Below are 114,234 nucleotides of genomic sequence, written 5' to 3' on the forward strand. Positions count from 1 at the left end.
CAGGCGCATGCGAACGCCGTCTATCGACAGTGGCGTGCGGTCATTGCCGATTTCGTCGCGCGCCGCACCGGAGATCACCCCGACGGGCAGTATCCACTGGCCGTCGCGTTTGCCGTGCTCGCGGCGTCGTCGGCCGGTCACGAGCGTTGGCTCGCCCATCCGGACGCCGATCTGGCCGACTGTCTGCGCCCGATGTTCGCGATGATGATGCCGCGACGACCGCACGTCACAAACACCTAACAAGGTGTTCCTCGGCTTGGGCTTGGGTGGTGGCCACAGCTAGCATTTGTGACAGATGTGACAAATGTGACTGAAGGGGACTTGATGGTGGGCGCACGTTCGGGTCGGCGGTGGCGTGCGTGGGTCGGTGCCGTGACGGCTACCGCGGTCGCGCTGACACTCGGCGCGGCGGCCGCGTCGGCGGCCCCGACACCCGACCCGGCGGTGTCCCGGATCGACACGATCATCCATGACAACAAACAGCAGGTCACCGCGATCGTCTATTCGGCGGCGATGCGAAAGATGATCCCGATCACCGTGCTCCTGCCCCGTGACAACAGCAAGCCGCGGCCTACGTTCTACCTGCTCAACGGCGCCGGTGGCGGTGAGGACTCCGCGACGTGGGCGGCCAAGACCGACTACGTCAAGTTCTTCGCGGACAAGAATGTCAACGTGGTGACGCCGATCGGGGGTGCGTTCTCGTACTACACGGATTGGCGCCGCGACGACCCCGTCCTCGGCCGCAACAAATGGCAGACCTTCCTCACCAAGGAATTGCCCCCACTGATCGACAAGGAGTTCAACACAACGAAGGTCAACGCGATTGCGGGGATCTCGATGGCCGGGACGTCGGTGCTCAATCTCGCGATCGCCGCACCGCATCTGTATCGCTCCGTCGCCGCCTACAGCGGGTGTGCACGGACCAGTGATCAGTTGGGCCAAGCCTACATTCGGATGGTCGTCGCCGATCGCGGACAGGGCAACCTCGACAATATGTGGGGCCCGGTCGGCGGGCCGGGCTGGCATGAGAACGATCCGTTCATCAACGCCGCCAAGCTACGCAGCACCAAGGTGTACATGACCAGCGGAACGGGATTGCCGGGACCGTACGACCAGATGAATGCGCGGTTGGTGCAGGGCAATCCGTTGACGCTCGCGAATCAGGTGGTGCTCGGCGGCATCATCGAAGCCGCGGTCAATCAGTGCACGCAGGACATGGCCGGCCGCCTGCGTGGCCTGCGCGTCCCGATGAAGTTGATTGCGCGCCCGACCGGTACGCATTCCTGGGAGTACTGGGAGTCCGACCTGCGTCGCACCTGGCCGATGATCTCCGCCGACCTCAACCCGAAGCCGGCGAAGGCGGCGAAGGCCAAGAGCCCGGCGCCGGTTGGGCATTGATGTAGCGGGATCTCGATACGTCCTCGCCTGGCGGCTCGGACTACTCGATCAGCGGGGCCGTAGGTGATGAGCGGCAGCGAAGATCCGTATCGAGACGTCGTACCTGTCCGCTGGTCGAGTGGGTGATGAGCGGCAGCGAAGATCCGTATCGAGACCTCGTACCTGTCCGCTGGTCGAGTGGGTGATGAGCGGCAGCGAAGATCCGTATCGAGACCCCGCACGCCAGGAGACCTAGCTGATCCGGTCCTTGAGCAGCAGTCGGACGGTCAGCTCGAGACGGTTGGTCACGTCGGTCGCCGAGGCGCGGCGGGTCAGCCACTGCACCAGATTCGACATCCACACATCGGAGATGACACGCGCGATCGCGAGGTCCTCTTCGCCGGGCTCGCCTTCGTCGACCATCGCTCCGGCCAGCAGTCGGTCGATGATGCCGGCCACCTGATCGACCTCGGCGGTCGCCGAGGCGTCGGCGAACATGAACGCCCGCGTCATGGCCTCGGTGAGCAGCGGGTCACGTTGCATGGCGTAGGTGATCATGTCGAGCACGTGGCGCAGCCGTTCGATGGCGTTGTCGCCGCGCAGCTGAGAGCGGTCGACGCGCGATTCGACGCGCTCGAATTCGCGCGCCAGTGCGGTCACGAGCAGGTGCACCTTCGACGGGAAATAGCGGTAGAGCGTGCCGACGGCCACATCGGCCTTGTCGGCCACGGTCCGCATCTGGACGGCGTCGTAACCGCCCTTGGAGGCCAGGGCAAGCGTGGCGTCGAGAATGCGGCGACGGCGCTCGCGCTGAGCGGCCGAGCCGGTCTCGGTTCCTCCCGACGACGCGCCGGTCGTCGGGGCGGACGGCGCCGCCGATTCGACAGACGCGTTGGCCGGTGCAGATCGTGCCATGGGCTCGCAGACATCCTCACGTGATTCGGGACCCTGATGGGACCTGGTGCCGGGTGCCTACCGGTCGGCAACCACCCATGGCATATTAGAACAGGTTCTAATTGCCCGTCACAACCTGATAGACAGAGGATTCACGTGACAATCGCCACGTCAACCGAACAGATCGCAGTCCGTGACGCGATCGCAACCTGGGCGCGCGGCGTCCACACCACTGAACTCGTTCGTCAGGATATCGACAAACCGGCGGATCAGTGGGTCGGACTGCTCGGCCAACTGGCCGAGTTCGGTCTTTTCGCGGGTGCGCTCGCCGAGGAGCGCGGAGGATTCGGCGCCACGTTCACCGACGTCGCGGTGATGGTCGAACAATGCGGCGTCAGCCTCGTTCCGGGGCCGATCGGTCCGATGATCGCGGCTGCTCTCGGGCTCTCGCGGTGCACCGACGACCGTGCCGCTGACCTGCTCGCGCGCGTGGTGGCGGGTGAGCTGTCGGTCACCACGCCGGCGCGCGCGTATTCCGGTGACGAGTCGATGGCCTTACGTGATGGTGAGGTCGATCTGGGAACGGTGTCCGGCATCGTCGATGGCGACGCGCTGCTGGTGCCGATGAGTGTCGGCGGGCCCGACGTGGCCTGGTGGATCATCCCGCCCGGCGTGGGGACTCGCGACGTGGTGCCGCAGGGCGCGATCAGCGGCACCGAATCGGTCTCGCGGGTTCGCCTGAGGGGCGTCGATCCCGCCGAGATCATCGAGATCGCGGATGCGGATCTGGTCGCCGGCGTGCTGACGGCGACGCTCGCGGCCTACCAGAGTGGGGTGGCCCGCTGGTGTCTGGACACCGCGGTGGACTACGCCAAGGTGCGCACCCAGTTCGGTTCGCCGATCGGATCGTTCCAGGCCATCAAACACATCTGCGCCGATATGCTCTGCCGCAGTGAGGAGATCACCGCGGTGGCATGGGACGTCGCGCGGGCCGTGGATGCGGTGCTCGGCGATGACGGTGACGGGCGTGCCCGCGATCAGCTGCGCCTGAGTCGCCTCGCCGCCGATGCGGTGGTCGCCGAGGATGCCGTGGCCAATGCCAAGGACTGCGTGCAGGTACTCGGCGGCATCGGCTTCACCTTCGAGCACGACGCGCACCTCTACCTGCGTGCCGCGGCGACTGCCCGCGCCGCGCTGGGGCAGGGTGTCCGCCCTCGACGTGAGCTGGCGCGCCTCGGGCTCGACGGTGCCCGGCGCGAGTTCGAGATCGATCTGTCCGCGGTCGAGGATCGCCGCGAGGAGGTGCGCGACGCCGTCGCAGCGTTCGCGGCGACGGACCCGGACGAGCGGCGTGCGGTGATGGCCGAGACCGGTTACCTGATGCCGCACTGGCCGCGGCCCTACGGCCTCGATGCCGAACCGGCGTTGCAGCTGCTCATCGACACCGAGTTCGATCGCGCCGACATCGTGCGGCCCGACCTGGTGATCGGCGCGTGGGCGATCCCGACCATTCTGGAGCACGGAACCGACTCTCAACGGCAGCGATTCGTCGGTCCGACGTTGACCGGCGACATCGTCTGGTGCCAGCTGTTCAGCGAACCCGAAGCCGGCTCCGACCTCGCCGCGCTGCGGACAAAAGCCACCCGCGCCGACGGCGGCTGGCGCCTGCAAGGACAGAAGATCTGGACGTCGCAGGCGCACAACGCCGGCTGGGGGGTCTGCCTGGCCCGCACCGACCCCGAGGCGCCCAAACACAAGGGCATCACCTACTTCATCGTCGACATGAGTGCACCGGGCATCGACATCCGCCCGCTGCGGGAACTCACCGGCCGCGCGAACTTCAACGAGGTGTTCCTCGACGACGTCTTCGTCCCCGACGACTGCGTGGTCGGCGAGGTCAACGCGGGATGGCGGCTGGCGCGCACCACACTGGCCAACGAACGCGTCGCCATGGGTGGCTCGGGGCTGGGCAAGGAGATGGAGGCGCTGCTGCGTCAGATCGGTGGCATGGACCGTTCGCTGGAACCCGGTGAACTCGCCGACCTCGGAGCGCTCTTCGCACAGGCGCATGTCGGGCGGGTCGTCGATGCCCGGATGGTGACCCAACGGCTGGCGGGCCACGACCCGGGCGCGCTGTCGAGTGTGCGAAAGCTGATCGGCGTCCAGCATCGGCAGGCGGTGCCGGAATTCGCCCTGGATCTCCTCGGTGTCGACGGTGTCGCCGCGAGCGACGCGTCGGATGGCTTCCTGCAGAATCGCTGCCTCTCCATTGCCGGTGGAACCACCCAGATCCTGCGTACCGCCGCGGCGGAACGGATTCTCGGATTGCCCCGGGGATGAGCGGCCCGTTGGGGCCGCGAACGGTGTGAACGGGCAGTTGAGAGCCCATAGCGCCCACGTGGGCCACCCCATCTGATACAACTAGAACAGGTTCTAATTGTGGCAAGGAGGCAGTGGGGTGGACTTTGCCCTCGATGACACGGCGCTGGCGGTTCGGGACGCCGCTGCGGAGGTTTTCGCCCGGCATCAACCGGACTGGGAATCCAAGTTCGGTCAACGCGGTTTCGGGACCGCCGGTCCGGGTGCTTTCGATGAGATTCTCTGGCGGTCGATCAACGACGCGGGTCTGATGTCGCTGCCCCTGCCTGCCGATCTCGGTGGGGACGACGTGACAGTGGTCGACCTGCTGCCGCTGCTGCGGCGGATGGGTGAGTCAGCGGCGGTCACACCGGCGCTCGGGACTCTGGCGTCGGCGGTGCTCCTCCACGGAGCAGATGAGCACGCCCGCGCGAAGTGGGCCGGCACTCTCACCGGCGGCGCGTGGCATGCGGTCGCCGTCGGCGAACAGGGTGACGCCCTGACCGGCACACCCCGTACGACGATCCGAGACGGCCGACTCACCGGCACCAAGACCGGAGTCCTGCACGCCGAGGGGGCCGCCGCCCTGCTGGTGACCACCGACAGCGGCGTCGCGATCCTGGCGCCCGGTGCCGATGGCGTCTCCCTCACGCGGACCCCGTCGTCGAGCGGCTGGGGTGAATACACGGTGCGCTTCGACGGCGTCGCGGTCGAGGACGACGACGTCCTCACCGGGGATGGAGCTGCGCTGCGGGACCTCTACCGGCTCGCGATGTCGGCCTATGCCGACGGGCTGGTCGCCGGTGCCACCCGACTGACCGCCGACCACGTCACCCAGCGTGAGCAGTTCGGCAAACCGATCGCACTGTTCCAGGCGGTCGGGCAGCAACTCGCCGACATCTATGTCATTGCGCGATCGATGAATCTGGTGACCACCGCAGCGGCCTGGCGGATGACCGAAGGACTTGACGCCACACAGGATCTCGGTATCGCGAGCTACTGGCTGGCGGCGGAGGTCCCGGCGACCCTGCGGACGATGACCCACCTGCACGGCGGCATCGGCGTCGATGTCACCTACCCCCTCCACCGGTACTTCTCCATCGCCAAGGATCTGGCGCGGCTGATCGGCGGCTCTGACGCCAGGCTCGACGAGGTCGCCGACGACTCGGACGCGCGGCTCGACCCGAAAGTGCAGGCAGCAGATGTTCATTGATCTCACCGACGAACAACGTGCGTTGCGTGCTGAGCTACGAGACTATTTCGCCAACCTCGTCACCGCCGACGACGCCGAGGTGATGCTCACCGAACGACACGGTGACACCTATCGCAAGGTGATCCGGCAGATGGGCAAGGATGGCTGGCTCGGGGTGGGCTGGCCGAAAGAGTATGGCGGCAAGGGTTTCGGTGAGATCGAACAGCAGATCTTCACCAACGAGGCGGTCCGGGCCGACGTGCCGCTGCCGGCCGTCACCCTGCAGACCGTCGGGCCGACCCTGCAGGAACACGGGACCGAGGAACTCAAACGGAAGTTCCTCCCCGACATCCTCGCCGGTGAGGTGCACTTCGCGATCGGCTACACCGAGCCGGGCGCCGGCACCGACCTCGCGTCGTTGACGACCACCGCGGTGCGCGACGGTGACCACTACGTCGTCAACGGGCAGAAGATCTTCACCACCGGCGCCCACGACGCCGACTACATCTGGCTCGCGGTGCGCACCGACAAGGATGCGCCCAAACACAAGGGCATCTCGATCCTCATCGTCGACACGAAGGATCCGGGATTCAGCTGGACCCCGATCATCACCGCCGACGGCGCGCATCACGTGAATGCGACGTACTACAACGACGTTCGTGTCCCGGTGTCGATGCGTGTCGGGGACGAGGGTGGTGGTTGGCGGCTGATCACCACACAGCTCAATCACGAGCGCGTCATGCTCGGTCCGGCGGGGCGAATCGACGGACTCGCCGCGCGCATCCGTGCCTGGGCGCAGCAACCCGGCGCCGACGGGACGGTGATCGCCAAGCATCCCGACGTGCGGCGCGCACTGGCCGAGATCGAGGCGTACGCCCGTATCAACGAACTACTCAACTGGCAGGTCGCATCGACCGGTGAGGCCATCTCGATGGCCGATGCAGCTGCCACCAAGGTGTTCGCCACCGAGCGGCTGCAGCGCATCTGCCGACTGATCAACGAGATCGTCGGTCGTTACGGCGATTTCACCGAACCCGAGACGGCCGCATTGGTGGAATGGCTTGATGTTCAACAGAAGCGCCACGTGGTGATCACGTTCGGCGGAGGGGTGAACGAAGTGATGCGCGACATGATCGCCACGGCCGGACTCGGATTGCCGAGGGCCAAGCGATGATGCCCGGGGCGTGGGGTCTCGATACGCCTCCTCGCTGTCGCGAGCGCTCCCTCCGCTGGTCGACTAGTGGCGAGCGCTCCCTCCGCTGGTCGAGTAGCCCCGAGCACTCCCTCCGCTGGTCGAGTAGCCCCGAGCCGCTAGGCGAGGGGTGTATCGAGACCTCGCGTGCCGCCGGGTCTCGATACGCTTCCTCGCTGTCGCTCGTCAGCTACTCGACCAGCGGTGGGATTGCGTTTCGCGTGCCGGCCGAGGGGCGTATCGAGACCTCGCGAGCCGGCGGGTCTCGATACGCTTCCTCGCTGTCGCTCGTCAGCTACTCGACCAACGGTGGGGTTGCGTTTCGCGCGCCGGCCGAGCGACCTATCGAGACCACCAGGGAGATCGCATGAGCACCCCCACCGACATCCGTGCCGCCGCCGACGCGATCAAGGCCGACGGCCCGAGCGCACCGAGGCAGGGTCGCGATCCGATCAACCAACCAATGATCCACAACTGGGTCGAAGCGATGGGCGACGAGAACCCCATCTACACAGACGAATCCGCCGCCCGTGCGGCGGGCCATCCCGGAATCGTCGCGCCCCCGGCCATGGCGCAGGTGTGGACGATGCGCGGCCTGAACCGACCACGCACGGACGATGATCCGCTCGGCCGCGCCACCGAACTGTTCGACGACGCCGGCTACACCTCGGTTGTCGCGACCAACTGCGACACCGTGTATCACCGCTATACCCGGCCAGGCGAACAGGTCTGTATCTCTTCGGAACTCGTCGATGTAGTCGGCCCCAAGAACACCGCACTGGGCGAGGGCTGGTTCTTCACCACCCGCAACACGTGGACGGTCGACGAGGAAGTCGTCGCCGAGATGGACTTCCGCATCCTGAAGTTCCGTCCACCGACAAAAGGGCCGGAGCAGCAGGCGGATACGTCGGCCGTGCCCGACGACCTCGACCCGACGCGAATGCTCAAACCGAGCGCTTCGCGAGATACCGCGTTCTTCTGGGACGGAATCGCCGCCCACGAACTGCGAATCCAGCAGGTCGAGGACGGGACACTTCGACATCCGCCGATCCCGGCGACCTGGAAACTCAGGCAGGCCGACGGGAGCGTGCCCGAGACCGACTACGTCGTGTCGACGGGGCGGGGGACGGTGTACAGCCACGTCGTCCACCACGCACCCAAGGTGCCCGGGCGGCAATTGCCGTTCGTCGTCGCTCTCGTCGAACTCGACGAAGGGGTCCGAATGCTAGGCGAACTCCGCGGTATCGATCCCGCCGACGTCCGCATCGGACTCCCGGTCGAGGTGACCTTCCTCGACTTCCCGGCCGACTCGGGCTCGGACGCCTGGACTCTGTACGCTTTCACGGCTGTCGACTCATCGGGGGAGAAGTGACCAGTCTTGCACCGCAACCGGTTCGGGTTGCCGACACCCTGCCGCCGCTGACCATCGACGCCGGCCCCACCTTCGTGGTGGCGACCGCGCTGGCCACCCGCGACTTCCAGGATGTGCATCACGACCGGGACCTGGCCCAGGCGAAGGGTTCCAAGGACATCTTCGTCAACATCCTCACCGACACCGGGCTGGTGGAGCGGTTCGTCACCGACTGGGCGGGGCCGTCCGCGCGTATCCGCTCGATCAACCTGAAGCTCGGTGTGCCGTGGTATGCCTACGACTCGGTCACGTTCACCGGTCAGGTCACCGACATCACCGACGGGGTGGTCACCGTCTCGGTGACCGGCACCAACTCATTGGGCAAACATGTGATCTCCACGGTCACCCTGACCATCGGCGGAGGTGAATGATGGCGACTCTGTCCGGGAAGGCCGCGATCGCCGGCATCGGCGCCACCGAGTTCTCCAAGGACTCCGGCCGCAGCGAGCTTCGGCTGGCCGCCGAGGCCGTATCCGCGGCCGTTGCCGACGCCGGCCTGACACCGGCCGACGTCGACGGCCTGGTCACCTTCACGATGGACACGAATGCGGAGATCGCGGTCGCCCGTGCCGTGGGCATCAAGGAGATGACGTATTTCTCCCGCATCCACTATGGCGGCGGCGCCGCGTGCGCGACCGTGCAGCAGGCGGCGATGGCCGTGGCGACCGGCGTCGCCGACGTCGTCGTCGCGTATCGGGCGTTCAACGAGAGGTCCGGGCTGCGCTTCGGGCAGGTCAACAGCGCCGTCGCGAACCAGGAGAACTCCTCGGGCACCGACAACGCCTTCTCCTACCCCCATGGCCTGTCCACCCCGGCTGCGTTCGTCGCGATGGTCGCGCAACGCTACATGCACGAATACGGTGCAACCAGTGAGGATTTCGGCCGGGTCGCGGTGGTCGATCGCAAACACGCGGCGGTGAACCCGAACGCGTTCTTCCATGGCAAGCCGATCACCCTGGACGATCACCAGTCCTCGCGCTACATCGCGGAGCCGTTGCACCTGCTCGACTGCTGTCAGGAATCCGATGGTGGTGTGGCCATCGTCGTGGTGTCCGCCGAACGTGCCCGCGACCTCGTCCATCGACCCGCGGTCATCTCGGCGGCGGCTGCCGGCAGCGCCGACGACCAGTTCATCATGTCCAGCTATTACCGTGACGACCTGGCCGGACTGCCCGAGATGGGCCTCGTCGGGCGACAGTTGTGGCAGCAGTCTGGCCTCGGACCCTCCGACATGGACCTGGCGATCCTGTATGACCACTTCACGCCGTACACGCTGATGCAGCTCGAGGAACTCGGGTTCTGCGGTCGCGGGGAGGCCAAGGATTTCGTTCGTCGCCCAGGCGCATTGGAGGTCGGTGGTGAATTGCCGCTCAACACCCATGGGGGACAGCTCGGCGAGGCATACATCCACGGGATGAACGGTATCGCCGAGGCGGTTCGGCAGTTGCGTGGCGACTCGGTCAACCAGGTCGAGGGCGCCGAGAAAGTTGTGGTGACCGCGGGTACGGGGGTTCCGACCAGCGGCCTGGTTCTCACACATTCCAGCTAACTAGGTGCGCTCACAAGGAGAAGAGATGAAGTTCAATCTGGCCGACGTGTTCGAGACGGTCGCCGACTCGGTGCCCGAGCGCATCGCATTGAGCTACGAGGGCAGGCAGATCAGCTACGCCGAGCTCGACGGACTCGCCAACCAGGTCGCACACATGCTGTCCGAAAACGGGATCGGCGCGTTCGACAACGTCTCGCTGTTCTTGAAGAACAGTGTCGAACACGTCACGAGCCTGCTGGGACTGTTGAAAGTGCGTGCGGTACCGGTCAACATCAACTACCGCTACACCAATCCCGAGCTGCACTACATCTTCGACAATTCGGATTCGCGGGCGATCATCGTCGAACTGCCGGACCATCAACGCAGCGTCGCCACGCTCCTGCCCGAGTTGCACACCGTACGTGCGGTGTTCGTGATCGGTGAGGTCGTCGACGAATTGGCCGTCGCGGCCGCGAACCTCTCGGACGGACGCGCGGTCGAGATCGTGTCGTTCGCCGACGCCTACGCCAAGCCCACCGAGCGGGATTTCGAGCCACGCACCGGCGAAGAACTGTATCTGCTGTATACCGGAGGCACCACCGGATACCCGAAGGGGGTCATGTGGCAGCACGACGACTTCTTCCGCAAACCGCTCTCGGGTGGCAACCCGTACGGCGAGGCGCGCAAGGATCTCGGTGAGATCGCAACCGCGGTCAAGGATTTCCCGTCCATCGCCTTCCTCCTCGCCGCGCCGCTGATGCATGGGGCGGCGTCGTATTCGCTGTTCACGTTCTTCACGCTCGGCGGACGGCTGGTGATCCAGCGGGACTTCAAGCCGGCTGCGATCGTGTCCGAGGTCGAGAAAGAACAGGTGCAGATCATCCTGATCGTCGGCGACGCCATGGGCATGCCGTTGGTCGAGGAGTTCGAACGTCGCGCAGGCGAGGTCGACCTGTCGTCGTTGTTCTCGGTCACCTCGGGCGGGGCGATCTGGTCGCAGCACGTCCGCGACCGATTCCTCGGCGTCAAACCCGATCTGGTGCTGCGTGACAACTTCGGGGCTTCGGAGTCGGGCAACGACGGCGAGATCATGATGGATGAGAACGGCAACCTCCGGGTGCCGCCCACGGACAAGATGATGGTCGTCGACGAGCGGCTCAACAAGATCGAGCCGGGCTCCGGCGACGTCGGCTACATCGCGCGGATCGGCAATGTGCCGCTGGGCTATTACAAGGATGAGGCGAAGACCGCCAAGACCTTCCCGACCCTGCCGGACGGTACCCGCATCTCGATCCTCGGTGATATGGGCACGGTGGAGGCCGATGGCACCATCGTGTTCCTCGGGCGGGGGTCGCAGTGCATCAACACCGGCGGTGAGAAGGTCTACGCCGAAGAGGTCGAGGCTGTCCTGCACGCGCACCCGGCCATCGCCGACGCGCTCGTCGTGCCGGTCCCGGACCCGAAGTACGGTCAGCGGGTGGGCGCGGTCGTCGCCGTCGCCGAGAACGCGATCGAACCGAGCATCGACGAGATCCAGGCTCACTGTCGAGAGTCGTTGGCCGGGTACAAGGTGCCGCGCACCGTGGTGTTCGTCGACGAGGTGAAGCGCACACCCGCGGGCAAGGCCGACTACAAGTGGGCCAAGAGCGCGGCCGCCGAGGCGGGCGAAACGGCGGGTGCCACTTCCTGAAGAGGATTCGAGCCTGCCGGTCTTACCACCTGCTCTGTGAAGAGGATTCGAGCCTGTCGGTCTTACCACCCGCTCCCTGAGGAGCCCCGGAGCGCTAGCGGAGGGGCGTCACGAAGGGGCGCCCTTCGTGACGCATCGCTCGTTCCTCGCGAGGCTCCTCAGGGATCGGGTGGTGGCGGAGCGTGTGACGGGTTCAGCTCGCTCGACCAGGGATCGGGTGGTGGCGGAGCGTGTGACGGGTTCAGCTCGCTCCGCAGGGATCGGGTGGTGAGACAAGCTCTTCGGGCCTCACACCGACCGCACAAGCCACAACGAAACCACCGCAGCGATCAACGTCGGCGGCACCGACAGTGCGCCGAGGGTCAGGAACCGCCTCGACGGTGGTGGGGCGGTGGCATGGCGCCGCATCACATCGCGCCACAACAGCGTCGCCAACGACCCGAAGTATGCGAGGTTCGGACCGATGTTGACGCCGAGCAGCATTGCGAGCACGAGGCCCGGCTGATGTGCGACCAGGGGTAGCAGCAGGAGTGTGGCCGGCAGGTTGTTCAGCACGTTGGCGAGCGCCGCGGCGAGTGCGGCAACCGCCAGCAGGGCGAGCAGGCCTGTGCTGGACGGGATCAGGTGGGCAACGGCGTCACCGAGGGGGCCTTCGCGAACTGGCAGGATCACCACGCCGAGGGCGGCGACGAACGCGAGAAACGGAATATTCGCGGCACGGACGGCGCGGACGGTCCCCGCGACCGGGTCGGTGGCGAGCAGCGGAAGGGTCATCGCCACCGCCCCGACGGCGGCGATTACGACGAGGGGCACACCCAGGGGTTCGGCGACAAGGAATCCGATCAGCAGCAGCCCCAGGCACGTCAGCGTCCAGCGCGGAGGCGAGGGGTCCGCGGCATGATCGTCGGTGCTGTGCTGTTTCGCCGGTTCGGCCAACTCTGTCGCGAAGAACAGACGGAACACCATGTACTCCACCATGATCGCCACGATCCACGGCAAGGCCATCGTCCCGGTGAACCCGAGGAACGTGAGGCCGGTGGCGGAGAATGCGATCAGATTGGTCAGATTCGACACTGGCATGAGGGTCGACGCGCTGTTGGCCATGTGGGCGCACGCGTAACCGATCGGCGCGACGCGGGCCCCGATCCGTCGGGCGGTGTCGACCGCCAGTGGAGTCAGCAGCACGATGGTGGCATCGAGGCTGAGGATCGCGGTCACCACCGCGGCGACGGTGAAGACGATGCGCAGCAAGCGGGTCGGCGATTCGCGACTCCACCGTGACACCAGCGCACCGACCCAGGCGAACACCCCGGTCCGCCCGCACACATCCGCCACTACGAGCATGGCCGCAAGAAACCCGATCGTCGGCGCCATGAAGTCGAGTTCGTCTCGGGCACTGGACCATTGGGTCAGTCCGAGAGCGAGCACCAAGGCCGCGGCGGGCACCGCGACCAGCGCGGGCGAGCGGCCTCGGGCCACCATGGTGAACACCACGACAGCCGCCAGCAGCAGGATCGACACCACCGCGCCCACCACGCTGTCGGAGGAGATCACCGCCGAACCAGCAGTGTTCAACCGCCCGACCGGCTGTCGACGACGTCATCGGGTGTCTCATCGAGTCCGTCGCCGTCCTCGCCGTCCTCGGCGGTGTCCGCGGGCTCCTCGACCATCCGCAACGGTGCCAACCAGAACAGCAATACCGAACCCGCGATGACGACGCTGCCGAGCACGATATACGCCTGGCTCAAGGGCCCCATGAAGGCTTCGCGTGCACCGTCGAGGATGCGGTCGGCCAGCGGGCCGGCCTGGCCGGCGAGACGATCGGCCACGGCGCTCGCCTCCGCAAGGGACCGGCGCACGGTCTCCGACGCGATGTCGGCCTGAGCGATCAGCGCCTGCCCGCCGGCGGCATCGCCCGCGGCTATGCGCTGCTGACCCGCCTCGACCATCTGCTCGCGGGTCGAGTCGGCCACCGGGCCGATCCGCGACGACCAGCCGGCGGCGACGATACTGCCGGCCAGCGCGATGCCGATGGCGGCGCCGACCTCGCGTGCGGTGTCGTTGATCGCCGACCCGATGCCCTGGTTGTCCAGCGGGGTGTTGGTCATTATGGCCGTCGTCGACGGCGCATTGGACAGCCCGATGCCCGTCGCGAAGACGCCGAGTATCCACGCGAGCGACCAATAGCTGTCGTAGTCGAGGGCGCCCATGAGCAGGATGCCGACACCGGCGAGCAGCACGCCGCCACCGATGAAGTACTTCACCGCGTGGAATCGGACGGCCAGCCAGTTACCGACGAGCGAGAAGACGCCGACTCCCACCACGAACGGCAGGAGCGCGAGAGCCGATTCCAGCGGCGAGTATCCGAACACCAACTGGAGCTGCTGCAACAGCAGATAGAACAACCCGAACGACCCCAGGAACTGCATCGCCACCGACAGCGAACCGGATCCGAAGGCGCGGTTGCGGAACAGACGGATGTCGAGCAGCGGCGAGGCGCGGCGGAGCTCGATGACGCAGAACGCCCCGACCAGCACGACACCGCCGATCAGGCACGACAGGACGAGGGCGTCATCCCATCCGCGATGGGGCGCCTCGAGAAGGCCGAAGACGATGCCGGTGACCGCGACGATCGACGACATGGTGCCCAGAAAGTCGAAGGGGCCGGGGTTGCGGTCCCGAGAGGTGCCGATGGTGAAGCAGAAAGCGATCGAGACGACCGATGATGCGGCGAAGGTGATGAAGATCGAATGCCACGAGAAGAACTCGAGGAGGACGCCGGTCACCAGAAAGCCGGCGATGGCGCCGCCGCCGGCGACGGCCGCCCAGATGCTGACGGCCATCGCCCGCCGGGCCTCCGGCACGCCCGAGGTGATCAACGACAGGGTCGTGGGCATGATCAGCGCGGCCCCGGCGCCCGCGAGCGCACGCGTCGCGATCAGTTCGGTGGGATTGGTGACCCAGATCGCGAGCAGCGACGCGATGCCGAAAACGATCAGCCCGACGATCAGCACACCACGACGACCGAATCGATCCCCGATCGCGCCGGCCGGGAGCAGGAGCGCAGCCAGGGCAAGGGTGTAGCCGTCGACGATCCAGGTCATCTGCCCGGCGTCGGCGCCGATGTCGATCGCGATGTCCGGCAGCGCGGTGTTCAGCGCGGCCATCGCGGCGACCACCATGCTCACGGCCGCGCAGGCGATGGTGATCAGCCACGCCGACCGGAGAGCCTCTCGCGAAAGCGTCACGTTCCTTGCCACCCCTCACCAGATCCCCACCACAGGTGTTGCCTTTTCGTAATCGAGACACGCGGTGTCGGTGCCTTCAACCTGAGAGCAACATGTGACACATTTATCACTGCAGTAACAAGGGGAATCGCTATCCACCCGGATCAATGTCGATCCGGACAACCGAAAGCGGGAGATCATGGCCTCACCCCAGGTCGCCTCTTCACAAGGTACCGACATCTCACCGGCGCGCGTGCACGTATGGCGTGTGCTGTCGATGCTGGCCGCGCTGGTCGCGGTCGTCGTCGGCTTGCTCCTCATCGTGACATCCGCAGCCTGACCACAGCATCCGCCCCCTCAGACGCGGACGCGCCCATCGCTCGGCCCCAACGGGCCGATCGATGAGCGCATCGCACGATCTCGGAAGTGACTAGGCGGCGTGCTTCTCGATCGCGGCTCCCACTCGGGGCAGCGCCGCGATCACATAGCTCTTGGCCTTGCCGCGCAGGGAGTTGTAGGCCTTGGCCAGGGCCGGCTTCGCGGTCGCCGCGTGATCGTCAGTCACCGTCAGCAGGGCTTCGGCCGCGGAGTCGCCGTTGGCCACCAGGTGATCGGCAAAGGAGACGCCGGCCGGCTTGGAATCCCACAGCGGCTGCAGCGCGGTCAGGAATTCCGGCAGCATCAGGTTCGTCGCCGACGACACCACGCCGGGCTTCACCTTCTGGGCCGCCGCATACGCCGCCTTCACCGCGGCGCCACCCAGTCCCTTCTGATCCGACACCTCGGCGTCGATCACGGTGACCAGATCAGCGACGACGGCGTCGCGGTCGGTGCCGAGCAGGGACTGCAGCGAATCACTCATAGACGTCTCCTCATGTGAAGCCGGGGCGGGGCCGCCCGGGTACGGGCGGCCCCAATTGTCCGGGTCGAGATTACTGCCCTGCCCCGGCCTGCGGGGGACGCTCACCGGGCTGTGGTGCACGCCACGTCGGGGTGGAGACGTCAGTACTTCTCCGACTGTCCGCCGTCGATCGGGATGACGGTCGCGTTGATGAACGACGCGTCGTCGGACAGGAGGAATGCGACCAGGTTGCCGACCTCGTCGGGCCGCCCGAAGCGCTTCATCGGGTTGACGCTCACGAACTCGCGTCCCACCTCTTCCCAGTTGCCCGGATCGATCTGCTTGAGTGAGCCTTCGACCATCGGCGTCATGATGGCGCCGGGGGCGATCGCCTTCACCGAGACGCCGTACTGGCCGTACTCGATGCCCGAGTTGCGGGTCAGACCCACCACACCGTGCTTGGCGGCGGCATAGCCGGACTGGTTGCCGACCCCGCGGATGCCGCCCACCGAGGCGGTGTTGACGACGCTGCCCGAGCCCTGCTTCTTCATCACCGCGAGCACATGCTTGAGGCCGAGGAACACACCCCGCAGGTTGATCGAGACGACCTTGTCGAACTCGGCAGTTCCGAAATCCTCGGTCAGGTCCTGCTTGCCCTCGATGCCGGCATTGTTGAAGAACCCATCGATCCGGCCGAAGGTCTCGACGGTCTGGGCGACGTAGCCTGCAACGGCGTCCTCGTCGGATACATCGGCCACGATCTGGATCACTTTCGCGTCCGACGACACGTCGGCGACCTTCGCCGCGGTGTCGGCGAGACCTCCGCTGCTCACATCGACCAGCGCGAGGGACGCGCCCTCGGCGGCGACCTGCACGGCGGCGGCGCGGCCGAGTCCGGATCCGGCGCCGGTGATCAATACAACCTTGTCGGCGAACCGAGCTGTCATCTGAACCAACCTTCTTTCCTGTGAGTCGGCCCGTCTCGGCGGCGGGTCGAGATACGCTCACAATAACGAGACGCAACGTTCCGTTATTCCACATGTCTGGGGGCACGACACAGATGAGCGACGATGAGGCTCGCGGACGCGGACGACCCCGTGATCCCGATCTCGACGACAGGATTCTGGCGGCCACCCGCGCGTTGGTCGGCGAGGCCGGGTATCACCAGGTGACCATGGAGGCCATCGCCTCCCGCGCGGGCGTGGGCAAGGCGACGCTCTATCGGCGCTGGCAGACCAAGGCCGCGGTGGTGACCGATGCGTTCACCGCCGAACTCGTGGTGCCCCCGGTCCCCGACACCGGCTCGGTCCGTGGGGACGCGCTCACGCACCTACGCGAGCTGGTGCACACCTTGACGCTGCTGGGTGGACCGTCGGTGGTCGCCGGAGCGTTGGCCGAGCGAGGCGAGGCCGGCCAGGTCGAATTGCGCGACGTCGTCGGTGCGCGTACGGCGAACGCCGTAGCGTTGTTGCGCCGAGGGATCACGCGAGGCGAGTTACCGGCATCGCTTCCGGTCGACACCGTCGCCGACAGCTGGGCCGGCTACCTGTTGTATCGCGTGGTCTTCGTCAGGACTGTGCCCGGCGATGACGATCTGCGGGAATTGGTGGAGCTGTTGCCGGTGCGGTGATCTCGATACCCGCCGCGCTGCCGCTCGTCGGCGGCTCGATCAGCAGCCGGCTGTTCAGCGAATGACCTCCAGCACAACATTCCCGAGTGCCGGTGCGCCGTCGCGGTCGGCCACGGCCGCGGTGATGAGCAGCTCGTCGCCCTCATCCCAGACACTCACATCGAGTGTCTCGCCGGGGAAGACCACGCCGGCGAAGGATGCCGAGTAGCTGCGAACGGTAGTGACGTCGCCGTCGAGTACGTTGTCGACGACGGCGCGGCAGACCGCACCGTAGGTGCACCGCCCGTGCAGGATCGGTCGGGGGAAGCCCGCATCGGCGGCGAACGTCGGATCGGAGTGCAGCGGATTGCGGTCGCCGCACAGGCGATAGAGCAACGCCTGCTGCGGCAGGGTCGGGATCGAGAGGCGGTGATCGGGTTCCCGCTCGGGATAGCTGACCTTGGCCGAGGCCCCGCGCTCGCCGCCGAAACCGCCCTCGCCCTTGGCAAAGATCGACCATCGTGTGGTCCACAGGTCGTCGCCCTGGTCGTCGGTGGTGACGGATTCGAGGAGGACCACGGCGGCCGCACCCTTGTCCTGCACCTCGACGATCCGGGTGCGGCTGGTGGCCTTGCCGGCCGGCGGCAGCGGACGGTGCGGCGTCACCTTTTCACTGCCGTGCACGACTTTCGCCAGATCGATGTCCACGCCGGGGTAGGAGACCGTCGGTGCCTCGGTCATGTGAAAGGTGGCTGCGACAGCCGCAAACGTAGGCAGGACTTTGGGATTCACGTCGTCGATGTAGGCGAGGGCGGCAGTGTCCATCGGGTCGGCCGCGGCGCCGACGGCGAGGTGATAGAGCGCGACGTCGGATGCGGACCATTCGAAGGTGGTCTCGCCGAGGTCGGCGCCGACGGCGATGGCGGGGTCGATGGGCACGGTGATCAGGCTCCTGTGCTGGTGGACGGGGTTGTGCTGGTGGCCTTCTGCGCAGCGGCGTCGAGCGCGGCGAGATAGCCGAAGACGAGAGCGGGTCCGATGGTGGCACCCGGCCCGGCATAGGTGTGGCCCATCACCGGTGCGCTGGTGTTGCCGGCGGCATACAGTCCGTCGATGATCGATCCGTCGGCCCGCAGCGCGCGGCCCGACGCGTCGGTCTCGATGCCGCCCTTGGTGCCGAGGTCGCCGGGCACCATCTTGACCGCATAGAACGGGGCCTTGGTCAGAGCGCCGAGGCTCGGGTTCGGCTTGTTGGTGATGTCGCCGTAGTAGTGGTCGTAGCCGCTCGTACCGCGGCCGAAGTCGGCGTCGACACCGGAGCGGGCGAAGCCGTTGAAGCGTTCGGTGGTGTTCGCGAGCCCGTCGGCGGGCACACCGATCTTGTCGGCGAGTTCGCGGATCGATCCGGCCTTGACGACCACCCCGGCCTCGAACCACTTCTTCGGAAGTGGCTGACGCGCATTGATACCGGCGAAGAGATAGCGGTTGCGGCACGTCTGGTCCATGATCAGCCACGACGGCACGTTCTCGCCGGGACCGTCGCCCTGCCCGTAGTCGCCGCCGTACATCTGATGCACGGCCTCCACATAGGGCAGCGATTCGTTCATGAACCGCTCACCGCGCTCGTTGACGATGAAGGTGCCCGGCACGGATCGCTCCGACAGCGCAAACCACGGTCCACGCGGAAGCGGGATGGTCGGGCCCCACCACGCGTCGTCCATCAAGGCCACCGAGGCGCCGATCTTGAGGCCGGCGTTGATGCCGTCCCCGGTGTTCGACGGTGCGCCGGTCGTCCAGTCGGAACCGATCGGCTCACGCTGGTACTTGCGCCGCATCTCCGGATTGTTCTCGAAACCGCCGCACGCCAGGATCACCCCGTGCCGCGCGTGGATCTCGAAGGTCTGCCCCTGCGATTCGGCGACCACACCGACCACCCGGCCATCCTCGGTGAGCAGATCGGTGAGACCGGTGTTGAGCCGGAGCGGCACGCCGAGTTGACGCACGCCAAGCAGCAGCTCCGCTGCCAGCGCGGCGCCCATCGCGATGAGCTTCTTGCCCCGGGAACGGGCCCAGAAGAAACGGGTGCCCACCTTCGCCATCCGCACCGGACCGCGCCAGTGCCGGATGCCGGTGTTGAGCCAGCGATAGTCCGACTGCAGCACCACCATGTTCAGCGGGGCCTTGGTGTACTGCGGGTGCAGGGTCTTGAGGTCGTCGCCGAGCTTGCGGGCGTCGAAGGGACGCGGTTCCACCGACCGTCCGCCCAGCCGGCCACCGGGGGCTTCGGGGTAGTAGTCGGAGTAGTTCTTCACCCACTCGAGGTCGAGCGGGGCGTTCTTCATGAGGAAGTCCAGCGCTTCGGGACCGCGGTCGATATAGGCGTCGACCTTGTCCGCCGGCGCGTGCTCACCGATGATCGCGTGCACGTACTCGCGGGCCTTGGCCACCGTGTCGTCGACGCCGTCGCGTTTGAGCACCGAGTTGTTGGGGATCCAGACCCCACCACCGGAGCGTGATGTCGAGCCGCCCCAGTACGGGGACTTCTCGATGATCACCGTCTTCAGACCGCTGGCGGCCGCGGTGATGGCTGCACTCAGTCCGGCCGCGCCTGCGCCGACGACGATCACGTCGTAGGTCTCCGGGGAGGTGGTGGTCTGGTCTGCTGGTTCGGTCGCGCCGGCCATGGAAGTCCCTTCGTGCGCCGCGGGTGCAACGTGTTCTACCTGAATTAGAACACGTTACAGAAATGGAGCGCCAGAGGAGTGTCAGTTGACGCTGCCCGCACCCAGCGGACCCGGCAGTGTCGGCGACACTCCGCGCCGCAGCATCTTGGCTGACAGTGCCCTCACGCTGGGCATATCGAGGCCGAGACCGTGGGTCAGATAGCGCTGGAACGAGCCGTAGGACCGTCGGATCTGGTCGAACGATGCCGCGAGGAAGTCGCGCTGCACGCCGAGGATCGGCGCGAACAACGAGGGGTCGGTGACAAGGCCGTGATCGACCAGCGCTGTCATCTGGGCCGCGTTGCCGGCGGCCAGGCGATCGTTGGATGCGAGGTAGTCCTGGTATACGGCCCGTTCAGGCACGCCGAGCGCTGTGAGCAGCACGGCCGAGATGAGGCCGGTCCGGTCCTTGCCCGAGGTGCAGTGGAAGAGCAGTGGCGTCGCCGACGTTGCGATGTCACGCAGTGTCGCGCCGATCTGATGCCGGGCGCTCGGGTCGGTCACCATCCAGCGGTAGTAGTCACGCATCATCTGCGCCGCCTTGCCGGACCCGAGCGCCTCCTGCTGGGCGGCCGGCCCTGCGCCGATGATGCGGTTCACCCTGACGTAGAAATCGTCGGAGGGGTTCCAGATCGGCCGCTTGGTGTAACGGACGGGCGGCAGGTTGTCGGGATTCGCCGCCACCTCGTTGGGTGAGCGCACGTCGATGATGTCGGTGACGCCGAGCATGGTGAGCTTCTGCTTGTCGACGTCGGTCAGGGTGTTCAGCGCGTTGCTGCGGTAGACGACACCGGTCCGGACGACGGCCCCGGTGCGGGTCGGGTATCCGCCGACATCGCGGGCGTTAGCCGCCGTGATCCCGATGCTCGTACCGCCGGCGGGTGCCGCGGACGCGACCGGCGCCACCTCGGGGATGGTGCCGATGCCGATGGAGGTCAGACCTATGGCCAGTGTTGCGGCGGCCACTCGGAGGACGGTGCGACGACGGAAGCTTCTCAGCACAGATGTTCCTTTCACAGACGGATATCGGATTGTCAGAACCGGATTCGGGCAAAGTCGCCGGTCGGCCGCGACTGGCAGGCGAGGACATAACCGTCGGCCAGGTCGTCCTCGTCGAGGACGCCGGTGTCGGCCATGGTCACCTCGCCCTCGACGACGACGGCCGCGCAGGTTCCGCACTGTCCCTCGCGGCAGGAGTACGGAACGTCGAGACCACGCGTGAGCATCGCCTCCAGCAGGCTCTGCGAGCGTGGCCAGCGGATGGTGTGGGTTGCGCCGTCGGTGTCGATCTCGACCGTCGCCGCATCCGCGTCGGCAGCCACATCCGCATCCGAGTCGGCAGCCGGGGCCGGTGCGGGTGCCGCGAACGGATCGCCAGTCAGCGACCTGAAGACCTCGACGTGGACGTGTGATCGCGGAACGTCGAGTCGACTCAACGCTTCTCGGACAGTTGTCATGAAGCCGGTCGGACCGCAGATGAAGGAGTGACGGTCGGAGAATGTTCGGGCGAACTCGGCGAGCCGTTCAGGAGTCGGCTGCTGCCGGGCCACCTCCAGCCAGTGGATGACCGTCAGCCGGTCGGGATGACGCGACGCGAGATCGCGCAGTTCGTCGGCGAAGATGACGGAGTCGGCGTCGCGGTTCGCATAGACCAATGCCACGTGGCCGGTTCCAGACGCCAACGTCGCCTTCAGGATCGACAGCAGCGGGGTGATCCCGCTGCCCGCACCCCACAGCAGGAGATCGTCATCGAGAGACTCTGGTGTGAAGATCCCGGCCGGGGGCAGGATCTCGATGATGTCTCCTTCGGAGATGTTGTCGCACAACCAGTTGGAGCCGTAGCCGCCGACGGTGCGCTTGACGGTCACCGTCAGACCGGCGTCGGTGACCGGGCAACTCGACAGTGAATAGCATCGCGCGACCGAGCCGCCCCGATCGCTGGGGATGCGCAGGGTCAGGAACTGACCGGGGCGATAGACAAAATCGTGCCTGCGGTTGTCGGGCACCGTGAACACGAGCGACGTGGCGTCACGGGTTTCCTCGATGACCCGGGCGACCCGGGCCGATGCGGAGCGCGGCGGGGCCACGTCGGCGGCAACCGTCGTCATAGGAACCTCCTGGAGTTGCGTTGTCGCCATCGTGGGCGGGGCTGAGTTCGGATGGGCGCACGCATTCTGCTGTCCGGGAGAGATTCGTGCGGACGTCCGCTGAGCGGGAGGACGCAGAGCCCGGGCCGCAGGGCCGCACCTAGGGTCGCCGCCATGGACATCTGCAGTGGGAGTACACGGTGAATCGTCTCTGTGATCAGGTTGTCCTGGTCACCGGGGCCGCCAACGGGATGGGGAGAAGTCATTGCGTGCGGCTTGCCGAGGAGGGGGCACGGATCATCGCGATCGATCTGGAGTCGGCTGCCGACGATCTTGCCGTGACGGCGAAGGAGGTCGACTGGGTCGGTGGCCAATGTGTCTCCGGATTCGCCGACATCCGCGACGTCGATCAGCTCGCGTCGGCGGTGCGTCAGGGCGTCGACCACTTCGGGCGGCTCGATGCGGTGGTCGCCAACGCCGGCATCTATCCGGACGCAGCACCGTCCTGGGAGATCTCCGACGACGACTGGCGGCGCGTGCTGGACATCAACCTGACCGGTGCCTGGCATACCGTGAAAGCAACCGTGCCGCATCTTGTTTCGGGAGGCGCGGTGGTGCTGATCGGGTCCACCAACGCGATCAAGGGATCGGCCGGGACGTCGCACTACTGCGCGAGCAAGCACGGGCTGGTCGGTCTGGCGCAGACCTTGGCGAATGAGCTGGGCCCGAGTGGTATTCGCGTCAACGCCGTGCACCCGGGTTCGGTGGGGACCTCGATGATCCTCAACGACCGCGTGTTCGCCAAGCTCCGACCCGACCTCACGGCGCCGGGAGAACAGGATGCGGAGACCGCTCTTGCGTCGCGTAACCTGCTCGGTGTCGGGTGGGTGAGCCCGGTCGACGTGAGCAACGCGGTGTTGTTCCTGCTCTCGGATGAGGCCCGTTTCGTCACCGGCACAAACGTCGTCGTGGATGCCGGCCTCGTGGCAAAGACGTCGTGATGGGGCGCGTCGAGGGAAAGGTCGCGCTCGTCACCGGGGCCGCACGGGGGATCGGACGGGCGCAGGTGTTGCGGTTTGCCGAAGAGGGAGCGAATGTCATCGCGCTCGACATCTGTCGGCAGGTGGAGACGACTGTCACGCCACCATCGTCTCCCGACGATCTGGCCGAGGTGATCCGACTGGCCCGGGAGCGGGGTGCTCGCGTCGTGCCCGGTATCGTCGATGTGCGCCAGGGGGATCGGCTTCGCGATGCTGTCGATGCCGGGGTGGCAGAACTCGGCAGACTCGACATCGTCTGTGCGACTGCCGGTATCACTTCGAAGGGGCCGGCGGTCGAACTCGACGAGCAGGCGTGGAACACCATGCTCGACGTCAACCTCACCGGCGTGTGGCAGACCTGTAAGGCAGCGGCTCCGCATCTGATCGAACGGCGAAGTGGCGCCATGATCCTGACCAGCTCGATCGCGGGTCTGCGTGGGCTGATGGGTGTCGCCCACTACACCGCGGCCAAACACGGCGTGGTCGGTTTGATGAGGTCGTTGGCGAATGAATTGGCGCCGTACGGCATCCGGGTGAACTCGATACACCCGACCAATGTCGACACGCCGATGATCCAGAACGCGGCGGTGCGCAGTGCGTTCCGTCCCGACCTGGAGAACCCGACGCGCGCCGAGTTCGCCGAGGCGGCCACGACGATGAACATGCTGCCGATTCCGTGGGTCGAGCCCGAGGACATCGCGAACGCCGCGTTGTTCCTCGGCTCCGATGAGGCGCGCTACATCACCGCGGTGACCCTGCCGGTGGATGCGGGGTCGACCCAGCGCTGACCCAGTCCCGAGATCATACGACGATGTGGCCCGGTGCGACCGGGCCACATCGTCGTTGTGCGTCGGAACGGGTTTGGCAGCGTGAATCACGTTGTCACCGCGCGCTATTGCCGATTGACCGTTCGGCGCTGGATCTCCCGGACAGTGGGATGCCCGGCTGGTGTGGGCGATGCGGCGCCGGTGTGATGTGACTGGCACCACATTCCGTCGGTGTCGATCACTCCGTCCCGGCCCGACGTCTACGGGTCTTTGTCCCTGGAAGGTATGCGATGCCTGTACAACCCACTCCGAACGAGGACTCGCTCGCTGATCCCAGATCGGTGACATCTGATGACACCCGAGTCTGGACGCCGCGGCTCGTCTTGGGTCTCGCGTCGATCGTGTTGTTGCTGGAGGTCCTGGCGATCAGCTATCTGATGATCTCCACAGCACTGCCGTTCATCGTCACCCACTATCAGACCACGCAGGGGGCCTGGCTCCTGACGGCGTTCCTCCTGACCGGCGCTGTCACCGCCCCCGTCATCGGTCGCCTCTCGGACATGTTCGGCAAGCGCCGGCTCCTGCTCGGCTGTGTCGCACTCGCCGCCGCCGGATGTCTGTTGTCGGCGATCGCGCCGTCCTATGGCGTGATGATCGCCGGTCGTGCACTGGCCGGATTCCTGGTGCCGTGCCTGTTCCTCGGGTACTCGCTCATCCGAGACGTGTTCCCGCCGAGAGCCGTCGCGTTGGCGGTCAGCATCGCCACGACCGGTATGGGCCTGGTGGCGGTACCCGCGCCGTTCCTCACCGGCTGGCTGATCGACGATTTCGGATTCCGCAGCATCTTTTGGTTTCTGTTCGCCGTCGTGGTGGCGATCGGCTTCGCCATTCTGGTCACGGTCGACGAGTCGCCGCTGCGCGTCCGGACGACCGTTGATCTGGTGGGGGCGGTACTGCTCGGTGCCGGGCTGGCTGGAGTGCTCATCGGCGTCAGTTTCGGTCCGTCCTGGGGGTGGACCGCATCGTCGACGCTGACCTATCTGCTAGGCGGCGCCGCATTGCTGGTGGCGTGGCTGGTGTCGGCCCGGCTCGTGAACGATCCGCTGGTGGATCTCGACGTGCTGCGGCGCCGACCCGTGTATCTCACCACTGTGAGTGCGGGTGTTGCTTATGGGATTTCCGGACTGTTCGCGGTTCTGCTGCCGATGATGGTGATGGTGCCGGGCATGATCGGGCTCGGATATGGCTGGGGCTTGTCGGCCGAGGACTTCGCGCTGTTCCAGCTGCCGATGGTGATCGCCATCGTGGCCGGCGGACTGCTTGTCGGTGTTTTGGTGAGTCGTGGCTTCCCACCGCGACTGTTGATGCTGGCGGGCCTCTCGCTGATGGCGGTCGGCATGCTGGTCGTGGCGTTCAACCACTCGGAGAAGTCGACGATCATCCTGGGAGCGGTGATCCTCGGTCTCGGCCAGGGTATGTCGTACGCGGCTGTGCCGAACCTGGTGATCGAGGCGGTGTCGCCGAAGCTGCAGGCGTGCACGGCCAGCATCGTCGCGGTGAGTCAGAGCATCTTCCCGGCGGTGCTGTCGGTGGTCGCGTTCACCGTACTCAACAACTCGCACGTCGCGATGGTCGCCGAAGGCGCCACGTTCTACGACTCGGACGGGTTCAAGGTGGCCTTCGTCATCGGCGCCATCGTCTCGGTGGTGGGCGCGCTCACGGCGCTGGCCATGCCGCGCCGCGCGGTCGATGAGATCACCGAGACCCCAGGGGTGTTGGGAGCTGCCTGACGGTTGTCACCGGTCCCTGGGGACCTCACCACTCGGTCCCTGAGGACCTCACCATTCGGTCCCTGAGGAGCCTCGCGAGGTACGACTTGCAAGCGTCACCACCTGCTCTCTGAGGAGCCTCGCGAGGTACGAGCGATGTGGCGCCACCCGCTCCCTGAGGAGCCTCGCGAGGAACGAGCGATGCGTCACCACCCGCTCCCTGAGGAGCCTCGCGAGGAACGAGCGATGCGTCACGAAGGGCGGCCCTTCGTGACGCACGCTCACTTCGTTCGCGGGCTCCTCAGGGACCGGGGGGGGGTGAGACTTCGCTCGCGAGCTCGCTTCTCAGAGACTGGGGGCTCACTTCGTGACGCTCGCAGCGTTACCACCTGCTCCTTGAGGAGCCTCGCGAGGTACGAGTGGTGTGGCGCCACCCGCTCCCTGAGGAGCCTCGCGAGGAACGAGCGATGCGTCACGAAGGGCGGCCCTTCGTGACGCACGATCACTTCGTTCGCGGGCTCCTCAGGGACCGGGCCGGGAGTCACTTCGTTCGCGGGCTCCTCAGGGACCGGGCCGGGAGTCACTTCGTTCGCGGGCTCCTCAGGGACCGGGGGTGAGACTTCGCTCGCGAGCTCGCTTCTCAGGGAGCGGGGAAGTTACAGTCGGCGGCCGCCGCGCCCGCTCGACGACCGAAGAATGTGCCGTCGCCCAATGAGGTGCCACTGATGTAGCCCCACGAGTGCAGGCCCGACGTGGCGCGCCCGGCCGCGAAGAGCCCTGGGATGGCCTCCCCGTCGAGATCCAGAACCGCACCGTCGACAGTGGTGCACACGCCGCCGAGTGTGAAGACCTCCGCTCCGCCACCACCGGCGGCACCGTATTCCGGTGGGGCGATGCCCTTACGGACGTCGATGGCGGCGAACGGTGCCTGGAGCGGCCGCAGCCACCGGGTGGACTTGTGGAAGTAGGGATCGATGCCGGCGGCGGCATGGCGGTTGTACTCGGCCACGGTGTTCTGCAGGGCACCGTGTGGCATGCCGATCTCACGTTCGAGTTCGGCGACCGTCTCGGCCACGAAGTGCGGTACCACACCCCACCTCTCGATTTCCGGGACCTCTTCGTATGCCTGTTCGTCGAGGATCACCCATACCCGCAGGCCGTGTTTGAACAGCGCGGCCTGGCCCACCAGCCCGGGGTAGACGTCTTCGTTGATGAACCGCTGGCCGAGGTCGTTGACGATCATCCCGCGCACCATCATCCCCGGGATCAGGGAGATGCCGACCTGACCGGCCGACATGTGCTTGACCGCGGCACCGGCCGCCTGTGCCATCCGGATGCCACGTCCGTCGTCGCCGCCGTCGCTGTTGACCCCCAGCCCGACCAGCTGTGGGGCATGCTGGGAGACCATGTCCGCGTTGTCGGCGAATCCGCCGGTGGTGATGATGACACCGGACCGCGCCCGATAAGTGACCACCTCGCCGAAGTGACGGGCGAGCACCCCGACGATCCGCCCGTCTTCGACGATGAGTCGTGCGGCACCGGTATCGGTGTGCACGGTGACACCCGATGTGGCGATCGCGTCGGCGAGGACACTCATCAACACCTTGCCGCCGAAGCCGTCCGAGGTCACCCGATGCCCTCGGGGTGCGGGTGTGGCGATGTCGCGAAACGGAAAAGCGTTCTCACCCATCCACATCAGACCGTCGTCGGTTGGTGGTACCCACGTCGGCGATTCCCACAGTGACGGCTTGAACGGCACCCCCTGACCGACGAGCCACCGATTGTGGGCGACACTGTCTCGGCAGTAGAGCGAGATCTTCTCGGCGTCGGCATCCGGCCCGAGCGCCGCCAGCAGGAAGCTCTCCATCGCCTCGGGGGTGTCGGAGATTCCGCAGGCCTGTTGGGTGTCGGTGCCGCCCCCGAGGTAGATCTCCCCGCCGGACAGGGCGGCCGAACCGCCGCCGCCGCTCTGGCGCTCCAGCAGTATCGTGTCCGCGCCGGCGGCATCGGCCTCCAATGCGGCCGCCGCACCGGCACAGCCGAATCCGATGACCACGACATCGGTCTCGTGTGTGTACCCGTCGATGGTGGCCGCGTCGACGGGCCGGACGGACGTGGTTGCGTTCATATGATCTCCTCTGGTCGGTGATGAGGTGTTGCGGTTCAATGCGCTTGTGGACAGACGCGAACGCCACCTCATCGGTCCGATGAGGTGGCGTATGCGGCGGGGGAAGCTCCGCTCAATGAGCGGAGCGGTGCAGGAATGCGGAGACGACATTCTCGAAGGCGGTCTTCTGTTCGATCATGGCCCAGTGGCCGCACCGCGGAAAGACATGCAGTTCGGCGTTGGGGATGGTCCGCATCGGGATCAACGCCATGTCGAGGGGACTCACGCGGTCGTCGCGGCCCCATGTGACCAACGTCGGCGCGGTGACCTTGTGCAGCATCGACCACGGTGGTGGCGAATCGGAGTTCTCCATCGCCGCGATCATCGCGGCGAACGCGTCGGAACCGTACATGCGGCGTGCGCTGTCCAGCGTGGCGGGATCGGTGGCTTGTTCCCATCGCTCGTCGATGAGGTCGTCGGTGATCAGCGCCGGGTCATAGACCATGGAGTGCAGCCAGCGCACCAGCCGTTCGCGACTGGGATCATCGGTGAACTCCTGCAGCAGGCGGATTCCTTCCGAGGGACCCGAGCTGAAGATGTTCTTGCCGATTCCGCCGATGGTGACCAAGCGTCCGACGTTCTCCGGGTGGGCGGCGGCGTAGCTCAACGCGACGCCACCGCCCATCGAGTTACCGATGATCGACAGATCGGTGAGAGACAACCCGTCGACCAGCTCGCCGACCGCGTCCAGCGCGGTGACCATCGGATGCGCACCGAAGTCGTCACTGACCCCGAAACCGGGGAACTCCAGCACCAGGCACCGAAAGTGCTGCGCGAAGAACGTGAGGTTGCCGCTGAAGTTGCGCAGGCCGGTGACGCCCGGCCCGGAACCGTGCAACAGCAACAGGTCTGGTCCCGCCCCGATCTCGTGGTAACGCAACGTACCTCGGGACGTGGACATCTCGCGTGTGGTGAGTGCCGGAAGCGTGCTGGTCACCGACGTCACCGGCCCATCGCATAGTCGACGGTCGGGCCTGCGGTCCACCCGCCATCCACCGCCAGCTCGGCGCCGGTCATGTACCCCGCGTCATCGGACAGGAGAAATGCGACGGCACCGGCGATCTCGTCGGGGACCCCGACACGCCCCATCGGTGTGTTGGGATACTTGCCGTCGCCGGTTTCGATGCCGATCGACGACGTCATCGGCGTGTACGTCATGCCGGGATGCACGGAGTTGACGCGGATGTGGTCGGCGGCGAGTTCCACCGCGGTGATCTTGGTGAGTCCCCGGACGCCCCACTTCGAGGCGCCGTACCCACTCGTCAGTGGCAGCCCGGTGAGTCCGGCCGCCGAGGAGATGTTGACGATCGATCCGCCGCCCGCAGCTCGCATCGGGCTGATCGCGGCGCGGATGCCGTTGAACACGCCGAGCAGGTTGATCTCCAGCACTTGCCGGAAGTTCTCGACGGTGTCGTTCTCGATGAACGAGCCGGTCGAGATGCCGGCGTTGTTGACGACGCCGGTGACGGTGCCGAATTCACGCTCGGCGTGGTCGACCGCGGCGGCCCACTGCTCCGGATCGGTGACGTCGAGCCGAACGTAGCGGGCGGAGTCGCCCAGGTCTTCGGCCGTCTGCTTGCCGACATCATCGAGGATGTCGCCGATCACAACTCGGCCCCCGCGGGCGATGATGCGTCGGGCGAAGGCGGCGCCGAGACCGCGGGCGCCGCCGCTGATGACGGCGACCTTTCCGGCCAGTTGTGGTGTGGTCGTGTCGTTCATGAGGTCACTTCCTGAGATGGTGGCCGGCGCGTCGGTTCGACGCGCCGGCTGTCGGTGGCGAGGATGCCCCTGCGTGCGGCCTCCTCGATCGTGTCGCGCAGCGCTGGGCAGGTCGGGATGGCGCTCGTGTGGCCGTCCGCCGCGGTGAGGCGGGCGAACTCGGGGCAGGCACGCTGGGCGTCCCCGAGCCATTGGACGCTCGTGTGGCTGGGGCTGTACTTCTCCACGAGGACCGTGGTTGCGCATGTCCCACAGATCAATTCCTGCATGGCACGCCTCAGTGTCCGGCGGCGGCGCGACGTGCCGCGACGTAGCCGAACACCATCGCGGGTCCGATGGTGGCACCTGCCCCCGCGTAATCGTTGCCCATCACCGCCGCCGAGGTGTTGCCGGTGGCGAACAGTCCGTCGATCGCCGAACCGTCTTCCCGCAACACCCGGGCTTCGGCGTCGTACACGAGGCCACCCTTGGTGCCCAGGTCGCCCGCCCGAATCCGCAGCGCGTAGAAGGGTGCGCGATCGAGCACGTCGAGAGTGGGGTGGGGGAGGCTGGGGTCGCCGTAATAGTTGTCGTAGGCACTGTTCCCGCGACCGTGATCGAGATCCTTTCCGGTACGGGCGAAACCGTTGTACCGCTGCACCGTTTCGATGAGCGCGGCGGCGTCCACCCCGATCTGATCGGCCAATTCGGTCATCGAGTCTGCGGTGTGCAGCAGGCCGCTCTGCATCCACTCATCCGGGAAGGCCTGGCCGGGCATGATCCCGCCGATCGGATACCGGTTCTTGGCGGTGCGATCGAAGATGAACCAGGCCGGTTCGTGGCCGCCGGCCAGTTGGGCATGCACGAACGTCACATAGGGTGCCGCCTCGTTGGTGAACCGTCGGCCGTGCTGGTCGACGATGATGGATCGGGGAATGGACCTCTCGGAGACCAGGACCTGATTGATGCCGTCGGGCCGCTGGAACGACGGCATCCACCAGGCGTCGTCCATCAGGTCGACGGCCGCGCCGATGTCGACTCCGGCGGTGATGCCGTCGCCGGTGTTGTCGACCGAGGCCGCACTGTAGTCGTCCTGCCCGCCCCGGGGCAGGTGGCGTTTGCGCATCTCGTGGTTGTGCTCGAAACCCCCGGTCGCGAGCAACACCCCGGCCCGTGCCCGAATGCGCAGCTGCTCGCCGCGCTGTTCGGCGACGACCCCGAGCACCGCACCGGATTCGTCGGTGATGAGCGACTGCATGGGGGTCTCCAGCAGCAGCGGCACACTGGCGTCGTTCAGCGCCAACCGAAGCCGGGCGATCAACGCACGACCCAACGTGTCCATGTGCCGTCGCAGCACCAGCGCCTTGATGGCTCGCAGCCCGGTCATCAGCGCGGTACGTCGGCCCTTCCAGGTGCGCATCACCATGTTGAGGGCGACGAAGTCCTTGGACGTGATGAACAGGCCGGGCGGTGTGGCCAAAGCGGCAGGCCGCAAACGGTTCTCGTCGTCGCCCAGCGTGCGCAGATCCACCGGCAGCGGTTCGATCGACCGGCCTTCCGGACGTCCTCCGGGACGCTCGGGATGGTAGTCCGAATATCCCGGGCACCACTGGAATCGCAAGTGAGGGCTGATGGTCTCGAGGAACTCGACCATCCGGGGCCCCTCGTCGATGAAGGTGTCGATGTTGGCCGTCGGCACTCGGTCGCCGACCACCGCGTCGAGGTAGGCGCGGACACCTTCACGCGTGTCGACGATCCCGGCACGCTGCAGTGTCGGGTTGTTCGGTATCCAGATCCCGCCGCCGGACAGGGCGGTGCTCCCACCGAATACCGCGGCCTTCTCGATGACCAGGGTGTCCAGTCCTTCGGCGGCGGCGGCCAGCGCGCCGGTGAGGCCGCCCGCTCCGCTGCCCACGACGAGGAAGTCGACCTCGCGGTCCCACGTCGAATCTGTTGCAGCCATGTCGTTCTCCCTGCTCATCGTGCGCGGATGCTGAGGTCGTCGGGCGACCAGATGGCGCGCATGCTGGTGATCTTCGCGTCGTCGTCGAAGGTCATGACGTCGATCGGTTCGACCACGATGGTCTGATCGGCGGTACGAGTGGTGACCCGGAATCCGAAGGCCGCGGTGTCGCCGGCGACACGCAGGTTCAGCAACTCGGCGTCGCAGTCTGCGCCGTCGAGTGCGCCGTAGAACTTCTCGATCGCCGCACGACCCGTATGGACCTCGGAGCCCACCGGGTCCTCGACGGTCGCATCGTCGGCGTAGAGCGCCGCGATGTCCGCGGATGTCCCGCTGCCGATGGTTCTCAGATACTGGGTGACCCGTGAACGGATCAGGTCATTCGGATTCATCGGGACTCCTTGCCAGATGCGGGTACGGGTTCGGTGCTGCAGCTAGGTGACAGCATGTCCAGCACGGCGAGATGGCTGAACAGGACCGAGGCGCCGATCGGGTTGCCGCCGCCCGGATAGACGGTGCCGCTGACCGCGGCCATCGTGTTGCCGGCCGCGTAGAGCCCGGAGATGCGCACGCCGTCCGCATCGAGCACCGCGGCCGCGGTGTCGGTGCGTAGTCCACCTTTGGTGCCGAGGTCGGAGATCCCGAATGCTGCAGCATGGTAGGGCGGTTGGTCGATGGCGACCATCGGCGACTCTCCGCCGGAGAAGGCGCGGTCGTAGGCCTCGTCGCCGCGGCCGAAATCGGGATCGACCCCATCGGCGACGAACTTGTTGAACTTCTCGATGGTGGCGGTGAGCCCGTCGGGGTCCACACCGATCTTCGTCGCCAGGTCCTCGAGGGTGTCTGCGGTGTGCCACAAACCGGCGGCGACGTAGTCGGCAGTGTCCACCATGGAGACGTTCGACGCCTTGACGGGCGGCACGGTGCCCTCGGTGTCGTCGTAGATCATCCAGAACGGGAGGGTCGCCGCACCGTCATCGACGGTGCGGATGATCTCCCGACCGAGACGATCGTAGGGCGCGGATTCGTTGACGAATCGTTGTCCGTCCTGGTTCACGAAGATGCCGCCGGTGAACCACAGCGCAAATGCGGATCGCCCGTCCGGGTGGGTCAGGCCGGGCGACCACCACGCCTGGTCCATCAGGTCCAGATCGGCGCCCGCTGCGATGGCCGCCCGATGTGCCCGGCCGAGGTTTCCCGACGGCCCCATGGTGTCCCGCGCGTGGCCGGGCACGCCGTACTCCGCACGCATCTCGTCGTTCTGTTCGAAGCCGCCGGACGCCAACAGCACCCCGCGCAGTGCTCGGATTGCGTGCCGGCCGCCGTCGCGCTCCACGACCGCGCCGACCACTCGTCGGTCCTCCACGACGAGCTCGACCAGCGGTGAGTTCAGGTGAAGCGTGGCGTTCGGGAAGTCGTTGATGGCCTTGAGGAACCGTCCGATCAAGGCCTGACCGCCGATGAGCACATCCGGCAGCGGGGCGCCGAGCCGGTCCGTGTCCAGCGGGCCACGCAGCGACTCCCGGAGCTCGCCGAGCTCGGCGGCCGGTAGCGGCACCGGGGTGATGTGGCGCTGCCCGTCGAGTCGGGCGCCGGGCGCCGTGCCGAAATAGTCCGGCCACGGGAACATCTCGAACGCGAAATGCGGATCGGTCTCGAGGTACTCGATCACGTCCGAACCTCGGCGCACATAGGTTTCCTGCAGCTCTGTCGGCGTGCGGTCACCCACGACCGCTCGGAAGTACTGCAGCGCCGCCTCGACGGTGTCGTCGGTGCCGGCGCGGCGCAACACCGGGTTGCACGGGAACCACATCCCGCCACCACCGGAGTAGGCGGTGGTGCCGCCGAATTTGTCGGTGGCCTCGACGACAGCCACCCGCTGGCCTTCCCGCGCGGCGGTGTAAGCGCCGGCGAGCCCGCCGCCCGACCCTGCCACGAGGACATCTACTTCCTCATCCCACTGCATCTGTTCCCCTTTCGTGAACTCCCCGCCGACGCTAGGTCAGATCCGGCGGCCGAGCGGTGTGCTCTCCCGATGATCGGGAAGGTCGTCGTGGCGGGCCGCCAATGGGCCGATCAGCGGGAGACATGCTGGTCGCCGACCGCCCGGGGATCTAGCGTCGGCGGTCGACGAGCAGACCGATCGGAAGGCGAAGTCCTGTGAACAGTCCGAACCCATCCTCCACCCCCATGCGTACCGTCGACGTCGTCGTCGTCGGGGCGGGAATTGCGGGACTCTATGCGTTACAAAGGTTTCGACGAGATGGTCACGACGTCCAGGTCTATGAGGCCGGTGGCGGAGTCGGCGGCGTCTGGTATTGGAACCGCTATCCCGGAGCGCGCTGCGACGTCGAGAGTGTCGACTACTCGTACTCCTTCGACGAAGCGCTGCAGCAGGAGTGGGACTGGAGTGAGAAGTACGCGACCCAGCCGGAGATCCTCGCCTACCTCGAACATGTGGCGGACCGCTTCGACCTCATGCGGGACATCGCGCTCAACACCCGGGTCATCGATGTGGCCCTGGACGAGGAGTCGTTGCGCTGGCACATCCGAACCGACACCGGCGACGAGGTGTCGGCCAGATTCTGCGTGCTCGCGCTCGGGCCGCTGTCGAGCGCCAACATCCCGCAGATCCCGGGGCTGGCATCGTTTGTCGGGGACGTGCATCACACATCGTCCTGGCCCCACGAGGGTGTCGATTTCACTGGCAAGCGGGTGGGCGTCATCGGCACGGGATCGTCGGGGATACAGGCTATTCCGCGGATCGCGGCGCAGGCGGACGAGCTGACCGTCTTCCAGCGGACCGCCAACTACAGCATCCCGGCCGGCAATGTCGCGCTCGACGACGCCGACCGCGCGCGGTACAAGGCCGGCTACGCCGAACGGCGGCGCCTCTCCATGGACAGCGGTGGGGGTTCCCCGCATCAACCGCACCCGTCGTCGGCTTTGGCGGTCTCCGATGATGAACGTCGGGACGCATACGAGAAACGTTGGCTCCTCGGCGGTGTGCTGTTCAGCAAGACCTTCCCCGATCAGCTGACCGACCCGGAAGCCAACCACACCGCCCAACAGTTCTGGGAGTCGAAGATCCGTGCCGTCGTCGACGATCCGGCGGTCGCCGACATCCTGATCCCGCACGATCATCCCATCGGTGCGAAGCGAATCTGCACCGATGACAGCTACTTTCAGACGTTCAATCGGCCGAACGTGCAGATCGTCGATGTGCGGTCGACCCCGATCGAGCGGATCACACCGAACGGCATCTGCGTCGACGGCCGCACCGTCGAACTGGATTCACTGGTGCTGGCCACCGGATTCGATGCCATGACCGGATCGGTGGAACGGATCAACATCGTCGGTCGCGGCGGGGAGACCCTCAAACAGGCCTGGAGTGAAGGGCCCCGTACGTACCTGGGGCTCGGTGTCTCCGGCTTCCCGAATCTGTTCAATCTGACCGGTCCGGGCAGTCCCTCGGTGCTCGCGAACATGGTGTTGCACTCCGAGCTACACGTCGACTGGGTGGCGGAGGCGATCTCTGCCCTCGACGCGCACGGGGCAGCGGCCATCGAGGCGCGGAGCGACGCGGTGGACGCCTGGGTGCACGAGTGTTCCGAGCGGGCCGCGCAGACCCTGATGCCCGACGCCAACTCCTGGTATCTCGGTGCGAACATTCCGGGAAAGCCGCGTGTGTTCATGCCCTTCGTCGGCGGATTCGGCGTCTACCGCCAGATCATCGCCGAGGTGGCCGCCGACGGCTATCGAGGGTTCGAGATGCTCGCCGCCGACGACACTGCCGACTGACTGACATCGACACGACGCAGGAGCTCCCCGCTTCGATCCCGGGGAGCTCCTGCGTCCATCGTCGTCGGGCGGCGGTCAGCCCTCGAGGCCGCTGAGGCCGCCCCGAAAGAACAGCAGCGGGATGCCGTCGTCGTCGGCGGACAGCGCCGTGATCGCCGCGACCGCAATGGTGTGGTCTCCGGCTTCGTGCTCCGAGACCAGGTGGCCGTCGATGTGTGCGAGCGCGCCGCTGATCGCGGGTGCACCGTTGTGGGTGGGGGACCAGTCAATGCCGCGGAACTTGTCGGCGCCGCTCACCGCGAACTGGCGGCACATCTCCCGCTGATCTGCAGCCAGGATGTTGATGCAGAGTGCGCCGACGTCCCGGGCAAGCGGCCAGGTGGTCGAGTTGCGGGACGGGCAGAACGACATCAGCGGTGGGTCGAGGGACACGGAGACCACCGACTGGCAGGTGAATCCGATCGGACGCGCACCGTCGTGTGCCGTGACGACCGCCACTCCGGTGGCGAAGTTCCCCCAGACGCGCCGGAGGTTCTCGGCGGTGGGGCTCTCGGCGGTGGGGTCGACCTCATCGTTCGCGATCAGGCCGTCGGTTGCGGCGTCCCGTGTTGTGACGTGTGGTGTCATGGCTCCTCCGAATACTGTTATCCACCACAATGATCCGATCTCGTCATGAAGGTCCGCAACGGGTTGTCCCGGTTAGTGGGGAGTCCGGTGAGATTGTGTTCGCAGGTCACGGGTTTGCGGTTGGTAACATGTGGCCGTGACCTCGGTACCGTCTCGATTCGAGGAGCTGCCCAATCTCCCTCCGACCTCCTGGGCGATTCTCTGCATGCTTGCCTACGAGGAAGAGGTGTCCGGTTACGACATCAAGAAGTGGGCGGACTGGAGTCTTCGGCACTACTATTGGAGTCCCTCGTTCAGCCAGGTCTATTCCGAGCTCAAGCGGATCGAGCAGCACGGATACGCCACCTCGTGGATGGCCGACGGGGAAGGTGGCCGCAACCGACGCGTCTACAAGATCACCGATCCCGGACGTCGAGCGGTGCGGATCTGGGCACTGGATGCCCCCGTCGACCCGCCGATGCTCAAACACGGTGTGGTCCTGCGGGCGGCGTTCGGGCATCTGAGCACGCCGGAGAAGCTGAAAGCGATGTTGGCCGAGCACGTGGCACGGATGGACGAACTGCAGCACCGGGTCTCGATCGACGCGGACGCGGCCGAGGCCGAGCCGGCATGGGCCTACGCACGGATCGCGATGCGGTGGGCGGAGCGCTATTACGCCAGCGAACGGGAGTTGGCGCTCCAACTGATGGACGAGATCGATTCTGCAGAAAAGGTTTTCCGTTCCGGTGCGTCGGCCGGCGAGACGTTCCCCAAGCCGCGGCCGGGTCATTGGCGTGAGGTGGAGCAGCAGGTCCAGGCCAGTGAGCACGACGACTGATCTTCGCTCCACCAGCCGCTGAGTAACGAGCTTGCGAGTTGTCGCTCCCTCATTGCGTATCTGCTCCTTCGATCGAGGGAGCGGATACGCAACGAGCTTGCGACAACGATTCCGAACCTCTCAGCGGCATCGAAGCGCCGACTACCCCTCACTCCACGAGAGTGCGGATGTCAGAACAGGTCTGAGTTCGGGCACGCGCACACAACTGTAGCGATGGCATCGTCATGAACCCGTGGATGGCGCCCGGGTGGTCACGATGAATGATCGGCACGTCGTCGGCCTCGAGTGCTGTCGCGAAGGCGGCACCTTCGGACCAGAGCGGGTCGTGCCCTGCGGTCACGATGATGGTCGGCGGCAGGTCCGCGAGGTCAGCATGAGCCGGTGACGCATGGGGGTGTGACCGGTCCTCGAACGTCGGAACATACTGGTCCCAGTACCACTTCATCGCGCTCGTGGTGTTGTAGTGGCCCTCGCCGAAGCGCACATGGGATTCGGTGGTGAAGTCTGCAGATATCACCGGGTAGAGCAGGACCTGCGCGCGAATGCGAGGGCCCGCGGAATCGCGGGCGAGGATCGCGGTGACGGCGGCGAGATTCCCGCCGGCGCTGTCACCGGCGACCACCAGCCGGGCCGCGTCCGCGCCGAGCTCGTCGGCGTGTTCGGCTGCCCATTTCGCGACGGCGTGGACGTCATGTGCTGCACCGGGCCAGGGGTGCTCGGGTGCGCGCCGGTAGTCCACCGACACGACGACCGCACCGGTTCCGTTCGCGATCGATCGGCACAGGTCGTCGTGAGTGTCCAGGTCGCAGAACACGAATCCGCCACCGTGGGCGAAGACGATGAGGGCGGTGCGCTCCGCGGGGAACGGGTCGACGGGATGGTAGATGCGTGCGGGGATGTCGCCGGCCGGTCCGGGAATCCTGCGGTCGCGGACCGAGGCGACCGGGATGGGATCGGAGTTGGGCTGCAGCCGTGCGCGTATCGCGGCCCGTGCCTGCGCGCCGGTCATATCCTCGACACGTGGGAATCCGTCGTTGAGCAAGGGCAGGATGGCCGCGACCTCGGGATCGATCATCGCGCCACCGGCACCGGGGTCATGCCGAGCGAGCCGTTCACCGGTCCCATCCGCAGCTGATGACGACGTTGCAGTGTGGGAACCACTCGGGCAGAGCCGCTCTCGAGGTTGCGCCAGATGCCCAGCGCCGTCATCCGCACGGGTGCGGCCAACCGATGGTCGAACGTCATCCGATCGGCCGGCCCGCACACCGACACCGCGGCCACGGCGTCGTCGATCTCCCCGATCGGCGCTGCGACACAACCGATACCGGCCAATGACTCCTCGCGCTCGTAGGCCACTCCGTACGCGCGCACCTTCGCGAGCTCGGTGTCGAGGCGCGTGGTACTCGAGATCGAGTATCTCGTCTTCTGGGCCAACGGTTCGCCACGACCAGCACAGTCGCGAGAGTCGGTGAATGCCAGGATCGCTTTGCCGACGGCGGTGCAGTGGGCGGGCTGACGTGAGCCCACCCGGGTCGGCACCGATGCGGCCAGAGCGCCACCGATCTTCTCCAGGTAGACCACGTCGGGTCCGTCGAGAATCGCAAGGTGGACCACGAATCCGGTCGCGCGATGCAGTTCGTGCAGGTAGGGCATCGCGGCTGCGTGCAGTCGATCCTGATGGACGGCGATCGAACCGAGTTCCATCAACCGGATGCCGAGTTCGTAGTCACGACCCTGCCGTCGCAGCCAGCGCAGATGCACGAGGCTCTCCAGGATGCGGTGTGCCGACGACCTCGGCAGGCCGGTGCGTCGAACAATCTGGGCGAGGGTGAGTCGGCCCGGCCCGTCGAACGCGTCGAGCACGAGTGAAGCGCGGTCCAGCACCGCGTTAGGGGTGGTGGAGTCGATGTTGATGGTCATGAGCACCTCCATGGGGCTGACGAAGGGAGGAGCAATATGCCTAGTAGGTATATGCCGATTAGGAATATACGTTGTGCTCGCCGTCACATCAAGTCCCTGGCCGGTGAACGACGGGGAGCGCCCCACCCGAGTGGGTGAGACGCTCCCGTACCGCGGGCTGCCGACTACATCGCGGCGAGCGGTTCGCTGCCCGACCAGTCGTGACCCCAGTAGCTGTCGGCGGTGATCTCCTCGGCCGTGTAGTGGGCCTCGTCGACCTTCATGCCCTCGGTACCGAACTCGATGTCCCAGCCACCGGGTGCCCGGACGTAGAACGAGACCATCTTGTCGTTGGTGTGGCGGCCCAGCGTCGACGACACCGCGAAGCCGTCCTTGACGACGCGGTCCAGCGCCTGGCCGACGGCATCGAGGGAGTCCACCTCGACCATCACGTGGATGAGTCCGGGCGCGCCACCGTGCGGAGCGGGGCACAGCGCGAGGCTGTGATGGCGCTCGTTGACGCCCAGGAAGCGGATGCGCATCGGGCCGAACTCCGGCGGCGCGGGCAGCCGCATGGCGCCGCGCGGCAGGAAGCCGAGCACCTCGGTGTAGAAGTCGAACGCGCCGGCGGGATCGGTCGTCGGGAGCACGACGTGGCCCAGGCCGTGGGCGCCGGTCACAAACTGCGCGCCGAACGGCGTGACGATCGGACTGTGGTCCAGCACGGGGCCGTGGAAGATCTCCACAGTGGCGCCCGTCGGATCGGTGAAGGAGATGACCTCCTCGACCCGACGTGACTCGGCCTCCTCGATCGACAGTGGCTTCACCGCGACGCCGGCCCGCTCCAGGGTCGCCTGCACCCGCGCGAGTGTCGCACCGTCGCGCACTTCCCAGCCGATGTCGACGACCTCGTCGGTCTCGCCGGGGACGATGACGATGCGTGCGGCGCGTTCGTCCATCCGCAGATACAGCGCGTCCTCGTCGGGTCCGCTGCCCTCGGCAAAGCCGAGCACGTCGAAGGCGAAGGTGCGCCACCGTGCGATGTCATTGGTCTGGATCTTGATGTAGCCGAGACCCTTGATCTCTGTCATGTCGATTCCTCTGTCGATGATGATGATGGTGTGTCGTGGCGGATTGGGGTGCGGGCGATCAGATCATCTTCTGCAGCGCCTCCGGCGGCTCGACGCCGAGTGAGCTGAGCGCCGAGGCGTGGTAGACGGTGCTGGGCACGTGGATCGCGTGATTGAGGCCGGCATGCGCGTCGCGCCAGAACCGCTGCAGCGGCTTGTCCATCCGCAGTGCGTTGCCGCCGGAACGCGCGAAGATCTGATCCACCGCCATCACCGCACGCCAGGCAGCACGCACCTGGGTGCGCCGGCCCGCCGCCCGCTGTTCGAACGACACCTCGTTGCCGGCATCGACGATGTCCCACATCGTGTCCACGGTGGCCAGCAACTCCTGGCGGGCTGCATTGATGTCGGCGGCGGCCTCGCCCACCGCGAACAGCACGTAGGGATCGTCCTTGATCGCGGTGCCCTGTGCGCCAACCCGATCGCGCTGATAGTCGAGATGTGCGGCGAGCGCGCCCTCGGCGATCCCGATCACCGCCGACGAGATGCCCAGCGGGAACATGTTCGACCAGGGCATCTTGTAGAGAGTTTCGGTGACGCCATACTCGCGCTGCGCTGTGCCGTCGATGACGTGATCGCCGTTCATCACGCGGTAGTCGGGGACGAAGGCGTCCTTGACGATGATGTCCTTGGAGCCGGTGCCCTTGAGGCCCACGACGTTCCACGAGTCGTCGACGATCTGGTAATCGCTGCGCGGCAGGATCATGTGCAGCATGGTCGGCGGCAGGGCCATGTCGCCCTCCGCGGTGCCGAGCATCGCGCCGAGGAAGATCCAGTCGCAGTGATCGGTGCCCGAGCTGAACTGCCAGCGGCCGTTGAAGATGTAGCCGCCGTCGACGGGCACGGCGATCCCGGTCGGTGCGTACGGCGAGGCCATCCAGGTGTCGCCGTCGGTGCCCCAGACCTCCTCCTGCACGCGGGGATCGGCGAAGGCGAGCTGCCACGGGTGAACGCCGACGATGCCGCACACCCAGCCGGTCGCGCCGTCGAGGGCGGCGGCGGCCATCACCGTCTCGGCGAACTCACGGGGATGGGCTTCGTAGCCGCCGTACTTCTTGGGCTGCAGCAGGCGGATCGGACCCGCCGCCTTGAGCTTCTTGGCGGTCTCGTCGGGTAGTTGGCCGAGTCGTTCGGCCTCGTCGGCTTGGCCGCGGATCTCCTCGGCCAGTGCGGTGATGTTCTCGAGTGCTTCGTTCATGGTGTCTTTCTCGCTTTCTCGGTGGGTGGTGGGTTCATCCCGATCCCTGAGGAGATCCGGAGCGCTAGCGGGAAGTTGTCATCCCGATCCCTGAGGAGATCCGGAGCGCTAGCGGGAAGTTGTCATCCCGATCCCTGAGGAGATCCGGAGCGCTAGCGGGAAGTTGTCATCCCGATCCCTGAGGAGATCCGGAGCGCTAGCGGGAAGTTGTCATCCCGATCCCTGAGGAGATCCGGAGCGCTAGCGGAGGATCGTCACGAAGGGGCCCTTCGTGACGCTTCGCTCGTTCCTCGCGAGGCTCCTCAGGGACCGAAGGGGGTGACGCTTCGCTCGTTCCTTGCGAGGCTCCTCAGGGGGCGAGTGGGGTGACGCTCGGCTAGCGCCTCGCTCCTCAGGGACCGAGAGGGTGACGCTTCGCCTCAGGGCCGGGGGCTCGTCAGGAACTGCGGCGACGTCAGGTGTGGGCTTGCAGCGTCGTGCCATCGGCGATGTTCTGCGCGACCTCGGCCTCCCAGCTCTGCACTGCGCGTTCGGTGTCGATCTCGAACTCGAACCGGTTGGTCATGTCGTCGGTGACGTCCTCGACGTCGACGTAGAACTGTTCGTACCAGCGGCGCAACTGGTACACCGGGCCGTCCTCCTCCGAGAGCAGCGGATTGTCGATGGGCGCCTTGTTCTTCCAGATCTCGATGTCCTGCTCGAAGCCCATCTCGACGCCCTGGGCGAACTGTGCGGCCATCCCGGACGCCATCTCGTCGGACATGCCCTCAGGCTTCTTGACCATCGCGCCGTACTGCAGCACAAAGGAATTCGACGTCACCGGATAATGGCAGTTGATCAGGACGGTTTCGATGGTCATGCCCTGCGCCTCGCTCCACAGCCAGTCGATCATGTACGACGGGCCGAAATAGGAGGCGTCGGACCGCAGGGTCGAGTTCGGGTCGTCGTAGTTGGTGCCGACCTCGATGTCGTGGCGCGGAGTGGACCGCATGTACTGGGTCGCGGTGTGGCCTTCGAAGACGTTCTTGAAATACCGCGGGAACGCGTAGTGCACGTAGAAGAAGTGCGCCATGTCCACCACGTTGTCGACGATCTCGCGGCAATGCGACCCCTCGACCAGGATCGAGTTCCATGTCCAGTCGGTCCACTCCGGGCTGCCGAAGCCTTCGATGACCGGAATCGTCACGTCGTCAGTGGGTTTGCTGCCCTGCGGGTCATGCCACACGAAGAGTTGGCCGTTTCGCTCCAGCGTCGGCCAGGAGCGCGTCTTGGCCACCGGTGGTACCCGTTTGGCGTAGGGGATGTCGGTGCACCGGCCGTTGCCGCCCCATCGCCAGTCATGGAAGGGACAGGCGATCGAGTTTCCCTTGATGGTGCCGAGCGCGAGGTTGCCGCCCATGTGTCGGCAGTACGCATCGAGGATATGGAGCTTTCCCGTCTCCTGGGCTCCGAAGACCACCAGCGTGGTGCCGAATGCCTTCACCTCGTGCGGTTGGCCGTCGCGGAACGTGTCGAGCAGTCCGAGACAGTGCCAGCCCCGGGCGAAGCGGGTCGGCGCGGCCGCCGCCTCGATCGTCCTGAATTCCTCTGCTTGCGATGGTGATTGACCATGTGTCCTGTGATCCAGCATCGAGACCTCCAACTCTCCAGACGTACTGGCGTGACGATGTCGATGGTCGTCGGGCCGGGCCGGTCGGGAGGCGCGGTCTCCCGTTCAGCGGACGGCGATTTCCGTCTTCCCGCTCAGCGGGTGCGAATTCCCGCCGCGAGCGGGACGTCTGGTGGTATCGCTGGGGTAGTGACCCCAGACGCCGGCGATAAGTATGGCGGCGAGTACAGCGAGGAGAACCGCGATGCAGCGATACACAGGACGACGAGTTCTGATCACCGGTGGCGGATCCGGGATCGGTCAGGCGACCGTGCTGCGGATGCTCGACGAAGGTGCCGACGTCGTCGCGGCCGACATCAGCGAGGCCGGTCTCGCCGACACCAAGAGCAAGGCGGGGGCATCGTCGAAGCTGACGACGATCGTGGTCAACGTCGCCGACGAAGCGTCGGTCCGTGCGGGCGTCGCGGCCGCGGTCGAGGGCCTCGGCGGACTCGACGTCCTGGTCAATGCCGCGGGAATACTGCGGTCCGCCCACACCCATGAGTTGTCACTGGAGCAGTTCGAGTCGGTCATCCGCATCAACCTGACCGGCACGTTCCTGATGATCCGCGAAGCCATCCCGGCGCTACGACAGGGTACGTCGCCGGCGGTCGTGAACTTCAGCTCAACGTCCGCCGCCTTCGCGCACCCGTACATGGCCGCCTACGCCGCGAGCAAGGGTGGCATCCAGGCGATGACGCACGCGTTGGCCTCCGAGTACGGGAAGGTCGGCATCAGGTTCACTGCGGTCCAGCCGGGCTCCATCTCGTCGGGCATGACCGACGGCAGTGGGGCCAGCGCGCAGAGCGTCGGACCCGGATTGCCCGAGGACGCCGACTTCTCGCTGTTTCCCGCGCCGCTGTTGTTCGGCGGTGGGTTTGCGCCACCGGAGACGGTGGCCGGCGTGGTCGCCATGCTCGCGAGCGAGGACGCAGCCTTCATCACCGGAACCGAGGTTCGCGTGGACGGTGGCTCACACGCCTGACCCAGGGGCATGTCGCCAATCCGCAACATGTTCTAAACTAGAACACGTTCACTCTACCGAGAAGGAGTCGAAGTGGCGGTCGACCAGGCAGTTCGTGAGCAGATCGCCTCCGATCTGTGGAACGCGGAGCGGACCGCGGTCGCCGTCGACCGTCCGACCGATTCGTACTCTGACCTCGATGTCGTCGACGCCTACGAGATCCAGCTGATCAACATTCGCAAGCGCCTCGACGCGGGGGCCAAGGTCGCCGGGCACAAGGTGGGGCTGGCATCCGAGGCGATGCAGAAGATGATGAACGTCGACGAGCCTGACTACGGCCATCTGCTCGACGAGATGCAGTACTTCGAGTCCACGCCCATCGACGCCAAGAAACTGTGCTTTCCTCGCGTCGAGGTGGAGGTCGGGTTCATCCTGGGCAAAGACCTGCCCGGCGCGGGCTGCACCAACGAGGACGTGATCGAGGCGGTCGAATGGGTGGTGCCGTCGATCGAGCTCATCGACTCACGCATCAAGGATTGGAAGATCACCCTGTGCGACACGATCGCCGACAATGCGTCGTCGTGCGGCTGGATTCTGGGGGAGCAGCGTGTCCCGATCAGCGAGATCGACACCGGCGACATCGACGCGGTGCTGCACCGTAATGGGGAGATCGTCGCGAAGGGCAACTCGTCGGCGGTGCTCGGCCACCCGCTCAACGCCGTGTCGTGGTTGGCGCGCAAGGTGGAGAGCTTCGGGGTGCGGTTGCGTAAGGGTGATGTGATCCTGCCCGGTACCGCGACGCGGGCGATCGACATCAGTTCGGGGGATCACTTCGTTGCCGAGTTCGCCGGGCTCGGCTCGGTCACTCTCGACTTCGACTAGCAGTCTTTTCGGTCCCTGAGGAGGGAGCTTGCGAGCGTCACGTGCTTTCGGTCCCTGAGGAGCGAGCTTGCGAGCGTCGCGTGCTTTCGGTCCCTGAGGAGGGAGCTTGCGAGCGTCACGTGCTTTCGGTCCCTGAGGAGCGAGCTTGCGAGCGTCACGAAGGGTCCTTCGTGACGGCCCTCCGCAAGCTCCGGGCCTCCTCAGGAACCGGGGCACGGCCCTCCGCAAGCTCCGGGCCTCCTCAGGAACCGGGGCACGGCCGTTCGCAAGCTCCGGGCCTCCTCAGGAACCGGGGCACGGCCTCGCAAGCTCCGGGCCTCCTCAGGAACCGGGACGTAACCAACGAGAGGAGTTGTATATGACAGCGAAGCTGACCGCAGCGATCATCGGGTCGGGCAACATCGGCACCGATCTGATGTACAAGCTGCACCGTTCCGAGGTGATCGAGCCCCGATGGATGGTCGGTATCGACGCCGACTCCGAGGGGATGAAGCGGGCCGCTGATCATGGACTGATCACCATGAGTGGTGGTGCTGATGAGTTGTTGGGCTCGTCGGAGAAGCCCGATCTCATCTTCGAGGCCACGTCTGCCTACGTCCATCGCGAATACGCACCCAAATACGAGGCCGCCGGGATCACAGCGGTCGACCTCACGCCCGCCGCGGTAGGGCCTGCGGTGGTGCCGCCGGCGAACCTGCGTGAGCATCTGGATGCGCCGAACACCAACATGATCACCTGTGGCGGGCAGGCCACCATCCCGATGGTGCATGCCGTGTCGTCGGTGGTGCCGGTGCCATACGCGGAGATCGTCGCGTCGGTGGCCTCGGTGTCGGCCGGCCCCGGAACCCGCGCCAACATCGACGAGTTCACCCGGACCACGTCAAAGGGGGTGGAAACCATCGGTGGGGCCGACCGCGGCAAGGCGATCATCATTCTCAACCCGGCCGATCCGCCGATGATCATGCGCGACACCATCTTCTGCGCGATCCCGGCTGATGCGGACACCGACGCCATCGCCGAGTCGATCCATCAGCGGGAGAAAGAGATCCAGGCGTATGTGCCCGGCTATCGGCTGCTTCAGGATCCACAGTTCGATCCGCCGAGTGTGATCAACGGCGGGCACGCTCGCGTGTCGATCTTCGTCGAGGTCGAAGGCGCCGGCGATTTCCTCCCGCCGTACGCCGGCAACCTGGACATCATGACCGCCGCCGCCACCAAGGTGGGCGAAGAGATCGCGAAGACCAAGTTGGGAGCCACCGCATGAGCACAGCCACTGACCTGATGGCGAACGCCCGCAAGTACTCCGACGCCCTCGACATCCGGATCACCGACTCGTCGTTGCGCGATGGCAGCCACCACAAGCGCCATCAGTTCACCGAGCAGGAGGTGCGTGACATCGTCGCGGCGCTCGATGCGTCCGCTGTGCCGGTGATCGAGGTGACCCACGGAGACGGACTGGGTGGGTCGTCGTTCAACTACGGATTCTCCAAGACACCGGAGCAGCAACTGATCAAGGCGGCCGCCGAAACTGCGAAGCAGGCCAAGATCGCGTTCCTGATGCTGCCCGGCCTCGGCACCAAGGACGACATCCGCGCGGCACAGGACAATGGCGGTCAGATCTGTCGGATCGCCACCCACTGCACCGAGGCCGATGTGTCGATCCAGCATTTCGGGCTGGCGCGCGACCTCGGGTTGGAGACCGTCGGCTTTCTGATGATGAGCCACTCCCAGCCGCCGGAGAAGCTGGCGCAGCAGGCCCGGATCATGGCGGACGCCGGTTGTCAGTGTGTGTACGTCGTGGACTCGGCGGGCGCGTTGGTGCTCGAGGACGTGACCTATCGGGTGCAGGCGCTGCGGGCCGAGCTCGGTGATGACGCGCAGATCGGTTTCCACGGGCATGAGAACCTCGACATCGCGGTGGCCAACTCCATCAACGCGATTCGTGCCGGTGCGCAGCAGATCGACGGGTCGATCCGCCGCTTCGGTGCCGGCGCGGGCAATACGCCCACGGAAGCCTTCGTGGGGGTATGCGACAAGCTGGGCATCACCACCGGCGTGGACTTCATGAAGATCGCCGATGCCGCCCAGGATGTGGTGCGTCCGGCGATGCCGTCGGAATGTCTGGTGGATCGGTCGTCGATGATGATGGGGTACGCGGGCTGCTACAGCTCGTTCCTCAAGCACGCCGAGGGGCATGCCGAGCGCTACAACGTGTCCGCCGCCGACATCCTCATCGAGGCAGGCAACCGCAAACTCGTCGGCGGGCAGGAAGACCAGCTCATCGACATCGCGTTGGAACTGAAGAAGAAGCAGGACGCGAACGCGGGGGTGTGACCGGCCGTGGGAGCCCCACCCGCTCTGCGGTCACTTGCCGCGGCAGGCGCGACGGGGATCAGCCGCGCCGAGCCAGGATCGACGCCGCGCCATTCGCCGCTGCTCGCACCGATGTGGCGTGCGCGCTCGGCCGAAAGCGCGTCGCCGGACCGGTCGCGGAGATCGCGGCCAACGGGGTGCCGTCGACACCCAAAATCGGGGCGGCGATACAGACCACGCCCAGTGTCGACTCTTCGTTCTCGTACGCCACCCCCTGCTCGATCACCTGCTCGAGCTGAGTGCGGAGCAGGCCGGCGGCCACGATGGTGTGTCGGGTGCGGCGCTCCAACGGCTGTGACAGGACGCGATCGATCGTCTCACGCCCAGAATGGGCCAGCAGTGACTTTCCGATAGCTGTGCAGTGCAACGGCATTCGGCCACCAAGACGCGACGGAACCGATGCCTGGCGGTGTCCGCCGAGTTTGCTGATGTAGACCACCTCATCGCCGTCGAGAACGCCGAGGTGCACCGTTTCCTGGGTCCGCGCAAGGAGATCCTGCATGAACGGCACCGCGACCTCGAGGACGGAGCGTTCCGCGGCGGCGCGCATACCCAACTCGAACAGCCCGCGGCCCAGACGAAACCCCTCCGGCGAGGTGGTCAGGAGGCGGGCGAGGACGAGGTCGCCGGCGATGCGATGCACGGTGGGCTTGGGAATACCGGTCCGCCGCGACAACTCGGAAAGCCCCAGCGCCCGCCCGTCGCTGCCGAACGCGTCCAGAATCCGCATCACACGGCCGAGCATCGACCGCTCATCGAGCACCCCGTCGGCCATGATCACCCCCTGAAGGAAATTTGGCGGTCCACTCACCGGAACACTTTACTGTTCGGCGATGGGCCTGTCCCGCACACTGTGAATCGCTCAGCAAGGAGGAGGCCCAGTGTCCGCAACCACCGCCCACGGTGACGGCAATGCCGTAGCCAGCACGACCACCGACGACGAGGTGGTCGCCGAAGCAGCCGCGCGACTTGCCGGTGCGATGCGCACCGGTCGGCCGTGTGCTGCAGTGCGCGACCTGATCGGTCCGGACAACGTGGCCGCCGCCTATCGGGTCCAGGAACAGTTCAATGCGTTGCTCGATGACGGTCGGCGGACGGTGATCGGCCGCAAGATCGGCGCGACGTCTGCCGCGGTCCAACAACAGCTCGGCGTCGATCAGCCCGACTTCGGAGTCCTGTTCTCCGACATGGCATTCAGCGACGGTGCAACCATCCCGATGGGGCGGCTGCTCCAGCCCAAGGCGGAGGCCGAGGTCGCGTTTCGCCTCGTGGACGACCTGGCCACCGGCAGCCTCGACGTGGCACAGTGCCGCGCCGCCGTTGGCGAGGCCGTTGCTGCCATCGAGATCGTCGACAGCCGAATCCGCGAGTGGGACATCTCGTTCGCCGACACGGTCGCCGACAATGCCTCGAGCGGCGTCTTCGTGCTCGGAAGCCGGTGGCGGTCGCTGTCGGAGTTCGAACCGGTCGATGTGACGATGTCGATGAGCATCGACGGGGCCGTGGTGTCCTCCGGCAGCGGCGCTGACTGCCTGGGAGATCCGCTCAACGCCCTGTCGTGGCTCGCGCGTCGAGCACGCGAATTCGGCAACCCGCTCGAGGCGGGACAGATCATTCTCTCCGGCGCCCTCGGACCCATGCGTCCACTACACCCGGGTGCTCAGATCACCGTCACCATAGGCGGACTCGGCGAGGTGTCCGCGTCCTTCACCCCTGACCTGGAGGTCACCGACCATGAGTCATGACACTGCACGAACCAGAGTTGCCATCATCGGCTCCGGCAACATCGGCACCGACCTGATGATCAAGGTCTTGCGTACGTCACAGCACCTGGAGATGGCCGCGATGGTCGGAATCGATCCCGATTCCGACGGTCTGGCCCGCGCCGCCCGACTCGGCGTGCCCACCACACACGAAGGCGTCGACGGTCTGATCAATCTGCCCGGCTTCGACGACATCGACATCGTCTTCGACGCGACGTCGGCAAAAGCTCACCAACACAACAGTTCACTGTTGGCGCCGCTGGGCAAACGGATGGTCGATCTCACCCCTGCGGCCATCGGCCCGTTCGTGGTGCCCGCAGTCAACATCGACGATCATCTCGACGCCCCCAACGTCAACATGGTCACCTGCGGCGGTCAGGCCACCATCCCGATCGTGGCAGCGGTGTCGCGGGTGACCCCGGTCGCCTACGCGGAGATCGTCGCGTCGATCTCCTCGAAGTCGGCAGGCCCGGGAACCCGCGCCAACATCGACGAGTTCACCGAGACCACCTCGCATGCCATCGAATCCGTCGGCGGCGCGCAACGCGGCAAGGCAGTCATCATCCTCAACCCTGCCGAACCGCCGCTGATCATGCGGGACACCGTGTTCTGCTTGGTCACCGCAACCGATCGCGACACCCAGGATCAGATTCGCGCGTCGGTCACCAAGATGGTCGGCGATGTCGCCGCCTATGTTCCCGGTTACCGGCTCAAGCAGGAGGTCCAGATCGACGCGATACCGGCGGATCAGCCGGTCCACACCCTCGTCGGTCCGGGCTCGGCGACACCCACACACACCGTGTCGGTGTTCCTCGAGGTCGAGGGCGCGGCCCACTACCTGCCCGCGTACGCCGGAAACCTCGACATCATGACCTCGGCCGCGCTCCAGATGGCCGAGCGGATCGCTGCGCATTCGCACGAGCAGAAGGAAGCCGTCTGATGACCACAACGCTGACTCCGACATCGATCTTTATCCAGGACGTCACGCTGCGCGACGGGATGCACGCCGTCCGCCACCGCATCACCCCGCGGGATGTCGGGAAGATCGTCGCCGCCCTCGATGCCGCCGGTGTCGACGCGATCGAGGTCGCCCACGGTGACGGTCTCGCCGGTGGTTCACTCAACTACGGGCCGGGCTCCAACAGTGATTGGGAATGGATCGAGGCCGCCGCGGCGAACCTCACCCACGCGCGCCTGACCACCCTGTTGCTGCCCGGCGTCGGTACTGTCGAGGACCTCAAGCGTGCCTACGATCTCGGTGTGCGGTCGGTACGGGTCGCGACCCACTGCACCGAGGCCGACGTCGCCGCCCAACACATCGGCACCGCGCGCGAGATCGGGATGGACGTCTCCGGTTTCTTGATGATGAGTCATATGTCTGCACCCGCCGATCTCGCCGGTCAGGCCAAGCTCATGCAGGATTACGGCGCCCACTGCGTGTACGTGACCGATTCCGGTGGCCGCCTGACGATGGCCGGGGTCCGCGATCGGGTGCTGGCCTACCGTGACGTCCTCGATGAGCGCACCGAGATCGGTATCCACGCTCACGAGAACCTGTCGCTGTCGGTCGCGAACTCGGTCGTCGCGGTCGAGAACGGTGTGACCCGGGTCGACGCCTCCCTGGCGGGGCACGGCGCCGGAGCCGGTAACTGCCCCATCGAGGCCTTCATCGCCGTCGCCGACCTGCTGGAGTGGAAGCACGGGTGCGACGTGTTCGCCCTGCAGGACGCCGCCGATGATCTGGTCCGACCGCTGCAGGACCGCCCGGTACGCGTGGACCGCGAAACCCTGACTCTCGGTTACGCCGGCGTCTATTCGAGCTTCCTGCGCCACGCCGAGGCCGCCAGCGAACGGTACGGGATCGACGTACGCACCCTGCTGATGGAGGCCGGCCGCCGCCGGCTGGTCGGCGGGCAAGAAGACATGATCATCGATATCGCCCTCACGATGAACAAGGAACGCCAGGACGGTTGAGCTTCTCTGCGCGAACGGTTCTCGCGCGTCCACCATCTGTCCGCGAATGCAGTTGCGCGCGCGGCAGGGTGGTGGACGCGCGAGTACGCCTACATCCCGGCCGGCGGGTGGCCGAGGCAGAACATCGCGCCGAAGGGGTCGGTGACCGCGGCCAGCGTGCCGTACGGGGTCTCCTCGCCGGCCATCAAGACGTTGCCCCCCAGCGACTCGACCTGCTTCACCGTGGCGTCGACGTCGTCGACGGTCACATAGACCTGCCAGAACGACGGCACCTCGGCCGGGTGGATCTTGGCCGCGTCCATGATTCCCGAGTACGAGCTCTCGCCGATGAACACCTGTCCGTAGGCGTCCGGGCCTACGGCGTCGGGATCGCCGCCGGTGCCGATCTCCTCGATGCGGGCGCCGAGCACCTCGCGGTAGAACGCCAGCGACTTCTCGTACTCCTTGGTGTGGCACTCGAACCAGTACGGGGTGCCGTGCTCGCCCCACTCGACGAAGCCCGGGTGCGTGCCCGGTTTCCAGAAGCCGATGGCCGCGCCCGCGGTGTCGACGGCAACCATCATCGTGCCCATCTCGCCGATGTCCATCGGCGGCACCATGATCGAGCCGCCGGCCTTCTCCACCGCCGCCACGGTGGACGCGGGATCGTCGGTGTGCAGGTACACCGACCAGATGTCGGACGGCCCGTTGGGATCCATCACCGGTCCCATACCCGCGACGAGCTTTCCGTTCTTCGCGAAGTTGCGGTAACCACCGAACTGGGCGTTGGGCTCCTCGGCCTCCCAGCCGAAGATCGCGCCGTAGAACTCGGCGGCCTTGTCCGGGTCACTGCTCATCAGGTCGAACCAGATGGGTGCGCCGACCGGCGCCGTGTAGTCACTCATCACGGGTCCTCTCAGGATTGTCGATTCCGGGTTTCGATGCTGCACCACTGCTGACCTTCAGCGTGAACCAAACTCATCGGCGACATGCCGCAAATCAACCGATACCGATGAGAATCGCCGCCCGCCGGTGTCGACATCTGCAGATGATCAGACCCGGCCATGGAAGGAACCCCGACGATGCAGCCCATAGATGCGACCCACACGACAGCCGGCTATGCCCCGCAGATCTCCGCCGCAGCCGATGAGATGAACGAACTCGCGGCGCGGGTCACCGACGACGAACTGGGCCGACCGACCCCGTGCGCCGACACCGACCTCGCCGCATTGCTCGCCCACGTGATCGGTCTGAGCCGGGCCTTCACGGCGTCGGCGCGGAAAGACCTGGGCCCGTTGACATCGACACCGCCTGACCCGACGACGAACGTGCTGCCGGATGACTGGCGGACCGCGCTGGAGGGGAATCTCGTCGACCTCGTCGAGGCCTGGCGCGAGCCGGGAGCCTGGGAGGGGATGACTCAGGCCGGGGGAGTCGACGCCCCCGCCGAGATCATGGGCATCATCGCTCTCTCCGAGCTCGTGCTTCATGGCTGGGACGTCGCACGGAGCATCGGTGTCGACTACGACCTGTCCGACGACATCTTGCGCGTGGTCTACGACTTCCACTACCCGCCACAGCCGCAGAGTGAGCGCGAGGGCATGTTCGGCCCGGTTGTCGAGGTACCCGATGACGCACGTCTTCTCGATCGGCTCGCCGGCCTGACCGGTCGGGATCCGTTCTGGCCGCATGGCACCCTGGAGGAATGAGCGAAGGAACCGACCGCGCCCGGGCCGCGGTCCGGAGGCTCACCTGGCCGATCACCGCGGTCGGCGGACTCTTGCTGGTGGCGTTCAGTCTGGTCCCGTGGGGCGTATCCGATGAAGGGGTGAAGCCCTCGATCACGGGTCTCGGCCGGGTCTCGGTGCCCGGTGCGTCGCCCGAGGACGTCGCTTTCCTCGAGGAACACACGCTGCGACCGGGGCTGTGGACGGTGGTGCTCGGCGCATTGATCGCGGTCATCGCCGTGGTCGCGTGGTGGCGAGCCGCGCTCCGGTGGCCTGCCGTGGTCATCGTCGCGCTCGGCGCGATCGGCTCACTCGCCGTGGTGATCCCAGCACTGGCCGATCCCGGCACACACCTCTTCGATCAGCGCGTCCAGGACGCGGTGCAGGTGGATTCGCCACTCATCGACGTCGGTTACGGGTTACTCGGTGTGCTCGTCGTCGCCATCGTGTTGATCGGACTGGTGGTCGCGGCCGCGCTCACCCCAGCCGACGGATCGTCTTGATCGACGGCATCCGGTCGAGCGGGGTGAATCCGATCGGGACGCCGTTGGGGCCGTAGGCGTTGAACACCTGACCGAACCCGGCGTAGATCCCGACGTGGCTGGCGTCGCGCCAGAAGATGATGATGTCACCCGGCGCCAGCGCGCCGAGCGGGATGGCGTGTCCGACCTTGGCCTGCTGCTGGCTCGTCCGCGGGAGATGAATGCCCGCGGTCCCGAACGCCCACTGCACCAGTCCGGAGCAATCCCACGAGTTCGGACCGGTGCCGCCCCACTTGTACGGCTTGCCGATCTGGGTCATCGCCGCGCTCAGCGCCTGCATGCCGGCGGGCGTGGAGACCGGAAGGTAGATCTCCATCGACCCCGACGACCCCGATGATCCGGTGTCGGCGACGGCCGGCGCCACCGAGACACCCGTTGCGAGCACCGCGGCGCAGAGCACACCGATCGCACGACGTCGAAGATCTGTCATGGCACAAGAGTGACGGATGTGGCTCCGCTTGTCTCAACCTTCGATTGAGATTGGTAAAGAAGTGGCTGGTGGGAACGGTGTGTGGGAAAAGTGCCCCTGCGATGCACCCGGCTCAGACGAGCCGTCGACACTATGTCGATGGAGGGGCTGGGCAGGGCGCTTTCTGGGGTGCCTTTCCGGGACACCTTTCTGGGGTGCTTTTCGAGGTGAGGCGCCGGCTGTCCTCACCAATACCCGTCGGGGTCGCTCTCCGGGGATTCCGCGGGGATGATGCCCTCGGCGACGCCGTGGTCGATGCTCGCGGACAGTCGAGGACAGGTGGGCACCATCGCGCCGGGCAGCAGGGCCTTGCCGGAGTCCTCGGCACGCTCGAGTTCGTTGCACCGATCGCGGGCCTCGGAGGTCCACTGCACGCTCGTGTGGAATGCGCTGGTCTTCTTGACCAGCACGCACGCGTGGCACGACCGGCATTCGATCTCGCGCATGCCGCCACGCAGATAATGGTCGCGGTCGCGTCGCGTCGCGTCGTGGACAGCGGCGAGGCGATCAGGATCACCGTGAAAGTCGGGCGCCTTCGCCCAACCAGATGCACTGACCCCCTCATTGGCCGCCGCCCGTGTCATCGGCTCAGACCTCGGCCTTGTCCGATGCGTCCGCGACCTCACCCTGCTCGGAGGCTTCCTCTTGGCGCCGCAGGTTCTCCTCGATCTCGACGCCCCAGCTCTCCAGGGCCTTCGACGTGTCGATCTCGTACTCGAAGCGCTGTGTCATCTCATCGGTGACCTCGGCCTTGTCCACGTAGAACTGGTCGTACCAGCGGCGCAGCTGGTAGACCGGCCCGTCCTCCTCGACCAGCAGGGGGTTGTCGATGCGGGTCTTGTTCTTCCAGATCTCGACGTCCTGCAGGAAGCCGACCTCGACGCCGGCAGTGATCTTCTTCGCCATCTTGTCGGCCTGCTCGGCGGTGAGTCCCTCGGGCACCTTCGCCATGACGCCGTACATCAGGACGAAGGAGTTGGCGTCGATCGGGTAGTGGCAGTTGGTCAGGATCGTCTCGATCGCGAAACCGCCGTAGTACTGGACCATCGGGTTGAGCATGTAGGACGGCCCGTAGTACGCCGCGATCGACTCGAGGCGGCTGTCGCCGTAATTGGTGCCCAGCGAGATGTCCGGTCGGCCGTGCGAGTTCATGTACTGCGCCGCGACCTCGCCCTCGAAGACGTTCTTGAAATAGTCCGGCAACGCGAAGTGCACGTAGTAGAAGTGCGCCATGTCGACCACGTTGTCGATGATCTCCCGGCAGTTCGACCCCTCGATGACGATGCGGTTCCATGTCCAGGTGGTCCATTCGTCCGAGCCCACCTCGTCGAGCTCGGGGATGATGCATTCGTCCGGCGGCGGATTGCCCTCGGGGTCGTTGTAGACGAAGACCTGGCCGTTGCGGATCATCGTCGGCCACGCGCGGGTTTTGGCGAGCTTCGGATTGCGTTTGGCATACGGCACGCCCGCGCACCGACCATTGCCCTTCCACTGCCATCCGTGGAACGGGCACGCGACGTTGTCGCCCTTGACCGAACCCTGCGACAGGTCGCCACCCATGTGTCGGCAGTAGGCGTCGAGGACGTTGATCTCACCCTGCTGATCGGCCCACACGACGAGCTTTGTGCCGAAGACCTGGACCGAGTGCGGTTCTCCGTCACGGAACTCGTCGACGAGGCCGAGGCAGTGCCATCCGCGTGCGAACCGCGTGGGCGGTGCTCCGGTGTCGATCTCGCGCACGGCGATGTCATCGCCGGCGGGCGCTGCAGTGCCGGCCCCCACCGGGGACACGGACTCGGGTGTCGGGGACATCCGTTACTCCTGTTCTGGCGCTTGATTCGCCCGTTCGGTACGAATCACCTCACTCGCAATACTAGAACATGTTACAAAAATGGCGAGCAGATCGGGCGGTCCGGTGATGATCGGGCCAGGAAATGGGCACAAAGGCCCAGTGCTCGACATAAATGAGAACGTGTTCTAATCTCAAACGGACGAGAACCATGGGCGACGGACCGTCGTCGAGAACTGAGTAGGAGCGGGCGAGATGCCAGCACAACGCAGCGAAGCAGCCGAGCAGGTCCTGGAGAAGATCAACGCACTCCTTCCCGAGATCGAGCAGCGGGCCCAGCAGACCGAGGAGCTCCGGCGTATCCCGGACGAGACCGTCTCGAGTCTCGAGGGCGCGGGCTTCTTCAGGTTGCTGCAGCCGGAGCAGTGGGGCGGTCATCAGGTCGATCCCGTGACCTTCTACGAGGCCGTGCGGCGCATCGCATCCGCGTGTGGTTCGACCGGCTGGGTGTCGGGCATCATCGGAGTCCACAATTGGCATCTCGCCCTGTTCGACCAGCAGGCGCAGGAAGACGTCTGGGGTTCCGACACCAACGTGCGGATCTCCTCCTCGTACGCCCCCATGGGCATGGGTGAGGTCGTCGACGGCGGCTACAAGGTCAACGGTTCCTGGGCGTGGTCCTCGGGCTGTGACACCGCGGACTGGGTGTTCGTGGGTGGCCCCGTGATCAAGAACGGCAAGCCGGTCGACTTCGTCAGCTTCCTGATCCCACGCAGTGACTACACGATCAAGGACGTCTGGAATGTCGTCGGGCTGCGTGGTACCGGCTCGAACACGATCGAGGTGAAAGACGTGTTTGTCCCGCGCCACCGGATGCTCAGCATGCGGACGATGAGCATGGGACAGAGTCCGGGACTCGAACGCAACACGGCGCCGGTCTACAAGATGCCGTGGGGCACCATTCACCCGAGCACCATCGCCACGCCGATCGTGGGCATGGCCTATGGCGCGTACCGGGCTCACGTGGAGCATCAGGGCAAGCGAGTCCGTGCGGCCTACGCCGGCGAGAAGGCCAAGGAGGATCCGTTCGCCAAGGTGCGGATCGCGGAAGCGGCAAGCGACATCGACGCCGCCTGGCGACAACTGTCGGGCAACCTGCAGGCCGAATACGACCTGATTCTGGCCGGCGAGGAGGTGTCGATGGAGTTGCGCCTCGCGGCGCGTCGCGATCAGGTACGTGCCACCGGCCGTGCCATCTCGGCGATCGACCGGCTCTTCGAGAACTCCGGCGCCCACGCGTTGGAGAACGGCACACCGATCCAGCGCTTCTGGCGCGACGCACACGCCGGACGCGTGCACGCGGCCAACGACCCCGAGCGAGCCTACGTCGCATTCGGCAACGGCGAGTTCGGGATTCCGATCGGCGACACGATGGTGTGAGTGGTGATGAATGCGGAGACGCCCATCCGCTCTCTGGGGAGCGCGGCGCCAGCCGGCGACAACCGCTTTCTGAGGAGCGAGGCGCTGGCCGGCGACAACCGCTTTCTGGGGAGCGCGGCGCCAGCCGGCGACAACCGCTTTCTGGGGAGCGAGGCGCCAGCCGGCGACAACCGCTCCCTGAGGAGGCCCGGAGCGCTAGCGAAGTGCCGTCACGAAGGGCCCTTCGTGACGCATCCTCGCAAGCTCGGAGGCTCCTCAGGGACCGGGGTGGGTACGCAAGCTCGAAGCCCCGGGGACCGAAGTGGGTACGCAAGCTCGGAGGCTCGTCGGGGACCGAAGTACGCACGTCTGTCAGTAGTGCTCGCCCGCGACAACCGCTCCCTGAGGAGCGAGGCGCTAGCCGAGCGTCACGAAGGGCCCTTCGTGACGCATCCTCGCAAGCTCGGAGGCTCCTCAGGGACCGGGGTGGGTACGCAAGCTTGGAGCCCCGGGGACCGAAGTGGGTACGCAAGCTCGAAGGCTCGTCGGGGACCGAAGTACGCACGTCTGTCAGTAGTGCTCGCCCGCGACAACCGCTCCCTGAGGAGCGAGGCGCTAGCCGAGCGTCACGAAGGGCCCTTCGTGACGCATCCTCGCAAGCTCGGAGGCTCCTCAGGGGCCGAAGTGGTTACGCAAGCTCGAAGCCGCGGGGACCGGGGTGGGTACGCAAGCTCGGAGGCTCGTCAGGGACTCGAGGGCTGAGTGTGGATGACCAGAGGAGTGAGAAGCGATGAGTGACAGTCCGATCCGATCCCTCGGATACATGCGGATCGAGGCGACCGACATGGACGCCTGGCGTGAGTACGGCCTCAAGGTCCTCGGGATGGTCGAGGGCAAGGGCCTGACCGACGAGGCGCTCTATCTGCGGATGGACGACTTTCCGGCGCGGCTCGTGATCGTCCCGGGCGATCGGGACGGGCTGTCGAGCTCCGGGTGGGAATGCGCCAACGCCGAAGCCCTGCAGGATGTCCGGGATCGTCTGTCGTCGGCCGGGGTGATCTTCCGGGAGGCCAAGGACGAGGAACTCGCCGACCGTCGCGTGGTCGAGATGATCGTCTTCACCGATCCGGCAGGCAACACCCTCGAGGTGTTCCACGGTGTCGCGCTGGAGCATCGACGGGTGGTGAGTCCGTATGGGCACACGTTTGTCACCGGCGAGCAGGGTCTCGGGCATGTGGTGTTGACCTGCGATGATGACAAGGCGGCCTTGGCCTTCTACCGCGATGTGCTCGGCTTCAGCCTGCGTGACTCGATGCGCCTGCCCCCACAAGCGGTCGGACGCGAGGAGGGCGAGGAGTCGCCATGGCTTCGGTTCCTCGGATGCAATCCTCGGCACCACTCCCTCGCATTCCTGCCGATCCCCAACAGCACCGGCATCGTGCACCTGATGGTGGAGGTGGAGAACTCCGACGACGTCGGCCTGTGCCTCGACCGGGCGCTGCGCAAGAAGGTGAAGATGTCGGCAACCCTGGGCCGCCACGTCAATGACCTGATGCTGTCGTTCTACATGAAGACCCCCGGCGGATTCGACATCGAATTCGGTTGTGAAGGAAGAACCGTCAACGATGACGAGTGGATAGCGCGGGAGAGCACCGCAGTCAGTTTGTGGGGCCATGACTTCACCGTCGGATTCCGCTGACATGGCGAGCCCGGAGGTCACACGCACGCCCTACGGTTCCGCCGAGTTCGACAGTCGGCAGTTCCGGACCGCGATGGGGCAGTTCTGCACGGGTGTCACCGTGATCACCACCATCGACGCCGAGGGCTCTCCCGTCGGATTCGCCTGCCAGTCGTTCGCGGCGCTGTCTCTGGACCCGCCACTGGTGTTGTTCTGCCCGATGAAGACATCGCGGAGTTGGAAGGTCATCGAGCAGGCCGGAAAATTCTGCGTCAACGTACTGTCCAACCGTCAGCAGGACGTCAGTGCGGCGTTCGGCGCTCCCGGCGACGACAAGTTCCGACACATCACCTGGGACCCGTCGCCGGCCGGACTGCCGGTGATCCGGCACGGACTGACCTGGGTGGAATGCGATGTGGAACGGGTGACCGACGGAGGCGACCATCACATCGTCATCGGCCGCGCCCGCACGCTCGGAGAAGTGCTGCAGGACAAGCCGTTGCTGTTCTACCGTGGTGGTTACCTGTCCACCGAACACCCGCGGGTCACACCCGCACAGGCCGAACTCGAGAACTTCCTCACCTGGACTGGAGGCGACACCTGGCTATGATCTCGATACGGCTCCTCGCTCCGCTCGTCACCCACTCGATCTGCGGTTTGGGGGACGAGTGACCCATCAACCACAGGTCATGCTCGGCAGTGTCGAACGGCCGACGAATGTGACCACGCCACTCACCGACGCGATCGCCGAGGCCGAGAAACTCATCGCGTCAGCGGAGTTCGTGGAGAGTGAACAGGATCTCGCCGAGGGCTACGACTATCTCGCCGGCAGCATCGCGGCGATCGTGCAGTTGGTCCGGTCGCGGCAGAAGAGCCATCCGAACTTCATCACGTCCACCGGTCCGATGACGAAGATGGGTTTGGACAACCCCGACACGCTCTACTATCACGCCGACCTGGAGCCGACCGGCACCTATATCGTGCGCGGACAACGCGGTTCCACGGTCGATCTGAGCTTTCAGGTCCTGGCCGGGGAGTACACGCCGTCCTCGGTTCCCGGCGGTGACGACGCCTTCGACGACCGGCGTATCCCGATCGACGCCGACGGGAACTTCGAGATCACCTTCGGACCGCCGATTGACGAGCACCGGGACGACTACTTCGTGCTCGCCGACGACGCGTCGATGCTGTCGGTCCGGGAGGTCTACAGCGACTGGACCCAGCGCAAGGGGTCGATCTCGATCGAGCGGATCGACACCGCAGGCACCGCACCGGCCGAACCCGATCTCGCTCGGGTGACGCGACGCTACGCCACAGCCGGAAAGATGCTGACATCGCGCATCAACACCTGGTTCAACTTCCCGAAATGGTTCTACCTCGACGAACCGGTCAACACGTTCACGTCTCCGCGACTCACCCCGGGCGGACTGGCCACGCAGTACTCGGCGGTCGGCCACTACCGCCTCGCCGACAACGAGGCGATGGTCATCACGGTGCCGAGATCGGATGCGCCGTATCAGGGTTTCCAGCTCGGCAGCATGTGGTACATCTCGTTGGACTACGTCAACCATCAGACCAGCCTGAATTCCACTCAGGCACAAGTCGATCCCGACGGGATGATCCGAATGGTGGTGTCGCGGAAAAATCCTGGCGTGGCCAACTGGATCGAGACGACCGGTCGGGCGACCGGAATCATGCAGTTCCGCTGGCAACGCACCGACCACCCGATCGCGCCGGAGGATGGTCCCAGTGCGCAGGTGATCGATGTCGACGACGTCGAGGCGCACCTGCCGTACTTCTCCGACAACGTCGTCGACGACACGGCGTGGAACCAACGCATTGCGGCACGCCAACGTGCCTTTGCCGAAAGGATGTTGTTGTGACGGGTTCGGGTCTGCTGTCGGACAAGGTGGTGGTGGTATCCGGAGTGGGGCCCGGCCTCGGTCGGTCGATCTGCTTGCGTGCGGCCGCTGCGGGCGCCGCGGTGGTGCTGGCCGCGCGCACGGAATCACGGCTCAAAGAAGTTGCGGCCGAGATCGATGCCACGGGTGGGACAACACTCGTCGTGCCCACCGACATCACCGACGACGATGCCGTCGACGGACTGGTGGCCGCCACACTCGAGGAGTTCGGCCGCGCGGATGTCCTGGTGAACAATGCGTTCGCATTGCCATCGATGAAACCACTGGCGCGCACCGACTTCGATCACATCTCGAGCAGTCTCGACCTGACCGTCCTTGGTACGCTCCGAGTGATCAAGGCGTTCACCGAGCCCCTGGAGGCCACCAACGGCGCCATCGTCAACATCAACTCGATGGTCATCCGCCACTCCGAACCCCGCTACGGTAGCTACAAACTGGCCAAGTCGGCACTGCTGGCGATGTCACAGACCCTGGCAACAGAGCTGGGCGACAAGGGCATCCGCATCAACACGGTCGCACCCGGATACATCTGGGACGACCAGCTGAAATGGTACTTCGGCGAGATTGCCAATAAGTACGGCATCACCCCCGACCAGGTCTACGAGCAGACCGCGAGCAAGTCGGATCTGAAACGGTTGCCGGAGCCCGACGAGATCGCCGAGGCCGCGGTGTTCCTGGCCTCGCCGATGGCCAGCGCGATCACCGGTCACACCCTGGATGTGAACTGCGGGGAATACCATGACTAGCGTCGCGCCACGCAGGAATGTCGGCACCGTCGACGATCTCCATGAAGCGGCCACGCGCGCAACGGGTCTCGATGACTTCGGCGACTCGGACTACATCGAGGCACTGGAGATCCTGCTCGAGTCCTACACCCGCGACGCCGGCCTCACCGAACTGGGAAGCAAGATGTTCCGGTTCTTCCTCAAGGGTGCGCTGATCGCGCGCCTGTTGTCGGAGGCCTCCTGGAAATCCCACCCGGACTACGTCGATGTGCCGATCACCCGGCCGGTGTTCGTCACCGGGCTGCCCCGGACCGGCACGACGGCGCTGCATCGCCTGCTGACCGCGGATCCGGCCCACCAGGGGCTCGAGATGTGGCTGGCGGAGTTCCCGCAACCCCGACCACCGCGCGAGACCTGGGCGGACAACCCCGTCTATCAGCAGATCAACGCAGGACTCGAACTGCACCACGTCGAGAACCCGGAGTTCATGGGACTGCACTACCTCGAGGCCGGCGAGGTCGAGGAGTGCTGGCAGTTGTTGCGGCAGAACATCATGTCGATCTCGTACGAATCGCTGGCCTACCTGCCGACCTATTCGCAGTGGTTGGCCCAGCAGGACTGGACTCCCACCTATCGGCGCCACCGTCGCAATCTCCAGATGATCGGGCTCAACGATCCGGAGAAGCGCTGGGTACTCAAGAATCCGAGCCACATGTTCGCGCTCGATGCGCTGATGGCCGCCTACCCCGATGCACTGGTCATCCAGACGCATCGTCCGCCCGAGACGATCATCGCGTTGATGTGCAGCCTTGCCGAGCACGCCACCCCGGGCTGGTCCACCACATTCGTCGGTGCGACTATCGGCGAGGCCCAGCTCGAACTCTGGTCGCGTGGCCTCCGCGAGTTCGAGGCAGCGCGCAAGATCTACGATCCGGCACAGTTCCTCGATGTCGACTTCACCGATCTGCGCAAAGACCCATTCGGGACGGTGGAACGAGTGTATGCGGCACTCGGGGCGCAACTGTCCGAGGAAGCGCGGGCCGCCATGGTCGCGCTCGACGACGAGAGCCGGTCAGGTGATCGGAAGCCGCAGCATCGCTACAGTCTCGCCGACTACGGGTTGACCGAAGGCGCTGTCGCCGAGGTGTTCGGCGGCTGAGCGTCGGCGGTGCGCGCGTGCTGAGTTCCCAGCGCGACCACCTCGTCGGTCGCCGCACGGAGACATTCGGTCAGCAGCGCGGGGTCGCTCACCGCGGCACGATCGCAGTTGATGCCCATGTGGACGCGCCCATGACAGGACATCAGCGCGATGTTGACCGCTGCACCGGCTTTGGGAGCGAACGGGATGAGCGCGGTCACCCTCGCGCCGGCCATGAAAACGTCGAAGTCCGGGCCGGGAATGTTGGTCGCGGCGACGTCGACGCCTTTCATCAGTGACCCGGCGGCCAGCGTGGTCACCGGCCTCGGGAGAATCGTGAGGAGCCGATAGATGATGCCGGACAGGTGAAGCGCCGGGTCGCGCTCTGCCCGGCGCAGCACCGGCCGGAGGCGACGGACCCGCGTACTGGTGTCGACGGTGTCCACCGGCACGATGAATCGGGCCGGCACCCAACGGTTGCCGCCCGGTGCATCGTCAGCGGCTCGGGTGCTGACCGGCATGTTCACGCGGATCGCGTCCAGGTGAGCGCCGAGCTTTCGGTGATAGTCGGCCAGCGCTCCGGCGACCGCCGTCATGAACAATTCGTTGAGCGTGGCGTCGACCGCGTGGGCGGCGGTGATCAGATCCTCGAGGCCGACATCGAGAACAGAGAAGGTCACTGACAGCGATCGTCGGGTCATCAGGGGCGACAACGGAGCGCCCTGCGGTGCGAGCATCCGCATCGCCGACCCCGTGAAACCGGCCGCTGCCACGGTGGAGCCGATTGGATTGCGCAGCAAGCTCTTCGAGCCTGCCACGGCAAGCTCTGACGCGGTGGACAGCTCACTGACGACTTGCCTCGTCTCGAAATTGATTCCGTGTTCGATGCGCTTGAGGACACTGGCCTTCGACGGGACCGGGGCGTCCGGCATCGGTCCGAGATCGGCAGGGGTGCGGTTGACATCGAACAGGATTGCGGCCATCTCCATGCCGCCCATACCGTCGGTGAGTGCGTGGTGGATCTTGAGGATGAAGGCTGCCCGGTCGTCGGCGACCTCGGTCAGGATCGACACCTCCCACAGCGGGCGCGCGTGGTCGAAGTCCTGCTCGCTCATCCGCTCGGCATACCTGAGGACATCGGCGAGCGGGCCGTGCCGCGGGCCGAGCCGACGCCAGCGGATGTGATAGTCGAAGTCGAAATCGGGATCCGTCTCCCAGCGCGGCGGCGCCACCGACAACGGATTCCCCACCGGTCGTTGCCGTAGCGTCGGATACAGGCGGGTCATCCGTTCGGCGCGGTCGAGGACGACTTCCTCATCCGGCGCCCGGTCGAGCAGGACGACGAGAACGATCACCGAACGCAGGAGCGGATCGGACTCGACGCCGAAAAGCACCGCGTCGAAGGACCCCATCCGATCCGGTTCCGCCATCACTCGATTGTGCTCCCGTCGAGAACTCCGCATGCAGAGAATCGGCGACCGAGTGATCTCGAGAGCCGACCTGACGGCACGGGCCGTCGTAGTCTCACTGCATGGCCGAACACGAATCGCGGCGGACCGAGGAGGGGTTCCGGCGACTGATCGCGTTCTCCGATGCGGTGGTCGCGATCGCCCTGACGCTGCTGGTGTTGCCACTAGCCGATATTCCGGGTGAGATCGCGGACGACACGACGGTCGGAGCGGTCCTCGGAGATCACCTGCCCGACATCATCAGTTTCGCGGTGAGTTTCATCGTGATCTGGGTTCTGTGGCGAAATCACCACCGCATGATGGAGAACTTCCGGGCCTACGATCGCGTGCTGTTCCAACTGCATTTCGTCTGGCTGTTGACCATCGTCGTCCTGCCCTTCGTGACGGCGATGATGGACAACCGGCACATCGAGCGCGCCAACGCCGTCTACATGGGCACGCTTGCCGTGTCGATCCTTTCGCTGATCGTCATGACGGACTGGGGCGCGCGTCACCGGGAGTTGTTGGAGCCGGGTGAGCAGACCGAGGAGTGGCTGAAACAACGGTCCGGGTGGGGCACGCTCGTGCTCCTCGTCGTGGCCCTGGCGATCGCGATCGTGGTGCCCGCGGTCGATGTGTGGCCACTGCTGCTGTTGTTCTTGTCGGGTCCGTTGGAGCGGCTGTTGACGCGGCTCCGGTGATCTCGTCAGGCCGGCATCAGCCGAGCGTCGACGCCCGGGCGACGAGCTCTGGTTGGTACACGAGATTGGTGGGCCGGCGCGACTGCCACGACTCGCTTGCGGCGGTCATCAGGAGATCGATGGCAGTGGCGCCGATCCGGGCGGTCGGCTGGCGCACCGACGACAGCGGTACCACTGCCGAACGGGCGAAGTCGATGTCGTCATAGCCGATCAACGCGATGTCCTCGGGCACCCGCACACCGCCACCCATCATCGTGAAGGCCTGCAGCAGGCCGATGGCGAGAAGGTCGTTGGCACAGAACACGGCGTCGGGCCAGTCATCTCGATGCCTGCGCTGCAACGCCTCTCCCGCCTCGCGCCCGGCAAGGACGCTCAGCGCCGGCGTCTCCACGACCTCCAGCGAGGCGCCGTCGACCTGGGCCACCGCCTGCTGCGCGCCGCGGCGACGGTCGGCGACCTGACGCAGCGCCGACGGACCGCCGACGAACGCGATCTTGCGGCGTCCGGTCGTGCAGAGGTGCGACACCGCGAGACGTCCGCCGGCGATGTCGTCGACGGCCACCGAGTCGAAGGGAGAGCCCGTCGCGTCGCGATCCACCAGGATCACCGGTGTCCCTCGGCGGCGCAGCGTGTCGAGGCGTCCGAGGTCGTCGCCGATCGGGGACACCAACAGACCGAACACTCGTTGCTCGTCGAAGGCGTCGATATACGCCAGTTCGCGGTGCTCGTCGTCGTCGGAGGTGCCGAGCAGGACGGTCAGGTCGTGCTCGCCGGCCTCGCGCTCGGCCGCCCGTGCGATGTCGGTGAAGAACGGGTTACCCACGTCGAGCACCACGAGGCCGACACAGCGCGACCGTCCGGCCCGCAGCTGGCGCGCCGCGTCATTGCGGACGAAACCCAACGTCTCGATGGCTGCCTGAACACGCGCCACGGTCGCCGGTGCCACCTTGTCGGGCGAATTGAGCACGTTCGACACCGTGCCGACCGACACCGAAGCGGCGGCCGCGACGTCCCGCATGCTCACACCCATGGGTTCATCTCACCAGATCGCGGAGTCGAGTGGGCACGCCCGACACGCCAGGGGCGTGTCGAGACCTGGTGTGGTGGTCTCGATACGCTCCTCACTCTGTTCGTTGCTACTCGACCGGCGGTTGGGGTCGTCGCTACTCGACCGGCGGTTGGGTTCCGACTACTCGACCGGCGGTTGGGTTCCGACTACTCGAGCAGCGGGTGGGTTCGTCGCTACTCGACCAGCGGGCGGGGTCGGTTTCCGTTACTCGACCAGCGGTTGGGTTCGGTTCCCACTACTCGACCAGCGGGCGGGGCGTCAAGCGTTGTAGCTGTGTCACATGTGCCGGCGTGAGTTCGTCCAGTGAGGACACTCCAAGCAGGCGCATGGTGCGTTCGATCTGTTCGGTGAGGATCTCGATCATGCGGTCGACGCCTGCCTCGCCACCGGCCATCAGCCCGTAGAGGTAGGCGCGGCCGACCAGGGTGAACCGTGCGCCGAGGGCGATGGAGGCCACGATGTCGGCGCCCGAGGAGATCCCGGTGTCGAGGATGATCTCGGTGCGATCGCCCACCTCCGCGGCAACGGTGGGGAGTAGGTGGAACGGGATCGGCGCGCGGTCGAGTTGGCGCCCACCGTGGTTGGACAACACGATGCCGTCGGCGCCTAGATCGGTGACGGCCCTGGCGTCCTCGACCGTCTGGATGCCCTTGACCACCAGCTTGCCCGGCCACTGGGATTTGATCCAGGCGAGGTCGTCGAAGGTGACGGTCGGGTCGAACATGGTGTCCAGCAGCTCGGCAACCGTGCCCGACCAACGATCCAGTGAGGCGAACGCCAGTGGTTCGGTGGTGAGGAAGTCGATCCACCACCGTGGGCGGGGCAGGGCGTTGAGGACGGTCTTTGCGGTCAGCGCGGGTAGGATGGACATGCCGTTGCGCTTGTCGCGCAGACGCGCTCCGGCCACCGGCACGTCGACGGTGACGAGCAGGGTGTCGTAGCCGGCGGTGGCGGCCCGCTCGACCAGCGCCATCGACCGTTCGCGGTCCTTCCACATATACAGCTGGAACCAGTTGCGTCCGTGCGGGTTCGCGGCCTTGACGTCTTCGATGGACGCGGTGCCCATCGTGGACAACGAGAACGGGATACCGGCCCGACCGGCGGCGCGGGCACCGGCGTACTCGCCCTCGGTCTGCATCATCCGGGTGAACCCGGTCGGTGCGATGCCGAACGGTAGCTCGGACCGGTCGCCGAGGATGGTGCACGAGGTGTCGACCTTGGACACATCACGCAGAATAGCCGGGTGGAACTCGATGTCGGAGAACGCCTGCCGGGCCCGTGCGATGGACAGCTCGGCTTCGGCGGAGCCGTCGGTGTAGTCGAACGCGGCCTTCGGGGTGCGGCGTTTGGCGATGGAGCGCAGATCGTCGACGGTCAACGCCGCGTCGAGGCGACGCTTCTTCGCATCGAACTGCGGCTTCTTGAACTGCATCAGTGGCGCGAGATCGCGCACCTGAGGAACTCGACGTTGCATCGTCATGCCTTTCCTGCCCCGACCGGCCGGGCGGCGGTCGACGGGCGACGTTGTGCGAGAGAGCCATCGGAGGTCCGACGGGTCCGGGGTACGTAGTGCTGCGGTGGGAACCGGTGAGCGACGATGTCGCGCATCGCATCGAGGTCGCCGTCGATGAGACCGTGCGCTCGGGCGGTGATGAGGACGTTGCCCAACGCGGTCGCCTCGACCGGTCCGGCCAGTACCGGCAAGCCGAGACGGTCGGCGGTGAGCTGGCACAGCAACCGGTTCTGGGAACCGCCGCCGACGATGTGCAGGGTGTCGACCTTGGTGCCGGACAGTTCGGCGGCCTGGGTGACCCCGTGGGCGAATGCCGACGCGAGACTTTCGACGATCGCGCGAACCATCTCGGGCCGGGTCAAGGGGGGCTGCATGCCGCGCTCGGTGTACCACTCGCGGATGCGGCCGGGCATGTCGCCGGGGGCCAGGAACCGCGGGTCGTCGGTGTCGAAGACATCGAAGCCCGGCGTGACGTCGGCGGCCTGGGCCAAGAGCTCACCGAGGTCCGCGCGAAACCCTTCGCGCTGATACTGGCGGACGGTCTCGCTGAGAAGCCATAGGCCCATCACGTTGTGCAGGTAGCGAATCCGACCGTCGGCGCCCACCTCGTTGGTGAAGTTGGCCTTCCATCCGGCCCGCGACACCACTGGTGAGGTGAGCTCGACACCGACGAGGCCCCAGGTGCCGCAGGAGATGTAGGCCGACGACGACGGGTTCATCGGGATCGCCGCGACGGCCGACGCGGTGTCGTGCGAGGCGACCGCGGTGACGTGCGGCGAGCCGGCCAGCCCGAGTCGGTCGGCGACCTCGGGCAACAGCGGCCCCTGGTCGGTGCCCGTCTCGACGATGTCCGGGAACAGTCCGGCCGGAAGGCCGAGCCGTTCGATCATCGCGGTGTCCCACTCGCCGTTGATGCCGAGCAGCCCGGTGGTCGATGCGTTGGTGCGTTCGGTGCCGCGGCGACCGGTCAGCCAGTAGGTGATCAGGTCCGGGATGAGCAGTGCGCTGTCGGCCTGGTCGAGCAGCCCGTCCCGCGCCTCGGCGGCGAGCTGATAGATGGTGGTGAATGGCAGGAACTGCAGTCCGTTGCGCAGATACAGATCGACCGGTCCCAGCTCGGCGTGCACGGCGTCGACACCGTCGGCGGTCCGGGTGTCGCGGTAGTGATGCGGCAGACCGAGCATCCGGCCTTCGCGCAGCAGCGCATAGTCGACGGCCCACGAGTCGACCCCGATGCCGACGAGATTGTCGGCTTGCCGGCCGGCCTCGGCCAGCCCGGTGCACGCCTCGCGGAACAGGGCGGGGATGTCCCAGTGCATCGCGGTCCGCCGCCCGTTCCACAGGTGGACCGGGTCGTTCGCAAAACGTGCGACCTGTTCGAGTTCGAGACGCTCGGGCCCGATGTCGGCGAGCATCACGCGGCCGCTGGTCGCGCCCAGGTCGATCGCGGCGACCTGGGCGGAGCGGTTGGCGATCCGGCGACTCATCGCAGGAATGCTGCTGCCACACCGGCATCGACCGGCACGTGCAGCCCCGTGGTGTGCGAGAAGTCCGAGGTGCACAGCGCGAAGGCGGCATTGGCGATGTTCTCGGGCAGCACCTCACGCTTGAGCAGGGTGCGCTGCGCGTAGAACTTGCCGAGATCCTGCTCCTCGACGCCGTAGACCGCAGCGCGCTGGGCGCCCCAACCGCCGGCGAAGATGCCCGAACCGCGCACCACCCCATCGGGATTGATGCCGTTGACCTTGACGCCATGCTCACCGAGTTCGGCGGCCAGTAGCCGCACCTGGTGCGCCTGATCGGCCTTGGTCGCCGAGTAGGCGATGTTGTTCGGGCCGGCGAACACCGAGTTCTTCGACGAGATGTAGAGGATGTCGCCGCCCAACTTCTGGTCGATGAGCGCACGCGCGGCCGCCTTGGACACCAGGAACGAGCCACGCGCCATCACGTTGTGCTGCAGATCCCAGTCGGCGGCGGTGGTGTCCAGCAACGACTTCGACAGCGACAGGCCGGCGTTGTTGACGACGAGGTCGATGCCGCCGAAGGCCAGCACGGTGGCGTCGATCGCGGCCTGCACGGCAGCCTCGTCGGTGACGTCGGCGGCGATCCCGATCGCGACGTCGGTCGAGCCGATCTCCTCCGCCGCGGCCTGGGCCTTCTGTGCGTCGAGGTCGGCGATCACCACGCAGGCGCCTTCCGCGGCCAGTCGCTGTGCGATGGCCTTGCCGATGCCCGATGCCGCGCCGGTCACCAGCGCGATGCGCGTCGCCAGCGGCTTGGGCTTGGGCATCCGCGCGAGCTTGGCCTCCTCGAGGGCCCAGTACTCGATGCGGAACTTCTCCGACTCGTCGATGGGGGCGTAGGTCGAGACCGCCTCGGCGCCGCGCATCACGTTGATGGCGTTGAGGTAGAACTCGCCGGCGACGCGGGCGGTCTGCTTGTCCTTGCCGAAGCTGAACATGCCGACGCCGGGGACGAGCACGATCGCGGGGTCGGCGCCGCGCATCGCCGGGCTGTCGGCGGTGGCATGGCGCTCGTAGTAGCCGCGGTAGTCGGCGCGGTAGGCCTCGTGCAGTTCGGCGAGACGCTCCTTGCACTCGTCGATCCCGGCGGAGGCCGGCAGATCGAGGACGAGCGGCTTGACCTTGGTGCGCAGGAAGTGATCCGGGCAGCTCGTGCCGAGCTCGGCGAGGCGCGGATGCTCCTCGGACTCCAGGAACTCGAGTGCCGGGTCGACGTCGGTGAAGTGACCCACCTGCGGTCGATCCATCGACGCGAGGCCTCGGATGAACGGCGCCAGCGCGGCCGCCTTGGCGCGACGTTCCTCGGCGGGCAGCGCACCGAATCCGTCGAGCGGGTTGCCGAACGGTTGTGGTTTTCCGTTCGCGGCGATGAACTTCTCGGCGGTGTCGATCATCTCCAGCGAGTTCGCCTGTGCCTGCTCCGAGGTGTCGCCCCAGGCGGTGATGCCGTGGCCGCCGAGGATGCAGCCGATCGCCTGGGGGTTGACCTTCTTGATCGCCGAGATGTCCAGGCCGAGCTGGAAGCCGGGACGCCGCCACGGCACCCACACCACGCGGTCGCCGAAGATCTTCTGCGTCAACGCCTCACCGTCGGCCGACGTCGCGATCGCGATGCCGGAGTCGGGATGCAGGTGGTCGACGTGGGCGGCATCGACCAGGCCGTGCATCGCGGTGTCGATCGAGGGTGCGGCACCGCCCTTGCCGTGCAGGCAGTAATCGAACGCGGCGACCATCTCGTCCTCACGCTCGAGGCCGGGATAGACGTCGACGAGCGCGCGCATGCGATCCAGACGCAGGACGGCCAGCCCCTTCTCGGTGAGCGTGCCCAGGTCTCCGCCGGAGCCCTTGACCCACAGCAGGTCGACGTCCTCGCCGGTCACCGGGTCTACCTCGGTGCCCTTGGCCGAGGTGTTGCCGCCGGCATAGTTGGTGTTCTTCGGATCGGAGCCGAGCTTGTTGGAGCGCGCGATGAGGGCGGCCACGGTCGGGTTGGTGGTCATGAGAGTGATCTCCTCGGTATCGAGAGCGGGGGGTTGTGGCGTGATCGGTCTGGGTGAAAGGTCAGGCACCCCAGGAGGACTGGGTGCCCCCCACCCGCTCGGCGGCGATGCGCCCGGGATAAGCGGATGCGGCGTAGGCCGCCATCGGGTCGGCCGGCAGTCCGCGCGCCGCGCGGCGCTCGGCGAGCATCGGCCGGACGTCGGTGTAGAAGGCGTCCATGAAGATGGCGTTGGCGCCCAGCACATCACCGGCCTCCTGGGCGGCGGTCAGCGCGTCGGTGTCGACCAGCAGTGCACGGGCGGTCATCTCCTGGACGTTGAGCACCGAACGGATCTGGCCGGGGATCTTCTCCTCGACGTTGTGGCACTGATCGAGCATCAGTGCCACCGGGGAGCCGTTGTCCAGGCCGCCACCCCGGATGACCTCGAAAAGGATGCGGAACAACTGGAACGGGTCTGCTGCGCCGACGATCAGGTCGTCGTCGGCGTAGAACCGCGAGTTGAAGTCGAACGAGCCGAGCTTCTGCAGGCGCAGCAGCTGCGCGACGATGAACTCGATGTTGGTGCCGGGCGCATGATGTCCGGTGTCCAGGCACACCATCGCCCGCTCACCCAATGCGGTGACCTGCGCGTACGAGGTGCCCCAGTCCGGGACGTCGGTCATGTAGGTCGCGGGTTCGAAGAACTTGTATTCCAGCACGAGTCGCTGATCGTCGCCGATGTGCTGGTAGATGGTCGACAGGGATTCGGCGAGGCGGTCCTGCCGTCCGCGGATGTCGCCCTGACCCGGGTAGTTGGTGCCGTCGGCCAGCCAGATCTTGAGGTCTTGTGATCCGGTCTGGTTCATCACCTCGATGCAGGCGATGTGGTGATCGATGGCCTTCTGCCGCACCGTTTTGTCGGTGTGGGTGAGGCTGCCGAACTTGTAATCGTCGTCCTGGAAGGTGTTGGAGTTGATGGTCCCGAGTCCGACGCCGAGATCGGCGGCATAGGACCTCAGGGCGGCATAGTCGTCGACGGTGTCCCACGGGATGTGCAGGGCGACGGTCGGGGCGAGCCCGGTGAGCTCGTTGACCTTGGCGGCGTCGGCGATCTTCTCGTGGATGTCGCGAGGAGTGCCCGGGGTGCCGAACACCTTGAAGCGGGTCCCGGAGTTGCCGAAGGCCCAGGAGGGGAGCTCGATCGCGAGGTTGTCGAGGATCGTCTCGTCAATGCTGGTCATGATGGTTCTCTCGATGTCTTGGGATCTCCGCCGCCGGCGTCGGATGCGATGGCCGGCGGCGGAGAAGAATGGGTGAAACGTTTCAAGCAGGCGGGCCGAGAAGGCTCAGGCGAGCGTGCGGGCTGTCGGCTCGGAGATGGTGACGTCGCCGGTTGCGGGCGCGTCGTCGGTGAGTTCCGGCGAGAGCGGAGCACCGTACCGTTCGACCTCGATCTGCTGCAGAGTCTTGCCCTGCGTCTTCGGAGCCCAGATGGCGCCGATGACCAGTGCGATGGTGAGTAGGCCGACCAGCAGGGTGCCGACGGTTGTGAGTCCGGTGGCGGCCAGCATCGTCGGGAAGAAGTAGCTGAGCAGGCCGGTGGCGGCGCGGACGACGAAGAACATGACGCCCTGGGCGCTGGCCCGGTACGGCGTGGCGAACATCTCGCTCGCCCAGAGGCTGTAGAAGGCCTGAGCGCCGATGCCGGACGAGATGCCCCACAGGATGGCGAAGATCAGCATGGTGGCGATGCCGCTGTCGGTGAAGGTGACCAGGACGATCCAGGCCACGATGCCCAGGGCGGCGCCGAAGATGTAGAGGGCGCGCTGGGAGACGCGGTCGGCGTAACGCATGAAGCCGAAGTAGGTCGCAAGGACGGTGCATCCCCAGACCAGCACCTGCAGCAGGTTCTGCTGGACGGCGCTGTGCAGGCCGGCCGTCTCGTACACACGCGGCATGAAGATGCCCGCCTGGCCGGCGACGGTGTTCCAGAACAGGTAAATGCCGCCGAGGAACAGCAGTGCGGTGATGTTGATCTTGCGGGAGAACAACCCCTTCACGCCGCGGGCGCCGACCGACGAGGCCATCTCGCGGGTCTCGTTGACCGACTCGTCCTTCCAGATCTTGGACTCCTGCAGGCCCTGGCGAATCCACCAGACGACGGCGGCGACCACGAACAGATGCAGGAAGATGAGGCGCGACCCGAGCAGACCCAGCGGGGCGAGTGCGGCGGCGAGCGCGAAACCGATCAGTGGCCCGACGGACCAGGCCAACTGTGCCGTGCCGACGTGCTTGGCGCGTTCGACCGATGGCGCCTGCTCGGCGATGTAGGTCCACGACGCGGGTACGCCGGCGCCGACCGCAAGGCCGGTGATCACGAAAGCTGCGAGCAGCATGCCGAAGTTCAAGGCAAAGGCTGCGATGAGAACGCCGACCATGTAGACCAGCAGGTCGTAGGTGTAAATCGCCTTGCGGCCGAACCGGTCGCACAGGGGACCGCCGATGGCGGCACCGATCGCAGCGCCGAAGGCGTTGGCGGACAGCGCCGCGAGCAGACCCACGGCGAAGTTGCTGATGCCGAACTGGTCCTGCCAGAACGTCAGGCTGGTCGCGATGGCGATGATCGAGCCGGCCTCGATGTAGTTCGACATGGCGACCGAGATGGTCGCCCGCCAGCCGGTGGTGGAGCGTGCTCCAACTTTCATGGTGTGTTCCTTGCCTTGATCTCAGTAGAGAGGGTGCGGTCGGTGAAGGTCAAGCGAGGGGTCGGGGTGATGTCGCCTCCGATCGGGTCAGTCGAGGTGGAAGTACTCGATGAGTTCAGTGCGGATGGTGTCGGGATTCGCGCCGGCGGTGTCGGCCGCAGCGCTCGGCGGCAGGAAGTACTCGGCCATGTGGGCCTGCCACCGCGTGTTGATGTCGGTGGCCTGCATGGCTTTGGTGGTCTGCTCGAAGTCGTCGGTCTCGACGTAGCCGACCACCAGGCCGTCCTCGGGGCGCAGGAACAGCGAGTAGTTGTGCCACCCGGTCTCGCGCAGCGCGTCGAGCATCTCGGGCCAGACGGTGGTGTGGGCCTCGAGGTAGTCGTCGACGCGGTCGGGGCGCAGCTGTAGCAGGAAGCATGCGCGTTGGCGGTCGGTCATTGCTGCTCCTCGGTCGGGCATTGCCACTCTTTGTTCCATGTATTGAAACGTTTCAATTTGTGATTGCGGCAACAATGCCACAGCCGTGTGATGGCGTCAAGCCTTCGCGGTTCGGTCGGGGTCGGCCGATACCTGGTGGGTCGTGGTGGCGGCCCTTCGTGACGCTCGCAAGCTCGCTCCTCAGGGACCGGGGGTGACGTTGGCTCGCTCTTCAAGGACCGGGGGTGACGCTCGCTGGCTCGCTCTTCAGGGACCGTTGGTGACGCTGGCTCGCTCCTCGGGGACCGGGGTGACGTTGGCTCGCTCCTCGGGGACCGGGGGTGACGTCGGCTCGCTCTTCAGGGACCGGGGGTGACGCTGGCTCGCTCTTCAGGGACCGGGGGTGACGTCGGCTCGCTCTTTACGGACCGGGGGTGACGTCGGCTCGCTCTTTACGGACCGGGGGTGACGTCGGCTCGCTCTTTACGGACCGGCGGTGACGTTGGCGCGCTCTTTACGGACCGGGGGACGTGCAAGCTCGCTCTTCCGGGACCGGCGGGACGTGCAAGCTCGCTCCTCAGGGACCCGGTCGGGGCGGGCGCGCAGGTTCGGGACCGGTGCGGTTTGCAGGCTCGGTTTTCGGGACCGGCGAGGTGTCAGCCGAGGAGTCGACCACTCAGCTCGGCCACCACCTCGTGCGGCTGACCGAACAGCTGCGCGCTGCCGTGGGCGCGTTTGAAATACAGCGAGATGTCGTGTTCGGCGGTGATGCCGATGCCGCCGTGCAGCTGGATGCCTTCGCCGGTGACCTGGGCGAACGTTTCCGAGCAGTAGATGTGCGCAGCAGCGGCGAGGTCGTCGGCGTCGGGGGCGCCGCTGGTGATCGCGGCGATCGCCGCTCGCGAGATCGAGCGGGCGGTCTCCACGGATGCGTACATATCGGCCATCCGGTGCTTCAGCGCCTGGAACGAACCGATGGTCCGGCCGAACTGCTTGCGTGATCTCGTGTACTCGACGGTCAGCTCGAGGGCCGCCTCCGCGCCACCGACCTGCTCGGCCGACAGCAGCGCCCAGGCGACCGACCGCAACCGTGCGGGCAGGTCCGGGCCGGACCCGATGGACGTGGCGGGCGCCTCATCGAAGGTGACACGCGAGAGCGGGCGGCTGGGATCGACGACGGGCAGGGGTGCGACCGCAACCCCTTCGGCGTCGGAGTCGACCGCATGCAGGGTGATCGCATCGCCATGGCCCGCCAGCACAACCAGTAGATCCGCCGACTCTGCGTCGGTCACGTAGTCGGCCGTGCCGGTCAGCAATCCGGCGTCGGCGGTGACGCCGGGACGATCCCAGCCGGCGGGCGACGCCCAGCACACCGTCGCGATGCGCTCACCGGCTGCGATGGCCGGCAGCAGGCTCCGGCTCGTGTCGTCGTCGTCTGCGATCAGGATGGCCGCGGTCGCCAGAGCCGTGGAGAACACCGGCACCGGACTCAACGTTCGGCCGAGTTCCTCGAGAACGGCGGCGGTTTCGACGAAGGACGCGCCGGCGCCGCCGGCGTCGTCGGGAATCGGCAGTGCCGCGACACCGATCTCTGTGCACAGGGTGTTCCAGAGGGCGCGGTCGAGGCGAGGGGTCGCGCGCATCGCGGAGCGGGCCGCCGAGGAACCGGCGCGACGTCGGACGAGGTCGCGGATGGATTCTGCGAGTGCGTCCCGCTCTTCCGCGGAGATCGGGGCGACGGCTTGCGAAATGGTCACAGCGACTCCAGAACCCGCTGCCGTAACACCGCCGGTGTGCCCCAGGCGGTCAGCAGCGCACGTGTTTTGGTGAGGTACAGCGAGAGGTCGTGCTCGGTGGTGTAGCCGATGGCGCCGAGAACCTGCAACGATCGTCGGGACGCGAGATAGGCGGCGTCGCCGGCGGCGACCTTCGCAGCGGCGATGTCGCGGCGGACGTCGGTGCCTTCCGCTACCAGCCCGTCGATTCCGAGCGCGGCGGCATGTACGAGCGGACGGGCCATCTCGACGGCGATCGCGACGTCGGCCAGGTGGTGTTTGACGGCCTGGAAAGAGCCGATCGCGCGGCCGAACTGCGTGCGCGCCTGTGCGTAGTCCGCGGCCAGCGACAGCATGGCGCCGGCCATGCCCAGGAGCTGGGCGGCACAGGCCAGGATGCCGATGTCGACGGCGTCGTCGATTCCCACGCCGTCGGCGAGGACCTCATCCGGACTCAGCTCAGCAAGCCGGCGAGTGGGATCGACGGTGGCGACCGGATCGCCCACGGTGGCCGTGCTCAAGACGCCGTCACGCACGAGGTAGGCCGTGTCGGCGACGGGCGCGAGGGGAGCGATCGGTGGGATCGCACAGGTCGCCAACGCACCTTCGGCGAGCGCCTCGAGCCGTTCGCCCGCGACGTCGGCCGACCGCAACAGCACCGGCAGCACCGCGATGCTCTCCACCACGGGGCCGGGCAGGGCGTGCCGCCCGATCTGCTCCATCGCGACGACCATCTCGATCGCACCCGCCGAGGAACCTCCTGACGACTCGTCGATCAGCAGCCCGTTGACGCCGGTCTCGGCGAGTGCCGCGAACACCTCGGTGACCGGGCCGCGATCGCCGCCGGCCCACGCTCGGGCGCGAGCCGGGATGTCGGCCTTCGTCAGGAGGGCGTCGACGGTGGAGGCGAGGTCGTCGTGCACATCGGAGAGAAGGAATTCCATGGTGTCACCTGTCCCCACGCGGCAGGCCGAGCAGGCGTTCCGCGATGACGTTGCGTTGGATCTCGTTGGTACCGGCGTAGATCGGTCCGGACAATGAGAAGACGTAGCCGTCCATCCAGGCGTCGTCGAGTTCGGCATCGGTGCACTGCAGATCCAGAGCCGTCTCATGGGCGGCGATGTCCCACTGCGACCAGAAGACCTTGTTGATCGACGACTCCATGCCCAGCTGCCCGCCGGCGGCGAGGCGGCTCACGGTCTGGTACGTGGACAACTCGTAGGCGCGCGCACCGATCCACGCGTCGGCCACTCGCGCATCGGTGTTCGCGGTGGCCCACACGCCGTCACGGTTGCGCTTCCACAGGTCGACCAGTCGATCGGTGGTGGCCAGGAATCGGCCCGGGGAGCGCAGTGAGAGCCCGCGTTCGTTGGCGGCGGTACTCATGGCGACCTTCCAGCCGTTGTCGACCTTCCCGATCACACCTGAGTTGCCAGGGTCGGCAGGGTCATCCGGTACGAAGACGTTTTCGAGAAACAGTTCGGCGAATCCGGCCTCGCCATCGAGTTGCGCGATCGGCCGCACCGTGACACCCGGGCCGCGCAGATCGAACATGAAATAGGTCAGACCCTTGTGCCGGACTGCCTCTTTGTCGGTACGGAACAGTCCGAACGCCCAGTCTGCGAAGCTCGACCGCGAGCTCCAGGTCTTCTGTCCGTTGAGAATCCAGCCGCCGTCGGTGCGGGTGGCGCTCGACCGCAACGAGGCGAGGTCGCTGCCCGCCTCCGGCTCGCTCCACGCTTGACCCCAGATGTCGTCGGCGCGGGCCATCCGCGGCAGGATGCGGGCGAGCTGGTCGGGATGTGCGTGCTCGAACAGGGTAGGGGCGAGCAGGAAGATGCCGTTCTGGCTGACCCTCCCCGGCGCGCCCGATCGGTAGTACTCCTCTTCGAAGATCACCCAGTGCAGCAACGGGACGTCGCGGCCGCCGTACTCCTCCGGCCAGCTCACCACCGACATGCGGTCGGCGGCCATGGTGCGTTCCCAATCGCGGTGCGCCTCGAAGCCGTCGGCGGTGTCCATCGACGGAAGTGGTTGGGCCGGAACATGGTCGGTCAACCAGGCCCGGACCTCAGCGCGGAACGCGGTGGCCGCGTCGTCGAAGAAGAGATCCATGTCAGCTCCCCTGCGCGGCGGTGGCAGTCGGCCCGGCCGCTGCGCTCCCGGCGCCGGAGGCCTTCATCGACTTCGCATCCATGCCGCCGAGTGAGTCGCCGCCGTCCTCGGCGTTGGCCGCGTGGGCGAAGTGATGCCAGCCGAACACCGAATCCATCGAGTTGCGCAACCCCATCTGGTCCTCGCAGATATTGACGGCCTTCTTACTGAGGAACAGACCCTGCATCGGCATGGCGACCATCTTCTCCGCGATCGCATCGACCTTGGCGGACAACTCGTCTCGGGGAACGACATGGTTGACCATGCCCCACTCGGCCGCCTGGGAAGCGGTGAACCGTTCGCCGGTGAACAGGATCTCCTTGGCGCGGCGGGTGCCCAATGCGTAGGCGTGGGCGAAGTATTCGACGCCGGGAATGCCCATGCGGGCCACCGGGTCGGAGAAGAAGGCGTCGTCGGAGGCGACGATGAAGTCGCAGATCCACGCAAGCATCAGGCCACCGGCGATGCAGGCGCCGTGGACCTGGGCGATGAGCGGTTTGGGCATCTCCCGCCAGCGTCGGCACATCCCCATGTAGACCTCGATCTCGCGGGCCAGACGTTGATCTGCCCCGGATTTGTCGGTGTGGTCCCAATGCAGGGTCGCGACGTTGTCGTAGAAGGTGTCGAAGTCGCGTTCCGGGGTGCCGATGTCGTGGCCGGCGGAGAAATGCTTACCGTTCGCGCGCAACACGACGACCTTGACCGCTGCATCGTCGACGGCCTTGCGGAACGCGGCATCCAGCGAATACGTCATCACCGAGTTCTGCGCATTGCGGTAGTCGGGACGATTCAGGGTCACGTAGGCAACGGCGCCCTCGGGTCCACCGACCTCGTAGGCGACCGGAGACGAATCCGGCCCAAGGTCGTCGGGGCCGAGTGCAGGCGGGATGACGGCGTCGCTCATGTCCCCGAGCGTAACCTAGCAAGTGCTTGGTTGGTAGTCGGGTGTCCGCGTGGTGGGGGAATCCGGGGCCTCGCGCCGACCTCCGAGTGCCGGCCCGACGCCGCGAAGGGTCCGGCTCGGAAGACCGGGCCGGACCCTGCACCTGACCACCAAAGGTCTGCTGTCAGCTGGTGGTTCCGGACGACCCCGAATCCGAACCGGAGCTCGCACCCGGGCCGGTCCCGGCATCAGTGGCCGAACCCGACCCCGAACTGGAGCCGGTTCCGGAGTCCGAGCTCGAGTCGGGGCCGGAATCCGAGTCCGTCTCGCCGCCACTCGTGCTGGACGAGGTGCCACTGGACTCGGAGTCGCTGGTCGACCCGGTCCCACCCGAGTCGGCCGGGTCGCTCGAACCGTTCGCGTCGGTGGAACCGGTGTCCGACGAGGAACTGGTGGCGGGCCCGCCGGTCGTCGATCCGCCCGGCGAGCGGGTTTGTGCAGACTGGTCCTCCGTCACCCCGGTGGTTTCGGACGGCGGCGGGCTGATCGGGGATTCGGTTGTGGCGGAGACGGATTCCGAGCCTGTCGGGGTGCCGCTGAGCGGTGCGTCGGTGGTCGTTTTCCCGGCCGTGGCGGATTGTGCCTCTGCGTCGTCGGGGGCGGTCGATGAACCGACGTCGAACGTCACCGCTTTGACTGCCGGGCCGGCGTCCGCCGGGGCATCGCTCGACGGCGTCGTCGATGTGGTCGGTGCCTCGGCGCCGCCGAGGAGGGTGGTCAACATGGCGTTCACGTCGGTGCTGCTCGTGGAGTCGCTCAGGGTCGGGAAGTGCAGGCCCGCCAGAGGCGGCACCGGCTTGCCGTTCTTTCCGTCCCAGCCGTCGCCGAGCAAGGCCCCGATGGTCTGCGACATCCCTTCGAGAGCGCCGATCGGCCCGACCGCGTTCCCCGGGATGTCCAAGGTGATGGGCACGCCGAGGGCGTCGGTGGTGACGTTCATTCCGACACTGTTCAGTATCGAGCCGCCCGGAGCGGTGAGTTCGCCCGCGTCGCCGAGATCGTAGGAGCCGCGGCCGATGCTGCCCGGTGTGAACAAGCCGCCGAACGCGATGTCGAGGCTGTTGAGTGTGGTGGAGCCCAGCAGGCCGGAATCGTTGATCAGCGGTGTCAAGGCGGTGAGGTCGAGGGTCGCTCCGTTGAAGAAGGAGCCGATCACATCGGCCGGTGTCGCCCACACGTCGGCGAATGCGGCATCCATGTCCCCGGCCTGGATCGCGCCGGCGATGGTGATGGCGCTGTTGAGGGTGGCCACGGCCGGGCTGATGAACGGCCCTGCAACGCCGATGAGGACGCCACTCAGTGGCGATGCCAACACGTTCATGACCGTTGCGATGACCGAGGGATCGATACCGCCGGACGGCAGGAACTGGGGGAGGAGCTGCAGGATCAGGCCGTGCAGGCCGTCGACGGTGTGATTGGTGACCGTGCTGGTGGTGTCCGCGTCGGCGCCGATCAGCGTCAACCCGGTCAGTACCGCTTCCAGATTGCTGCGCATCGCAGCCACCACCGCATCGGCGTTCGACGGATCGTCGAGGAGTTGCTGCAGAAAGTCGGCCTGATTCACGATCGCCTGTTGTAGAGGCAATCCCGGCGCCAGGAAGAAGTTTCCGGCGAGTGTCGAGGCATTGGTCGATGCGGTGTTGAACGCATCGACGTAGGGCTGTGACAGCTCCGCCGCGAGTCGGACCGCTGCCGCGTCCGGCGCCCGGTACGCCGCCGGTATCTCGGTGTGGAGGGCCGGAGTGAGGGCCAGGAGGCCGGCGCCGGCGAGTGCGACTCCAGTGGTGATCCAGGGACGTTGGGTTGTCTGGTCGACGTCGGCGTTGACGCAGGCTGAACGCGGCACGACTGCTCCTTCGTTTTGTTGCCTAACTAAACGTTGGCTGAACGTAAGCTGAGCGGCGCTCAGAAAGGGGTGGTTTGGCGAAAAATAGTTTCCTTGCGCAACCACTGATCGCTGCCGCTCGCAGGGTCCGCGGGTGGTGAAGGCCCAGGTCGGGCCGATCTTTTCCGTTCTATCGTTAAACCAGGTTTCGAGATCATTTCCTGACCGGGCGGTAAGGTCTGATAGCTGTCAACCCTGACGGAGGTCTCAAGTTCGCATTGAGACTTTTGTATGCGTTTGCGGATGCTGCTCGGAGTCGAGCGCCTGACGTCCGAGTAAGCGATTCGCAAAAACATCGGTGCCCAAACGGTTTTCGGGTAGTGTCGCTCACTGCTCGCGGCCGGCACCGGCCGTCAATTGCGAGTTCACGATGGTGAGGTGACGAATGTCCAAGCACACACCCCCCGGCGAGGCGACCCTGCTGGACCTGTTACGAGAGCGCGCCCAGACCTATGGCGACAAGCTCGCGTTCGGATTCTCCTACGACGGCGACGGCTGCGGCGGCGTCGAGCTGACCTACCGCGAGCTGGACCTCAGGGCGCGGTCGATTGCGGCCGGTCTGCAGGAGCAAGGTGCAGCCGGGGAGCGTGTGTTGGTCCTGTGCCGGCCGGGTCTGGATCACATCGCTGGGTACTTCGGGTGCATCTATGCCGGGGCAGTCGCCGTTCCGGTGCACGAGCGACTCGCTCCACGCCTGTCCTCGGTGGTTCCCGATGCGCGAGCGCGTTTCGTGTTGGGCGTCAGCGAAACACACGAAGGCATCAGGACCGCTCTGGAGGCGCTCGGACAGGGCAGGGACCTACAGTGGGCCCTGATGGATGGGGCACCCACCGCCGCGGATCGCTGGGTGATGCCGGACATCGACGGCACCACAACGGCCATGGTGCAGTACACATCTGGGTCCACCACGGCGCCGAAGGGTGTCGTTCTGACCCATGGCAACCTGCTGCGCAACCTGGAGGCCATCCGAGAGTCCTGGCCGGGTGGCGACACCGACGTCGCTTGCTTCTGGCTACCGTCGCACCACGATATGGGCCTCATCGGTGGGGTCCTCTCGATGATCCACCTCGGGACCACCACGCACCTCATGTCGCCCACCGCCTTCGTCAAGCGGCCCATGGCATGGATGGAGGCGTTGTCACGACACCGCGCCACCTACACGGTCGCGCCGAACTTCGCCTTCGACCTCTGCGTCGAGCACAGCACAGCGCAGGAGCGTGCGGCGCTGGACTTGTCGAGCCTGCGGACTGTCATGAACGGGGCCGAACCCGTACAGGCGGCATCACTGCAGTCATTCGCAACCGCATTCGCCCCCGCCGGTTTTCGGGCGGAAGCCTTCTCTGCCGTCTACGGACTGGCCGAGGCCACACTGATGGTGTCGGGAGGGTCGGATTCCGATCTTCCGCTGGTCGCCCACATCGACCGGGAGGCACTGAATCTGGACCGTATTGCCGATGGCGTCCCGGGTGACCGGTCCGTGGCCGTGGTCGGATGCGGGCAACCTCGAGGCGGGCAGGTGGCCATCGTGAATCCGGTCACCCGGCGTCGCTGCGAGGCGAACGAGGTCGGTGAGATCTGGTTCGCCGGACCCAGTGTTGGTCAGGGGTACTGGGGCAGGCCCGACGAGTCGGAGCACGCATTTGCCGCGTCGATAGAGGAGACATCCGAGGGGCCGTTTCTGCGAACCGGCGACATCGGTTTCCTGGCGCGAGGAGAACTCTTCATCACCGGACGAATCAAGGACCTCATCGTGATCCGCGGTGGCAACCACTATCCCAACGACGTCGAGCTGACGGTGCAGCGATGCCATCCTGCGCTGCTGTCGGGCAGGGGTGCGGCCTTCGCCTTCACCCCGGGGCTACGGCAGGTCGAAGAACTCGTCATCGTCCAGGAAGTGGCCCGCGACCGAATCGACGAGACCGAGTGCGCCGCGACGATAGACGACATCCGGGCTGCGGTTGCCGAACGATACGGACTCCACGCCCACTCGGTGCTGCTTGTCGACCGCTCCACGATTCCCACCACCTCCAGCGGCAAGATCCAGCGAGGCCAGTGTCGTCAGCATTTCCTCGACGGAAAGCTACAACCGATCGCGAAGTGGCAGAAGCCGGCGGCGACCGAAGACCTGATCAGGGCCGGGCAGTTCGAGAAAGCGGTGGCAGCTGCGGAATTGGTGAGAGTGGCGCTGACGCAACGGTCGCGCGCGGATGCGCCGAGCTGAAGTCGTCGACGACACCTGCGGATCGGACGATCTCAGCGCAAATAAGCCGACAAGCGGTTGGCGGCGGACTTCGTGGCTTCGGCCAGCCTGTGCAGGTGTTCGACGGGGAGGGTCGCGTTCGGACACGCAACGAGGGAGGCGACCACATGCCCGGCCTCGTCGAAGACGGGGGCGCCGATGGTGACCGCGGCGACCTCGCCCTCCAGCTCGCTCGGCAGGTAGTCGATGTCGGACAACTCGGTCAACAGATCGCCCACGCGTGTACGTAGCCGGTCCGACATCGCGTCGAGTGATCCCAGCGCCTCGATCATCGCCATGTGATCGTCGGTCATCCGCTCGATCGAGTAACCGCGTTCGGCGACGACCGTCAGGACCGTGCTCAGGCGGGTCCGGATCGCCTCGGGTGCTTGTCCGATCCAGGCGGACCGGACGGCGGCCGGCTCATGGGCGATGAACTCCCGGCAGATGGGTGGGCGAAGCCGGATTCGTCGGCCGTGACGGAACCATGGTGAGGTGCCGCCGTCATCGACGAACGATTCGGGGATGGCGTGGTCGGCCACGGTGACCTCGTTGGGCGAGGTACGTCGCGCCACGAAGCAGGCGATCCCGAACCGCTTGCTGAGTTCGCGGGCGCTCGCCGCGGCCCAGCGGTTCAGATGGTCGGCGCCGTCGGCGGTGCGCGCGAGGGCCACGAAGCCCGGCCCGATCCCGTAGGCGCCGGTCACGGGATCTCGGAGTACCCAGCCCTGCTCGACAAGTTCGACGACGATTGCGTGGGCCGTGGCACGCGAGAGTCCGATGTGGCGGACAATTTCAGCAAGCGTCAGCGGGCCTCGGTCCGGATCGGTGAGTAGTTCGATGATGCGGACCACGCGAGCCGTGGGAGGAGACGCGTGCGTGCGCGATGATTGACTCGCGCCGGACGGTTCACCTACGGTCTGTGTCACATAGTCAATACTGAGTGTCGAATATTCGACATGTCAAGGAGATGGAATGGTGCCGAGCACGACCGACGCGAGAGATCGACGTGCGCATCACGGGTATGAGCTGACGCATCTCGAGGCGCTGGAGGCCGAATCCGTTCACATCATGCGCGAGGTGGCCGCCACGTTTGAGCGGCCCGTGTTGCTGTTCTCCGGCGGCAAGGACTCGGTGGTCATGTTTCATCTCGCCAAGAAGGCGTTCTGGCCCGCGCCGGTACCGTTCCCACTGATGCACGTCGACACCGGCCACAACTTCGACGAAGTGATCGAGTACCGCGATCGAGTCGTCGAAGAGACGGGTGTCCGCCTGGTGGTGAGCTCGGTCCAGGATGACATCGACGCCGGGCGGGTGGTCGAGGACACCGGACCGGGTGGCAGTCGCAATCGCCTGCAGACAACCGCCCTGCTGCGCGGCATCACCGAGAACCGGTTCGATGCCGTCTTCGGCGGTGCCCGTCGCGACGAGGAGAAGGCCCGCGCGAAGGAGCGCGTCTTCAGCTTCCGTGACGAGTTCGGCGCCTGGGATCCCCGAGCCCAACGTCCCGAGCTCTGGCACCTCTACAACGGCCGCCACCACAAGGGTGAGCACATCCGGGTTTTCCCGCTCAGCAACTGGACCGAACTCGACATCTGGCAGTACATCGGCGCGGAGGACATCGAACTGCCACCCATCTACTACGCCCACGAACGTGAAGTGATCCCGCGTGACGGGATGCTGCTCGCGAAGACAAGATTCCTGCAGGAGTACCCCGGCGAGGAGACCAGGACCGAGTTGGTCCGATTCCGCACCGTCGGCGACGCGACCTGTACCGGCTGTGTGCTCAGCGACGCCGACACCATCGAGAAGGTCATCGCCGAGATCGAGATCACCCGGGTCACCGAACGTGGGGCGACCCGGGCCGATGACCGTATCTCGGAGGCGGGTATGGAGGATCGGAAGAAGGAAGGGTACTTCTGATGGGCGCCGGGAACGAAGTGAGCGGGCCCGGTGTGATGGGCGCCGGGAACGAAGTGAGCGGGCCCGGTGTGATGGGCGCCGGGAACGAAGTGAGCGGGCCCGGTGTGATGGGCGCCGGGAACGAAGTGAGCGGGCCCGGTGTGATGGGCGCCGGGAACGAAGTGAGCGGGCCCGGTGTGATGGGCGCCGGGAACGAAGTGAGCGGGCCTCGTCGAGGCGCCAAGGAACTGCTCCGCCTGGCGACGGCCGGCTCGGTCGACGACGGCAAGTCCACCCTGATCGGCCGACTGCTGTTCGACTCGAAGGCGATCTTCACCGATCAGCTCGAATCCATCGAACGCACCAGCGCCGAACGCGGTGACGAATATGCGAATCTCGCGCTGCTGACCGACGGGTTGCGGGCCGAGCGCGAGCAGGGCATCACGATCGATGTCGCCTATCGGTATTTCGCCACGCCGAAGCGCAAGTTCATCATCGCCGATACCCCCGGGCATGTGCAGTACACCCGCAACATGGTGACCGGCGCGTCGACTGCCGACCTCGCGATCATCCTCATCGACGCGCGCAAGGGAGTGCTCGAACAAACCCGTCGGCACGCGTTTCTCTCGACCCTTCTGGGTATCCCGCACTTGACGATCTGCGTCAACAAGATGGATCTCGTCGACTGGTCGCAGGAGCGGTTCGACGAGATCTGCGATGACTTCGTGGCTTTCGCCGCCAAACTGAACGTCACCGACCTGACATTCATACCATTGTCGGCGCTGGCCGGTGACAACGTGGTCGAGCAGTCGGCGAACATGCCCTGGTACGAGGGCCGTCCGCTCCTGAATCATCTGGAGAACGTCTACCACGCGTCGGACCGCAATCTCATCGACGCGCGGATGCCGGTGCAGTACGTCATCCGGCCACAGCGCAGCGACGGCGCCGATCACCGCGCCTATGCCGGTACGGTGGCCGGCGGGGTGTTCTCTCCCGGCGATGAGATTGTCGTGTTGCCAAGTGGATTCAGTACCACGATCACCGAGATCTGGGGTCCCGGAGGTAGCAAGGTCGACGAGGCGTTTGCGACCATGGCCGTCTCGATCGAACTCGCCGACGAGATCGACATCGTTCGTGGAGACATGCTGGCACGACCCAACAACCGCCCCTACGTCGGCCGCGATCTCGACGCGATGGTGTGCTGGTTCTCCGACGACACCGAACTTCGCCCTGGAAACCGCTACCAGATGATGTGTGGCACCCGCATGACGCGAGCGCAGGTGAGCGGCCTGAACTACCGTCTCGATGTGAACACGCTGCACCGTGACGAAGAGGCGAAGACGCTGGGGCTCAACGAGATCGCGCGCGTCGCCCTGCACACTCAGCAGCCGGTGATGTTCGACTCCTACCGGAAGAATCGGGAAACCGGAAGCTTCATCCTGATCGACGAGGCCACCAACAAGACGGTTGGCGCCGGCATGATCACCGCACCGGTCAGCAAGGACAGTCACGTCGTGTGGCAGACCACCAAGGTGGGTCGGGAGCAGCGGACTCATCAGGGTGCCACCATCTGGTTGACCGGTCTGTCCGGATCGGGAAAGTCGGCGCTGGCCGTCGAACTGGAGCGGCGCCTGGTCGCCGAGAGCCGGCCGGCCTACCTGATGGACGGCGACAATCTGCGGCACGGACTCAACGCCGATCTCGGTTTCTCCGATGACGATCGCCGCGAGAACATCCGTCGCACCAGTGAGGTCGCGGCGTTGTTCGCCGATGCGGGCGCGGTGGCCATCGTCTCGTTGATCAGCCCGTTCGCCGAGGAACGTCAGCGTGCGCGGGAGATTCACGCCGAGCGTCGGCTGCCGTTCTACGAGATCTTCATCGACACCCCGCTGGAGGTCTGCGAGGAAAGGGACCCCAAGGGCCTGTATGCGAAGGCGCGCCGTGGTGAGATCAGTCAGTTCACCGGGATCGACTCGCCATATGAACGTCCTGTCACCCCCGACATCGTCGTGACACCATCGGACGGGTCGCCCCTCGAGGTGGCCGAATCGGTCATCCGCAACCTGGGACTGTAGGAGACGAAGTGTCGGACGATCGCGTCCTCGCCGGCGAGTTGGCCACTGCCGCCGGAGAATTGCTCATGGACATCCGTGCCGAGAGTGGCTTGACCGGAAAGGAACTCGGCAAGGCCGGCGATCTGCGGTCCAACGAGTTGCTGTTGGCCAGGCTGGCCGCGGAGCGACCCGCCGACGCCGTGCTCTCGGAGGAATCAGCCGATGACAAGAACCGGTTGTCGGCGGACCGGGTGTGGATCGTGGATCCGGTTGACGGTACCCGCGAATACGGCACCGAAGGGCGCACCGACTGGGCGGTGCACGTGGCGCTGTGGTCCGCCGACAGCGGGCTGATAGCGGGTGCGGTGGCGCTCCCGGCGCTCGGTGTCACCTACGTCGATGACGCACAGGCCGTGGAGCCGATCGACGGATTGGCGACCGCGCCGAAGGGTCAGCTACCCAGGGTGGTGGTGAGTGCCTCACGGCCACCGGAGTTCTCGCAGGCCGTGGCCGATGCCATCGGTGGCGAGGTGTTGCAGATGGGGTCGGCAGGCGCCAAGGCGATGGCCGTCGTCCGCGGCGAAGCGGATGCGTATGTCCACGCCGGCGGGCAGTACGAGTGGGACTCGGCGGCACCCGTCGCGGTGGCGCAGGCAAAAGGGTTGTGGTGCGGCCGGATCGACGGATCGCCACTTGTCTACAACCGCGACGACACCTATCTCCCGGATCTGGTGATCTGCCGTCCGGAACTGCGGGAGAAGATCATCGGAGTGACGTCGGCGTTCGCGTGACCTGGACTCTGAGTGGGCTTGCGAGCAACCTCGGTCCCTGAGGAGCCACCGAGCTTGCGAGGATGCGTCGCCTCTCGGTCCCTGAGGAGCGAGCTTGCGAGGATGCGTCGCCTATCGGTCCCTGAGGAGCGAGCTTGCGAGCGTCACGAAGGGCCGGCCCAACGCGTGCGACCCTTCGCCAGCGCTTCGGGTCTCCTCAGGGATCGGGTGGGGACTTGCGACGACTCCGACTCGACAGGGACCGAATCAAGTCGATGTCACCCTCGATCAGCGCCTCCTTCTTGCGACGCGACCAGCCGTGAATACGGCGCTCGATGGCGTACGCGTCGGCTACGGTGTCCAGCTCGGCGTACCAGACGAGCTTCACCGGCCTGCGAGTGGAGGTGAATCCGATCTGCGCGGTGTGGTGTTCGTCCATCCGACGTTCGAGATCGCGTGTGCTGCCGACGTAATACTTCTTGTCGGCGCACTCGAGGAGATATACCCAAGGCATGCAGCCATTCTGGGTGTGATCGGGCGGCGGGAAACGAGACGCTGGTCAACTGTGGATAACCGCGAGCTGTTTGGTGCGATGTGGATTGCCCTTCGTGACGCTCGCAAGCTCGCTCCTCAGGGACCGGGGTGGGACGCTCGCAAGCTCGCTCCTCAGGGACCGGGGTGGGGTCGCCCATTCCTCGGGACGGGTGTTGTTTCGACCCGGGTTTGGACGCTCGTTCCTCGGGACGGGTGGTGCCCCGACTTCGATCCCTGAGGAGGTCCGGAGCGCTAGCGGAGGGCCGTCACGAAGGGGGCCCTTCGTGACGCATCCTCGCAAGCTCGGAGGCTCCTCAGGGACCGGGTGGTGATGCATCCTCGCAAGCTCGGAGGCTCCTCAGGGACCGGGGTGGGTCGCTCGCAAGCTCGGAGGCTCCTCCGGGGCGGGTGGTGACGCAAGCTCGGAGGCTCCTCAGGGAGCGGGTGGGGCCGCTTCCTCGCAGGCGTCCCTGTGATCGGGTGCGTGGCGCATCCCGGTCAGGGGAGGTCGACCTTGGAGGCCAGCCAGCGGCCGTCGATCAGGTTCATGGTCATCACCACTCTGCTGCGGTCGATCCGGGGTTCGGGAGTGGACGCGTTCTTCACGTTCTGGTCGATGAACAGCAGGACCACCACCTTGTCCTTGGCCGCGGACTGGATGCCCGACTCGATGACCTTGCCCTGCGCGTCCGCCTTGTTGTCGACCAGCAGCTGACGAAGCTGCGCACTCGACTTGGCGTACATGTCCTTGAATTCTCCTGTGGCACCACCGAGTACGGTTGCGAAGTCCTTGTCCACGCTGTCGGCGCTGACGCTGGTCAGAGACACCGCGTACTGCTCGGCCGCCGACTGCGCGGCAACGGCTGCGTTGTGAATGTCGCGGTCCTGCTTCCACTCCCAGCCGAACCAAGTCGCGAGGCCGACGCCTGCGATGGCAACGAGCGTGACAGCGGCGGCGAGGACCCGGCCGGTGCTGCGACCGGTCAGCGCCGACCGCATCCGGGCGCGCCGCGTCGGTACGGCAGAGGTCACGACTTCGGGGGTGGCGTCGTCAGTCGCTGTGTCGGTAGGCGCATCTGCGCTGTCGTCGACAGTGGGGGTCGCGGTGGGCTCGGCGACGAACTCATCGGCCTCGGCGACCTCCGTAGGCGTGGACGTGGTCTCGGTATCGGCGGCGGTGCCGCGGCGCGAACTGGGCTTGGCCCCGGCGATCCGCTTGGCGGTGGAGCGTGCCGACGGTGGGCGTACCGAGGACGACTTGTGCGGTGCCGGTGTCGTGGTGGTGTTCACGATGGTCCTTTCGATCGTTGGTGCGGTCAGGTCATTTCGACGGCAGCGCGGGTCCGGCGAAGGGGAGTGGAATCGACTGTGGACCGGTCGGCGACGGACTCGACCGTGCATCAGGGGCCGCATCGGGTGGTGGTCCTGCGGTGTCGTCGCCGGGCGGACGCGGCGCGTTGCGTGCTCCTCGGATCAGCACCGTCGGGTCGTCGTTGTTGCAGTAGGTGTACAGGTACGGCTCCGGGAAGTCCGGCTGCGTGGGTGGCAGTCGAGGCAACCCGTAGTCACAGGCGTTGCGTGGATAGATGTTCACGGCTGCCCAGATCCCACCGTCTCGCATCGTGGTTGCCAGCGCACCGAGAGTGGAACCGTCACGGTCGACGGGGAAGAAGAACTCCTGAAGGGCCGGCACACGCAGGTAAGCCATCTGGGTGACGGTCGCGAGGTTTCCCAGTAGCTGCACCATCGTGGGCGCGTTGTCGGCGATGATGGCGTCGGTGGCACGCAGCGCCGCGGGTGTCCGATTCAGCAGCGTGCGATACCCGTTCTGTTTGCGTGCCGCACCGGCCATCAGGTGTTTGAGGTCCTGGGAGGTCGCGGTCAGTGCCGGCGCGCCCTGGCCGAAAGTGGTCAGCACCGTGCGACTGGTCTTGAGCAAACTCACCGTCTGTGGGAGGACCGAGTCGAGCGTCGAGATGAGAAAGGTTCCGCCGTCGATGATGTCGGCCAGACGCTGTGAACCTTGCGGGGAGACACCGAGTTCGTGGGTGATGGTCCGCAGCTTGTCCGGGTCGATCTGATCGAGCATTCCGCTGGCGTCGTCGAGCACGTTGGCGAGCGGGACCGGAGTCGACGTCTGGTCAGCCGAGATCAACGCACCGTCGGTGAGGTAGGGCCCCGTTGACGTCGACGGCCGGAAATCCAGGTACTGTTCGCCGGCCAGGGACAGGCCCGCGACCCTGACCTCGCCGCGCACCGGAATCTGCACATCCGGGTCGATGTCGGCCACGGCGACGACACCGTCAGCGCTGAGGTCGACCCTCTGCACACGGCCCACCGGGACACCGCGCAGGGTGACGTTCTGTCCGGCCAGCAGACCGCCGGATTCCTTGAGCTGCACTCGGACCACCATGGGGGAGCTCGCGGGTGAACTGTGGAAGACCCCGAACGTGAGGTAGCCGAGACCGAGGATCAGGACACCGGCCAACCCGAGTGCGGACAGCCCCAGTCGATGTCGCCGACCGGTCCGGGTCGCCGACACGATACCGCGGGCGGGCAATTCCACGAAGCCGGTCAGGAACGAGGACGGGTCGGCGGGGCCCGTGCGGGTTGTCGAGGTCATCGCGGTGGTTCCAACTTCTTGCGCAGCTTTTCCAAGGTGTACGTGATGGTTCCGACGAAGTTCCCGACGTCGCTGACGTCGGGCAATCGGCCGCCCGGATCGGCGCGGTGTCGGGGATCGGCCAGGGCACCGATGGAAAGGTCCTGGAGGTCTGCATTGACGTGGGCTGCGGCGGAATTGGTGATCTTGATGACCGGAGCAATCAGTGCGTTCATCTTGGTGAGGTCGGCGCCGGACGCGGTAGCAGCGTCGTTGAGGCCTTTCGACAACAAGTTCAGGTTGGCGACCAGATTCTGCGTCTTGCCGGTGGCGATCGATGGATACCGCGACAGCTGTGTACTGAGCCGACCCACCTGATCGACGAGGCTCATGATCTGTGCCGAGTTGTCGGCGATCACGGCCAGCGCGGGTCCGGCCGCGGCGATCGAGTCGTTGATGGTGTTCTGTTGCGCGGACATCGTCGAGACGAGGGCGTCGGTCTGGCGCAACGCGTTGCGGATGTCGTCGGCCCGCGCGGACAACGACGAGATGAGGCGGGTCGAGCGGGCGATCATGTCGGCGAGTTGGTCACCGTGGTCGCCGACGGTGTGGCCCAGGCCGTTCACGATGGTGGTGAGATCGCGCAGGACGCCGCCGTTGACCAAGAGGGCTGATGTGGACAGGATCTCCTCGACGCTCGTGGCCGCTCCGGTGTCCGCCAGAGCGATGGTGTCGCCGTCGCCGAGATCTGTTGTTCCGGTGGTGGTCTGACGGGGCGGTTCCAGCGCGACGAAGACGTCGCCGAGCGGGGTGGCCGAGCGCAACTCGGCGCGCGTGCCGACCGGGAGTGTGACGTCGTCGCGGACCTTCATGGTGACCACGGCGACGTAGTCGTGCACTGACATGGCCTCGACGGACCCGACGTCGGCGCCGTTGAGTTTGACCTTAGCGTCCTCTGGCAGGTTCAGGGCGTTGGCGAACTCGGCGCGTAGGGTGAAGGTCTCGGCGGACTCGCCCCCCTTGGTGGGCAGAGGAAGATCGGCGAGACCGACCCCACAACCGGCCAGCATGACGGCGCAAGCCGCCAGTGCGACCAGCCGGAGTGCGGCCTTCATCGTGGGGCTCCCGCCATCGCCTCGAGCATCCCGGTCATCCCGAAGTCGGGCCCGAAGTCGCGTAGGGTGCCGGTGGCACAGCCGAGTTGGCGCATACCCAGGACGTTGCAGACCTCCTTGACCAGCTGGCCATCGAAGAAAACCTTCTCGAGTTGTGCGTGAACTCGCGCGATGCCGGCACGTTGGTCGATCGTGTTGTAGGCGTTGTCCATCACGAGTGGCGCGACGTCGACGAACTCCGACAGCTGGCGCTGGTAGTCGGCGAGCGCGCGGGTGACCGTGGTCGCGCCGGAGACGGTGTCCGCGACATCCTTGCGACGCTGCTGCATCAGATCGGTCGCTTCACCGAGTATGGCGTTGATCTTGGCGCCGGTCGTGCCCCATCCGATGTTCTGGTCGGCCAGCAGGTCCGACATCTGCTCAACTGACGACCCGAACGCGCGAATGGCCTTGTCGTTTCGGGCTGCCGTTTCCGAAAGGACGGACATGTCGTCGACGACGCCGGTGATGGCGTTGCGGGTCTGTTTCCCGTCGTCGGGTCCGAGGGCGATGGCCCGAGAGAGTGACCCGAGCGCGGACCGGATGTCGGCGCCGTTGCCCGCGGTCATCGCTGCCCCCGTATCGAGGAGGTCGGCGACCGGACCGCTGCCGCGATTGTCGCCCCGGAGTTGCACGGACATCTTGTCGGCCATGGCAAGCATCCGATCCACCTCGACGGGCGTGCGGGTGCGGGTCAGGTCCAGGTGAGCGTGGTCATACATCCGGGGGCCGCCCTGATACGGCGGGGTCAGTTCCACATGCCGATCGGTCAGCACCGAGGTGGAGACGGTCACCGCGGTGACACCGGCCGGTATCGGCGTGTCCGAGTCGATCTGCAACTCGACTTCGACAAACCCTGCGTGGGGGGTGACCTTGGTGACCTTCCCGACCGGCATGCCGAGGACGGCGACCGCGTTACCCGCGTACAGTCCGGCGCCGTTGTCGAACTGCGCGTCTACGGTGATCGTGTGCGAACTGTCGGTGCAGGCGCGGACGACGCCGAAGACCAACAGCGCGGCAACGATGAGCAACGCCACCTTGACTATTCGGCCGCGGATCATCGGCAGTCCTTGAAGTAGGGCGGTAGGTTTACGAGGTCGGCCTGTTTGGAGATGGCGCACATCCAGGAGTCGATCAAGGGTCCGGCGGGTGCGGAGAAGTCGGTTTCATTGCCGGTCCCCGTGGCGTTCGCGAAATTGCGGACCGGGACGGGCAGGATCTCCATGGTGTTGCGCAGCAGCGTGTCGTTGCGGCGAAGGCTGTCGAGCAGACCGTCGAGATTGGTGATCAGCTTGTCGAGGCCGGTGCGGTCGGCCACCACGACCTGTCGGAGCTGGTCGGCCAGTACCGTTGTGGCGTCGAGTAGCCGATTGATCATCACCTGGCGGGTCAGCAATGCGCGCAGCAATTCTCGGCCTTGCGTGATGAGCTGACCGAGACCGTCTTGCTGCCGCCGGATCACCTCGGTGAGTTTTTGCGTGCTGGTCAGCAGCGACCCGATTTGTCCGCGCCGATCGGCGAGGATGTTCGACAGGTTCTGGACGTTGGTCAACACCTGCGGGATCAACTGCGGTGTGCCGTCGAGTTGTTGTGACAGCGTGGTCATCGACCGGCCGATCTGTTCGGCGTCCACCTGTTCGAAGGTGGTCGTCGCGTTCTGCAGTACCTGCTGCAGGTCATAGGGGACCGTGGTGTGCGAGAGCGTGATGAGACCGTCTGGTAGCGATCCGGAACCCGCGGGGGAGATTTGGATGTATCGGGAACCGAGCAGGGTGGTCAGCTTGATGGACGCCTCCGTCTCGGAGCCGAGCGCCACATCGTCGTTGACTTCCATGGTCACCGTGACGAAGGTGCCGTCCAGGCTGGTACCGGTGACCGATCCCACCGGAACGCCGGCAACGCTCACCGAATCGCCGGAGGTCACACCGGCGGCCTGAGCGAACTGCGCGTGCACCTCCTGCTTCCCGATCCCGGACGCGCTCAGTTGGATCAGTCCGAGCGCGATGACCACGATGGAAATCAGTGCGACGCTGCCGATGATGACCTTGTTCCAGCTCTCGATCGGTCGGGACATCGAGTGACGCAGACGGGCGACGACATTTCTCATGGTGTCACCTGCAGATCGGGGATTGCGTGATTTGGCCGGAGGGGGTCGCGTATTTGACGATCGACGGAATCACGGTGCTCAGCGCCGGTATCAACGTCGCGTTGAAGTTGCACAGATAGGTGTCGATGTAGGCGCCCGATTGGGTTGCTCGGGCCAATCCTTTCAGCAGGGGTGGCAGATTGAAACCGAGATAGCCGAACTCGTCCTTGTTGGCGAGGAAGTGTCCGAGGAATCCCGGTTGGCGGGAGAGCATCTGCTGTGCCTCGGGCAGGGCGGCCTGTGCCAGCGCCGATGCCCGGTCGGCCACCTGGGCCGTCGTGTCCAGCGAATTGATGAACGAATCACGTTGCGCGGTGATCTTTTCGAAGATCGTGCGGGCGCTGATCAGGACGGTGTCGATGTTGCCTCGCTGCGCTGCCATGGCGCCGATGACGCGGGAGAGGTTGTCGATGACCTCGCCGAGCACCTGGTCGGGGCCGGCGATGGATTCCGCGAGTGTCGATGTCTGGGCGACGAGGGTCGCGATCGAACTCGAATCACCCTGCAGGCCTTTGATCAGTGCCTCTGTGAGGTTGTCGACCTGTTGTGGATCGAGCACGCTGAAGAGCGGTTCGAAGCCGTTGAGGAGAGCGGAGATGTCGAAGGACGACTCGGTATGTCCGAGGGGTATCTGGCCGTCGTGCAAGGGGGCCTTGTCGGTGAAGTCGGTCCGTGACAGTCCGAGATACCGTTGGCCGACGATGTTCTGATAGATGATGGACACCTTCGTCCCGCCGTCGACGACCTGATCGGTGTCGACCTCGAACTGCACGCGCGCGTTGGTGCCGTCGAGGGCGACGGAGTCCACCCGCCCGACGCGGACTCCGGCCATCCGGACGTCGTCCCCGGTCTTCAGGCCGGTGACATCGGTGAAGATCGCACTGTACTTCGCGGTGTCCTGTGACACGTCACGCTGGAGGGTGACCACCACTGTTGAGGTGAGCGCCAAGGCGACGAGGAGGAACAGGATCAGCCCGATGAGTGGTCTGCGGATGCTCATGATCCCCCCGGTTCGAGTTCCGATGCGTGCTCATTCGCCGGCGCGGCCGCGGACGCGGGAGAGACGTTGATGGTGGCACCGCGCGCGAGGGGACCGAGCAGGATGGTGTTCGCGCTGTTCGGACCGCCCCCGACGAGTCCGCCGAGCGCCGATTGTTCTTGTTGGCTGCCGACTGAGCCGACGTTGCCGCCCATGCTCGTGGTCTGGTATCCAGGGGTGAGTCCCTTGCGCACGTCGCTCTTGAGCACCGGCGGCGACACGCTGCTGGGAGCGGTTGTGCAGCTGGGTCCTTCCAGCTTCCCGTACCGGGGGCAGTCGGCTCGCGTGTACAGCTTGTGCGGGGTGAATTGGAACAGGAACTTTCCGGTGGCGTTCTGTTGACCGACCGGCCAGAATTCGGTGAACCACTTGTCGGAGATGACTCGCAGGTTGGTGACGATCGAGGTGAAGGACGAGCTGCCCGCGGCCACCACGGAGAGGACCGGTGCTGCCTGGGTGGTGATCTGGATGATCTGGTCGGTATTGCGTCGCAGGGCCGTGTTGACCCGCGCGGTCGTCGAGATCCCCGCTCCGAGAAGATCTGAGAGAGCAGCGGACTCGCGCGCGAGGGTCTGCATCGGTGCCACCGAACTGTGCAGGGCGTCGAGGAGGTCGGGTGCCGACTTCCGTAGGCCCGTGACCGCGGTGCTCAACGAGCTCAGAGTGGAGGGGCCTCCGTCTGGCTCCAGTGCCCCGTCGAGTTCGCCGACGATGCGATCGAGCTGAGAGCCCGCCTCGGCGATCTCGGGGCCGCGCCGATCGGTGGCCGCGGCAACGGCGGCGAGCATGCCGACGGTTCGGTCGCTGCCGGCCCGTGCGGATGCGGCAACGATGTCACGCAGCTTGGTCAGGGCGGTCTGGAACTGCACGGTCGAGGCGTGGGCATCCTGCACGATGACATCGCCGCTTGTGATCGCCGGGGCGGCCCCGTTGTCGATCAGCTGGACCGACGAAACGGCGAAGACGTTGCTGGGCACCACGCGCGCGGTCACCGTGCGTGGGATACCGGCGGCCCGCTCGGGTGTGATGGCGATGTCGACGGTGTTGTCGGCGCCACCCGTTGCCGGCTTCACTCCGGTGACCGTGCCGACGATGATGCCGCGGAACTTCACATCGGAGTTCACCGGCAGGCCGTCGCCGACGTCGGCGAGTTCGGCGGTGACACCGACGGCGGGCGTGAATGTCCCACCGGCTTTGAGCCCGATCACCGCCAGTACGACGGTGATCAGCAGGATGGCGATGATGCCGGTGACGAGGAGTCGCTTGTTCGACAACCCGTGCGGCCCGGCGTCATGGATGCTCGGGGATTTCATCCGCTCAACCTGGCGCCGCTCCCGACACCCCAGAATGCCACGGTGAGAAGAAGATTGGCGACGATCATCACCGAGATGCTGGCGCGCATCGCCCGCCCGGATGCGGTGCCCACGCCCTGTGGCCCCCCGCTGGCGTAGAAGCCGTAGTAGCACTGGATGGAGCTCGTCATGATCACGAAGATCACCGCTTTGGTCAGTGAATAGACGATGTCGGTCGGATTGAGTACGAGTGCGAAGTAATGCTGGTAGGTGCCGCCCGACAGTCCGCCGGCCAAGCCGACGACCAACTGTACCGAGATGTAGTTGACGGCCAGACAGACGAGGTAGAGCGGTATGACGGCAGCGATCGACGCCAACAGGCGGGTCGAGACCAGGTAGGGGATCGGTCGGATCGCGAGTGCTTCCAGGGCGTCGATCTCCTCGGAGATACGCATCGCGCCGAGTTGTGCGGTGAAGCGGCAGCCCGCCTGGGCGGCGAAGGCAAGAGAGGCCATGATCGGCGCGAGCTCGCGCGTGGTCGCGGTGGAGGCGACCATGCCGGTGGCGGGTTCCATACCGAGCAGATGCAGGGCGTTGTATCCCTCGATCCCCACGATGGCGCCTGCGGCGCCACCGAGCACGATGATCACCCCGGCGGTTCCACCGCCGACCACGATCGAACCATTGCCCCACGTGACGTCGGACAGGATGCGCAGGCACTCTTTGCGATAGTGCCGAACGGCGGTCGGGATCGAGACGAGCGCTCGCACAGCGAATGCGGCGAGGTGGCCGATGCGCAAGATGACGTCGAGGACCGCGTCGGTGGTGCGGACCAGCGGGCGCAGTCCGCTGGGGTAGTAGGTGGAGGCCATCAGAACCCCGTCCGGGGGAACAGCATCACGTACATCTGGGTGAAGCCGACGTTGACGAGCATCAGCAGGATGATGGACGCCACGACGGTGGCGTTGACCGAGTTGGCCACGCCGGCCGGACCACCCCGGGTGGTGAGTCCTTTCTGGCATGCGACGATCGCCACGATTCCCCCGAACACAACCGATTTCACCATCGTCAGATAGAAGTCCGACATCGTCGCGAACGAGGCGAATGTCGTCACGAAGGTTCCCGGTGTGCCGTTCTGGACGAAGGTGTTGAAGAGATACCCGGACAGGAAGCCGACAAAGCAGACGACGCCGGTGAGGGCGACGCTGACCAGCACGGCTGCGGCGAGTCGGGGCACGACGAGTCGTTGGATCACCGAGAGGCCCATGACCTCCATCGCATCGATCTCGTCCCGGATCTTGCGGGAACCGAGGTCCGCACACACTGCGGAACCGGCGGCCGAGGCCATCAGGAGGGCGGAGACCATTGGTGCGCCCTGGCGGATCACCGCGAGACCGCTGGCCGCTCCGGCGAGTGAGTTCGCCCCGACCTGGCCCGCCAGCAGTGCGAACTGGATGGACAAGGTCATGCCGATGGGGATGGCCACGAAGATCGTGGGAAGCGCCGACGCCGACGCCATGAACGTGGACTGGCGGATGAACTCTTTGACCGGGAACCGAAGTCTCAGCAGGTCGACGATCAGGTACTGCATGGCCCGAGCGCCTAGAACGCACTGTCCACCAACGGTTTCCAGTGATGCTCGGGGATGCCGGTGAACGTATCCGCCCATCCAGGCGGCGATCTCGTCGGTCGCCTGTGGTGGGGGTGGCCCTTCGTGACGCTCGCAAGCTCGCTCCTCAGGGACCGGGGGGTGCTCGGCTCGCTCCTCAGGGACCGGGTGCTCGGCTCGGTTCGCGGGGACCGGGGGGTGCTCGGCTCGCTTCTCAGATGTCAGGGAATGCTCGGCTCGGCCTGCGGGGTGGTCGCCTTGTTCTGCAGGGCCCGGGGAGTGCTCGTGCGGTCTCGCAAGTGTCGGGGGATGGTCGCGCTCGCTCTCGGGAGACAGTTGGTCTTGTCGTGCTGTGCGGGTCCAGATGCCACTGTTGACGGCGGGCATCGGTTCCCCCTCTCTGGCCCGGTGGATTCCTCGGCATCCCACGTCCGATCGCGGGACGCCGGGGCCGCGGCGCGCACCCCGGGCTGCGGGCACGACACCGGAGAGCGGTGGTCGTCAGATGTACCAGCCGCCGTTGACGCCGATGGCCTGACCGGTGATGAACCCGGCCTGTTCCGAGCACAGGAATGCGGCTGCCGCAGCGACGTCGCCGGGCAGACCGGCGCGGCGCACCGGTGTCAAGGCGGCGAGGTCGTCGAGCGCGGGCAGCAATCCCTCCTCGACCGCCTTGTCGGCCATCGGCGTGGAGATGATCGAGGGCGGAATGGTGTTCACGGTGATCCCGTGCGGTGCATATTCGAAGGCGAGCGCCTTCGTCAGCCCGATGACACCACCTTTGGACGCGACATAGTGGGCCCGTTCGGGCGCCCCCGACTGGGCACTCGACGACGAGATCGTGACGATGCGTCCCCACTGCCCGGCCTGCATGTCCCCGATGACGGCCTGGGTGCAGTTGAAGGTTCCCGTCAGGTTGACCGAGATGATCCGGTCCCATTCATCCTGTGCGATATCCGGATACGGCATCTGGGATTCGACGCCGGCGCTGGTGACGAGGATCTCCACCGGTCCGAACCTCTCGCGGATCATGCCCATCGCCTTGTCGACCGAGGTCCGATCCGAGACGTCGACCGCGAATGCGATGGCTTCCGCGCCGCGGGCACGTAATTCGGCGGCGACATCTTCGGCGGCATCGCCGTTCTGATCGAGAACACCGACCCGATGCCCGGCGTCGGCGAGATGCTCGGCGATCGACCGGCCGATTCCCGAGCCGCCGCCGGTGACGACAGAGGTGCGGACGGTGGTCGTGACCGTTGTGGTACTGGTCATTTCGACTCACCGGCCTTCGGGGTGAACTCGAGATGCAACTCGGTGAGCCCGCGGAGGATATAGGTCGGCTCGAAGTTGTACCGTCGATCGCCATCGACACCGTGGTGCTCCTCGGAGACCCGGATGTCGTCCATTCGCTCGAGGAATCGTTCGACCGAGACCAGACCCTCGATCCGGGCGAGCGGACCACCGGGACATGAATGGATTCCCTTGCCGAACGTCAGGTGCTCGCGAACATTGGTCCGGTCGAGATCGAAGGTGTTCGGGTCCGGGAAATGGTCGGGGTCACGATTGGCCGCCCCCGGGCAGAACATCAGGATGGTGCCGGCGGGCACATCGGTGTCACCGACGGTGGTGGTCTTGCGGGCCACCCGGAAACCGCTCTTGACCGGGCTCTCCATCCGCAGGGTCTCCTCGATGAACGTCGGGATGATCCCCGGATCGTCGCGCAGTCGCTGCTGCAGGTCGGGCTGCTCGCCGATGAACCGCAGCGCCGCGCTGATCAGCTTCGTCGTGGTCTCCTGGCCTGCGGCGAAGAGGAAGGTCGCGGTGCGGACGACCTCGAAGACCTCCGGGGTGCTGCCGTCCTTGTACTTGGATTCGGCCAACGAGGTGAGAACGTCCCCTCGCGGCTCGGCGCGCCGTTCCTCGATGTAGACGGTGAACTTGTCGTCGAGCCACTGCAGCGGGTTGTCCGCCATGATCTCCGAGTCCAGAGCGCCGGGCCTGCTGCCTTTGCGTGGCACCCCGAGCGCGGTCCGGAACTCCTCATGATCCTCTTCGGGCACCCCGAGCAGATCGGCTATCACGAGCAAGGAGAACGGCTTTGCGAACTCCTCCATCAGCTCGCACTCGCCACGGGCGATGAACTCGTCGATGAACTCGTCGACGAGCCGACGCATGAACTCCTCGTTCTCCTTGATGCGGCGGGGCGTCAGGAGGCGGCTGAGCAGACCGCGAGCGCGCGTGTGATCGGGAGGGTCCATGGTGACCATGTGCTCGTGCAGGGGGAGCTCGTCGCGGTGCGCGTCGATCAGGTCGCTGATGTCGTCACCGGTCACCTCGAACGGGAGGCCCGGGAAGGGGCCGGTGGGGGAGACGCACGACGAGAACGTCGCGGGGTCCTTGAGGACGGTCACCGCCTCGGCATGGCCGGTGATCGCGAGGACACCGAAGTGCGGCTCTTTGGCCACTGGACACTTGCTCCGCATCTCGTCGAAGTACGGATTGGGGTCGGGGACCAGGCTCTGATCGGTGAAGAAATTCAGAGAAGTCAGATCGCTCACCGGAAACCTCCTGTGGGGCAACGGTCGTCAGATGCAAAGTTCTGCTGGCTGAAGAAAATGGTCGGCAATGCTGAGCGAGTGCTCAGCGGCGTGTAATGCTTGTTACCACGCGCCACAGATGAGGTCAAGATCACAGTCGCCGAGAAAGGGTGATTGTGCCGGTTTAGGGTGAAATGTCGAGTCGATGAGAGGTGACATGGTGGCCGAGCGGAGATTCGGATCGACGGAGGCGAAGAATCGTTCGATCCTGTTGGATGCAGCCGAGATTCTGATGCTCGAAAGCGGCTACGCCGCAGTCACTTCACGGAAGGTCGCCCAGGCGGCGGGGTTGAAGCCGCAGCTGGTCCATTACTACTTCCGCACGATGGACGAGCTTTTCCTGGAGATGTTCCGGCGGAGAGCCGAACAGGGGCTCGAGCATCAGCGCGCCCTGCTGGAGTCGCCGCAGCCGCTCTGGGCGCTCTGGCAGTTCAGTATCGATCCATCGGTCGCCCAGTTCGCGACCGAACTCGTCGCACTCGCGAGTCATCGACCTGCGCTACGCGCGGAGATCGCACGGTACTCGGATCAGCTGCGGGTGCAGGCGCGGGAGGCGATCGAGAAGATCCTGCCCACCTACGACGTCAAACCGTGGGATCCTTCGGCCGACGTCGTGATCGTGATGATCACCAGTGTGTCCCGAATGGTCATGATGGAGAAACAACTCGGCTTCGACACCGGACACCGCGAGACGTTCGAGTACATCGAGCGCTTCATTCACAAATTGGAAGGTGACCCCCGCCCGCACCATGTCACCGCGTCGATCGGCTACGCCTGAGAACGGTTGTGCCGCAGCCGTAGCCCCGACAACACGCTCGCCAGCGCGGTTCGCACATCGGCGACCTCGATCCGCATCAGATCATCCTGCGACAGGGAGTCGAGGTCGCCGGAGGTACTGAGCCGGTACTCGCGTTCCTCCTCCGCTGCCTCGATGATGTTGCGGATGAAGCGACCGTTGCCCGCCACGTCGCTCGCTCGCCGTATACCCGAATCGCCGACCTGCACGTCGTGGTAGAGCGGCGTGCATGCCTGTTCGAGTTCGGCGACCGATGCGGGGGTCAGCAGCGAATCCCGCTTGCGTGCGATGAAATCCCCGATTTGTGCGAGCTCGTGCGGGGTATAGGACTCGAAGCGGACGCGACGGGCGAACCTGGAGGAGAGACCGTCGTTGGAGGCGAGGAAACGATCGATCTCGGCGTCGTAGCCGGCGATGATCACCACGAGCCGGTCGCGGTCGTCCTCCATCCGGGCCAGCAGTGTGTCCACCGCCTCCTTGCCGAAGGCATCGCCACCGGACAGGCCCTGTTGGATCAGCGTGTACGCCTCGTCGATGAACAGCACGCCGTCCATCGCGGAGTCGATGACCGCCGACGTCTTCGGCGCGGTCGAACCCAGATGCTCGCCGACCAGGTCGCGGCGGGTCGCCTCGATCACCTTGTCGGTCTTGATGAATCCGAGTCCGCAGTAGATCTTGGCGACGATGCGTGCGACGGTCGTCTTGCCGGTTCCCGGCGGACCGGTGAACGCAAGATGCAGGCTGCGCGATGCCGTGTTCAGGCCGCGGTCGGCACGAATCTTGGCCAGGGTCGCCGCCGACTGCAGTTTGGCGACCTGTTCTTTCACCGACTCCAGGCCGATCTGATCGGCGAGCTCACGCTGGGCCTCGGTGACCATCTCGGTCATCTCGGGCTGATCGGTGGTGTCGGCGACGAGTGTCTCGACCGGTGCCACCGCCGACGTCGGGTCCCACGGGTCGCGACGCTCGGCGATCTGCTCCGGGGAGGTCAGCACGAGCCGGAAGCCCGGCGACTTGAGTGCCTGACCGGCCGGGGACCCCGGGTCCCGGGCGTAGGCCTGCTCGAAAAGGGCCCGTGCCTTCTCTTCGTGCCCTTGCTCGCGCAGTGCCATGCCGTGCACGAACATCGCCTGGGTGGCCAACGTCGGGATCGGGCCGTCGATGGCGTTCTGGAGTCGTCGGATGCCCTCACCGAACATGCCCATCTGGACGCACGCACTGCCGGCGAGGAAGTCGGCGGCAGCCTGCAAGAAGGTGTCGCCCCACTTCTCGGAGCGGCGCAGCGCGGTCAGCAGATCGGGCCATCGCTGTGCTGACATGAACAGACTCGCCTGGACGTATTCGACGATCGGCACACGATGTGCGGCCGGGACCTCGTTGAGGACGTCCTGCGCACCCGCGAAGTCCTCGCCGCGCATCAGCGACGCCGCGTACGCGGCGGTGGCCTCCGTGACGTCGGAGAGCGGGTACGTGATGAAGCCGGCATCCCAGCGACCGACCAGCGTGCGCTGCGGGAGGCCGAGTCGGCGCTGTTCATGACCGATGGTGGACCGGGTGCGGTAAAGCGCGAGGAGCACCTCGTCGGTGTCCTCGCCGCAGGCAAGTCGGCCCAGCCAGGCGTCGGCCATCGTCGGGTCCCACTCGCTGGCCCGCGTGAACGCCTTGGCGGCCTGCTGGGGGTTGTTGACGGGCTCCTGACCCTCGACGGCGATACCCAGCGACAACACGCCGAGCTCGAACAACTGCCTGGCCTTGCGGACGTCAGCCATCGGGTCCCCCAACCACTTCCTCGTGCAGGTCACCCCGTGATCGCCGACCTGTCCGTGTCAGGTGCTCAGCCTAGCGTTGCCGTGGGTCACGCCGACACGCGGGCGCGCGGGCCCCTCACCTACACTCGACAGCGTGAGTGCGCAGGTGGATACCGTTTCAGCCGCAGCCGGCAGCCCCGAGCAACCCCAACCTTTCCGGGAACTGGGACTCAAGGACGACGAATACGCCCGGATCCGCGAGATCCTCGGCCGTCGACCCACCGACGCGGAGCTCGCGATGTACTCGGTGATGTGGTCCGAGCACTGCAGCTACAAGTCGTCGAAGGTGCACCTGCGCTATTTCGGTGAGACGACCACCGACGAGATGCGGTCGAGCATGCTCGCCGGGATCGGCGAGAACGCCGGCGTGGTCGACATCGGCGATGGGTGGGCGGTGACGTTCAAGGTCGAGTCGCACAATCACCCCAGCTACGTCGAGCCCTACCAGGGTGCGGCGACCGGTGTCGGCGGCATCGTCCGCGACATCATGGCCATGGGAGCCCGGCCGATCGCGGTGATGGACCAGCTGCGGTTTGGCCCGGCCGATGCCCCGGACACCCGACGTGTTGTCGACGGCGTGGTGCGCGGCGTGGGCGGGTACGGCAACTCGCTCGGCCTGCCCAACGTCGGCGGTGAGACGGTTTTCGACGCCAGCTACGCGGGAAATCCCCTGGTCAACGCGCTGTGTGCGGGTGTGCTGCGCACTGAGGACCTGCATCTGGCGTTTGCCTCGGGTGCGGGCAACAAGATCATCCTGTTCGGTGCCCGCACCGGGCTCGACGGTATCGGCGGAGTGTCGGTGCTGGCGTCGGAGACCTTCGATGACGACGGCGAACAATCAGGGCCCTCCCGCAAGAAACTGCCCAGCGTTCAGGTCGGCGACCCGTTCACCGAGAAGGTGCTCATCGAGTGCTGCCTGGAGCTCTACCACGCCGGACTGGTCGTCGGCATCCAGGATCTCGGCGGTGCGGGGCTGTCGTGCGCGACATCCGAGCTCGCCGCTGCGGGCGATGGCGGCATGCACATCGACCTGGAGAAGGTGCCGATGCGCGCGGAGGGCATGACCCCGGCCGAGGTGCTCTCCAGTGAGTCGCAGGAACGGATGTGCGCGGTGGTCACCCCGGAGAACGTCGAGGCGTTCCTCGCCGTCTGCAAGAAGTGGGATGTGCTGGCCACGGTGATCGGTGAGGTCACCGACGGTGACCGTCTGGTCATCACCTGGCACGACGAGACCGTCGTCGATGTCCCGCCACGGACCGTGGCGCTCGAGGGTCCCGTCTATCAGCGGCCGGTCGCGCGGCCGGACTGGCAGGATGGCGTGACCGAGTCGACCACCGCGCCGCTGCAGCGGCCGGACACCCCCGAGAAGCTGCGGGACACCGCGCTGCAGATGCTGGCGTCGCCGGCACTGTGCAGCCGCAAGTTCATCACCGAGCAGTACGACCGCTACGTGCGTGGCAACACCGTGTTGGCCGAGGCCGCCGACTCCGGCATGGTCCGCATCGATGAGACGTCGGGCCGGGGGATCGCCCTGGCCACCGACGCGTCGGGCCGTTACACGTTCCTCGACCCGTACCGCGGCGCGCAGCTGGCGCTGGCCGAGGCATACCGCAACGTCGCCGTGTCGGGTGCGGCGCCCAAGGCGGTCACCAACTGCCTCAATTTCGGATCGCCGGAGGATGCCGCCGTCATGTGGCAGTTCCAGCAGGCGGTCCGCGGGCTCGCCGACGGCTGCGCGCAGCTCGGCATCCCGGTCACCGGCGGCAATGTGAGCTTCTACAACCAGACCGGGTCCACGGCGATCCTGCCGACGCCGGTCGTGGGTGTACTGGGCGTGATCGACGACGTGCATCGACGCGTTCCGACCGGATTCGGTACCGAGCCCGGGGAGACGCTGATCCTGCTCGGCGAGACCCGCGACGAGTTCGATGGTTCCATCTGGGCCCAGGTCAGCCACGATCACCTCGGTGGTGTGCCGCCGCAGGTCGACCTCGAGCGCGAACGGCTGCTTGCCGACATCATGGTGGCCGCGTCACGCGACGGGCTGGTGTCGGCCGCCCACGACCTCTCCGAGGGCGGGCTGTTCCAGGCCGTCGTCGAGTCCGCACTGGCCGGTGAGACCGGGTGCCGCATCCTGCTTCCGGAAAACGCCGATCCGTTCGTGTGGCTGTTCTCGGAGTCCTCCGGGCGCGCCGTCGTCGCGGTTCCGCGGACCGAGGAATCGCGTTTCTCGGCGATGCTCGATGCCCGCGGGATGCCGTGGACGCGGATCGGCGTCGTCGACCAGGGCAGCGACTCGGTGTCGGTGCAGGATCAGTTCGAGATCACGCTCGACGAACTGCGTGAGACCCACGAGGGAACGCTGCCGAAGCTGTTCAGCTGATGGTCGGTGAGCCGGGGGTCTTCGGGCCCGATGAGCTCGACGAGCTCGTGTGGTTCTACGACATGCACGGGTATGCGACGCTGCGGGGCGTACTGACCGAGCCCGATGTCGGTGCGATCGAACACGAGTGCACGGCAGCGCAACTCGCGATCGTCGCCGGCGAGCTCGAGCCACGATACGGCTCGACGGTGTTCCTCGACGACGAGGACAAGGCCTCGGTCTTCGCGAACTACGTCGAGTATGTCAGCGAGATCGCGTCCGCCGTGCGGCGTGCGGTGACGCACCCGGCCCTGACCGCGGTGATGACACGTCTACTCGGCGACTCGGCGTGGCTGCGGGAACATGAGCAGTTCGGGGTCGTCTATCAGGACGCGCGTCCGGGCTCGGAGTCCGGCTACACGCGCATCGGTTGGCATTCCGACTGGCAGGCGGGCCCGAGTCTCGATGTGTGGCCGTCCACGGCCTTCACGATCCACGTCGACGAGACGAGCCCGGCCAACGGGTTCCTGCGTGTGGTGCCCGGATCGCATCTCTGGGCGACGCCGGCGCCGTATCGCAACGTCAACGGCGTCGAGGTGCCCCAGACCGCGCGGCCCGTCGGGGGCCGGACCGATCGGCAACCCCCGTTCGACATGCCGCTGCGATTCGACAAGATCCCCGGGGAGGTCGCGATCTACGCCGAGCGCGGTGACATCTTGCTGCACGACGCCTATCTCTGGCATTCGGCCGCGCGTGCCACCGACGACGACGCGCGCCGCCGTCATGTCCGCGGTGGCTACTTCGGTGGCACCAAACCTGCTGCGGGCGTAGAGGAGTTCATCAAGAACGCCGCCCGGTAGCTGAGTGATTCCGGCAATGTCCCCCTGTTGATCGAGTGGGCGCCGAGCCGCCTCCTGCTGGTCGAGTGGGCGCTGAGCCGCCTCCTGCTGGTCGAGTGGGCGCTGAGCCGCCTCCGCTGGTCGAGTGGGCGCCGCGTCGCCTCCGCTGGTCGAGTGGGCGCCGCGTCGCCTCCGCTGGTCGAGTAGGCGCCGAGCCCCTGGGCGAGGCACCGTATCGAGACCTGGTGTGGTGTGCGGGGTCTCGATACGCTCGCTCGTTCCTCGCGGGCTACTCGACCAGCGGAAGGGGCAGCGCAAGTTGCGGCAGGCCCCGAAGGTGTCCCCTTCCCGGGTTCTCAGCCGGATGGGGGTCGCCGAGCCGCCCCTGCTGGGCGAGGCACCGTATCGAGACCTGGTGTGGTGTGCGGGGTCTCGATACGCTCGCTCGTTCCTCGCAGGCTACTCGACCAGCGGAAGGGGCAGCGCAAGTTGCGGCAGGCCCCGAAGGTGTCCCCTTCCCGGGTTCTCAGCCGGATGGGGGTCGCCGAGCCGCCCCTGCTGGGCGAGGCACCGTATCGAGACCTGTTGTGGCGTGCGGGGTCTCGATACGCTCGCTCGTTCCTCGCAGGCTACTCGACCAGCGGAAGGGGCAGCGCACGTTGCGGCAGGCCCCGAAGGTGTCCCTTTCCCGGGCCCTCAGTCGGGATGGGGGTCGCCGAGCACGGCGGCCAGGCCTTCGGGGTCGTCGGTGGTGATCTGGTCGACGCGAAGCTCGAGCAGACGGCGGACGTTTCGCAGCGATGTCGTGTCGATCCGACTGACCGTATAGGCATCGACCGTCCGGCCGGCACGGTGGAAGGCGCCGACGACGTCGTGACCCAGCCGGTCGGCCTCGAGGATCAGGCGCTGCTCGAGGTAGACCATCTCGGCGTGGGGAGACGCCGCGACCGCCCGCTCGACGAACCCGTCGAAGTCCCGGGACCACAGGACCCGCCGTACGGCGCCGTGATGGCAGGGGTCGTATCCGATGCGGATGTGAGGCACGGGATCTGTCAGGATGCGGACGGCCTCGGCATCGCCGCAGGACAGTATCGCGTGCGGTGCGAACGGTGTCACGGCCTTGATGAACGCTTCGACGGCGGTCGAGTTCAGCGTTGTGGCGTCTTCTTTGAAATCCAACTGCAGCATGGCTTCCGGATGCGCCCCGGTAGTGCCGAGAAGAGTGGCGAGATCGTCGAGCAGTAACACCGGCTCGCGTGTGGGCCTTCCATCCGGTGCACGCAGGGTCAGGCGGCGCAGTTCGTCGGCCGCGAGATCGGATACCTGTCCGGTGCCGGTCGTCGCATGCCCGACGTCGCGGTCGTGCAGTACCGCGAATCCCTGGCCGGCATGGATCACCAGGTCGATCTCCACACTGGCCCCCGCCTGCATGCCCTCGACGATCCGGGTTGCCGTGAACGGGGTGTCGTCGGCGCGGCGACGGGCTCTGTGCCATTTCAACAGGGTCTTGTGACCCTCGTGCCGCACGGCCACCGGTGCGATCGTGGAAATGGGCGTCGGGTCATCCGGCCGGTGCACGAACGCGACCTTACGCCGCTGCGATGAACGGAGGATGACATGCGCTTCTCGCTGGGCCGCTGGATCGGCATGGTCACCGGGGCCGAATCGCTGGGATTCCTCATCCCTGTTCTCGGGCTCGCGATCACTACCGTGCTCGGGCTCGGAGCGTGGTCGGCGTGGATCATGGTTGCACTGTTCGGTGCCGGGGAGGGCGCGCTGCTCGGGCTCGGCCAGGCGGAGGCGTTGCACGGCACCGCGATGGCGGTGCCGGTACGGCGATGGGCGGTCGCCACGGCAGCCGCCGCGGCGGTCGCGTGGTCGCTGGGGATGTTGCCCTCCACGCTGATGGATGCCGGGATCGACGTCGACCTGCACAACCCGCTCACCTGGCTCGGGATGACCATAGGCGGACTTGTACTCCTGTTGAGCATTCCGACCGCGCAGTATCTGGTCCTGCGCGGCCGAGTGGATCGGGCCGCGCTGTGGATTCCGGTGAACCTCGTCGCGTGGTCGGTCGGGCTGATGTTCACCTTCCTGCCGGGGCCGTTCATCGACGAGAGCACCCCGGGCGCGGTGTTGGCATCGGCGTTCGCGGTCGCCGGTGTGGGCATGGCGGCGACCGTGGCCACCATCACCGGCTTGTTCTGGCGGAATCGGGCCGCGGCGTCGAGTTCGCCGAACAATGCCCAGGAAAGTGGAACATGTTCTAGTTTGGGTGCATGACTCTTCGAGTGGTCGAGTGGTCGACCGGAACTGTGGGACGCCATGCCATCGCCGGGATCGACGCCCGGCCGGACCTGGAACTGGTGGGAGTGTGGGTGTCCGACCCGGCGAAGGTCGGCAAGGATGCCGGAGAGCTGGCCGGACTGGATCGTGAACTCGGCGTGATCGCCACCAACGACAGGGACGCGCTCATCGCGCTGAAACCCGACTGCATCGTGCACACGGCGATGACCGACGACCGCATCTTCGAGGCGATCGACGACCTCATCTCGTTCGTCGAAGCGGGGATCAACGTGGTCTCGAGCGGTCCGGTCCTGCTGCAGTTCCCGCACGGCATTCTCAACGACGATCTGCTCGATCGCATCGCAGCGGCCGGGGGGACCGGGAACGCGAGTCTGCATGTCAACGGCATCGATCCCGGGTTCGCCAATGACGTCCTGCCGCTGTCGATGACGAGTCTCTCGCAGCGCATCGACGAGCTTCGCTGCCTGGAGATCGCCGACTACTCGACCTACTATCAGCCGGTGGTCATGAAGACCATCTTCGGCTTCGGTCAGTCGATGGATGAGACCCCGATGCTGCTGTACCCGGGGGTGCTCTCGATGGGGTGGGGCAGCGTGGTCCGGCAGCTCGCCACCGGTCTCGGGTTGACCCTCGACGAGCCGTTGGTGGAACGGTTCGACCGTGTCGCGGCCGACCGCGACTACCCGACGGTCTCCGTGGACATCGCCGAGGGCACCATGGCCGCACTGCATTTCGAGGTCGTCGGTCAGGTCAACGGCGTCGACCGGGTGGTGGTCGAGCACTACACGCGCACCCATCCCGACCAATGCCCGGACTGGCCGAAGCCCGCCGACGGTGACGGGTGCTATCGCATCATCGTCTCCGGCGAACCGCAGATGACGGTGGAGTTCTCCCACCACGGCGAGAACGGCGACCACAACGTCTCGGGCATGATCGTGACCGCCATGCGACTGGTCAATTCCGTTGCCGCCGTGGTAGACGCGAAACCCGGGCTGGTGACCGCGCTCGACCTGCCGCCGGTGAGCGGTCGGGGGTTGGTGGCGGGGTGAATTCGGAGCCCACGGGGGTTTCGATACGCGGCGTGCTCGCAAGCTCGCTCGTCGCTACTCAACCAGCGGGTGGGGGCGGCGTGCTGGCAAGCTCGCTCGTCGCTACTCAACCAGCGGGTGGGGGCGGCGTGCTCGCAAGCTCGCTCGTCGCTACTCAACCAGCGGGTGGGGGCGGCGTGCTGGCAAGCTCGCTCGTCGCTACTCAACCAGCGGGTGGGGCGAGTGGCCCTTCCGCTGGTCGAGTAGTCGCGAGCGGCAGCGAGTGACGTATCGAGACCCGTTGAGCCCCTAAGCCTTCGCCATGTGCTTCTCGGCGTAGCGACGCTTCCACTCCTCGCGCGAGCGGATCGATACGTCGACGTCGGTTGCCGAGCGCCGCAGCGCACCCACTTTGATCTCATCGCGGGTGTGCTTGTCCAACGGATTCCAGTTGAAGAAGCGCGCCGAATTCTCCCACGAAATCTGATTGATGTCGGAGTCGTCGGCTCCGGCTGCCTGTAGTTCGCGCAGCATTTGTTCCGGCGCATCGGGCCAGAAGCAGTCCGAGTGCGGATAGTCGCACTCCCAGGCGATGTTGTCGATGCCGATCTCGTGGCGGAGCAGCAGCGACGTCTTGTCGGTGACATAGCAGGCCAGCGAGTGGTCGCGGAAGACCTCGCTGGGCAGCTTGTCGCCGAAATCGCGGCGAAGCCACTTCTGGTTCGTGTAATGCCGGTCGCTGCGGTCGAGATAGAAAGGTATCCAGCCGATCCCGCCCTCGGAGAAGGCGAACTTGAGGTCGGGATAGGTGCGCATCGCGGGGCCCCAGAGTAGATCCTGGGCGGCGAGCGCAGAGATCTGCGACGCGAGCACCATCAGGCTGTCGATCGTCGAATCCTTGGCCAGCTGGAGCGCTCCGAAGCCGGTACCGATGTGTAGGCACATCACCAGCCCTGTCTCGGACAGGGTCTCGAAGACCGGACCCCAGTAGTCCATGTCGTGATAGCTCGGCAGACCCTCCAGGTGCGGGAGTTCGGGCATGGTCACCGCGCGGCAGCCCTTGGCGGCGACCCGTCGGATCTCCTTGCACATCGCCTCGACATTCCATGTCGGCAGCAGCGCGAGGGGAATGAAGCGATCCGGGTAGGCGCCGGCCCATTCGTCGATGTGCCAGTCGTTGTATGCCGACACCATCACCAGGGTGACGTCGCTCTGATGCTGATTGAGATGACGGGCGGAGAAACCGGCGAAGGTGGGGAAGCACATCGAGGCCCAGATCCCGTTGCGGCTCATGTCCCGAACGCGCTCATGGACGTTGTAGACACCCGGCCGCATCTCGGCGAATCCCGCAGGGTCCCGGCCCCATTCCTCGGCGGGCCAGGACACGACGGCGTTCAGCCCGCTGACGCCTGCCTGCTTGCCCATGTAGATCCACTGGTCCACGCCCTTGTCGTCGGTCACGACGACCGGCGCCTCGTCACGATACTTCTCGGGCACATGGCGCAGGAACATGTCCGGGGGCTCCACGACATGGTCGTCGATGCTGATCAGCACCAGGTCATCAACATTCATCTTGATCTCCTTCGCTGGACTATCGGCTTGCACCGGTCATGGACGCTCGCAGTGCGTGATCCAGATCGATCGTGCGGCCACATCGCCGAGCACGATGTCGGTTCCTCCGTCGCGGGTCGTCACCGACATGGTTCCCGCGAACGGACGAGTCACTCCTACGGTGACCACCTGGTCGAGAGTGAGATCGACCTGATCGAAGTACTCGAGCATCGCGGGGTCGGAGTCGTCGATCCGGGCGATCACGCCGCGGTCGCCGGCAGCACAGGTCGCCAGCAGTGTCATCGCGGTGGGCGGCAGGCTCCCGTCCGCGCGGGGGATCGGATCGCCGTGCGGGTCACGGGTCGGGTGTCCGAGACGTTCGTCGATGTGATCGATCGCGCGGTCGGACGCGGCGTAGGCGAGCGCGACCGCGTCGTCATGCACTTCATGCCATCCGTAGTCCAGTTCGCGGACGAGGAACGTCTCCATCAGGCGTTGTCGTCGGATGATCTCCAGAGCGGCGCGGCCACCGAGTGCGGTCAGCTGCACCGAGCCGTACCGCTGATGGAGCACCAGGCCGCGATCGTCGAGCCGACGCAGTGCCGTCGACACCGTGGAAGGCGCGACGTGCAGCTGCTCGGCGATCGATGATGTGGTGACCTTGTCGGCGGACCATTCGCCTGCGCTCCAGATGGCCTTCAGGTACTCGCACGACGCCGTCGACAGCTCGGCAAGGATCGTGGTCTGCGGTGCCGGTACGGCTGAGGTTTCGACGCTCACGTGATCAGCGTAACACCGATCTCGAATTGAGAGAATGCAATTCTCACGTCTTCGCCTACGGCCCTGACGGATTGGCCCAGGTCACGAAGGCGCGGGCGACAGCGGCTGGCATATCTGCCTGCCAGTTTGCGACGAGTGGTATTGGCATTCTCATTATTCGCAAGTAACGTATCCGCTGATGGACTACACGACTGAAACCGCATCGGGCATCCCGCTGGAGGTTGCCTACGGGCCGGACGCGCGGACTGACACGCCGCCGAATCCCGGCGAGTTCCCCTTCACCCGAGGAAACTTCCCGACCGGCTATCGAGGCCGGCTCTGGACCTTCCGGCAGTACTCGGGTTTCGGCACGGCCGAGGAATCGAACCGTCGGTACCGCTATCTGCTCGACCAGGGCGGCACCGGGTTGTCGGTTGCCCTCGACCTGCCCACGCAGTGCGGGTATGACTCGGACGACCCCGAGGTGTCCGAGGAAGTCGGTCGGGTGGGGTGCGCGGTCGACACCCTGGCGGATGCCGAGGTGCTCTTCGACGGCATCCCGCTGGACAAGATCAGTACCAGCTTCACGATCAACGGGACAGCCGCGATCCTGCTGGCGTTCTACGTGGCCGCGGCCGAACGCAAGGGTGTCCCGCGCGAGAAGCTCACCGGCACCATCCAGAACGACATCCTCAAGGAGTACGCCTCCCGCGGCACGTGGATCTGGCCGCCGGAGCCGTCGCTGCGGTTGATCGCCGACACCATCGAGTTCTGTGCGGCAGAGGTGCCGCGGTTCAACGCGATCTCGGTGGCCGGAGCCCATTTCCGCGATGCGGGTGCGAACGCGGTGCAGGAGATGGCGTTCACGCTCGCCGACGGCGTGACATACTGCGACACCGTCGTCGAGCGCGGCCGGATGACCATCGACCAGTTCGCGCCGCAGATCTCGTTCTTTTTCTACACCCACGGCGACTTCTTCGAGGAGATCGCGAAGTACCGCGCCGGACGACGCCGGTGGGCCACCATCGTGCGGGAGCGTTACGGGGCGACGGCGGACAAGGCGTCGATGTTCCGGTTCGGTTGTGTCGCCGGGGGTGCGTCGCTGTATGCCCCGCAGGCGCAGAACAATCTGGTGCGTGTCGCCTACGAGGCGATGGCGTCGGTGCTGGGTGGGGTGCAGTCGATGTTCACCGCGGCCTGGGATGAACCGTTCGCTTTGCCGAGCGAGGAGTCCGCGACTCTCGCGCTGCGTACCCAGCAGATCCTCGCGATGGAGACGGGCGTGACCCGGGTGGCCGATCCGCTCGGCGGATCGTACTTCGTCGAGGCGCTCACCGACGCCACCGAGGAACGGATCATCGAGATCATGTCCGACCTCGAAGCCCACGGTGGCATGGTGCGATCCATCGAAGACGGGTACCTGCAGGGGTTGATCGCCGACGAAGCCTACCGGATTCACCAGGAGGTGGAATCGGGTGATCGGCCGGTCGTCGGGGTCAACCGCTTTGTCTCCCAAGAGGAGGCGCCGGAGATCTCCACCTACGAACTCGACGCCGAGGGCCGCGAGCTGCAACTCAAGCGGCTGGCAAAGGTGAAGGCCGAACGCGATCCGAGTGCGGTCGCATCAACACTGGCGGCGCTGTCGCGCGCCGCGGAAGGGGATGACAACCTGATGCACTCGCTGATCGACTGCGCCAACGCCTACTGCACGGTGGGGGAGATGGTCACTGCGCTCAAAGACGTGTGGGGCGAGTTCTCCCAGCCGGTGGTGTTCTGATGACCGCGCGTGTCCTGGTGGCCAAACCCGGGCTCGACGGCCATGATCGCGGCGCGAAGATCGTCGCTCGAACCCTGCGTGATGCCGGATTCGAGGTCATCTACACCGGCATCCGGCAGCGGATCGAGGACATCGTCTCCATTGCGCTGCACGAGGATGTGTCGGTCGTCGGACTGAGCATCCTCTCGGGAGCCCACGTTGCGTTGACCACCCGCACCGTCGAGGCGCTGCGGGCCGCGGACGCCGGGGACATCGCGGTGGTGGTCGGAGGGACGATCCCGCAGGCCGACGTGAAGAAACTGTTGGAGGCCGGCGCCGCGGCCGTGTTCCCTACGGGAACGCCCCTCGAAGAGTTGGTCACCGGGGTTCGGGCGTTGACGACGACATCGGCATGAGCGGGAGGTCCGCGTGAAGAGCAGGAGAATTCGGGAGGCAGTGTGCGAGTCGGAGTGATGATCGGCCCGGAGCGCGGGGATTCCGCGCGCAAGGTTGATCGGATGATGAAAGACATCGAGTGGGCCGAGTCCGCGGGTATGGACACGGCGTGGATTCCGCAGGTGCCCACGGACTTCGACGCGTTGATCACCATCGCACTGATGGGGGCGCGCACGACGACCATCGAACTCGGCACCGCGGTGGTGCCGCTGCAGGCCCAGCATCCCATTGCTCTTGCCCGGCAGGCATTGTCGGCGCACGCGGCCTCCAGCGGACGTCTGGCGCTCGGGCTGGGGCCGTCGCACCACTGGATCGTGCAGGACATGCTCGGCATCCCGTACGAGAAGCCCGCCCGGTTCACCCGCGACTATCTCGACGTCCTGGATCAGGCGCTGCACGGCCCGGGTCCGGTGGACGTGGAGAACGATTCGTTCACTGTGCACAACCCGCTGGAGCTCGGTCCGGTCGCGCCGATGCCGGTGTTCCTGGCCGCGCTGGGCCCGGTGATGCTGCGTCTGGC

The 114,234-nt window shown here is 66.2% G+C and carries 101 protein-coding genes (2 of these 101 running past the window's edge); 44 read left to right on the forward strand and 57 right to left on the reverse strand.

Annotated features, from left to right (window positions below):
• Together ACVT6V_RS08740 and ACVT6V_RS08745 are read left to right on the forward strand one after the other, a co-directional pair.
• Positions 1-240 carry the end of an acyl-CoA-like ligand-binding transcription factor gene (locus ACVT6V_RS08740; RefSeq protein ID WP_489899414.1) on the forward strand. Its footprint begins 405 nt before the window's first position, so the window shows 240 of its 645 coding nt (coding positions 406-645); its start codon lies off the left edge, out of view; the stop codon is at positions 238-240.
• Positions 241-324: 84 nt separating this feature from the next.
• Positions 325-1,398 carry an alpha/beta hydrolase gene (locus ACVT6V_RS08745; protein ID WP_489900756.1) on the forward strand — a complete coding sequence of 358 codons (1,074 nt, stop codon included), beginning with the start codon at positions 325-327 and terminating at the stop codon, positions 1,396-1,398.
• Between the two features lie 231 nt (positions 1,399-1,629).
• Here the strand turns inward: ACVT6V_RS08745 and kstR are convergent, their stop codons facing one another.
• Complete coding sequence (gene kstR / locus ACVT6V_RS08750) at positions 1,630-2,292, reverse strand: cholesterol catabolism transcriptional regulator KstR (protein ID WP_489899415.1); 663 nt, start codon at positions 2,290-2,292, stop codon at positions 1,630-1,632.
• 135 nt (positions 2,293-2,427) lie between these two features.
• Between kstR and ACVT6V_RS08755 the strand changes: the two genes are divergently transcribed.
• The 7 genes from ACVT6V_RS08755 (at position 2,428) to ACVT6V_RS08785 (ending at position 11,642) form a co-directional block, all read left to right on the forward strand.
• A complete protein-coding gene (locus tag ACVT6V_RS08755) occupies positions 2,428-4,611 on the forward strand; it encodes an acyl-CoA dehydrogenase family protein (protein ID WP_489899416.1) in 2,184 nt (727 codons plus the stop codon).
• 118 nt (positions 4,612-4,729) lie between these two features.
• On the forward strand, positions 4,730-5,842 hold the full coding sequence (locus ACVT6V_RS08760) for an acyl-CoA dehydrogenase family protein (RefSeq protein ID WP_489899417.1): 1,113 nt from the start codon (positions 4,730-4,732) through the stop codon (positions 5,840-5,842).
• A complete protein-coding gene (locus ACVT6V_RS08765) occupies positions 5,832-6,995 on the forward strand; it encodes an acyl-CoA dehydrogenase family protein (protein ID WP_489899418.1) in 1,164 nt (387 codons plus the stop codon). Before ACVT6V_RS08760 ends, ACVT6V_RS08765 begins: the two co-directional genes overlap by 11 nt.
• A gap of 385 nt (positions 6,996-7,380) precedes the next feature.
• On the forward strand, positions 7,381-8,385 hold the full coding sequence (locus ACVT6V_RS08770) for a bifunctional MaoC family dehydratase N-terminal/OB-fold nucleic acid binding domain-containing protein (protein ID WP_489899419.1): 1,005 nt from the start codon (positions 7,381-7,383) through the stop codon (positions 8,383-8,385).
• On the forward strand, positions 8,382-8,795 hold the full coding sequence (locus ACVT6V_RS08775) for a MaoC family dehydratase (RefSeq protein WP_489899420.1): 414 nt from the start codon (positions 8,382-8,384) through the stop codon (positions 8,793-8,795). Before ACVT6V_RS08770 ends, ACVT6V_RS08775 begins: the two co-directional genes overlap by 4 nt.
• Complete coding sequence (locus ACVT6V_RS08780) at positions 8,795-9,973, forward strand: lipid-transfer protein (protein WP_489899421.1); 1,179 nt, start codon at positions 8,795-8,797, stop codon at positions 9,971-9,973. Before ACVT6V_RS08775 ends, ACVT6V_RS08780 begins: the two co-directional genes overlap by 1 nt.
• A 25-nt stretch (positions 9,974-9,998) precedes the next feature.
• A complete protein-coding gene (locus ACVT6V_RS08785; protein ID WP_489899422.1) occupies positions 9,999-11,642 on the forward strand; it encodes an AMP-binding protein in 1,644 nt (547 codons plus the stop codon).
• Positions 11,643-11,930: 288 nt separating this feature from the next.
• Here ACVT6V_RS08785 and ACVT6V_RS08790 read toward each other — a convergent pair whose 3' ends face one another.
• A complete protein-coding gene (locus ACVT6V_RS08790; protein WP_489899424.1) occupies positions 11,931-13,196 on the reverse strand; it encodes an SLC13 family permease in 1,266 nt (421 codons plus the stop codon).
• A gap of 17 nt (positions 13,197-13,213) precedes the next feature.
• The gene (locus ACVT6V_RS08795; protein ID WP_489900757.1) at positions 13,214-14,824 is read right to left on the reverse strand and encodes an MFS transporter; all 1,611 of its coding nucleotides are present in this window, start codon (positions 14,822-14,824) and stop codon (positions 13,214-13,216) included.
• A 244-nt stretch (positions 14,825-15,068) separates the two neighbouring features.
• Between ACVT6V_RS08795 and ACVT6V_RS08800 the strand changes: the two genes are divergently transcribed.
• Positions 15,069-15,209: a hypothetical protein gene (locus ACVT6V_RS08800; protein ID WP_489899425.1), complete on the forward strand. Its 141-nt coding sequence runs from the start codon at positions 15,069-15,071 to the stop codon at positions 15,207-15,209.
• Positions 15,210-15,299: 90 nt separating this feature from the next.
• On the opposite strand, the gene ACVT6V_RS08805 is transcribed toward ACVT6V_RS08800, so the two are convergent.
• Together ACVT6V_RS08805 and ACVT6V_RS08810 are read right to left on the reverse strand one after the other, a co-directional pair.
• Complete coding sequence (locus tag ACVT6V_RS08805) at positions 15,300-15,731, reverse strand: DUF6918 family protein (protein WP_489899426.1); 432 nt, start codon at positions 15,729-15,731, stop codon at positions 15,300-15,302.
• Positions 15,732-15,871: 140 nt separating this feature from the next.
• The gene (locus ACVT6V_RS08810; RefSeq protein WP_489899427.1) at positions 15,872-16,657 is read right to left on the reverse strand and encodes an SDR family oxidoreductase; all 786 of its coding nucleotides are present in this window, start codon (positions 16,655-16,657) and stop codon (positions 15,872-15,874) included.
• Between the two features lie 113 nt (positions 16,658-16,770).
• Here ACVT6V_RS08810 and ACVT6V_RS08815 point away from each other — a divergent pair, with 113 nt between their 5' ends.
• Positions 16,771-17,340 carry a TetR/AcrR family transcriptional regulator gene (locus ACVT6V_RS08815; protein ID WP_489899428.1) on the forward strand — a complete coding sequence of 190 codons (570 nt, stop codon included), beginning with the start codon at positions 16,771-16,773 and terminating at the stop codon, positions 17,338-17,340.
• A 54-nt stretch (positions 17,341-17,394) separates the two neighbouring features.
• Here the strand turns inward: ACVT6V_RS08815 and ACVT6V_RS08820 are convergent, their stop codons facing one another.
• The 4 genes from ACVT6V_RS08820 to ACVT6V_RS08835 all read right to left on the reverse strand — a co-directional run bounded on the left by ACVT6V_RS08820 (position 17,395) and on the right by ACVT6V_RS08835 (position 22,150).
• Positions 17,395-18,258, reverse strand: a complete 864-nt coding sequence (locus ACVT6V_RS08820) for a MaoC/PaaZ C-terminal domain-containing protein (protein ID WP_489899429.1) — start codon at positions 18,256-18,258, stop codon at positions 17,395-17,397.
• 5 nt (positions 18,259-18,263) lie between these two features.
• Positions 18,264-20,003: a 3-oxosteroid 1-dehydrogenase gene (kstD, locus tag ACVT6V_RS08825; RefSeq protein ID WP_489899430.1), complete on the reverse strand. Its 1,740-nt coding sequence runs from the start codon at positions 20,001-20,003 to the stop codon at positions 18,264-18,266.
• Between the two features lie 81 nt (positions 20,004-20,084).
• On the reverse strand, positions 20,085-21,008 hold the full coding sequence (locus ACVT6V_RS08830; RefSeq protein ID WP_489899431.1) for a tyrosine-protein phosphatase: 924 nt from the start codon (positions 21,006-21,008) through the stop codon (positions 20,085-20,087).
• A gap of 68 nt (positions 21,009-21,076) precedes the next feature.
• Complete coding sequence (locus ACVT6V_RS08835) at positions 21,077-22,150, reverse strand: 2Fe-2S iron-sulfur cluster-binding protein (protein WP_489899432.1); 1,074 nt, start codon at positions 22,148-22,150, stop codon at positions 21,077-21,079.
• Between the two features lie 179 nt (positions 22,151-22,329).
• On the opposite strand from ACVT6V_RS08835, the gene ACVT6V_RS08840 reads away from it, so the two are divergent.
• The 3 genes from ACVT6V_RS08840 (at position 22,330) to ACVT6V_RS08850 (ending at position 25,726) form a co-directional block, all read left to right on the forward strand.
• On the forward strand, positions 22,330-23,130 hold the full coding sequence (locus ACVT6V_RS08840; RefSeq protein WP_489899433.1) for a mycofactocin-coupled SDR family oxidoreductase: 801 nt from the start codon (positions 22,330-22,332) through the stop codon (positions 23,128-23,130).
• A complete protein-coding gene (locus tag ACVT6V_RS08845) occupies positions 23,130-23,957 on the forward strand; it encodes a mycofactocin-coupled SDR family oxidoreductase (protein ID WP_489899434.1) in 828 nt (275 codons plus the stop codon). The genes ACVT6V_RS08840 and ACVT6V_RS08845 overlap by 1 nt, the downstream gene beginning before the upstream one ends.
• A 269-nt stretch (positions 23,958-24,226) precedes the next feature.
• Complete coding sequence (locus tag ACVT6V_RS08850) at positions 24,227-25,726, forward strand: MFS transporter (protein ID WP_489899435.1); 1,500 nt, start codon at positions 24,227-24,229, stop codon at positions 25,724-25,726.
• A gap of 619 nt (positions 25,727-26,345) precedes the next feature.
• On the opposite strand, the gene ACVT6V_RS08855 is transcribed toward ACVT6V_RS08850, so the two are convergent.
• The 7 genes from ACVT6V_RS08855 to ACVT6V_RS08885 form a co-directional block, all read right to left on the reverse strand.
• On the reverse strand, positions 26,346-27,833 hold the full coding sequence (locus tag ACVT6V_RS08855) for an FAD-dependent oxidoreductase (RefSeq protein ID WP_489899436.1): 1,488 nt from the start codon (positions 27,831-27,833) through the stop codon (positions 26,346-26,348).
• A gap of 112 nt (positions 27,834-27,945) precedes the next feature.
• Positions 27,946-28,773, reverse strand: a complete 828-nt coding sequence (locus ACVT6V_RS08860) for an alpha/beta fold hydrolase (RefSeq protein WP_489900758.1) — start codon at positions 28,771-28,773, stop codon at positions 27,946-27,948.
• A gap of 41 nt (positions 28,774-28,814) precedes the next feature.
• The gene (locus ACVT6V_RS08865; protein WP_489899437.1) at positions 28,815-29,594 is read right to left on the reverse strand and encodes a glucose 1-dehydrogenase; all 780 of its coding nucleotides are present in this window, start codon (positions 29,592-29,594) and stop codon (positions 28,815-28,817) included.
• A complete protein-coding gene (locus tag ACVT6V_RS08870) occupies positions 29,591-29,863 on the reverse strand; it encodes a hypothetical protein (RefSeq protein ID WP_489899438.1) in 273 nt (90 codons plus the stop codon). The genes ACVT6V_RS08865 and ACVT6V_RS08870 overlap by 4 nt, the downstream gene beginning before the upstream one ends.
• An 8-nt stretch (positions 29,864-29,871) precedes the next feature.
• On the reverse strand, positions 29,872-31,536 hold the full coding sequence (locus ACVT6V_RS08875; protein WP_489899439.1) for an FAD-binding protein: 1,665 nt from the start codon (positions 31,534-31,536) through the stop codon (positions 29,872-29,874).
• Positions 31,537-31,550: 14 nt separating this feature from the next.
• Positions 31,551-31,928 carry a nuclear transport factor 2 family protein gene (locus ACVT6V_RS08880; protein WP_489899440.1) on the reverse strand — a complete coding sequence of 126 codons (378 nt, stop codon included), beginning with the start codon at positions 31,926-31,928 and terminating at the stop codon, positions 31,551-31,553.
• Positions 31,925-33,502 (reverse strand): FAD-binding protein, encoded by a 1,578-nt coding sequence (locus tag ACVT6V_RS08885; protein ID WP_489899441.1) that lies wholly within the window; start codon positions 33,500-33,502, stop codon positions 31,925-31,927. The genes ACVT6V_RS08880 and ACVT6V_RS08885 overlap by 4 nt, the downstream gene beginning before the upstream one ends.
• 224 nt (positions 33,503-33,726) lie before the next feature.
• Between ACVT6V_RS08885 and ACVT6V_RS08890 the strand changes: the two genes are divergently transcribed.
• Complete coding sequence (locus ACVT6V_RS08890) at positions 33,727-35,337, forward strand: flavin-containing monooxygenase (RefSeq protein ID WP_489899442.1); 1,611 nt, start codon at positions 33,727-33,729, stop codon at positions 35,335-35,337.
• Positions 35,338-35,412: 75 nt separating this feature from the next.
• Here ACVT6V_RS08890 and ACVT6V_RS08895 read toward each other — a convergent pair whose 3' ends face one another.
• Entirely contained in the window at positions 35,413-35,964 is a 552-nt protein-coding gene (locus ACVT6V_RS08895) for a flavin reductase family protein (protein ID WP_489899443.1), read from the reverse strand.
• A gap of 136 nt (positions 35,965-36,100) precedes the next feature.
• On the opposite strand from ACVT6V_RS08895, the gene ACVT6V_RS08900 reads away from it, so the two are divergent.
• Entirely contained in the window at positions 36,101-36,781 is a 681-nt protein-coding gene (locus ACVT6V_RS08900) for a PadR family transcriptional regulator (RefSeq protein WP_489899444.1), read from the forward strand.
• Between the two features lie 148 nt (positions 36,782-36,929).
• Here the strand turns inward: ACVT6V_RS08900 and ACVT6V_RS08905 are convergent, their stop codons facing one another.
• The 5 genes from ACVT6V_RS08905 to ACVT6V_RS08925 all read right to left on the reverse strand — a co-directional run bounded on the left by ACVT6V_RS08905 (position 36,930) and on the right by ACVT6V_RS08925 (position 42,638).
• Complete coding sequence (locus tag ACVT6V_RS08905) at positions 36,930-37,856, reverse strand: alpha/beta hydrolase (RefSeq protein WP_489899445.1); 927 nt, start codon at positions 37,854-37,856, stop codon at positions 36,930-36,932.
• Positions 37,853-38,701 carry an IclR family transcriptional regulator gene (locus ACVT6V_RS08910; RefSeq protein ID WP_489899446.1) on the reverse strand — a complete coding sequence of 283 codons (849 nt, stop codon included), beginning with the start codon at positions 38,699-38,701 and terminating at the stop codon, positions 37,853-37,855. Before ACVT6V_RS08910 ends, ACVT6V_RS08905 begins: the two co-directional genes overlap by 4 nt.
• 164 nt (positions 38,702-38,865) lie before the next feature.
• Positions 38,866-39,771, reverse strand: coding sequence for a biphenyl-2,3-diol 1,2-dioxygenase (gene bphC / locus ACVT6V_RS08915; RefSeq protein ID WP_489899447.1), 906 nt, complete (start codon positions 39,769-39,771; stop codon positions 38,866-38,868).
• Between the two features lie 58 nt (positions 39,772-39,829).
• Complete coding sequence (locus ACVT6V_RS08920) at positions 39,830-41,008, reverse strand: acyl-CoA dehydrogenase family protein (protein WP_489899448.1); 1,179 nt, start codon at positions 41,006-41,008, stop codon at positions 39,830-39,832.
• 454 nt (positions 41,009-41,462) lie between these two features.
• The gene (locus tag ACVT6V_RS08925; RefSeq protein WP_489899449.1) at positions 41,463-42,638 is read right to left on the reverse strand and encodes a 3-ketosteroid-9-alpha-monooxygenase, oxygenase component; all 1,176 of its coding nucleotides are present in this window, start codon (positions 42,636-42,638) and stop codon (positions 41,463-41,465) included.
• 223 nt (positions 42,639-42,861) lie between these two features.
• On the opposite strand from ACVT6V_RS08925, the gene ACVT6V_RS08930 reads away from it, so the two are divergent.
• The 4 genes from ACVT6V_RS08930 to dmpG (ACVT6V_RS08945) all read left to right on the forward strand — a co-directional run bounded on the left by ACVT6V_RS08930 (position 42,862) and on the right by dmpG (ACVT6V_RS08945) (position 46,836).
• Positions 42,862-43,641 (forward strand): SDR family NAD(P)-dependent oxidoreductase, encoded by a 780-nt coding sequence (locus ACVT6V_RS08930; protein WP_489899450.1) that lies wholly within the window; start codon positions 42,862-42,864, stop codon positions 43,639-43,641.
• A gap of 72 nt (positions 43,642-43,713) precedes the next feature.
• Positions 43,714-44,502, forward strand: coding sequence for a 2-keto-4-pentenoate hydratase (locus ACVT6V_RS08935; protein ID WP_489899451.1), 789 nt, complete (start codon positions 43,714-43,716; stop codon positions 44,500-44,502).
• Between the two features lie 358 nt (positions 44,503-44,860).
• On the forward strand, positions 44,861-45,766 hold the full coding sequence (locus tag ACVT6V_RS08940) for an acetaldehyde dehydrogenase (acetylating) (protein ID WP_489899452.1): 906 nt from the start codon (positions 44,861-44,863) through the stop codon (positions 45,764-45,766).
• Complete coding sequence (gene dmpG, locus ACVT6V_RS08945) at positions 45,763-46,836, forward strand: 4-hydroxy-2-oxovalerate aldolase (protein WP_489899453.1); 1,074 nt, start codon at positions 45,763-45,765, stop codon at positions 46,834-46,836. The genes ACVT6V_RS08940 and dmpG (ACVT6V_RS08945) overlap by 4 nt, the downstream gene beginning before the upstream one ends.
• Before the next feature lie 58 nt (positions 46,837-46,894).
• Here dmpG (ACVT6V_RS08945) and ACVT6V_RS08950 read toward each other — a convergent pair whose 3' ends face one another.
• The gene (locus ACVT6V_RS08950) at positions 46,895-47,650 is read right to left on the reverse strand and encodes an IclR family transcriptional regulator (RefSeq protein ID WP_489900759.1); all 756 of its coding nucleotides are present in this window, start codon (positions 47,648-47,650) and stop codon (positions 46,895-46,897) included.
• A gap of 106 nt (positions 47,651-47,756) precedes the next feature.
• Between ACVT6V_RS08950 and ACVT6V_RS08955 the strand changes: the two genes are divergently transcribed.
• From ACVT6V_RS08955 to dmpG (ACVT6V_RS08965), 3 genes are read left to right on the forward strand one after another with little or no spacing between them, the layout of a single operon-like run.
• The gene (locus tag ACVT6V_RS08955; RefSeq protein WP_489899454.1) at positions 47,757-48,620 is read left to right on the forward strand and encodes a 2-keto-4-pentenoate hydratase; all 864 of its coding nucleotides are present in this window, start codon (positions 47,757-47,759) and stop codon (positions 48,618-48,620) included.
• Positions 48,610-49,578 carry an acetaldehyde dehydrogenase (acetylating) gene (locus ACVT6V_RS08960; protein ID WP_489899455.1) on the forward strand — a complete coding sequence of 323 codons (969 nt, stop codon included), beginning with the start codon at positions 48,610-48,612 and terminating at the stop codon, positions 49,576-49,578. The genes ACVT6V_RS08955 and ACVT6V_RS08960 overlap by 11 nt, the downstream gene beginning before the upstream one ends.
• A complete protein-coding gene (dmpG, locus tag ACVT6V_RS08965) occupies positions 49,578-50,612 on the forward strand; it encodes a 4-hydroxy-2-oxovalerate aldolase (RefSeq protein ID WP_489899456.1) in 1,035 nt (344 codons plus the stop codon). Before ACVT6V_RS08960 ends, dmpG (ACVT6V_RS08965) begins: the two co-directional genes overlap by 1 nt.
• Positions 50,613-50,701: 89 nt before the next feature.
• Here the strand turns inward: dmpG (ACVT6V_RS08965) and ACVT6V_RS08970 are convergent, their stop codons facing one another.
• Positions 50,702-51,496 carry a VOC family protein gene (locus ACVT6V_RS08970; protein ID WP_489899457.1) on the reverse strand — a complete coding sequence of 265 codons (795 nt, stop codon included), beginning with the start codon at positions 51,494-51,496 and terminating at the stop codon, positions 50,702-50,704.
• Between the two features lie 177 nt (positions 51,497-51,673).
• Between ACVT6V_RS08970 and ACVT6V_RS08975 the strand changes: the two genes are divergently transcribed.
• Together ACVT6V_RS08975 and ACVT6V_RS08980 are read left to right on the forward strand one after the other, a co-directional pair.
• Positions 51,674-52,300, forward strand: coding sequence for a TIGR03086 family metal-binding protein (locus ACVT6V_RS08975; RefSeq protein WP_489899458.1), 627 nt, complete (start codon positions 51,674-51,676; stop codon positions 52,298-52,300).
• Positions 52,297-52,821 carry a hypothetical protein gene (locus ACVT6V_RS08980; RefSeq protein ID WP_489899459.1) on the forward strand — a complete coding sequence of 175 codons (525 nt, stop codon included), beginning with the start codon at positions 52,297-52,299 and terminating at the stop codon, positions 52,819-52,821. Before ACVT6V_RS08975 ends, ACVT6V_RS08980 begins: the two co-directional genes overlap by 4 nt.
• On the opposite strand, the gene ACVT6V_RS08985 is transcribed toward ACVT6V_RS08980, so the two are convergent.
• From ACVT6V_RS08985 to ACVT6V_RS08995, 3 genes are all read right to left on the reverse strand, one after another.
• Positions 52,796-53,290, reverse strand: a complete 495-nt coding sequence (locus ACVT6V_RS08985) for a C40 family peptidase (protein WP_489899460.1) — start codon at positions 53,288-53,290, stop codon at positions 52,796-52,798. The two genes, ACVT6V_RS08980 and ACVT6V_RS08985, sit on opposite strands and share 26 nt — an antisense overlap.
• Before the next feature lie 224 nt (positions 53,291-53,514).
• The gene (locus ACVT6V_RS08990) at positions 53,515-53,913 is read right to left on the reverse strand and encodes a hypothetical protein (protein ID WP_489899461.1); all 399 of its coding nucleotides are present in this window, start codon (positions 53,911-53,913) and stop codon (positions 53,515-53,517) included.
• Between the two features lie 4 nt (positions 53,914-53,917).
• Entirely contained in the window at positions 53,918-55,141 is a 1,224-nt protein-coding gene (locus ACVT6V_RS08995; protein ID WP_489899462.1) for a 3-ketosteroid-9-alpha-monooxygenase, oxygenase component, read from the reverse strand.
• A gap of 232 nt (positions 55,142-55,373) precedes the next feature.
• Between ACVT6V_RS08995 and hsaA the strand changes: the two genes are divergently transcribed.
• The 6 genes from hsaA (at position 55,374) to ACVT6V_RS09025 (ending at position 62,021) form a co-directional block, all read left to right on the forward strand.
• The gene (gene hsaA, locus ACVT6V_RS09000) at positions 55,374-56,558 is read left to right on the forward strand and encodes a 3-hydroxy-9,10-secoandrosta-1,3,5(10)-triene-9,17-dione monooxygenase oxygenase subunit (protein ID WP_489899463.1); all 1,185 of its coding nucleotides are present in this window, start codon (positions 55,374-55,376) and stop codon (positions 56,556-56,558) included.
• A gap of 769 nt (positions 56,559-57,327) precedes the next feature.
• Positions 57,328-58,236: an iron-dependent extradiol dioxygenase HsaC gene (gene hsaC, locus ACVT6V_RS09005; protein WP_489899464.1), complete on the forward strand. Its 909-nt coding sequence runs from the start codon at positions 57,328-57,330 to the stop codon at positions 58,234-58,236.
• Positions 58,211-58,825: a 3-hydroxy-9,10-secoandrosta-1,3,5(10)-triene-9,17-dione monooxygenase reductase subunit gene (gene hsaB / locus ACVT6V_RS09010; RefSeq protein ID WP_489899465.1), complete on the forward strand. Its 615-nt coding sequence runs from the start codon at positions 58,211-58,213 to the stop codon at positions 58,823-58,825. Before hsaC ends, hsaB begins: the two co-directional genes overlap by 26 nt.
• Positions 58,826-58,904: 79 nt before the next feature.
• Positions 58,905-60,098, forward strand: coding sequence for a hypothetical protein (locus tag ACVT6V_RS09015; protein ID WP_489900760.1), 1,194 nt, complete (start codon positions 58,905-58,907; stop codon positions 60,096-60,098).
• Complete coding sequence (locus tag ACVT6V_RS09020) at positions 60,095-60,883, forward strand: SDR family oxidoreductase (protein WP_489899466.1); 789 nt, start codon at positions 60,095-60,097, stop codon at positions 60,881-60,883. Before ACVT6V_RS09015 ends, ACVT6V_RS09020 begins: the two co-directional genes overlap by 4 nt.
• Positions 60,876-62,021 (forward strand): sulfotransferase family protein, encoded by a 1,146-nt coding sequence (locus ACVT6V_RS09025; protein WP_489899467.1) that lies wholly within the window; start codon positions 60,876-60,878, stop codon positions 62,019-62,021. Before ACVT6V_RS09020 ends, ACVT6V_RS09025 begins: the two co-directional genes overlap by 8 nt.
• Here ACVT6V_RS09025 and ACVT6V_RS09030 read toward each other — a convergent pair.
• Positions 61,976-63,430 carry a wax ester/triacylglycerol synthase domain-containing protein gene (locus ACVT6V_RS09030; RefSeq protein ID WP_489899468.1) on the reverse strand — a complete coding sequence of 485 codons (1,455 nt, stop codon included), beginning with the start codon at positions 63,428-63,430 and terminating at the stop codon, positions 61,976-61,978. The genes ACVT6V_RS09025 and ACVT6V_RS09030 overlap by 46 nt on opposite strands.
• A 101-nt stretch (positions 63,431-63,531) precedes the next feature.
• On the opposite strand from ACVT6V_RS09030, the gene ACVT6V_RS09035 reads away from it, so the two are divergent.
• On the forward strand, positions 63,532-64,149 hold the full coding sequence (locus tag ACVT6V_RS09035) for a TMEM175 family protein (protein WP_489899469.1): 618 nt from the start codon (positions 63,532-63,534) through the stop codon (positions 64,147-64,149).
• A 16-nt stretch (positions 64,150-64,165) separates the two neighbouring features.
• On the opposite strand, the gene ACVT6V_RS09040 is transcribed toward ACVT6V_RS09035, so the two are convergent.
• The 12 genes from ACVT6V_RS09040 to gjpA all read right to left on the reverse strand — a co-directional run bounded on the left by ACVT6V_RS09040 (position 64,166) and on the right by gjpA (position 80,075).
• Positions 64,166-65,179 (reverse strand): LacI family DNA-binding transcriptional regulator, encoded by a 1,014-nt coding sequence (locus tag ACVT6V_RS09040; protein WP_489899470.1) that lies wholly within the window; start codon positions 65,177-65,179, stop codon positions 64,166-64,168.
• Positions 65,180-65,453: 274 nt separating this feature from the next.
• Positions 65,454-66,692, reverse strand: coding sequence for an alpha-hydroxy acid oxidase (locus tag ACVT6V_RS09045; RefSeq protein ID WP_489900761.1), 1,239 nt, complete (start codon positions 66,690-66,692; stop codon positions 65,454-65,456).
• Positions 66,693-66,694: 2 nt separating this feature from the next.
• Entirely contained in the window at positions 66,695-68,218 is a 1,524-nt protein-coding gene (locus ACVT6V_RS09050; protein ID WP_489899471.1) for a rhamnulokinase, read from the reverse strand.
• Positions 68,215-70,254, reverse strand: coding sequence for a bifunctional aldolase/short-chain dehydrogenase (locus ACVT6V_RS09055; protein WP_489899472.1), 2,040 nt, complete (start codon positions 70,252-70,254; stop codon positions 68,215-68,217). Before ACVT6V_RS09055 ends, ACVT6V_RS09050 begins: the two co-directional genes overlap by 4 nt.
• Positions 70,255-70,315: 61 nt before the next feature.
• Positions 70,316-71,476, reverse strand: a complete 1,161-nt coding sequence (gene rhaI, locus ACVT6V_RS09060; RefSeq protein WP_489899473.1) for an L-rhamnose isomerase — start codon at positions 71,474-71,476, stop codon at positions 70,316-70,318.
• Positions 71,477-71,581: 105 nt separating this feature from the next.
• Positions 71,582-72,940, reverse strand: coding sequence for an MFS transporter (locus ACVT6V_RS09065; RefSeq protein ID WP_489899474.1), 1,359 nt, complete (start codon positions 72,938-72,940; stop codon positions 71,582-71,584).
• 87 nt (positions 72,941-73,027) lie between these two features.
• Positions 73,028-73,378 (reverse strand): L-rhamnose mutarotase, encoded by a 351-nt coding sequence (locus ACVT6V_RS09070; RefSeq protein WP_489899475.1) that lies wholly within the window; start codon positions 73,376-73,378, stop codon positions 73,028-73,030.
• A gap of 635 nt (positions 73,379-74,013) precedes the next feature.
• A complete protein-coding gene (locus tag ACVT6V_RS09075) occupies positions 74,014-75,114 on the reverse strand; it encodes an acyl-CoA dehydrogenase family protein (RefSeq protein ID WP_489899476.1) in 1,101 nt (366 codons plus the stop codon).
• Positions 75,111-76,076, reverse strand: a complete 966-nt coding sequence (locus tag ACVT6V_RS09080; RefSeq protein ID WP_489899477.1) for an acyl-CoA dehydrogenase family protein — start codon at positions 76,074-76,076, stop codon at positions 75,111-75,113. Before ACVT6V_RS09080 ends, ACVT6V_RS09075 begins: the two co-directional genes overlap by 4 nt.
• 4 nt (positions 76,077-76,080) lie before the next feature.
• Complete coding sequence (locus ACVT6V_RS09085; RefSeq protein ID WP_489899478.1) at positions 76,081-77,247, reverse strand: acyl-CoA dehydrogenase family protein; 1,167 nt, start codon at positions 77,245-77,247, stop codon at positions 76,081-76,083.
• 1 nt (position 77,248) lies between these two features.
• The gene (locus ACVT6V_RS09090; protein ID WP_489899479.1) at positions 77,249-78,190 is read right to left on the reverse strand and encodes an enoyl-CoA hydratase; all 942 of its coding nucleotides are present in this window, start codon (positions 78,188-78,190) and stop codon (positions 77,249-77,251) included.
• Between the two features lie 163 nt (positions 78,191-78,353).
• Complete coding sequence (gene gjpA, locus ACVT6V_RS09095; protein WP_489899480.1) at positions 78,354-80,075, reverse strand: outer membrane porin GjpA; 1,722 nt, start codon at positions 80,073-80,075, stop codon at positions 78,354-78,356.
• 424 nt (positions 80,076-80,499) lie between these two features.
• Here gjpA and ACVT6V_RS09100 point away from each other — a divergent pair, with 424 nt between their 5' ends.
• On the forward strand, positions 80,500-82,335 hold the full coding sequence (locus tag ACVT6V_RS09100; protein ID WP_489899481.1) for a fatty acyl-AMP ligase: 1,836 nt from the start codon (positions 80,500-80,502) through the stop codon (positions 82,333-82,335).
• Positions 82,336-82,367: 32 nt separating this feature from the next.
• Here ACVT6V_RS09100 and ACVT6V_RS09105 read toward each other — a convergent pair whose 3' ends face one another.
• Positions 82,368-83,282, reverse strand: coding sequence for an IclR family transcriptional regulator (locus tag ACVT6V_RS09105; protein WP_489899482.1), 915 nt, complete (start codon positions 83,280-83,282; stop codon positions 82,368-82,370).
• Positions 83,283-83,328: 46 nt separating this feature from the next.
• Between ACVT6V_RS09105 and cysD the strand changes: the two genes are divergently transcribed.
• The 3 genes from cysD to ACVT6V_RS09120 all read left to right on the forward strand — a co-directional run bounded on the left by cysD (position 83,329) and on the right by ACVT6V_RS09120 (position 87,100).
• Entirely contained in the window at positions 83,329-84,276 is a 948-nt protein-coding gene (cysD, locus tag ACVT6V_RS09110; RefSeq protein WP_489899483.1) for a sulfate adenylyltransferase subunit CysD, read from the forward strand.
• Between the two features lie 179 nt (positions 84,277-84,455).
• Entirely contained in the window at positions 84,456-86,330 is a 1,875-nt protein-coding gene (cysC, locus tag ACVT6V_RS09115) for an adenylyl-sulfate kinase (protein WP_489900762.1), read from the forward strand.
• A gap of 8 nt (positions 86,331-86,338) precedes the next feature.
• Complete coding sequence (locus tag ACVT6V_RS09120; protein WP_489899484.1) at positions 86,339-87,100, forward strand: 3'(2'),5'-bisphosphate nucleotidase CysQ; 762 nt, start codon at positions 86,339-86,341, stop codon at positions 87,098-87,100.
• 196 nt (positions 87,101-87,296) lie between these two features.
• On the opposite strand, the gene ACVT6V_RS09125 is transcribed toward ACVT6V_RS09120, so the two are convergent.
• The 12 genes from ACVT6V_RS09125 to ACVT6V_RS09180 form a co-directional block, all read right to left on the reverse strand.
• Positions 87,297-87,593 (reverse strand): GIY-YIG nuclease family protein, encoded by a 297-nt coding sequence (locus ACVT6V_RS09125; RefSeq protein WP_489899485.1) that lies wholly within the window; start codon positions 87,591-87,593, stop codon positions 87,297-87,299.
• Positions 87,594-88,111: 518 nt separating this feature from the next.
• Positions 88,112-88,903, reverse strand: coding sequence for an Rv1363c family protein (locus ACVT6V_RS09130; protein WP_489899486.1), 792 nt, complete (start codon positions 88,901-88,903; stop codon positions 88,112-88,114).
• A gap of 31 nt (positions 88,904-88,934) precedes the next feature.
• The gene (locus tag ACVT6V_RS09135; protein WP_489899487.1) at positions 88,935-90,236 is read right to left on the reverse strand and encodes an MlaD family protein; all 1,302 of its coding nucleotides are present in this window, start codon (positions 90,234-90,236) and stop codon (positions 88,935-88,937) included.
• A complete protein-coding gene (locus ACVT6V_RS09140; RefSeq protein WP_489899488.1) occupies positions 90,233-91,330 on the reverse strand; it encodes an MlaD family protein in 1,098 nt (365 codons plus the stop codon). The genes ACVT6V_RS09135 and ACVT6V_RS09140 overlap by 4 nt, the downstream gene beginning before the upstream one ends.
• Complete coding sequence (locus ACVT6V_RS09145) at positions 91,327-92,430, reverse strand: MCE family protein (RefSeq protein WP_489899489.1); 1,104 nt, start codon at positions 92,428-92,430, stop codon at positions 91,327-91,329. Before ACVT6V_RS09145 ends, ACVT6V_RS09140 begins: the two co-directional genes overlap by 4 nt.
• Positions 92,427-93,476 carry an MCE family protein gene (locus ACVT6V_RS09150; RefSeq protein WP_489899490.1) on the reverse strand — a complete coding sequence of 350 codons (1,050 nt, stop codon included), beginning with the start codon at positions 93,474-93,476 and terminating at the stop codon, positions 92,427-92,429. Before ACVT6V_RS09150 ends, ACVT6V_RS09145 begins: the two co-directional genes overlap by 4 nt.
• A gap of 4 nt (positions 93,477-93,480) precedes the next feature.
• On the reverse strand, positions 93,481-94,515 hold the full coding sequence (locus tag ACVT6V_RS09155; protein ID WP_489899491.1) for an MlaD family protein: 1,035 nt from the start codon (positions 94,513-94,515) through the stop codon (positions 93,481-93,483).
• Positions 94,512-95,867, reverse strand: a complete 1,356-nt coding sequence (locus ACVT6V_RS09160; protein WP_489899492.1) for an MlaD family protein — start codon at positions 95,865-95,867, stop codon at positions 94,512-94,514. Before ACVT6V_RS09160 ends, ACVT6V_RS09155 begins: the two co-directional genes overlap by 4 nt.
• Positions 95,864-96,718: an MlaE family ABC transporter permease gene (locus ACVT6V_RS09165; protein ID WP_489899493.1), complete on the reverse strand. Its 855-nt coding sequence runs from the start codon at positions 96,716-96,718 to the stop codon at positions 95,864-95,866. The genes ACVT6V_RS09160 and ACVT6V_RS09165 overlap by 4 nt, the downstream gene beginning before the upstream one ends.
• Positions 96,718-97,515 carry an MlaE family ABC transporter permease gene (locus ACVT6V_RS09170; protein WP_489899494.1) on the reverse strand — a complete coding sequence of 266 codons (798 nt, stop codon included), beginning with the start codon at positions 97,513-97,515 and terminating at the stop codon, positions 96,718-96,720. The genes ACVT6V_RS09165 and ACVT6V_RS09170 overlap by 1 nt, the downstream gene beginning before the upstream one ends.
• A 441-nt stretch (positions 97,516-97,956) precedes the next feature.
• Complete coding sequence (locus ACVT6V_RS09175) at positions 97,957-98,727, reverse strand: SDR family NAD(P)-dependent oxidoreductase (RefSeq protein ID WP_489899495.1); 771 nt, start codon at positions 98,725-98,727, stop codon at positions 97,957-97,959.
• Positions 98,724-100,013 (reverse strand): cytochrome P450, encoded by a 1,290-nt coding sequence (locus tag ACVT6V_RS09180; protein ID WP_489899496.1) that lies wholly within the window; start codon positions 100,011-100,013, stop codon positions 98,724-98,726. The genes ACVT6V_RS09175 and ACVT6V_RS09180 overlap by 4 nt, the downstream gene beginning before the upstream one ends.
• 184 nt (positions 100,014-100,197) lie before the next feature.
• Here ACVT6V_RS09180 and ACVT6V_RS09185 point away from each other — a divergent pair, with 184 nt between their 5' ends.
• The gene (locus ACVT6V_RS09185; protein ID WP_489899497.1) at positions 100,198-100,830 is read left to right on the forward strand and encodes a TetR/AcrR family transcriptional regulator; all 633 of its coding nucleotides are present in this window, start codon (positions 100,198-100,200) and stop codon (positions 100,828-100,830) included.
• Here the strand turns inward: ACVT6V_RS09185 and eccA are convergent.
• Complete coding sequence (gene eccA / locus ACVT6V_RS09190; protein WP_489899498.1) at positions 100,821-102,617, reverse strand: type VII secretion AAA-ATPase EccA; 1,797 nt, start codon at positions 102,615-102,617, stop codon at positions 100,821-100,823. The genes ACVT6V_RS09185 and eccA overlap by 10 nt on opposite strands.
• Before the next feature lie 133 nt (positions 102,618-102,750).
• On the opposite strand from eccA, the gene purL reads away from it, so the two are divergent.
• Positions 102,751-105,039, forward strand: a complete 2,289-nt coding sequence (gene purL, locus ACVT6V_RS09195) for a phosphoribosylformylglycinamidine synthase subunit PurL (protein WP_489899499.1) — start codon at positions 102,751-102,753, stop codon at positions 105,037-105,039.
• Positions 105,039-105,878, forward strand: a complete 840-nt coding sequence (locus tag ACVT6V_RS09200; RefSeq protein ID WP_489899500.1) for a phytanoyl-CoA dioxygenase family protein — start codon at positions 105,039-105,041, stop codon at positions 105,876-105,878. Before purL ends, ACVT6V_RS09200 begins: the two co-directional genes overlap by 1 nt.
• Before the next feature lie 675 nt (positions 105,879-106,553).
• Here ACVT6V_RS09200 and ACVT6V_RS09205 read toward each other — a convergent pair.
• On the reverse strand, positions 106,554-107,435 hold the full coding sequence (locus ACVT6V_RS09205) for a glycerophosphodiester phosphodiesterase (RefSeq protein ID WP_489899501.1): 882 nt from the start codon (positions 107,433-107,435) through the stop codon (positions 106,554-106,556).
• Positions 107,436-107,474: 39 nt separating this feature from the next.
• On the opposite strand from ACVT6V_RS09205, the gene ACVT6V_RS09210 reads away from it, so the two are divergent.
• Together ACVT6V_RS09210 and ACVT6V_RS09215 are read left to right on the forward strand one after the other, a co-directional pair.
• Positions 107,475-108,140: a hypothetical protein gene (locus tag ACVT6V_RS09210; protein WP_489899502.1), complete on the forward strand. Its 666-nt coding sequence runs from the start codon at positions 107,475-107,477 to the stop codon at positions 108,138-108,140.
• The gene (locus ACVT6V_RS09215) at positions 108,137-109,213 is read left to right on the forward strand and encodes an NAD(P)H-dependent amine dehydrogenase family protein (RefSeq protein WP_489899503.1); all 1,077 of its coding nucleotides are present in this window, start codon (positions 108,137-108,139) and stop codon (positions 109,211-109,213) included. The genes ACVT6V_RS09210 and ACVT6V_RS09215 overlap by 4 nt, the downstream gene beginning before the upstream one ends.
• Positions 109,214-109,501: 288 nt before the next feature.
• On the opposite strand, the gene ACVT6V_RS09220 is transcribed toward ACVT6V_RS09215, so the two are convergent.
• Positions 109,502-110,764 (reverse strand): amidohydrolase family protein, encoded by a 1,263-nt coding sequence (locus tag ACVT6V_RS09220; RefSeq protein WP_489899504.1) that lies wholly within the window; start codon positions 110,762-110,764, stop codon positions 109,502-109,504.
• Positions 110,765-110,800: 36 nt separating this feature from the next.
• Positions 110,801-111,523: a metal-dependent transcriptional regulator gene (locus tag ACVT6V_RS09225; protein WP_489899505.1), complete on the reverse strand. Its 723-nt coding sequence runs from the start codon at positions 111,521-111,523 to the stop codon at positions 110,801-110,803.
• 178 nt (positions 111,524-111,701) lie between these two features.
• Between ACVT6V_RS09225 and ACVT6V_RS09230 the strand changes: the two genes are divergently transcribed.
• The 3 genes in view from ACVT6V_RS09230 to ACVT6V_RS09240 are tightly spaced (at most 42 nt apart) and all read left to right on the forward strand, a layout consistent with a single transcriptional unit that may run on beyond the window.
• Positions 111,702-113,279 carry a methylmalonyl-CoA mutase family protein gene (locus tag ACVT6V_RS09230; RefSeq protein WP_489899506.1) on the forward strand — a complete coding sequence of 526 codons (1,578 nt, stop codon included), beginning with the start codon at positions 111,702-111,704 and terminating at the stop codon, positions 113,277-113,279.
• Positions 113,279-113,674, forward strand: coding sequence for a cobalamin B12-binding domain-containing protein (locus tag ACVT6V_RS09235; RefSeq protein WP_489899507.1), 396 nt, complete (start codon positions 113,279-113,281; stop codon positions 113,672-113,674). Before ACVT6V_RS09230 ends, ACVT6V_RS09235 begins: the two co-directional genes overlap by 1 nt.
• Before the next feature lie 42 nt (positions 113,675-113,716).
• Positions 113,717-114,234 carry the 5' portion of an LLM class F420-dependent oxidoreductase gene (locus ACVT6V_RS09240; protein ID WP_489899508.1) on the forward strand. It continues 439 nt past the right edge of the window, so only the first 518 of its 957 coding nucleotides appear in the window; the start codon lies at positions 113,717-113,719; its stop codon lies beyond the right edge, outside the window.

It is taken from the genome of Gordonia sp. LMA167 (assembly GCF_058130025.1).

Excerpts from the sequence above, each read along its gene's own strand:
- ACVT6V_RS08745 (WP_489900756.1), top strand. The coding sequence starts at position 325 with ATGGTGGGCGCACGTTCGGGTCGGCGGTGGCGTGCGTGGGTCGGTGCC.
- kstR (WP_489899415.1), bottom strand. The coding sequence starts at position 2,292 with ATGGCACGATCTGCACCGGCCAACGCGTCTGTCGAATCGGCGGCGCCG.
- ACVT6V_RS08765 (WP_489899418.1), top strand. The coding sequence starts at position 5,832 with ATGTTCATTGATCTCACCGACGAACAACGTGCGTTGCGTGCTGAGCTA.
- ACVT6V_RS08770 (WP_489899419.1), top strand. The coding sequence starts at position 7,381 with ATGAGCACCCCCACCGACATCCGTGCCGCCGCCGACGCGATCAAGGCC.
- ACVT6V_RS08780 (WP_489899421.1), top strand. The coding sequence starts at position 8,795 with ATGGCGACTCTGTCCGGGAAGGCCGCGATCGCCGGCATCGGCGCCACC.
- ACVT6V_RS08785 (WP_489899422.1), top strand. The coding sequence starts at position 9,999 with ATGAAGTTCAATCTGGCCGACGTGTTCGAGACGGTCGCCGACTCGGTG.
- ACVT6V_RS08795 (WP_489900757.1), bottom strand. The coding sequence starts at position 14,824 with ATGGTGGTCGCCGCGATGGCCGCGCTGAACACCGCGCTGCCGGACATC.
- ACVT6V_RS08800 (WP_489899425.1), top strand. The coding sequence starts at position 15,069 with ATGGCCTCACCCCAGGTCGCCTCTTCACAAGGTACCGACATCTCACCG.
- ACVT6V_RS08805 (WP_489899426.1), bottom strand. The coding sequence starts at position 15,731 with ATGAGTGATTCGCTGCAGTCCCTGCTCGGCACCGACCGCGACGCCGTC.
- ACVT6V_RS08810 (WP_489899427.1), bottom strand. The coding sequence starts at position 16,657 with ATGACAGCTCGGTTCGCCGACAAGGTTGTATTGATCACCGGCGCCGGA.
- ACVT6V_RS08815 (WP_489899428.1), top strand. The coding sequence starts at position 16,771 with ATGAGCGACGATGAGGCTCGCGGACGCGGACGACCCCGTGATCCCGAT.
- kstD (WP_489899430.1), bottom strand. The coding sequence starts at position 20,003 with ATGGCCGGCGCGACCGAACCAGCAGACCAGACCACCACCTCCCCGGAG.
- ACVT6V_RS08835 (WP_489899432.1), bottom strand. The coding sequence starts at position 22,150 with ATGACGACGGTTGCCGCCGACGTGGCCCCGCCGCGCTCCGCATCGGCC.
- ACVT6V_RS08845 (WP_489899434.1), top strand. The coding sequence starts at position 23,130 with ATGGGGCGCGTCGAGGGAAAGGTCGCGCTCGTCACCGGGGCCGCACGG.
- ACVT6V_RS08850 (WP_489899435.1), top strand. The coding sequence starts at position 24,227 with ATGCCTGTACAACCCACTCCGAACGAGGACTCGCTCGCTGATCCCAGA.
- ACVT6V_RS08855 (WP_489899436.1), bottom strand. The coding sequence starts at position 27,833 with ATGAACGCAACCACGTCCGTCCGGCCCGTCGACGCGGCCACCATCGAC.
- ACVT6V_RS08860 (WP_489900758.1), bottom strand. The coding sequence starts at position 28,773 with ATGTCCACGTCCCGAGGTACGTTGCGTTACCACGAGATCGGGGCGGGA.
- ACVT6V_RS08865 (WP_489899437.1), bottom strand. The coding sequence starts at position 29,594 with ATGAACGACACGACCACACCACAACTGGCCGGAAAGGTCGCCGTCATC.
- ACVT6V_RS08870 (WP_489899438.1), bottom strand. The coding sequence starts at position 29,863 with ATGCAGGAATTGATCTGTGGGACATGCGCAACCACGGTCCTCGTGGAG.
- ACVT6V_RS08875 (WP_489899439.1), bottom strand. The coding sequence starts at position 31,536 with ATGGCTGCAACAGATTCGACGTGGGACCGCGAGGTCGACTTCCTCGTC.
- ACVT6V_RS08880 (WP_489899440.1), bottom strand. The coding sequence starts at position 31,928 with ATGAATCCGAATGACCTGATCCGTTCACGGGTCACCCAGTATCTGAGA.
- ACVT6V_RS08885 (WP_489899441.1), bottom strand. The coding sequence starts at position 33,502 with ATGCAGTGGGATGAGGAAGTAGATGTCCTCGTGGCAGGGTCGGGCGGC.
- ACVT6V_RS08890 (WP_489899442.1), top strand. The coding sequence starts at position 33,727 with ATGCGTACCGTCGACGTCGTCGTCGTCGGGGCGGGAATTGCGGGACTC.
- ACVT6V_RS08895 (WP_489899443.1), bottom strand. The coding sequence starts at position 35,964 with ATGACACCACACGTCACAACACGGGACGCCGCAACCGACGGCCTGATC.
- ACVT6V_RS08905 (WP_489899445.1), bottom strand. The coding sequence starts at position 37,856 with ATGATCGATCCCGAGGTCGCGGCCATCCTGCCCTTGCTCAACGACGGA.
- ACVT6V_RS08910 (WP_489899446.1), bottom strand. The coding sequence starts at position 38,701 with ATGACCATCAACATCGACTCCACCACCCCTAACGCGGTGCTGGACCGC.
- bphC (WP_489899447.1), bottom strand. The coding sequence starts at position 39,771 with ATGACAGAGATCAAGGGTCTCGGCTACATCAAGATCCAGACCAATGAC.
- ACVT6V_RS08920 (WP_489899448.1), bottom strand. The coding sequence starts at position 41,008 with ATGAACGAAGCACTCGAGAACATCACCGCACTGGCCGAGGAGATCCGC.
- ACVT6V_RS08925 (WP_489899449.1), bottom strand. The coding sequence starts at position 42,638 with ATGCTGGATCACAGGACACATGGTCAATCACCATCGCAAGCAGAGGAA.
- ACVT6V_RS08930 (WP_489899450.1), top strand. The coding sequence starts at position 42,862 with ATGCAGCGATACACAGGACGACGAGTTCTGATCACCGGTGGCGGATCC.
- ACVT6V_RS08940 (WP_489899452.1), top strand. The coding sequence starts at position 44,861 with ATGACAGCGAAGCTGACCGCAGCGATCATCGGGTCGGGCAACATCGGC.
- dmpG (WP_489899453.1), top strand. The coding sequence starts at position 45,763 with ATGAGCACAGCCACTGACCTGATGGCGAACGCCCGCAAGTACTCCGAC.
- ACVT6V_RS08950 (WP_489900759.1), bottom strand. The coding sequence starts at position 47,650 with ATGGCCGACGGGGTGCTCGATGAGCGGTCGATGCTCGGCCGTGTGATG.
- ACVT6V_RS08960 (WP_489899455.1), top strand. The coding sequence starts at position 48,610 with ATGAGTCATGACACTGCACGAACCAGAGTTGCCATCATCGGCTCCGGC.
- dmpG (WP_489899456.1), top strand. The coding sequence starts at position 49,578 with ATGACCACAACGCTGACTCCGACATCGATCTTTATCCAGGACGTCACG.
- ACVT6V_RS08970 (WP_489899457.1), bottom strand. The coding sequence starts at position 51,496 with ATGAGTGACTACACGGCGCCGGTCGGCGCACCCATCTGGTTCGACCTG.
- ACVT6V_RS08975 (WP_489899458.1), top strand. The coding sequence starts at position 51,674 with ATGCAGCCCATAGATGCGACCCACACGACAGCCGGCTATGCCCCGCAG.
- ACVT6V_RS08980 (WP_489899459.1), top strand. The coding sequence starts at position 52,297 with ATGAGCGAAGGAACCGACCGCGCCCGGGCCGCGGTCCGGAGGCTCACC.
- ACVT6V_RS08985 (WP_489899460.1), bottom strand. The coding sequence starts at position 53,290 with ATGACAGATCTTCGACGTCGTGCGATCGGTGTGCTCTGCGCCGCGGTG.
- ACVT6V_RS08990 (WP_489899461.1), bottom strand. The coding sequence starts at position 53,913 with ATGACACGGGCGGCGGCCAATGAGGGGGTCAGTGCATCTGGTTGGGCG.
- ACVT6V_RS08995 (WP_489899462.1), bottom strand. The coding sequence starts at position 55,141 with ATGTCCCCGACACCCGAGTCCGTGTCCCCGGTGGGGGCCGGCACTGCA.
- hsaA (WP_489899463.1), top strand. The coding sequence starts at position 55,374 with ATGCCAGCACAACGCAGCGAAGCAGCCGAGCAGGTCCTGGAGAAGATC.
- hsaC (WP_489899464.1), top strand. The coding sequence starts at position 57,328 with ATGAGTGACAGTCCGATCCGATCCCTCGGATACATGCGGATCGAGGCG.
- hsaB (WP_489899465.1), top strand. The coding sequence starts at position 58,211 with ATGACTTCACCGTCGGATTCCGCTGACATGGCGAGCCCGGAGGTCACA.
- ACVT6V_RS09015 (WP_489900760.1), top strand. The coding sequence starts at position 58,905 with ATGCTCGGCAGTGTCGAACGGCCGACGAATGTGACCACGCCACTCACC.
- ACVT6V_RS09025 (WP_489899467.1), top strand. The coding sequence starts at position 60,876 with ATGACTAGCGTCGCGCCACGCAGGAATGTCGGCACCGTCGACGATCTC.
- ACVT6V_RS09030 (WP_489899468.1), bottom strand. The coding sequence starts at position 63,430 with ATGGCGGAACCGGATCGGATGGGGTCCTTCGACGCGGTGCTTTTCGGC.
- ACVT6V_RS09035 (WP_489899469.1), top strand. The coding sequence starts at position 63,532 with ATGGCCGAACACGAATCGCGGCGGACCGAGGAGGGGTTCCGGCGACTG.
- ACVT6V_RS09040 (WP_489899470.1), bottom strand. The coding sequence starts at position 65,179 with ATGGGTGTGAGCATGCGGGACGTCGCGGCCGCCGCTTCGGTGTCGGTC.
- ACVT6V_RS09045 (WP_489900761.1), bottom strand. The coding sequence starts at position 66,692 with ATGCAACGTCGAGTTCCTCAGGTGCGCGATCTCGCGCCACTGATGCAG.
- ACVT6V_RS09050 (WP_489899471.1), bottom strand. The coding sequence starts at position 68,218 with ATGAGTCGCCGGATCGCCAACCGCTCCGCCCAGGTCGCCGCGATCGAC.
- ACVT6V_RS09055 (WP_489899472.1), bottom strand. The coding sequence starts at position 70,254 with ATGACCACCAACCCGACCGTGGCCGCCCTCATCGCGCGCTCCAACAAG.
- rhaI (WP_489899473.1), bottom strand. The coding sequence starts at position 71,476 with ATGACCAGCATTGACGAGACGATCCTCGACAACCTCGCGATCGAGCTC.
- ACVT6V_RS09065 (WP_489899474.1), bottom strand. The coding sequence starts at position 72,940 with ATGAAAGTTGGAGCACGCTCCACCACCGGCTGGCGGGCGACCATCTCG.
- ACVT6V_RS09070 (WP_489899475.1), bottom strand. The coding sequence starts at position 73,378 with ATGACCGACCGCCAACGCGCATGCTTCCTGCTACAGCTGCGCCCCGAC.
- ACVT6V_RS09080 (WP_489899477.1), bottom strand. The coding sequence starts at position 76,076 with ATGGAATTCCTTCTCTCCGATGTGCACGACGACCTCGCCTCCACCGTC.
- ACVT6V_RS09085 (WP_489899478.1), bottom strand. The coding sequence starts at position 77,247 with ATGGATCTCTTCTTCGACGACGCGGCCACCGCGTTCCGCGCTGAGGTC.
- ACVT6V_RS09090 (WP_489899479.1), bottom strand. The coding sequence starts at position 78,190 with ATGAGCGACGCCGTCATCCCGCCTGCACTCGGCCCCGACGACCTTGGG.
- ACVT6V_RS09100 (WP_489899481.1), top strand. The coding sequence starts at position 80,500 with ATGTCCAAGCACACACCCCCCGGCGAGGCGACCCTGCTGGACCTGTTA.
- cysD (WP_489899483.1), top strand. The coding sequence starts at position 83,329 with ATGGTGCCGAGCACGACCGACGCGAGAGATCGACGTGCGCATCACGGG.
- cysC (WP_489900762.1), top strand. The coding sequence starts at position 84,456 with ATGGGCGCCGGGAACGAAGTGAGCGGGCCTCGTCGAGGCGCCAAGGAA.
- ACVT6V_RS09125 (WP_489899485.1), bottom strand. The coding sequence starts at position 87,593 with ATGCCTTGGGTATATCTCCTCGAGTGCGCCGACAAGAAGTATTACGTC.
- ACVT6V_RS09135 (WP_489899487.1), bottom strand. The coding sequence starts at position 90,236 with ATGACCTCGACAACCCGCACGGGCCCCGCCGACCCGTCCTCGTTCCTG.
- ACVT6V_RS09140 (WP_489899488.1), bottom strand. The coding sequence starts at position 91,330 with ATGAAGGCCGCACTCCGGCTGGTCGCACTGGCGGCTTGCGCCGTCATG.
- ACVT6V_RS09145 (WP_489899489.1), bottom strand. The coding sequence starts at position 92,430 with ATGATCCGCGGCCGAATAGTCAAGGTGGCGTTGCTCATCGTTGCCGCG.
- ACVT6V_RS09150 (WP_489899490.1), bottom strand. The coding sequence starts at position 93,476 with ATGAGAAATGTCGTCGCCCGTCTGCGTCACTCGATGTCCCGACCGATC.
- ACVT6V_RS09155 (WP_489899491.1), bottom strand. The coding sequence starts at position 94,515 with ATGAGCATCCGCAGACCACTCATCGGGCTGATCCTGTTCCTCCTCGTC.
- ACVT6V_RS09160 (WP_489899492.1), bottom strand. The coding sequence starts at position 95,867 with ATGAAATCCCCGAGCATCCATGACGCCGGGCCGCACGGGTTGTCGAAC.
- ACVT6V_RS09165 (WP_489899493.1), bottom strand. The coding sequence starts at position 96,718 with ATGGCCTCCACCTACTACCCCAGCGGACTGCGCCCGCTGGTCCGCACC.
- ACVT6V_RS09170 (WP_489899494.1), bottom strand. The coding sequence starts at position 97,515 with ATGGGCGGATACGTTCACCGGCATCCCCGAGCATCACTGGAAACCGTT.
- ACVT6V_RS09175 (WP_489899495.1), bottom strand. The coding sequence starts at position 98,727 with ATGACCAGTACCACAACGGTCACGACCACCGTCCGCACCTCTGTCGTC.
- ACVT6V_RS09185 (WP_489899497.1), top strand. The coding sequence starts at position 100,198 with ATGAGAGGTGACATGGTGGCCGAGCGGAGATTCGGATCGACGGAGGCG.
- eccA (WP_489899498.1), bottom strand. The coding sequence starts at position 102,617 with ATGGCTGACGTCCGCAAGGCCAGGCAGTTGTTCGAGCTCGGCGTGTTG.
- ACVT6V_RS09200 (WP_489899500.1), top strand. The coding sequence starts at position 105,039 with ATGGTCGGTGAGCCGGGGGTCTTCGGGCCCGATGAGCTCGACGAGCTC.
- ACVT6V_RS09210 (WP_489899502.1), top strand. The coding sequence starts at position 107,475 with ATGCGCTTCTCGCTGGGCCGCTGGATCGGCATGGTCACCGGGGCCGAA.
- ACVT6V_RS09215 (WP_489899503.1), top strand. The coding sequence starts at position 108,137 with ATGACTCTTCGAGTGGTCGAGTGGTCGACCGGAACTGTGGGACGCCAT.
- ACVT6V_RS09220 (WP_489899504.1), bottom strand. The coding sequence starts at position 110,764 with ATGAATGTTGATGACCTGGTGCTGATCAGCATCGACGACCATGTCGTG.
- ACVT6V_RS09230 (WP_489899506.1), top strand. The coding sequence starts at position 111,702 with ATGGACTACACGACTGAAACCGCATCGGGCATCCCGCTGGAGGTTGCC.
- ACVT6V_RS09235 (WP_489899507.1), top strand. The coding sequence starts at position 113,279 with ATGACCGCGCGTGTCCTGGTGGCCAAACCCGGGCTCGACGGCCATGAT.